This window comes from Paenibacillus sp. 1A_MP2 (assembly GCF_052244825.1).
GTDB classification, from domain to species: Bacteria; Bacillota; Bacilli; order Paenibacillales; family Paenibacillaceae; genus Paenibacillus; species Paenibacillus vandeheii.
On the sequence record NZ_JBQQCS010000001.1, the window covers coordinates 6,572,196 to 6,687,538 of the forward strand.

The following is a 115,343-nucleotide window of genomic DNA, read 5'->3' on the forward strand; positions in this document are numbered from 1 at the left end:
ATTCAACAATTCTTGCGTTATTTGTTACTATAGAACTACTACCACTAACAGCTGCAGGAAAAATCGCTTTAGTACCTGTAATAGTTGTGCTGCTTATTTTAGCAGAGCCACTATTAATTGAATAGTTTGTTACCAGGTGCAACTCCCCAATTTTATATGGGCCCCACAGATCATGTCTAGCATCATTTTTGAAGGTTTGTCCAATTGAACCAGTATAGGTTTGTTCTCCAGTATCTTGGACTACACCTCGAGCTGACATTGTTGGTGTAGCTTCTATTACTCTCCCGTCTTCAGAAGTAAGGTTATTTTCAAGTACAGAAAAACTTCCATCTTCAAAAAGAGTTACCATTTTTGAGCCATCAACATTAAACTTATCTACAATTTTAGAAGTATCCCATTTTTTCACGTCAAGATTATTAATATATTCCTTCTCTACATCAGGATTACTATTGAATATGTCCTGATATTTTTGATAAAGTGGCAAATCATTAACTGCCTCTTCATTTTCATTGACAATGAGATCCAAAATCTGACTTTGTAATTCTCGAATTTCATTTGGATCTAAGATTTCTTTAGTGTTAGCTGAACTAACTACTGGCATCGAAAGCGTAAGAATTATTACCATTGAGATGATAAATTTAATTTTTTTCATTTTTACCTCCTGAATTATGTAAGATTAATATTTAGTATTTCATATTAATTTTAATATGTAAATAATGTTAAAAGATACATATTAGAATATTAACATATACAATATAGGTTTAATTTATATACTAAGGTATAAATGATGCTAATTTGTTTAATATCAAAAAGAAAGCATTTATATATGACCTTGACAGAATATCTGGAATTAAATATTATAAACAGAAATTCGGGAGGTGTATGAATGAGTTTTTTATGGTCCGCAACAATAATTCAATTAATTTTTGTGTTGGGTGTTGTTTTTATAGTCTACTTTTTTATTAATATGAACAATAAAATAAAGAAAATTAATAGTAAATTGGATAGCATTGAACGCAAATTAGATAACAATTAGAGAGTTGTATGAATATTCGAGGTATTATATTAATCGCATAACAATGCATAAACATACATTTCCCACTAATTATGACAACGCACAGAGGGAAATTGCAACCATTTGCCTCCCACCACTATCCGGCACTAACTACTGTACCAACCGAGTAATATGCACCGTTGTCTGGTCCCTTCGCTGATTCCCATGTCACTACAACAAAAAAAATAAGCGAAGGGACTACTTTTAGCAGTCCCTTCGCTTATTTATATCATTTTCACCTGTTCGATAAGAAGATTGCCACTTATAGAATAATAACAGCTCAGCCCCTGTATAAAACAGCATAAATATACATTCTCACTAATTATGGCAACGCCGCACAGCTGTTGTCTGTGTGTGCTGTCATAATTAGTGAGACAGTTTTAGAGAAAAGGCCTATTGTAAGGCCTTTTCTTTCTGTGTATTTTCATAATCAATGAGACACATTTTAGAATACGTATCTAACCTGTGCTGTATTTTCACAATTAGTGAGACTATCTGCTAATCCACTTTTGTATATTTATGCATCAGTGCTAGTACTGTTTTATTTAACATATCACCACAAAAGCTGTACATAGCAAGTCCTCTCTCTTTGGAACATGACAACGAGCTCTAAAGTCGTCATTGCATATATTATGGTTTCACGATCGGAATGAAGGAAATAAACTTATAAATCACCAGAAAGACTAATCCGAACTTCAATAATGTTATTCCATGGTTATACACTCTAAATTTCGTAGTGGTAATAAAGGAGTTTACATAAATTTGTGTGTTCATATCATTCCTTAGCTGTTCCACCTTCACTTCATTTAAATCATCCACATATTCTTTGTATTTTCTATCCGCAATCCCTCCCCAAAACAGCAGAGATTTTTTTTCCAGGCCCCGTTGTCTAATCTTCTTTTGATCCACCTTTCCTCGAAGTGTGTTGAGGAAAGCCCAGAGCGCCAAGGTAATACATACAATAGCAAGAAAAAAAATTAAAATGTGGACAAGTCCTATTAAAGATTGAGTCTCCTTGTAATCGAAGTGATAGTACAGGTAGTCTACTGTTTTCTCTATAGATTCATTGGATAGAACAAAACCTAGAATAACTCCTGTAATACTTAACAGAAAGGATGCCTTGGCGTCCACGTTCCCAATCCAAAAAGAAGTACGCTCTAAGATCCCACCAATTAGTGCTTTTTTTTCATGCTCATCTTCCATATATAGATCTCCAGTCTCCCACTTAACAATATATAGTATTATTTTCATTTAAGTATGTTAGAATTAATTATACAATAACTTATCATTCAAGGAGTGACTTTATGGAATCTAATTATAAAGCATTTAACTTTGAAAAAAGCCGTGAACGTCTTGATGACATTCTAAATTCTACAAGTTCCTTTGAGGAGAAAGATACGATTCCCTCGCGTGATGAACTTACTTACACTAATGGATACTACGTTAATTGTAGTTCTTTGTTTATCGATCTAAGAGATTCTTCCAAGTTACCTGAGAGACATCAATCTAAGGTGTTAGCAAAAATATATAGAAGCTACATAAGTGAAGCTGTTGCAATTATAAATGGGGAAATTAACTGTAAAGAAATTAATATTGTTGGAGATTGTGTATCTGCCATTTTTGAATCTCAGTATAAGCACCAAATAGATGGGGTATTTTCAACTATTGCCAGACTAAAAAGTCTTATTGATGTTTTAAATTACAAATTAGAAAAAAAGGGGTATTCCACGATAAAAGCAGGGATCGGTGCTTCCTATGGAAGGGTCCTTATGGTTAAAGCTGGATATAGTGGATCAACAATAAATGATGTTGTTTATATGGGTGAAGCGGTAAATAAAGCTTCTAAAATGTGTTCTAAAGCTAGTAAAGAAATATCATCACCCATTGTAGTGACATCTGTTTTTTATAGTAATCTTAATGAGCACAACCAAAGCTTACTCACTCACAATTATTATGATGATGTTTATCATGGCGATGTCTTTAATGTCGAGATGAACGATTGGCTAAAGGAGCAACGTAAAAAGGATGAGGAACGAAAGAAAAAGGATTCTTGGAATTCTTGGTTGTAGCCCTCCTCTTTCAAATAATACAGACGTAGGTAACCATACATTCTCGCTGGTTACCTACTTTTTTGTTTTTTGGCCGACTAATAGTTAGATAAGCACTTTAATCCAATCATGTTATTCCATCTCATTCAGCCTGAAACTCTGGAGGAAGTAATCTAACTCTGCAGTTCTCCGGAGAACATACAACTCATCACTATGTTTGTTCTCGTTAACTGGCACAATCCCTATAGATTTTAATGTTCTTAGTAATTTTTCACTTGTTTTAAACGGATTATCAGGAGCTCGCACAATGTGAATCGCTAGGATATATTCTTCCTTAAACTTGTTATACTTTTGAATAGCAATAAGTTTTACTTTGGATTCTTCAAGCTCACTTTCACCGAGTAATCCCCGGTAAATCCAATGATACACACCTTGTTTCTTAATCTGTAGATCCAATGCAATGTCTTCTATGCGTATATATGCCCCATTTAATTGTTTCTGTACATTCTCATAGTCAAAAAATAGAATATCCAGACCTTTTAATGTAGAAGAGTCACGTCTTTCATAGGGTTGTATTTTATCCTGCAGGATCAAAAGTAGGAAGCTAGGTAGATCACACTTAAACTGATAGGCTTTATAGAGTGCTTCTCTAAAGGTTAACAAACCTGTTCGTTCAGAAACAATACTTTTACTTCGTAGATTGTTGAGCAACTTATAAGCCTCATGTTTCTCAAATATATACTTGCAACTATCGGATTTTCTCACTAAAGCTTGGGTATCATTTTGGAGAATACCTTTAGCTACCATCACTGGGATCTGATTCGGATAGACATTTAATATCTCAGCCACCTCTATCCGATTCGCCTCCCCTATATCGACGTGCTTTCGAACAACTCGTTTACGAGCTGTAAATCGAGCTGAGAATCCAACTTTTAAATAACGTTCAGTATAATAGTGAATAGCTTGCTCAAAAACTTCATATCCATGTATATCTGTTATAGGATCAATGAACTTCTCTTTAATAGAATTTTTAGCGTAATTCTTTTGTTTTCGCATCCGAACTTCATCAATAAGGGAATAAAAGTTATTTGGCCAGTTTTGGAAAGACTCAAAAGCTTTTTCACCGTTCTCATACTGATTACCAGCATAAATACGTTGAGAAGTATCACTATGCATCTTCCCTTCTGACTTCACCCACCTCACACTAAAAAGCAATAAGTAGTACATCTGTTCAAAAGACAATTTATCCAAGAAAAAGTTAGATTGCGGGTTATTTTCAATCGGATTTAACAACCGCCGTACTAAGTAAGAGGACAGGGCTCCATCTTTACAGAGTAGTTTGGATTTTTCGTATTGAAAGCCACATTGACACGTATATAAATCTATTTTCAAAACATTTAATGCTTTACCACAAGCCTGGCACTCATCAATTAAGAGGCATCCATGCTTAGGGCAAGATACCACTAAAGACATTTCCCACTCTATGCGATGATAGGGTTCTTCACTTATACATATTGGGCAAATTTTAGGCCGATGCGCGCTTGAACCAAACTGCTTTAATTGTACCTTAACCTTATCTTCTAGGCGTGCGTAGTTAGGGGACATCCGATATCCTAAGATCATGTTACGCAGGACACGCTCCTCTTGTCCTAACATTTGACCTGGCAAATTCCAATCAACTGTTTCTGTTGGGAAATGAAGATTAATGGTCTTGTTATGTATCATCCAATACATCGATTTGTATAGCCACACCGTTTCCATGTAGCCATTGAGCTGCGCACATCGATGAATATACCCACGTAAACTTTCATCCCCATATGGATTGGGTTGTATTAGTAACATGACAACGGACTCCCTTACACTTAGAGTGGATAACTTTGATTGATCAATGTTAAAGACGAATAAAGCCTTACGTTAATTTCTCCGTTTGCGTTTACCCTCTACAGTTTCTTTTTCTCTAACCCAACGTTTTTTTTCTTGAGATAACTCTTCATCTAAAACAAATTGCTTGATATTAAATGGATTAGTACGGAATGGACGTGAAACTTGTTTGAGTCGGCTTAGTGCTTCTTGAAAATGAACTTCGGTAATCTTATCTTCTCCATCTTTCAGAGCAATCTCAGTTCCCAGTTCAAGCAACTTCATAATATAAAACGGAACGCCGAGTGAAATATAATACAGTTTATCTGCAATCCGAACATCCGACAGATGAGATCGATCTGGAAAGGGTAAGCCACTTTCAATTTTGTTTAGAAATGCCCGAAATAGGAGTTGTTCCTCTGGAGTCGTATAGTGGAACGGCTCTATAGCTAATTTTGATGCATATCTTCGATCTAATTGTTCTTCCTTTTCGAAAATATGAATGGAACTGGGCATCCCACATAAAACAATAGGGATTCCACTCTCTTCAGAGAAAGTTTTAACCCAATTGGCTGCTGTTGCGAGTACATGTTCTGTATCTGAATCAATTAAATGCTGAAACTCATCCAGGATAATCATCTTTATTTCGAGTTCTTCTATAAAATGATGTATTCGACTAGTTAGTTGAATCTCCGTTCCTTGACTGTAAAACGGATCGCCAATTTTGTGCAAAATCTTTGATGCTAACGATTTCGGTGTAGCTTTAGGAGGGACTTTCATATGAAGAACAGGAATTCTTTTATATTTTTTTTGAGAATCATTGACTTGTTCGATTGGGTAACGATCCGTAAATTCTCTTGTAACTGTACTTTTGCCCACACCCGTTGGCCCATAGATGAAAAGCTGATCCGGATTCACGCTTCCCTCAGCGTGATATAGGATATCTTCCAAAAGTTCAAGAGTTTCATTGTACTGGGGATAATGAATGATCATACTTTTGACATGTTCTTTTCTCCATTTTATATCTTGTCTCGAAGCTGGTATTCCACCAAGACGTTTATATTCAGCCATTATCTTAACTTCCTTTCTATTGTCCATGAAGCATTCATTTGCTCAAAATCGAACTTATCCAGTGCTTCCTCTTCTATGATCTTGGTAGCAGATATATCCTCTGGAAGTTGAGCCAATACATTCGACGGGTGTTCCGCTATCCGATCCGCCTCTTCTTGATTCACTAGAACTACGTTTGTATCATGAGGGATAGAATCGGCCTTGTTCCCCACGCCATATATAGCACTGAATTCCTTAGACCTCTCTACGTCTTCTCTTCTTCTTTTACGCTTCGTCTGCTTGTATTCCTGATTTCCTTCTTGGACAATGGCCTCAAGTGAGGTTAGTGCATCTGTGACATGTTCTTGATTTTGAAGGAACTCGTTTGCGTCCCGATTGTTCACATAACACAACTGTGCAAGATGTTCTTCATGTATCGGATAATTGAAATCAACATGGTGCCTCATTAACCTGGAGTTCAATTTTAAATAGGCTAGGACATATCGTTTATTTTTCTCGTCATATACATAAATATGTCTCATGTCCATTCCGTATCGTACACGAACTTTCTTATTACCTCCTGTGTTTTGAATCATCAATCGAAGTTCGTTTAACGGTACACTATTAAAAAATTGACCCTGAAGTTCAATTCCTTTTGGCCCTATAGTCCGATAGGTTGAACTTGAGGCAAATAACAATTCAATGTACTCTTTCTGTTGTGGTAGTTGACGCCTGATTTTTGAATCTTTAAGCGCCTCATTCCACAAATCCTCTGGTATACCGCCTACGCCACGATTATATTTGTTAGCAACTAAATCTACGATCACTATATGAATCATTTCATGTAACTTATTGATATCTACACATGCTTTTTTCTTTGAATTATAATGACCCTTTTCTTGGAAATTGGAGAAAGTGGTCCCTCTGTAGGCATGAAAAACACGATTTATTTTCCCAAGCGCATTTTCAACAGTGCCTTTCTGATGACCTGATGCTTTTTCGTTAAAAAGCAACCCGATTCCGATGGCCCCACAAACTTCACTAACTTCCTCACAATCATTTACAGAGGCATTGTCCATAATAATCGTTTGTGGTTTTCCGTACCCTGACCACTCCTTTTGGACTCGAGGATATAATTCTTTTATATTAGTTTTCGGTGTCATAATTTGAAGTAAAAGTTGTTTCCAATCTCCTGCACTGGGTTGTTCTTTGAAAATAACAATATAACCTAAGGGCATATCTGTATATTTATCAACGGCATACATCACAATAGGCCGGTATGTCTCATCTGTATCAAAGTTAACAATAATGTAGTCAAGCGGAGTCCAATCCAGTTCTACATATTGAAGAGGCCGTTCCGCTATGAACGAACTACGGACACCGTTCTGAGCTAAGTCGGCATGCGCAATACCCATAATTTGAATTTGTCTAGGTCGAGGATCATGCATTTCCTTATACAGCCTGCGAAACGTGGATTCGGAAAGTATGGATAGTTGTTGTTTTTCTTCGCGAAAAGCATTGTGTTCAATAACTTCCTGTTTATACAAAAGCCACTTATTTCTCGTAGTTTGTGTTTCAGCCTTCTTATCTAACTCTTCAATAAAATCTCGTAAAAACTCCATCTTTTCGGTTTCAATATGACGACCTTTAGGACCCATTGCAGCCCGAAGCAACGATAGTTTATTTTCATTTCGGCTATATTTTTTGATCCAACGATAAACCGTTGATTTATATAGTTTAGTTTGAGAAGAAGGTAATAAGGCCGTAGGATAGTTATCAACGTACTCCTTAACATTCTGGACACGTCCTTCAATAATTGGTTGAATAATGGCGTACTTTCGATCCATGTCTTGCTTCTCAAGAGGCGTATGATTTTCCATATCCCATTTCGCTGTTTCATCGGAATCATCCTCAACATAAAATCTCAGTTTCTTCGTCTCATCGCCTGTATAAAAGGACTCATGAAGTTCCTTTAGGGTAATTCGTTCTGTCATACGATAATTTTTGTTAAATACTTCAAACGTTTTATCATCTACAATCGACTTAATTTCAAACTCGGTGTTACCTATTTTAAATTGAGTGCCACAATCTAGTGTAATAAACACGTCTGTCACTCCCTATATTCGATTTGGGAAAGATCCGTGATTGGGGTAGATATTAAATCACTATGAACTTCTTGAAAATAAATCAACTGATAAATCGCACTATAATACTGTTCTTCAGTTAACCCTGCACAAAGTATTCGGAGTTCAGCAATCGTACTTACGTTTACCTTCTCTAGTTGAGCCAAAACGAAGTTTAGTACATGTGAAGGTACCTCTTCCATTCCCAATCCACGTAACAAAGATAAATTAGGCTGCAAATATCCTGGGCGAATGTCATCTTCTGTAATAGTGATATAAGTCCAGTCCCTTTCTTCACAGTAGGCTCGGCCAGCTAGATACTTTATGGGATTATTTTTTTCAAATACAAATCGATTCGGTTTCACTTCAACAACAAAAACTTGATTATCATACGTAATGATCTTAAAGTCTGGGTAATGTTCTCTAATTTTCCCATCGTACATGTACGTGATTTTTATATTTTGAGCAAAGATCAATTGTACGTCTAAATCATAATCAGCGAGTCTAATATAATCCCTCTCCAAAAAACTTTCCCACGGGATCATCTCACCTGTTTTTAAAAATGGCTCTTTACCACGGTACCCTTTAGTTTTCGGCTTAATCTTTCGAACGGGTTGATTGAACATCTTCCGTCCTCCCTATTTCTCATTTCCACAATGATATGATTGATTATTATGGACTCGAACAGCCTCGGATATAAAAAATGTCACATCGGGTGATATTTTTACTAAATATGATTGCCTTACATTTAAATGGGCATAGACTTCCTTTATCATTAGTGTTTTGCCTCGATGATCAGAGAGTAATTTCTTGATCTGGATATATAGTTCAGAGGTTCTTGCTTGATGTACTTCAGAGACCTGCCGCCTCTTAGCTTCAAGGTACAGATCGTACCCTTCTTTCCAGGATCTTAGCGTTGCAACTGAAATATGAATACGTAATGCTATATTCCGTAGTGTAATGCTTTCATTTCGTATTTTTATTTGTTTAACGGCGTCCATTAATTCTTTACGTTTAAGAGTGAAGTTCAATTGAGGGCCCAGAGACTTTTTCAGGTTATGTTTTAATCTTAGAATCGTAATATGGTATCTATACATCAGATAGTGACTTTCCGACTTCCAGCATGACCACGACTTGATATGGTTTAAAGTCATATGCTGTAGCACCGCTTGTTGGAATCGGTTCAGCAATGTTTGATCTACTAACGAGTCAACTGTTGAAATAATTCTAGTTCTAAAGAAAGCGATATGTTTGAGAGACCCCCTCCAATGTTCAGGTGTCAGCTGCCTCCACTCTTCCTGAAACGTATTAAACGCTTCAATATATCCATCCTTTTCTTTTTGCTGCCCTTGCTCATCAAAATAGTAAGTACATCCGCATTGTGGACAAAATGAATACTTTCGTCTTACTCGGTTATTCTTCAGTTTTTTATACGATGTTCCGGTATCACATAATTGATCTTTACATGGGTCAAAGGTACACCAAGGAGCTATACAAGTAGCCCCCTGGTCAATTGCAATTACATCTTTGGATTCTATATATGTTGACCAATGTAGTGGTAATTCATTGGATAGAAATGATGAAATATCTGTAGTAGTTTGAGAGAGGAAATTTAACAATGTCGCTATATGGACACTTCGTTTTATCGTGTGAGTTCCACGAATTTGTTGTAATAAATCTTGATGATCTATTTTCAATTGATTACAAGCATCGCGAAGAGAGAGATGAGGAGATTGTTGATGAATGACGTACATTATTTTTTGAGCTACATTCTCTGGAGAATAAGATGCATCACTACATTCCAAGAGGTACCCCCATTGACGTTCTAACCATTGTTGCTCAGAAATATCGATCTCGACCTGCTCTTTATGCCCGGGTAACGTTCCTAAAAAGGTACCACATAGTGGACAACAGTTCCCAGCCAAGAGTGCACTCCATTGAAGCGAAGAGTGGCACTTTAGACAAGTATGCCTCAAATGACATTGATGTTTTAGGCATATATCCCGTCCCACAATTACCCATTGCAAACGTAAATAGTTCGCCTCATCTAGACAATGAGGACAATAACAAAAATCTTTTCGAATTAATCCTCTCATTACCCGTGAATGAGATTCCTTTTTACTATGAACAAATTTAGATATTGCATAAAAGAAGGTTAATTTATAAATCTCCTCCTTATCTAGCTCAGTCCGTTTAGATAGATAGCTGATATCTAAAATAAGGCTGGGATATTGATCAATGAGATAGATCCTATCTGTACGCAACGTATAATCTTGACTAGAAGCATCTTTAAGTAACTGGATTAAGGATACCCCATTAGCGTAAGCCAATCGACTCAAAAAACTAGAAAGTGATTCGTCTGAATAGGGCTTCAAGCGTATCAGATACATTTCAGTTCCCCAGCTTTTACTTTTTGGTGAATATGTCAGCAATTAAATCTTGTGCGAGAATTCGAGAGCCACTAATTCCTTTCAAATACTTTAAAGGACCTTCTGCAGCCCATACGGTATTCTTCATTTTCCGGACGCTTTTCTCTATAAAAGAATAGTCTGCTTTTCCTTTTTGCTTCGTAACAAATTCCTTCAGAATCTCAGATCCTGTAATCGCTAATGCATGAAGACAAACAATGTGAGTGATACGGTATTCTTTATAGTTAAGCCACTCCATATTGAATTGCTCTTTGATGTAGTTAAAATAGATGAGGCTTAGATTCAGCTTTTCATCTTTACTTAAATTCGAGACTGGTTCAGACTTTGTCAACAATTCAATCACTTTGTACAAATTCTGAAGAGTAACATGCCGGCCCACACTTCGCTTTCCCGTCACTGTACCAATAAAATGGAATGGACTATCTCCACGAGTAATGAGCTGGGTAGAAATCCAACTCAATTCGTCCGAATTACGGTGTAGATATTTACTCAGTGAAGTGCCAATTCCTTTAGCTTTGGAGTTAATGACGTCAAACAAGATAATTTCTTCATCCTCATCTAAATAATGAAAGGCCAAAAAGGGAACAACGATTTCTGAATTGGTGTCCTGTGTATATCGTTTAATTCCACCCACACGATGCTGGCCATCCATTAAAGAGGCTTTGTCTTTACAAAGCAATCGTCCGACATGCGGTCTTGTTTTGTCATAAGCGACAAACTCCCAATGAGATTCACCATTTAATATGATTGGAGTAAAGAGTGCATCATCTCCTTTGGAGAGATAGGATGCGAAATCATTACATCGTTTACTATCTACTGGGCGTTGATAACCTTTGCCTGAAGGATGATCATATGGTTTTACATATGTCATTTGTAACACTGAAGCCGCGGATACATTTCCTAAGTAGGTCACTTTCCCACGCATTTTAGATTGCAGCACATTCTCAATTACTTGTTGTTGGCTCATAGTTGTATTCTCCTTATAATCATATGCTAATCTCATTTTAGGATATTTAACACCTAATTACAATTGGAATTAAGTAGTTGAATATTCTTCATTCCAGGTCATATCTTACCTACTCTTATATAGAGGTGGCATGAATGTCCAATATATATTTACAAGTAGGTAAAAAAATCCGTTTATATCGCAAAGCAAGAAAACTAACTCAGGAAGAACTAGGTGAACAACTTCGAATAGATCAATCTTACTTAGGGAGAATTGAACGCGGGGAAGTCAATATTACGATAGAGACTCTGGATAAGATTGCAATTTCGCTCGGTATTGTGCCGTCTCAATTACTTGAGGATGAGAAGCGAGATGCGATGAATAAATCTAAAACAGATCTGATGGAGAAGATAGATACCACCCTATTATCTTTATCCAGTAAAGAACTTGAAGTGGTTCATCGTTTGATTAAAGATGCCCTTCTATTGAAAGAAATGTAATACGTCCTACAGCAGAAAAATCACTTTTGGAATTGTACGACACAACATTCCAAAAGTGCTTTTTGTTTTATGGACGTTAAAGATTATCCGATAAATCCAGTACTCGTTTACATACATCACATCTGACTTGCGTCACCAGCCCAAGGCTAGTGGGGATAAAAATATATTCAAATTTAGCACCCGTTGCATCCATCGCAACACATGAATCCCATGCTCTGATGACATTCATCATTTCGTCCGTAATTTCAAAATTCACTAGACACCTTCCTTCTTACTACGCGAGATTACAAAGTTTTGCGTTTCTAATGATCTCTTTCCCACCACTGCATAATCGCTTTAACGAACGGAAAATCCGATGCTTCCTCAGGGGTTATGACCTCCGCCATTTTTATGGCTAAGTTGATTTTATTTGTAATCCAAGGAGAGAGGTCCATAAAGGGATCATCGCCAACTCCTTCTTCCGATATGTTGAGAACGTTAAATAAAGCACGCACAGGATACATGTTTTCAATCGTACGATAATCCGTTGAAATATAACATTCTACTCCGTATTTATAACACTCTTGTTGGTAATCTATTTTTTTCTTCGTTAAGTTTCCACCTGAACTCAATGGTTTGACTAGATCACTATCTAAAATAACCATGGCTTTCGGATGTATTTTGGTCAGGTCCGATGGTGAAATACTGTATATATTTTCTCCACCCATGGGTATAATCACGAGTCCTTCTTGTTCTATATCCATCTCACACTTTTTCAATAGTAAGGGCAGTAGTGTACTTTCTGTCGTCCCTTCAACAAAAACGAACCCTCTTGATGAGATTGTATCTGGTAGATATGCACCAATTGCTTGAAATACCGTCGATTTGTCATGTGGTTCAATCGCTCTAGCTGTCGTTTCCGATCCATCATGTTGAACCAGATACAAGCGATCCTTGTCCTTTAAATTCTTCATAATAAATGGAGAATGCGTTGATACAATCCATTGAATTTCGAAGTCTTCGGAGAGTTCTCTTAGCAGTTTTAAAAATCGTACTTGCAGTTTGGGATGCATGCCCGTTTCCGGTTCATCAATGAAACCTATTGTTTGATGATTTGAACCAGATAACAGACGTCCAGCTAAATATACGGCACTAACTACACCAGATCCACTACGAGTCAACGGTTGATTCTTTACTATTCCGTTCTTGTTCCACTCAATAAAAACATCATGATGGTCCATTCCTGCCGGAATATTGGTTGAAATTGAAATAACATCGGGGAACAACACTTTCACATAATGCAGCAGTCTCTTATATAAACCTTTCCGCATCATCTCCTCTGTTCTAATCTTTTGGATAAACCCTACAAGTTCAGAGACATTATAGCCTAAATAGAAAGCGTCTTCTTTTGTAGATTTCATTTCTTTGAGGTGAGGAGAATAGCTTCGATTAGGCGAGATAAAGAAACTTCTATACTGAAACTCTCCTCCAGATCTTACTGTCGCCGAGATCCAATTGCATAATTTTGATAAGCTTCCAACTTCATTAATATCATGATAGTACTTATCTAATAATTTTAAAAAAGTTCTTTCAATGGATTCATCAAATGATAACTTACCTTCAGTTCCAAAAGGATCATTACTTTTTTTTAGATTTGTGTTCTCATACTTATACATCATCAAATTATTGAACAAATATGATAACTTCTCGACAAGTTCAGGATGATGTATCTTCGATACTACGGTTTGAGATAACTGATTAATCACATGGCTTTTCACCTCCGTTGGTAGAGTCGTTATTACACTGAACTGACTTTCATCTACAATATCTCCGTTACTTTTTTGATGTTTACTACCTGCAAGATAGATATTCTCTACTAAAAATTCATCGTGACTATTACGAAACGATTTCATAGTTCCATAGAGCGCCAATAAAATTGCTGTTTTTCCGGAATCATTCTCTCCTGAAAGCACCGTAATTCTCCCTAAATCAAGTTCAACTCCTGGATCCCCTCCGATGGATCTCCAATGTGTTATCTTTACTCTCTGAATAGTCATCTAAAGACTCCCCACCATTCGAAATAAAAAATTGAGTTACTGATTCTAAACCTACACGTTTATTCTCACTTCACAACAGGTATAGCCCTCCATATAAGAGGGCTATACCTTATCACGGGTATATATTTGTTAGTTCTATCTGATTTATCGACAATTATTCATAATTTGTATAGGCGTTTAACATAATTGCAGACCCAAATACAGGTTTCTGTTGCTTTAAATTAGAGATCTAGAAATAACTTATTTCTTGTCTAGTTCAGAAATTTTTCGGAACGCTTTGTTTGGAATATTGATTAATTTATATTTTGTAGCAGGTAACCTTTGTAAGGCTTCTCGAGTCTCAATATCCTTTATAGTGATACCCACGATAATTTGTGAATTGTTCAATTCAATGATACGAGTAAAGAACTTTTCCACATCGTTCATCATAATACTATGCTGGGCCGGCTCATCAAAGATTAACACCCCAGGGTGATACCCTGACAGACTGTTCGATGTCTGTAGCAACGCTATTACAAATGCCCATATTGCTCTGATATTGTCACTAGCTGATGAGTCGAATTTCATATCAAACCCTTCTATAACGGGCAAATATGAGTCTAATGAAATTTCGACTGTGTTCAAGTTAAATACACTCTTATATCCAAAATCAGTTAAGTTAGTGACAAAATAGTTTCTCAAAGCTTTTATCTTCTTTTCATCTAATTCAGTAAGTTTTTTCTTTGGAAGCTTTGCTTTCTCATCCATAATCAGCTGCCATTCATTTGCTAACTCGACCAGTCTAATTTTTTGATTACCAAAAATGATATTTAACCGATCCAAACTAGTGATCTCAGAATCGAGTTGTAGTCTCTTATGAATAACTGTCTCAGAGATATTTTCGTTGATGGAATATAGATCATTACGTAAAGATTTTGCCAGACTACGAAGTGTGAACAACCCATTTTCTAATTGATTATTTCTCATTTTCAAAGTAGCGCTATTTCTCAAGTGGCTATTCTTTGCAAAATCCAGCATCTCTTTTTGTGCAGTTAAGTGTCTGATATTTTCATCAACACTCATGAATTTCATATCACTCGAATTAGGAATTAGAGTATCTTGGATACTTTGATGGCATACTGGACAAATATCTTCAGATGTCATTAGACTTACTTCTGAACCTAAATCTCTCAGTCTAGCAGCATCTTTATTATTTCTGATATCAGCCTCAATAATCTCAAGATTATTCGTTATTTTTTCTATGCTACTGTTTTCCGAATGCAATAAAGACCTATTCTTATAGATTTCCCTTTCAAATTCCTCAATAGATATTTCCGTAGCATTGAGTTCTTGTTGAATCTCGTCAAAATTATCTATAATTTTAGGTTTCAAAACGGATAATTGAATGTATCGCTCCCTTAAAATATCCACATATTCATTAAGTCTGATATCTTCTTTTTTTATACTCATTCCTAAAACTTCTTCATCCATAAGGATTTTGGGATGCACGGGAATATTATGTGTAGTGCATGACTCTCTACCTGAAAGAAGAATAATTTCCTTTATTATCGTGCCCCACTCGTCTCTGATACTACTTTCTCTCGTTCGTAGATAGTCTTTTTTCTTTTCATTTTCTAAGGTATCCAAGTTAATAATAAATTCTAATACACGTTTTTTAGATTCTCTAATTCCTAAAACTGGCATACCAGATAAAATATCAGCCCATCCATGCTTCTGTTCAATGAACATTGCCGAGAATATTAACTGTGAATAGAGTTTTCTGGTCGCATCATCAGTTGCCGGAACTAAAGGCAACTCTATATGCAAAAACCCCTCTAAAAAACTATGAAAACCCTTTTTATTTACTGCCGAGTTTTGCATATGTACGTACATATCTTCTCTTAGCACATCTGGTTTACTAATTCTGTCAATCCCACTGTAAAATACAGTAATCAATTTATGATTTCGGTTCTCCATTTTGACTGATCGGTATATCGTTATTGTTTCCTGGCCATTAGATATTTCTAGAAATGCACCTGATTCTAAGACAGGATAGATATTATCACCATCTTCTATCGAGCTCTTATAAACCGAAGTTAATACCTTTTCGCCCTTTCCCCGATAATCTCTTCAAATCCAAGACAGTAGTAGATCGCTGCTATAATAGAACTTTTCCCGCGAGTGTTATCTTCACTAGCTATAAAATTTAAACCTTCATTAAACGAAGTCTCAAACCCATATAAGCCGTTACTAGTCGAAATATCAATTTTTAATTTTTTAATCCTCAGCACCAGAATACCTCCAAAGAGAAGTGAGATTTTTTATTTTTTCCTCAGTAAGCATAGTCGATAACGAAGATAAGTAACTTTTCTCTTCAGTCATTAAATTTGTCTCCTTAATGATTTTTTTCGCATAGGATCTGCCTGTAGGAGTTAGTCTAAACAAACCATTTTGTTGTTGATATACCAATCCATCTGCTGTTGCATAACGGATAGCATGATTCACAGCTGGGTCAAATCTAACTACTGCATAATTTGTTAAGCTATCATACGCTATACTCTTTAAGTTTTGCATGTCTTGTTTTGTACTTAGTCCTATGGAAATCATATGTAGTTTTAACAATGAACATCCTCCACGACTACATATATCCATAATCAAGCAAAGTTGAGCCATTTTATAACTTATTCTGTAATTATAAGGTACAGCATCAGGTTTAGCATCAAATACGATTTCATCTGCGATGAGATAACGTTTCTCCATATATAATCACCTACTTCTAAATTGCATTGAACAATCAGCAAGCCAACCACTTACAAGATCGTTCCTCAGTTCCATTACTGATGCAAGGTTAAGATATGTAAACTGTTGCTCTAATTTCTGTTGAAAATCCTTCATAATCTCGTCAAAAAGCTGTGCGTTTATCGAACTATTGGTATTCATTTTGGTTCTCATTGATACTTGCCTTTTATATGCCTGTTCTAGCACATATATATCTTCATATATTTCTGGATAAGAAACTCTTAGGATCTTTAAAATTTCAAGCCCTTTCATATATGAATCTATGTAAATACCTACAACCTCAATATAGTCTTCATCAGATTCATCGATATCTCCCATCACTGCTTTAACCTTTCTTTTGATATTATTCACTTTTTCTGAATCACATTCAGACCAATCCAGGGTGCTTGTATGATATATGGCAATATTAAGTTTCATATCAGATAAAGTAGTCCTAACAATCCTGGAAATCTCCACTTTAAAATCTTCAGCTTGCTTAATCACAACGATAAATTCATCATCAATATAATCATAACTTTCCGGATCAGATATTTTTAGGGTCAGCACTTCTTGACGCTTTGTTTCTGCATGAGTGACAATTCTTGCATCCTTATATCGTGGGATCACAAAATGCCACTCTTTAATTTTAGGAACTCCAAGCTCCTTTAACCTTTTAGCATATGTCAGATTAGTCAACTTTTTAATATCATTACTCATTTTAGTTCTTAGATGACTGTAAAGATCATCATCACTATATTCACGCTCAGGACAATAACACTGATACACTCTACCTTGGCGAGTAAACCCTTCAATACCTGCATCCCCTCCATGAACTGCTGGTACTTCAGTGAAATGCTCATCTTGAAATTTCATTCTATAGCATGAATTTATTAGAGCTTCCCATGACTTCCCATCCAATGGAGTTTCTATGTAATTTAAGATCACAATCTTCACACTCCTAATAGATTTATTGAAATTGAGCTACGATGATCAGCAGTTAGCTTTAAAACATTAATATCAACAATGAATGTTTCGGTCGAATTAAGGTATCGAACTTTAGCTAATTGAAAATCAAGAAAAACCTTAACTATAACTACTAGTTTATCAATAAAATAAAGATGATCATTGGTTTGAGGAAGTATGGCTGACATTCTATCATCTCCTCACTTAAGATAAAAAACTATGTAAGAAACACTGATTAGATCTGTGTAATTTACACTTTATAGTAGATTATACTCTAACGAATTCAATTATTTTGTATAATTGTGTCGAATAATATATTTGTAAATAGGTTCTCAGCCATACTCATTGTTCTAAAATAAAAAATACTATCTAAAAATAATTTTGAAAATTAAACGAATCAAAGGGACGCTCCGATAAAATCTTTATAAAGGAGTGATTTAATGAATAGACATTCTGTATCTGATCAAAAATTAAAACACCAGATTTACAAAATCTGTTTCGAGGAATTAACTCTACGAAATAAACTTTTTAATCAGCGCGCCCGTAGATTTGAGGTGGTATTTGTATTATCTTGTTCGTTACTCATGGCACAACTTCTACTTTACATTCTTCTATTTTTGTATGGGATTACTCATCTAGTTACTTTTACGGGATCCTCTTATTATGCCTAGGTACAATTACTCTTTTATCTCACTTAGTCACAATTCAATCTTCACGAAACTACATTCGAACAGAATATAAGGAACTATCGTACCTCATTGGAAAATCAAAATTTACATATGATAAAGAGATTCTTTTTGCTTTAAGGTGTGATGAAGTTTATTACTTTTTGAGAAACAATAGATTTAACCACACTAACATTGATAATCTAATCCAATATTACTCATATAAAGGAGACTCCATAAGGAAACAACGCTGGCTTCCTATTGCCATTTTTGCAACATTTATATTGCCTTTTTGGAATGCTAGTGTAACTAAAAATCTTGTTTGGACTGAAATAGATAAAGTTGTCCCATTGGCCTTATTCGCAATTTTCCTCCCAACTGCTGTTTGGGTGTGGAGAAAAATATTGAAATGATCTTTCTATCCAAATCTAATAACTACAATGAACTTACAACTATTCTGCGCACTGTTAAGTCATTTCCAAAGTTTTAGTATCAGTTCTAGTGGTATCTAGTTGTCTTCAAGATATGGAACTAGTACGGTCAGGATCACCTAGGATTTTTGGTAGAACTTTAGAATTGATATCAAAAAGGAGCAATCTACTAAACGACAGAATGCTTCTTGCTAAGCTAACATTTCACGTTAGTTTTAAAGATAGATATACAAAATTAAGTACCACAAGAGTGTTAGATTGTTTGTTTAATTAACCTGCCCTTTAGTTCAATGAAAAAGACAGCCGATTACTTGCCGGCTGTCTAGATTTAATTATTATAAGTCGTCCTAATGGGGACTTACGGCAACTTTATGCTTACAATTCGACTTATGGCAAACTGGATGAGAATTTATTCCAAAGTAATGTTGGGGTGGAGATCCAGGTCGCGGCGAATTTCTGTGTCGCTCATGGTGAGAAGCTCTAGTAACTGTGCTAAATTGTTGTTTTCTTTGGGATTAAGAGCGGCCAAGCTGCGGAAATAATCTTTTAAAATAGGATGGGAATAAAAATATTGTAAGCATTCCATGTAAGTCCGAAACTCGTCTGTAGTTAATTCACCGTGTCTGCCATCATAGGTTTGAGAAATACTATTATAGATTGATCCCTTGTGAACTATAAGAAACACTCCATCGTACCACCTATTTATATACATTAAGTTATCATATTCTTGCTGGTCAGGTCGGTATGATCCCTCAAAAATACGAAGGAACTCTGAGGGTGGGCTGTAATTATCTAATTCCTGAAATTCTTCAATAGTATCAGGGAATATAGGATCAAGAGTATCAAATTCTATCCGAAAATAACTAAAGCGTGCATCGTCATTGGGAATTTCCCATACCAATCGCTTTAACTTGAACACATGAACGATACCAAAGTCAAATGAGAGGGCAATCATGTTTGGTTCTTTTAGCCAAGTTGCATGTTCGACACTAACTGAGTCCATTCCCCCGCCTTGGTGCACAAAAGTATGATTAAAATTTGCATGAGAGATTTGTTTTAAAATTTCCACGACTTTTGCTGCATCTCTCCAAATTATTGTACTCGGCGCCCATTGCATAAGGAGAGTGCGTTCAAGATATTGCCAAGCACTCCTCGATGCACGTTGTTCATCTTTAGCAATCTGCTCCCAAACGTTAAATTTATTCAAAAACTCTTTTATCGTTGGCCGCTTTGCAGGATTTTCAATAGTAGCTTCCCTCAGGAGATCATAGAGCTCAGCAAAATGCTGTTTGTTGTAAAGCTGTTGAAGCTTAACATTCTCCAATGGGTTGAATTGGCCATCAAAGGCAAACTCCTCTTTTGTTAAGATCATCCAAGCTGTTTTAGCAAATGAGTACACATCTGCAGGGCGATGATCACTTTCAAAGTTGGCGTTTATTCGTAGCTCAGGAGCAACAGTTTTTCTATTTCCTACGAGCTCCTCATCAGGTGTGAAATGCTCCTTTTCAGGATATGCAAGCAAACCCAAATCACTTAAACAATAACAGTCATTGTAGAATAAGATGTTTTCGGGTTTGATATCTCGATGGCTGTGCTCACGTTCATGTAAGGCTACGAGTACTTGAGCGAGCTCACGCACAATAGCTGTAAGTTCGTAAATATTATGTTTCGCTTTAATTTTTTCGGATAAAGGCGTGGCTATTGGCATGACGAGAAAGTATCTTTGCTCTGGGTCACATTCAAAATCAAGAATGGGGATGAGACCACGCATCCCATCTTTAACGAGTTGTTGACCTTTACGCGCCTCAATTTCAAACCGTTTTAGCCGGCGCTCAGTTGTCTTTTCGCTATTAGTCTCAACTTTTTTTGGCATTTTATTCTGGGCAATCTTTAGAGCAAATTGCTTTCCATCACGAGTTGCGCGGTATACATTGCCGCTCCCCCTTTGCCAAGGAGATCATTTTTATCGTCGTAGACATAATCTTTGAGTCTTTTTCGCTCATTGCTATCACCCTCGTTATATTTTATCAATCTGTTAAACTGGATGTATTGTTATATTACGGATAGAGCACAACTGCTTTGACGGACATCAATAAGTTCACATCACTACCATGCTGCATTCCATCATCGCATGAAACGATTTAAGGTGATAAAGGATTAACCTGTTGTCATTGGATTGCTCCTTTCGATCCGCCTTACTATCTTGCTTGCTTATCTTTGCGGGACTCTGGAACTACTCCAATTCTTAGCAATCAATTTATTTTTCTAAATTTCTAAAATAATCAACGATATTATCGTAGTTCATTATTTTTCTCCAGCCAAGATATTCGGATACAGGTTGCTGGAGCAAATCCAGAAACTCACTGACTGAAAATTCTTTATACCAGTATTTATTCGAATCTATAACTCCTTGTATATCCTCTTCCTTACGAACATGTTGGAATGCCCGATGTTCAAAAAAATATACATACTTGCCAATATCAAAAGCTTTACGCACGACTTCAAGAACTTCCGTTAAATGAACGTTGTACTCATCATTCTGAGGAACATAACTATTATTGTCTTTAGATTCTACCCTTACGCACGTCAAACAGTCGTAGAAACGGAGCTTATCAATTATAAGGTTACCTTCATAATTCTCGTAAGCAGGTGTCAATCTATAGTCTCCATATTTCTCTAACCGCTTCCCACTAATTTGCTTTTCTCTCATATTTTCGACTTCCTCTCGAAGATACAATCCTTTCTTAATTTCACGAAGGAGTTTGTGTTCTCGCATATTGCTAAACCGTTGATTGGAGAAATGAAAGCGATCAATAATTTCCGATTGAGACATTGTGTATTGCTCTACGATTAATTCAACCAGTTGTTCCGCTGTGATGTTAAGACCTGATGCTTTAACGAGTTTCTGCAAATCAATCGATTTTGAGTTTTCCATTATAAACACCTCATTTATAATTATGAACATTACAACTATAGAATACATCAAACTGTTGATTATAATCAATAGATAATCGTGTTATTTTACATATGCTCTATTTATTATCAATTGATAACAAAAAAAGGCGATTCGATACTCTACAAGAAACGTAGAATACATTCGCCTTCTCTTATTCATGTTCGAAGGATGGCTATCATAATTTACCCATTGGATGCATGCATTATGTCTTTATATTATCCTTCCAAGCCTAATTCACTCATCCAGTTCACTGTACCCTGTTTCCAAATGATAAGGTAGCTACTCATTCCACCCCCATTTTTCTATTAGGTCTGGATTTAGATCAGTCTCCAACAAGACTTGGTAATTCTCGGGGCGCTCTTCGCAATCGTTAGGAACATGAAAATTCATCCCCAATAAATTATGTGCATCCGTTAGTAACTGTCCAATCATTCTCCATGCCTCAAAGCAAAGCTGAAGTACCTCAGCCTCACCAATTTCTTCAACAACCCATTTTCTCGAAATTCCACATTGTTCACCTATATCTGAGTGATCTTCGTCGATAAGAAACCCCACAAAATGCTCTTCTGCAACACGCAATAAATGCTCACTTGATTGAAATGGGTTGACTGGTATAATCATTCCAAGCTTGTGCTTTCTGTATCTAAATAGTCCAATATGCGCTTCGCTTTTGATTGCTAAATTGCCCCGCTTAACAACAACATTCCTTCCTTCAACAAAATTCTTTAATAGAATACTTCCTTTCATCCAAGTTTGTTTCTCCTCATACCATTTATCAAAGTTAGGAATGTTTCGCTTCTCACTTTGAAGGGCAAAGGTGATGTTACGGAGTGCTTGAATAAATGCATTCATATTAAATCGAAAGCCATCTGCATCATGATAATTATTTATCATCATGTGTAAGAAATAGTGTGCTTCTTCGAATTTATCATGAGTATTAGGAATCTTACAAACTGAATGATAGTTTGATGTGTGACATTTCGAATTTTCTTCTGTCATATTCACCTCGACCTTTCTAAAATATTATATAAATTTTTTGACAATCTCTGCAAACTCTTAATAAGTCATTATTCTGCACCGCCTAATTCAATAAAACTTTTTTTCCATAAAGCACTTCTTCCTAAAAATCTGTTTTTTTGACTTTGACTTTCCTTGGCTTTGATTGTTCCTTATTATTCATATTATCTCCAAATTTCGTTCTACTTGTGATAGGGTTCAGCATGATTGATTTGAAAATAACCTGTCCGTTAGCTTAATTTAGAATAATTATTAATATACAGTACTTTCAACAATGGGTATGGATGGCTCGACTTTAAGCTAGAAAATACCCAATGTAATATACAAATTTGATTAATTATAAAAAAGTGCTACCCAATTTCAGAGTAGCACCTGTGTCTTAATTTTTTTCATTACTTCTTCTTGCTACCAGCCATCCATAGAACAACCAAAACGAGAATAACTCCAAGACCTACCATTGCTCCTTGAACGGCGTCCTTCACTCCCGAACCATCTCCACTCATAGCTGATGCTAAAAGTAGAATAATTACACCTACGCTTACTAACTTATACGAATGAGGAATGAATGGCAATGAATAAATATTCAATTCTCATCAATTGTGAAAAAGTTGTCTCACTAATTATGAAAATAGTCTCACTAATTATGACAACGCACATCTGTTCATAAACTTGGATCAGATTTTATACGCCTTCATCGCTTTGAACAATTCCTTGAAGGTTGGGCGTTTACCGTACATCAGCACACCTGTACGATAGATTTTCGCTGCCAGCCAGCCGAAGATCATAATGGATACTACGAGAATGGCCAGGGACGTCCAGATCTGCCAAGTTGGCGCAACGCCTGCCCCGATCCGTACCAGAATTGCCGTTGGCGATGTGAACGGAATGAAGCTTGCTACTTTTAAGAGCAAAATATTCGGTGTAGCAATACTGAAAATCGCAATATAGAAGGAAACCAGGGACAACATTGTAATCGGTAATACGGCCTGACCGAGTTCTTCTGTCCGACTCACCATCGAACCAATGGCCGCAAACATCACCGCATACAGGAAGTAACCCAAAATGTAGAAAATGAGTCCATATACAATAACGGCGACGTTCACATCATTCAGATTCATATTGAAATCGCTCAATACATCGCGGTTATGCGGTAACAGCATATTGCCGGCAACTACGGCACCGAAAATACCGATTTGCAGCAACCCTACCATGAAAATACCGATGATTTTACCAAACATCTGACTGAGCGGAGATACACTTGTAATCAAAATCTCCATAATACGCGAGCTCTTCTCAGCTGTAATCTCGGAAGCAATCATGTTACCTGTCATCATCGTTGATGTGAACAACAGAATAATCAGCAGGTAAACAACTACGTAGTTTATGCCGCTCATGCCACCTTCCGACTCCGCAGCAGCTCCGCTTTGGTCAGAATCCAGGCTTTGCTCTGTCAGTTTTACCGGCGTACTGATGAGCTGTTTTTGCTCCGCCGTGAGTGTATCCTTCACCACCACATCCAGCTTCACAATTTGCAGCGCAGCTTCAATGGGTGCTATAACCTGTGGGGAAATATCATCGCTTGAATACAAGACCGGCTGTGGGAAATCTTGCCCCGCCACAGGTTCGAACTTCAGGTACCCATCCAGAACCCCAGATTCCACATCGGCCTTGAGTGCCGCTTCATCTTTACCAGCGTCGTTAACGACCCGATACGTCTCATTTCCTTGTGCGGACGAATATGTCTCCAGTTTCTCGGCTACCTCTGTTTGGTTCGTGCTCAGAAGACCGATATTCACTGGCTGATTTCCGCCTGCACCTCCGCCAATGGGACCACCATTAAATAAGGTAATGAAATATGGAATATTGAGTCCAATCGTAATTAAAAGTGCAAGTACAATGGTCGTCACCATGAAAGACTTCGTTTTCACTTTGTTTTTGAACGTAAATCCGATAATCGTGCCCATTTTATTCATTCGACTCACCTACCTCACGAATAAAGATTTGGTTAAGCGTTGGTTCCTTGATTTCAAAATGTTCAACGGTCGTCTGAGCCATGGCTGCTCTCAGAATTTCCTGAGCGGCTTCCATCTGACCAATATGGATCAGGTATCCACGCTCATTTTGCTCTACCTTTTTCACACCCGGCAACTGTTCCAACCCGTTGACACTTCCCGTTGTGCTCAGGAATACGTGCTCACGAGGATAACGACTCTTGATCTCCTTGATCTCTCCCTGTACCACAGTGTTGGAGCGATGCAGTATTGTTATCTGACGACATAATTCTTCGACGTGCTCCATCCGGTGTGTCGAGAACAGAATGGCTGTGCCTTCATCACGCAATTCCTTCACCGTGGACTTCAGTAATTCCACGTTCACCGGATCAAGTCCGCTGAAGGCTTCATCCAGAATGAGAATTTGCGGTCTGTGGACCACTGCGGCTATGAAACCCATCTTTTGCTGATTCCCTTTGGATAGCTCCTCAATCTTTTTGTCATAATACTCCGGCACTTCGAATCGGTCCAACCAGTACTTCAGGCTCTGATCCGCATCCTTTCCATTCATGCCGCGCAGACGGGCCAGATAATTGATCTGTTCACTGACCTTTACCTTTGGATACAAACCGCGCTCTTCCGGAAGATATCCCATAATCTGCTGCAATTCTGTGCTATAGGGTTTGCCGTTGTACTGGATATTTCCGCCGTCCGGGTGGATCAGCCCAAGCACCATACGCATTGTTGTTGTTTTACCAGCGCCATTGGCTCCAAGCAGACCGTAAATCTCCCCTTCTTTTACATTGAGCGTTACTCCATTAACTGCTGTTTTGTCTGCGTATTGCTTGACTACCTGTTTCAATTCCAATCGGTTCATCTTGTATCGTCTCCCCTCGGTTATCTCCACTGTGCCGGTGCATACCCGGCAATCCAGAATGCCAAGACTTCATCCAATTCTAGGTTACGGATTTTCAATACCCGGTTATTGGACAGCTCCAGCCTTTCCTGCGCTTCACTGACCCGGGTTGTAATTACGCGGACCAGCCCTCTCTCTTCAGAAGAAGATTCAACAACACCAGGGATACTCTCTGGTCGCAAGTCTCCTTCATACCAGACTTCTTTCCACTGATCGAGCACCATATCTTTCTCGGCCATCCCCAGCGACTGACCACGGTGCATCAATACGATGTAATCTGCAAGCCTTTTGACTTCATCCGCAATATGTGTGGCAATCAGAATCGTGGTGTCTCCCTCAGCCATAAAGGTACGGAACTGCTCGACCATCACTTTCCAGGCAAAGGGGTCCAGACCTGATGAAGGCTCATCCAAAAGCAATAATCTTGGGCGAGCTGCGATTGCAGCAGCGATCTCGAATTTCCGCCGTTCACCCTTGGACATCTTGTTCAGCTTCACATCGACAGGTACTTCCATATCGTGAACCAGTTGGTTGAACAACTTCATATCCCAACGCGGGTACCAGTAGGCCCGAAAATCAGCTGCTTCCTGTGCAGTAATCCGGTTCTCTTCGAGCCCAGCGTTGTCAGCCACAAAACCGATCTGTTGTCTCAGTTCAATGGGAAGCGGCCCCTCATGTTCCTTCCCAAACCATATAATCTGCCCGGCATCAGGCAGTACCACTTGTTGCAGCATGTTAAGAAGTGTGCTTTTGCCTGAACCGTTATGACCGAGAATAGCAACTACATACCCTTCCGGGATGGTCAGATCAATCGGGCCAATAACTCTGCGTTTTCGCATTTTGGACACGCCGTTCAACTGAACTGCTATGGGCTCCATGTATGAATCACTCCCTCACTTCGAGTAAACTGCCTTCAGGACTTCCCGGAACAGACTCTCCAGTTCTTCTTCCGTACATCCTACCGATTTTCCAGACTGCACCGCTGCCTGCATTGCTTCCTGCGCGGCCTTCAATCTATAATTTTCTCTGTCGCTGGCTTCTACCTGGGCCACAAATGTACCCGTCCCCTGCTTCGTACGAAGCAGGCCTTCATTCTCCAGATCCTGATAGACCCGTCTAACCGTAATGACACTGCAATTCAGCGCTCCGGCGAACTCACGAATGGACGGCAAATGTGTCCCCTCCCCAACTGACCCGTAACAATTAATGATCTTAACTGATTTTCAATTTGGTGATATAAAGGTTCAGCGCTATTTTCATTAATCTGAATGGGTATTTTCACATCTTGCACCTCGCCCTCCGGTACACTCCAGTCTGTTACCTGTCCGTGCCGGTTTCATCCTGTATTCATTTTTTTTGCAATCATCCCTCATACCATTAACTCAAATCCCGAGTGGAAAGTTTCTTCAGCGTCAATCGACTGAAAAGCCATAATCCCGCTAGGCCAGCCACCAAAGCAGCCCACATAATCGGGGAAAGCAGCCCCATGTTTTACTCATATCAATTACAATCGAAAATCCGTAACTGCCCGATATCCGGATCAGCAAGGATAAGATGATCGTAAGCGGCAAGAACAGCGAACTGAGAAGCAAATATTTTTTACCACTGTACAGAAACTCTCCGTAAATATATAAGCCTGTCATGAGAAGTCCGTAACCTGTACAAGTTATGCCAAAGGCCAGGTACTGATCCCACCGGAACCCTTCCTGATGTAACCCGACCACATACAGTGATCCATAGAAAAAGATACCATTATACGTAAACGCCATCAGAGACTGCTGAAGTCTCGACCACATCACCGTCTCGTTAGGAATGGGAAGTCTGCGATAGTAGGCCAGCATCTGTGTATAGGAATCCTCCTGTATATAACGGAAAGATCGTCTGCTGAACACAAACCCCTGAAATGGCACCATGATTAAAAAGAAAGTATCTACAACAGGATTAATGAAATCTGTCTTCTGTTGTCCTAATAACATCACACCACTCATGCCGCCAGTGTATATCATAAAAATTGCAGTCCACAGCCATTGGAGCTTATCCTTGTTCATCTCACTACGGGTCAACCACCACGCCTGTTTCCATGCGTTCATATCGCCTGCCTGCCTTTCCATCTTGACTGTGCTCACTGTATCTACTGTATATATCAATATACACAGTATACAGACCACTCTCTTGTCCCGTCAACCCCTTATTTTCCTGAATCAGGAAGTACGGGTGGGATTCATAACAGAGTTACGATAAAATAAAACTTGCTTCCGAATATACAATGATTCATTGTACATTCATTCGTTCAACTTATAGGATACATAAAAAGGATTGATTCACCTATGGATTGGCTGGTTGAGATCGGATTTTTGCTCCTATTCTCATCATTCCAGACACAATCACGATCACAAGCATCATGACGGTGATTCTTTTTCGGGATCTACTCACCATCACAGCAGCGATAGCGGAAGCAGCAACGACAGTGGCGGCGGTGGTGGAGATTAAGATAACTCCTCAAACCCAAAAGAGCTGTTCCGATATTGTGCGAACACAATTCGGAACAGCTCTTTCCTGTTTCCCGGCACCTGAATACCAAGGAGGTCTAATCCTTAAATCAGCTCATAACCACTCGGCAGAGTACGATTCCTACGGATCGCACGAATCTCTTCCAGAGTCAGCCGCTGATTGGTAGAGATCAAGGATTCCACGTCATTGCCACGGATCAGATCATCCAAATCTCTCAAGCTGGTGTTCCCACGATAGACGCGGAATCCGCCTTGAAAGTTAGGTCTCGTAAACACAACCAGCGTTGCATTCGAACTTGTCGAGAAGAAACGCAGGCTTTCTACCCCACCCAGAATGTTATCCAGATTACGGAGACCCGTGTTACCACGGTAGATCCGGCTTCTACCAGCGAAGTTTTCCTCCGAATACACCGTGAGACGTGGATACGTTTGACTTACATGGACTGTTTTTTCATTTCTTTTCCCCTCTCGATCTCATTCTATGAATCAAGGAGAGAGGGAGCTTGGACCAATCAACGGATGGGTTCATCCATTTTCATATTTTCAAAGAATTCTATTCATCACAAAAACTATTAAACGCCCAGAATAACTTCCCATACCGGACGTGTATGTCCACCAGGATACAGCAGGTATAACAGAACGTATACAATAACGCCAGTGATGGCACTGCTGAACCAGATCATGGATGTAAATCGTCCCCAGCGGCGATGCGTCTTGAATTTCTTTTTGAAACCAAGCACCAGAGTGGAGATGCCGAAGACCGCTGCCACCGTAGCGAGGATAATATGAAAGATCAGAAATATCCGATAGAAGATCTCCATCTCCGGGTCCCGCCCCAAGCCGTATTCCCGACAAAGATGGTACGAGACATATAAATGACAAAGAACAGAAGGGCAGCAATGGCCCCTGCAATCATCGCGGTTTGGTGCGCCTCCCGTTTGCCACGGATAATTAGCACCCAGCCAATTCCAACCAGAACCGCGCTAATCACAATGAAAGAAGTACTGATCGTGGGTAGCAGAAAATACATATCCATCGTGTGTTTCCCCTCTTGTCCAAACAAGACTTGTGTTATTTCGCTGCAGGATTAAGCGGTCCTCCCGAATTCTCTATAGGATACGGATCATCATCATCTTCCCGTTTTTCTTTACGGTACCATTGGAAAAAGACGTATGCCAGCATAGAGACGAAGATACCTTCCTGTATGAATTTCATCAAAATACCGCCCACCTGCTGATCTTCCTTCGCAGAGGACAGGAAGTTGAAGAACGCCGGTCCACCGAACGAACGCAGCAAAGCCGTAGAATCCCCGGATACACAATATCGCATCGCCTCAGCCCATACCGCCGGGTTGCTGTAAGTCGCATATAAGGGTTCGGAAGCAAAAATAATCAGCCCACAAGCTGGTGTCAGCAGCACCATGTTCAGAAAAATAAATCCAATCTTGGACAGCCCTGACGCCTGTCTGCCTTCCGGCAACGGATTGAGCAGCGTCCACCACATCAGCATGGAAGTGATGAAAAGTACAATGTAGTACAGACGGTGAACCGTGAAATTTAACATCACGTAATCATGTACCACCGGTAAATGATATAACGAGAACAATCCGTTAAACAGCACAGCCGCCACGATCGGATGGGCCAAAAAGAGAACTGCCGTGTCGGCAGCCACCGAATGATTCCGCGCCATACCCAGAGGGGTAATCCCTTCATCAGTAGCGGTGGCGCTACCAGATAGGACAGAGCCATACTCACCATATGGAAGCTGAACATCACATGACCCAGCAGATTGAACGGCCCCGCTTGTGCAAGGTACAACACCGTAAGCCCCGTAATAAACATAATCTTCTGTACAGCTGTCGCCTGATCTGCCCCCTTGATCCGCTCACTGAACGGACCGACGAGCACTAGATAAGCTGCGGCAATGAGCAGAAACAACGCCAGAATAAGTGGACTCCATAAATCGTTGAAACTAAAATATTGCAACCCGAGCATACGGGAAACCTCCCCGTGACCTGTTTTGGTTATTGCCTGAATCCATTACGGGATTGATTCGCCTAAAAGGGGAAAAGACGGCGACACTGCGCCGCCGCCATCTCTTTTACCACCAAACCCAATAGAGTGCCATAATGATGCACGTAAAGGCTACGAAAAATCCGAAGGCCATAAACAGGATCGGCATTAAATGCCCTTTATCCTTCAAGTGCATCCAGTAACCGAGCTGTACAAACACCTGAAGGATCGCCATGACCACCAATATAATAATGGTAAAGGTCGTATTGACTCCTCCCGCGGCGGCCGCCGCGAACGCAATGAGCGTCAGGATGATCGAGAATATAAAAACAACAACGTGTTTCTGTGGCCCTTCCGTCCGGTGACGATGCTTCACAGGCTGTTGATCACTCTTATCCTGTACCGACATGTGTTACCCCACCTTTCCGAGCAGGTACACGACCGTAAAGATAAACACCCAGACCACGTCAATAAAGTGCCAGTACATTGCGGAGACGTATACTTTAGGTGCAGTTACGACCGTTAAGCCTTTTCTGAACAGTTGCCCGATAATAAGCCCGATCCACATAATACCGAATGCAACGTGAGCTCCGTGGAACCCAACGAGTGTATAGAACGCTGAACTGAATGCACTTGTGGTCATGCCGAACTCTTTATGTTTCACATATTCATAGAACTCGTAAATTTCCAGACCGAGGAATCCGAGACCCAGTACAACGGTAATGCCAAGCCAGAGAGCGAGAGCATTGCGCTCCCCCTTATGCATAGCCTGGATGGCAAATACACTTGTCAAACTGCTGACCAGGAGGATAAAGGTTGCGGCAGCCACGAGTGGCAGATGAAACAATTCATTTGCCGTTGGTCCTTCATTCGTTTGGCCACGGAGAGCCAAAAAGGTTGCGAAGAGGGTTCCGAACAATACCGTCTCGCCGCCGAGGAACAACCAGAAGCCTACAAGCTTGTTGCGTCCTTCCAGCGTTGCTTTCTCCGGTTCATGCGGCAATTTGCCGTTTACCGGTTCGGCATGTGAAGTTGTCATGTTCTAACCCCCTTCTCATCCTGATCCTCCGGTTCGATATGCCAGCCATGATCATCATAGAGTGAACGCAGTGCCATTGCACCAAATGTAATCAGCAGACCTATAATGACCACAATATAATTGTTGAACAATCCGTTCATAAAGGCATTTCCAAAATCATCCTTGCTGAACATGAGGCCAAGTCCGGCAATGAATATACCAACAGACATCACAAACGGCAGTGGAGTTGCAGACGGCATATGAATCGAACCTACAGGTTCAGCCGGTGTCATCTCCGTATGTCCTGCCATTTTTTCTTTCCAGTATGCATCGATTCCGCGTACCAGAGGCGTCTGCTTAAAGTTATATTCCGGCGGAGGAGATGGAATGGACCACTCCAACGTACGGCCATCTTCCCACGGATCATTTGGTGCATCAACTGGTTTTCTCGTTGTAATCACGATGTTCACGAGGAACATGATGACCCCAACACCCATCAGGAATGCACCGATGGAGCTGACCAGGTTGAGCAGATCAAAATCCTGATTCGGCAAGTATGTAACGATCCGGCGCTGCATCCCCATCAAACCAAGGAAATGCTGAACAAAGAACGTTAATTGGAAGCCGATCATGAATGTCCAGAACGTCCATTTTCCGAGTGTTTCGCTCAGCATGCGACCGAACATTTTCGGCCACCAGTAATGTAGTCCTGAGAACAAACCAAGTACTAACCCACCAACGATAACGTAATGGAAGTGAGCTACAACAAAGTACGTATCATGGAACTGGAAATCCGCAGGCGCAGAGGCCAGCATGACACCCGTAACCCCACCCATAACGAAGGTTGGAACGAATCCTACAGCAAACAGGTTTGCTGCCGTAAAACGAATCTGACCGCCCCACATCGTAAAGAGCCAGTTAAATATTTTGATCCCCGTTGGTACAGCAATCAGCATCGTAGATATGGAGAACAATGCATTAGCGACGGTTCCGAGACCTGTTGTAAACATGTGATGCGCCCACACCATGAATCCCAGAAAGGCAATCAGGATGGTTGCAAACACCATGGAACTGTAACCGAACAGTCTTTTACGTGCAAAGGTTGGAATAACCTCCGAGATAATACCAAATGCCGGCAAAATGAGAATGTATACTTCCGGGTGCCCAAAGATCCAGAAGATATGCTGCCAGAGTACCGGGTTACCGCCACCCGCAACATCGAAGAAATTGGCTCCCAGTATACGGTCAAACGTTAATAATACAAGTCCTACCGTAATGGCAGGGAATGCAAAAAGGATAATGGCTGATGTAATAAATGTCGTCCACGTAAACATCGGCATCCGCATATAGGACATTCCCGGCGCACGCATCGTAATGATGGTCGCGAGAAAGTTAATGCCCCCTATGAGTGTGCCCAGACCTGCGATCTGAAGTCCTATCGTGTAGAAATCCACACCATGCGTCCCACTGTACTCGCTGCCAGAGAGTGGCGTATACGAAGTCCAGCCGGCATCCGGTGCACCTCCCATCAACCAGCTCAGGTTCAGCAGCAGTCCGCCAAACAGGAACGTCCAGAAACCCAGCGCGTTAACAAAAGGGAAAGCAACGTCCCGCGCCCCAATCTGCAAAGGCACAACGGCATTCATCAGAGCAAAAATAATAGGCATGACACCAAGGAAAATCATTGTTGTTCCGTGCATCGTAATCAATTCGTTAAAGACCTGTGCCGACACAAAATCATTCATCGGTTTCATTAACTGAATCCGAATCAAAATGGCTTCAATACCGCCGATTCCGAAGAAAAATCCACCCGCAATCAAATAAAGAACGGCGATTTTTTTGTGATCGACGGTGGTGATCCAATCCATCAAGCCCCTATACCGCTTGACGCTATGAGCATGAGCCAAGGTTGTGTACCCCCTTCTTCGTCATTGCTGTTCTATTCATAGTCCAATTTGTAGTTGGCCAGATATTCGGCAATTCCGTCGATTTCTTCATCAGTGAGCCCAAGGTCTTTCGGATTAGGCATCGTGTTGCCCGGCTTCACGGATTGTGGATCATGGAGCCATTCTTTCATGTTGTCGAGTACCGGATTGCCGTCTTCCTGTCCTTCACCCTGGTTCAACAGAATGCCTGCCACGGATTGCTTGCCGCCGATTCCCGTCAGGTTAGGCGCAACCGGCCCGCCCTGATCCCCAACTGCATGGCAAGAAAGACAGTTCGTCTTGAACTTCTCAGCCAATTGGGTATCTTCCGGAAGTACCGCCGGGGCTTTCATTTCATTGACCCATTTGTCAAAGGATTCCTGACTGACCGCTTTTACCTTGAATTCCATGAAGGCATGCGACCTGCCGCATAATTCAGCACATTTACCTCGGTAAACGCCTTCATTCGGCGCCGAGAAGCTGAACTTGTTAAGCGTTCCATCCGGGTTTGTGTCCATTTTACCCGCAAGTGACGGCACCCAGAAGGAGTGAAGCACGTCAGCGGTTTTCAATTCGAATGCGATTTTCTTTCCGGTCGGGATGATGAGATCTTGAGCGGTGGTTACATCATATTGAGGATAAGTGAATTCCCACCAGTACTGATGCGAGGTGACTTTGACCTGAATTGCATTTTTGTCGTTGGACAGATCTTCGCCTTGGGCAAAAATCGTTTTTACCGTCGGTACTGCCAGAACGATAACAAGCAACAACGGAATGGCTGTCCATATTACTTCCAGCTTGAAATTACCTTCAACCTGTTCGGGCATTTCATTCTGCCCGGCTCGTCTGCGAAACCGGATCAACACATACGCAGCAATAGCAAATACAATGATGAGCACCACGATCATAATCGTAATGGACAGCTTCATCAGATCATATTGGCCTTGCGCCACAGGACCCTGAGGTTTCATTACCGACAAGTCTTCCCGCCCGCATGCGGATAGCAGCAAAGAGAACACCGCCAGCAAGGGGAGAATTCGCTTTGCAACCTGCCACTGTTTCATCATTGATCTACCCCACTTTTTTAACATTTTCGTAGATTTCCGTTTTCGCCCAAAATAAACTCAAATTAAGTTCATTTCAGCACGATACAGGTAATCCTGTCCGACATACAGAACGCTTACAAAAATAACGCTTCCACTACTCCCGTCTTTTCCTGCTAAGGGCATGTCTGCGCATTCTTCCAATTCATTCTATATGGTTCAATCACTTATTAAATATAAGTTGAGGGTATGATTTTGTCAATCTTTGGACACATGTTCACAAATTGTTCACTATATGTAAAAAACCGCACCACAACTTGATTTGTAACCGATTTCAGTTAAAAGTATTACTCTCTACATTTGAAAAATTTTGCCAAATTTCGGTGATGAAATTGATTTTTTTGCCGATTTTTCTCACATTGAAAACATGCAGTATTATGCAAAAAAGAAAAGCATGCATCAGGTGATCTCCCTTACAACTCCTGGAAGGAGCAGTAAAGCCCCATACCGCCTCCATTTAGAATCAGACGGTATGGAGCCTAAACCCATTGTATATTCCGACACCGTTATGCAGCCCCACTACCAGCTTCCAAGTGATTCAGCATTCATGTCCCATCCGTCAGGATAAGAGGTCCATCCCCTGTGATAGCCACCGTATGCTCATACTGGACGCCCCAGCTTCCATCAACGGTTCTTACCGTCCAGCCGTCTTCATCCCATACAACCGCTCCAGAGCTGCCTTTTGTAAATATGGGCTCGATGGTAATAACCATGCCCTCTGTCAGCAACATACCCGTTCTGCGTTTCCCGTAAGGAAGCACGTTTGGGGGTTCATGGATGTATTGACCAATGCCATGACCAATGAGAGGCTTCACAATACCGTAACGATACATCTTCGCTGTCCGCTCGATCGCATTCCCGATATCCCCCAGCGTATTTCCTGGCACTGCCAGTGCTATCGCCTTATGAAGTGCCCTTTCCGTTCGTTTCATTAGCTTACGAATGGACCTGCGTTGTTCCCCGATCCCATACGTCCATGCAGAGTCGGCAAGCCAGCCGTCTTTGTTCACCACCATATCAATCGTCACCACGTCTCCTGTGGACAGTTCCCGGTCATCAGGGAAGCCGTGGCAAACCACTTCATTAACGGAGGCGCATGTGGCGTATGGATACCCTTTGTATCCCTTTTGCTCAGGTGTAGCTCCTCTTTCAGCCAAAAAAGCTTCCACCCGCTCGTTAATGTCACCTGTGGTTACACCAGGGGCGAGCCACTTTTCAATTTGCTCGTGACAGCTTCGCAGAATGCGTCCTGCTTCCCGCATGTAGCCAATCTCTTCTTTTGTTTTCAAAATAGGGTCCACATGCATTCATCCTTCCTGCCATATGTGTACTTCCATGTATATGCAGCAGGAACGGAACAAAGCCCCCCAAAAGTGCAGCGAAGATCGGAGGCTTATTCCAATTACTCTTTGGGAACCCATTACCCATTAGAAATATATACATATCATTTTCCAAACAAAAAAACCGCCTGCCGGAGCCTAATGCCCGGGAGACGGTTCTATTCATATCGGAACAGTATATTCAGAGTTGTGTGTGTTTCAGGACACGGAAGAATCCATCTTGACAAGCTCATGCTCGACCACAGAAGTCAATTCTTCCTCGTATCCACCCGTAATCCGGTATTTTCTCACGTACTCCTTCACGAATTTTTTTGGATCTTTAGGACGGAAAATCCGAGTCATTTCCCTCAAACTTTCTTTGACCTCATTGTGACCTTTCGTTGCCATTGTAATTCCCTCCCAAAACGTTGAAAGTGAATGCTCCGTTTAGAGAATGCCGAATAAGTCTTAAATGCCATCCATGAAGTTGTGTGCGCGGCTCAAAGCAAGCTTTAGGTCGGGAACCCTGCTTAAGCAAGTACCTGACACTATAAATACCCGATATGATTCGGTGTGAATCATAATCTTATTGTAGCATATTCGGAAGTATCTTACGACTTGACAATCTTACCTAATATTTATAACGGTTTTTATGCCCAAAAAGTTTAATTCCGAATCTTATGTTATAAATACGACACTTCTATACGGAATTAATATATCCAGCATAACACTCAACTATTCGGGGGATATTATCACGGACAACCCATACAGTTAAAATACTGGGATCTAAGGAGGCGTTGTTTTATGGATCAGAAAGACAAAGAAATGCTGCCCCTTTCGCATGAAAAGGTGGAAGTGGACGGAATATACACCAACGAAGCTGGACAAGAAGAGCATCTGCATCGCGGACAACACTTCCCGGCTGACCCTGTTCTCGGTAAGACCGAATGGGAACTGACGGAATTCGCTTTTGACAACCATCACGAAGGTCGTACCGACGAACGTTTGGTTCCCAAAGAGAATGACACTGATAAGATTGGCAAGATTACCCATCCACGAAGACACTTTCAGCGTGGTGACCGTTAAGTTATAAACGCAATAAATCACTTTAAAACTAGGGCGCATCATATCAATCATTGGTTGGTGCTGCCCTGTTTTTTATACTATATGCAATTGAGAATACAGAGGGTTAGCTTGCATCCCTTAGATCGTTAAGAAGAATTTTCTGGGAACGCTGTTCCAGCTGTCGAAACTCCTCATTGATTCTTCGTTCTTTAGCAGCATCCGGCCGATACGCAGGAATCATCGCCCAGTGCTCACGTATCAATTCGATGCGATTCTTCATTGGAGGATGGTAGCTACGGTTTTGAGTATCATTCATTTCCTGTATCCGCTGAATACGAAGAATTTCCTGAGTTGGAACGGCAGAAATCCGTTTTCTAAACTCCTCATACAGCTCTTTGTTATATTGATATTCCGCAACCTGTTCAGCCGTTTGTGCAAAAAGACCTTCCATCTCGGCCTTCAATAATAGAGATAACACTGCCTCACTGCCAGCTGTCTCCGATGCTTCATTATCTGCGATGTAGAATACTCGCTGCATCTCATTCCTCATGCTTTTGATTAACAATGCATAGATACCGCCTATAACAGCAAATAACAATAAGCGTAGTATTATAAGTGGAAATACCACCCAATATAACAGGCCGCTATCTTCTGGATCAACGGTGTCAATCCAAGAATTCAGTACATGCATGGCTCGCTCGACCAATGAGCTGTTGGAAATGTTCGGATGTGCAAATTGACTCATATGGTGACTGATGGCGGCTATCTTCTCCTGTAACGTTAGGGCTGCAAAAAAGGGAATGCCCAGGACAAGTGCTCTCTTTTTTCTTTTGAGATGCAAATTGTATGCGTTATATTCTTCACTAATGATGACCATATCCACAGGTGGAACATTCAAGCGCTCCCCAATCTCGGCAATCATTCCATACAGTTCTGGATAATCGTCTCTAGAGATCACCCTGCCTGGAAGCCGCTTCCGGTATGGCAATATAATTGTGATCCAGAGGAAAAGCAACGTAATACCAAATATACCCAGCCACGTTGAATTGGTTGAAAAGAAAAAGATTGCTACGCCCAAAATGGATAACGTTGACAGATGTACGGTTAGAGCAACCAAATAGGTGTAAAACTTCTGTTTAGTGAAGGAAAGTTCCCGATTGACGTTATACTTAAACTCCTCTAACAATCGGTCTGATGATCGTTCATCAGCATTCCTGTTCATCCCGTTTAACCCTTCATCTGTTACTTGTCCTCTTTCATCCTCATAAACATTCCAATTACACTTCTCACACCAGGTGCTATACCCCGGATTCACTTTCATCTTGTTTGCACATTCCGGACAAGTCTCTTGCTCTGTGTAATGCAAAATTCCTTCCACTCCTCAACTACACTATGTAATATCAAATCCGAATGAAGCTTGCTGTCCCCTCCCTTTCAAGTAAATCTTAATTTGTATTTTTATAATTCGGAATTTTATGGAATATTTTGAATATGTAGAAAGTCTCAAATTGGATGTGTATATACGCACTTCTATTTTCAAATATGTGCTTATCCTCAAAAATTCCGACAAGAAAAAAAATCGATCCCATTGGCCATTTGGCCAGGAACGATCTGATGTATTTACGCCTTTAAGCTACTTAGTTGATATTTTGGAACATTCACTTCCCTACAGACAACTATTCTTCCGATCCCATTGATACACTGCCTCAACACCATTGGACATCAACTTGCTGATCAGCGAATCTCGGCCTTTCTCAAAAAAGTGTATAATCTCCTCCCGGTACAAGGGAAGCAATGTATGGAAAGAGATCGGCCATTCGCCCTCCATCTCCTTACCTTCATCCCGGTACGGCATGTTTAACGCTTCTGCGCATTGAGGTAGCGGCGGGACAATCATAACTCCACAATAGGAAGTGCTTTCTTTATATGGCAGGATTTGTGTATGCGCAGGTACTCCTGTCTCACTAAACATCTCCCGATATGTGTCCGCCAGATCCTCCTCACTTTGGTTGGGGAAGACAAGCCACTGTCCTGTAAAATATCCATTCGGCGCTGGGTAGCCCTTTAAAATATTCATGATCCGATTATATCAAACAAGCATTCTATAGCCCGCTTTTAGTTTGGTAACTCCTGAAAAATATAAGGAAATCGTAGTAAAGAAATTAACTTATTTGATAGATACTTTTTCTGGTATTGATCTAGCTTTGTATTTATGATTACAGTAGCATTTTCCTTTCTGAATATTTGATCTGTACCATTTTCCACAAACACCATGTCAGGATTAAAAGACATTAAAATATTACCGAAAATTTTAAACAACACTTCTAATCCTTCTTCAAATAATTTCCCAAATAATTGAATTCCAATTTCCACATTAATTCCCATCGCATATTCTTCTCTTAAAAAATCAATACTAATAATATCTTCTGTTTCAATATCAAGTGTGAAGTATTTACAACTAAGACGGGAAAAATCTTCGTAGGTAGTCACTTTATCTTCAACTGCATCGCATACTATGTCATAAATTGTTCTTTTAAGTACTTCCTCATCCAAATTTGAGACTAAGAATAACGTACAGTCCATCTCACTTCTAACCTCCAAATACTCTTGTAATCTTTCCATCCTTCACTAGAATTAATTCTTCTAGTCTTTTTAAATCTCCATTCGGATTTGCTTTTCTTAAAATTGTTTCGATAATTTCGGTAACTTTTTCATGTGGAAAGTTGTCTAAGTTCAAAACAATTCTTTCAGACTGTTTCTTCGTCTTTCCTGCTATTTCTTTAATTATACTTTGTATCTTTCCATCTGGTTTTGGTGCATAACAATCAAATACATTTCCTTCGATTAGAAAATCTGGATTCGACCCTTCTGCAATTCCATGTCCATTCCCACCATCAATTTCATCTAACATCTTAATGTCATAGCCATTATCAGCCAATACATCGGCTGTTTCATTTTGTTTCTTTATTCCATGGGAATCTCCTTCTCCATAATTCCCTTTAGGTTTGCTACCCTTTGGTAAAGAAGGTTCGGTAAGTTTAATCTTTGGAATTTTACCCGTCCCCTCAGTACCTCCACCACTCACATTAGTTCCATCTTTCGATGACGGGGCATCTTTAGGTATTGCTGCATCCTTCGGCTTAACCGGCGTAACGTTTGAAGAAGTGGACGACTCTTTAGAAGTTATTCCTTTCGACGACATACTACTCTCTTTCGAATCCACATGGGAAGTGTTCGGCGATCCCTTTGCACTCCCAGCATCATTGCCTTTTCCACGATTCCTACCTGTATCCGAGAACATATGATGGTCATTCTTCACAATCACCGGCACGGTCTGGCCGTTGCTCAGCCTCATGCGCTGAACTCGCCACGGAACGCTCGCTGCTGCGCCTTCGGTCATTTTGCCCAAAGCCTGGCTGATTCGTTCTCCCAGCTCGGCGAGAGAGGAAGGCATTAATGCCGCATTGGTCTTGAGCTTGCCATCCTTCATGGCACCGCCTGAGGTTCCATCCGGCCCATCTCCATGACCATGCGGAACGCCGCCCTTGGCTCCATCTGCATGACCAGACTTCTTGCCACCACCCTTGAGCACTTTGACACCATTTTTGACCAAGGATGCCCCGCCAGCTACAGCCGTTACCGTATCAACAACCCGTACCGCAGCGTTGACATCGTTCCGACCAGCGTCATGGCTCTCCTGTTCCGTCAGGATCAGCATGGTGCGGTAGTCTTCACCTTTCAGATCCATGAACGGTTTGGCGTTTTCTGCACGCAAAAAAAGCTCATTCCTACTTCATAGTTCAAGTGGGTATGAGCTTGAAAATTTAACTTCTATCAATTTTTTGAATAATTTAATGTTTGATTTGTTGATCCTCACAACTAAGATTCAAACCATTAGGTTATATGTTATAAGTTAAATGATAAGGTCATTCGGCAATGGATAACCCCCACTGAATATTTTTCCTTTTGTTCACTTAGATTGGATTATCCGGGAATTCTTTAGAGTACCTATTTATCAAATTTTGTAGAGCCGTATCTTGAGGAGTTTCGTTTAAGTACTTGTATTTCCATATGATAAGTTGGTCACTAAAACTATAATTGGTATCAAACCAATTTGTATAATCAAAGTGAACTTTTAATTTTCCTGTCCTTTCTAAACTTAAAGTAAAAGAATACCATAAATCTTGACCCTGATCTTTAAATATTTCTTTCATTTTTTCTGCTAATGACAGGAGTTTTCTTTTATTTAATTTAAATTCCCTCTCGTTCACTTGATGTTTAAAAGGAATCTCAAGACTATATTCATACCTCTCCGGATTCTTTTCTGGTTGGTAGAAAAAATACGTACCTCCACCATTATCAGAAATTTGAGCATAAAAATAAAACTCTCCCCAATCCTCCGGTATCATTTCGTTGACTGTTTCGGCTATCTGCCGGTATAAATTGTTTAGTATTGGCTCCATTTAATTCAGCCTCCTGATTGATTTTTTATTGTTTTTTCAATAATTCCCTTGCCTTCAATTTCATAAACTACTTCGAAAGCATCTGGTCTCATTGATTTGCCAGAATAGATTGGTTCAATTTTCACTGTAACTTTTTTAGGTGGTACTTCTTTAAGAGCATTCACCCAATCTGTTTCCATTTCATACCATATTCCGCCACTTCGATTGATCTGGCTATTTTGTGGGACGAGATTATCAATATCCTTCGGCCCTTTAAATTGTGCTCCTATTAAGTGTCCACCATCGTCATCAGGTAATCTGCCTTGTCCTTTTCCAACCGTCCTCTGTGCATATTCACTTCGGTCTCCTTTACCGAGTACAATGGTTCCTTCACAATCAATAATACGCCCTTGGCTGTCCGTACGATAAGTATAACCATCAGGTGAAGTGTATTCTATATTTGGTTTTAAAACTTTTTTTCTATTTTTTCTTGTAAAATGATCACCATACTTAACTGTTTCATAGACTATTGGTGGCGGTTTACTTCCATTATCAGCTTCACCCGTCCCCTTAGTTCCATCTTTCGAAGATGGAGCATCTTTAGGTTTAGATGCATCATTCGGCTTAGCTGGCGTAACGTTTAAAGACGTCTTAGTCGACTCTTTAGAAGCTGTTCCTTTTGACGACATACTGGTCTCTTTCGAATCCACATGAGAAGTGGCCGACGATCCCTTCGAACTTCCCTGCCCCTACCTGTTCACGTTCTGCCATTCGTTTCATCCTCCTTTGATTTTGGGCATGCAAAAAAAGCTCATTCCTACTCATAGTTCAAGTGGGAAAGAGCTTTTGAAAGTTTATCAAGTGTTTGAATTATTTAGTGTTTGATTTGTTGGTTGTATTGTACGGTCTTGTTGTTGGGATTGTAAAGAAACTTATAAAAAATGTTCACTCTATCACTCAATATTTTCATCATCGAGTGCATCCAGAACTTCATCCCTAATGTCTTGTGGGGGAAGTTCCCTAGTTATTGCCCCAGAATTACGCGGCCATGCATGCTTGCCACTTACTAACTCATTATGGTGATAACTGATTCTTCCACCTCTCTCAAACAACTTAATAATAGGGTCATATAGATCGTGAAACTTCAGAGCGATAGGCATTTGTTTGTCTACCACGTATGCCCATTCAAGATAAAAAGTGCAAAGATACTCTGTAACCCAATCAACGTTAGCGTTTACTAATCCATTACATTCTTCCTTTATATGAGCAGGTGTATCAAAATTAATTATTTCTGCTGCATTAAATACAGCACGTCTATTATCATCCTTGGAGTTAAAATCTAAAAAAATATTCCCTCTTCTGATAAACTCTGTAACTAGGATCGCATATGAAGGTTTATCCATTCCATTATTTTCCCAGTTAATGTTTTTTATTCTTTCACTGGCTTGTTCAAAGTTAGAATTCAATTTTCCCACCTCAAAATTTTGGTTTAAATCCTGGAAATCCGCCGGGTTGTGATGGTGCTAACTCATGAGCACCTTTTGTACTTTCGTTCATTGTACCATCTTTGAAATAGTTGATATCACGATACGGCAATCCTTCTTGCATCATTTTACTTTCTGCCAATTCATGGTCGGCTAATTGTCTAAACCATGCTTTTTCCTCTGCTGATAATTCACCTTTTAGTGCTTTTTCCCATCCATAGGCCATATCAATATCGGGATCAAAATAACCTTTATAATAGTACTTGCCGTTAACAGTATCAACTAAGTTCATGTGTTCAGTCAGTATTACATGTGTTTTCAACTGACTTGCCTCTTCAAAACTAAGTCCTGTATTCCGTGAAAAGGTCTCTAACTCTCCGGCATCTAAACCAGTGGATCTTAACTTTTCATATGTCTGCAAAGCTATCTCTTCCTGTTTAAAATTAGGAACAAACTTAATAGGTTCTCCACGAGGGTCTATTGGTTTAGGTGTTCTAGCTTTTGGCGTCCCCTCAGTACCTCCACCACTCACCTTAGTTCCATCTTTCGATGACGGAACATCTTTAGGTTTAGAAGCATCCTTCGGCTTAACTGGCGTAACGTTTGAAGAAGTGGACGATTCTTTAGAAATGGTTCCTTTCGATGGCGCACTACTCTCTCTCGAATCCACATGAGATGTGCTCGGCGATCCCTTCGAACTTCCAGAATCACTGCCTTTCCCACGATTCCCACCTGGTTCAGAGAACATATGATGGTCATTCTTCACAATCACAGGCACGGTCTGGCCATTGCTCAGCCTCACGCGCTGAACTCGCCACGGAACGCTCGCTGCTGCGCCTGCGGTCATGTTGCCCAAGGCCTGGCTGATTCGTTCGCCCAGCTCTGCGAGAGAGGAAGGCATTAATGCCGCATTGGTCTTGAGCTTGCCATCCTTCATGGCCCCGCCTGAGGTTCCATCTGGCCCATCTCCATGACCATGCGGAACACCGCCCTTGGCTCCATCTGCATGGCCAGACTTCTTACCACCGCCCTTAAGCACCTTGACCCCATTTTTGACCAGTGATGCCCCGCCAGCTACAGCCGTTACCGTATCAACAACCCGTACCGCAGCGTTGACATCGTTCCGACCAGCGTCGTGGCTCTCCTGTTCCGTCAGGGTCAGCATCGTGCGATTGTCTTCACCTTTCAGGTCCATGAACGGCTTGGCATACGCTTTTCCCGCACTGGATACATCCTGCCAGATCTCTTTCCCTGATTTCTGGCCCGTGACCAGGTCTCCCGTATAATCAATGGCGTTATTTGCGCCCGTGATCGTTCCCTGTACCGTAGCATTCCGCTCCGTTAACGATCCGACCTGTTCTCCCTTCACCCAGCTGTATAATCCCTGGGCATTGTCACCCCCAACGATGCCTGTAAATGCGAGGTCAGCCACATCACCGACCATACTGAGCAGGCCTTTGCCCTCTTCAATTACTCCATCTCGTTTTCCCTTTTCACGTGCATCCCAGTTTCGCTTCAGCCGCGCTTCCTTCAGCGCGCTCTCCCCCATACTGGCCAGACTCTGGTCGAACGCAGACTGAATCATGTCAAAGGAACGATGGATCTCGGCTTCCAGTACTACATTCTCACTCTTTCCATTAACCTCTTCTACAAGTTCCACATGATCTGTCATCGTCTGAATGTACAGACCTTCTGTACCCTCCAGACTAACGCTGGCTCCGCTGATGTTCAGGTCAACCATGCATTGGATCTGCACGTGGGTTGTGCTATTCAATGTAACCCCGTTACCCGCAGCCATCGAGATATACAAGGCGCCCTCTTGGGCGTTCATGACAAGTTCGCTGTCGCCAAGGGTGAACGATTTCCCCTGCGGGTTACCGAAAGACTTTACACCCGGGTTTTGCATAACAAAAAAAGGTCAATCATGGCGGTATCTGACCATAATCAACCTGTTTAATGTATGCGAATTGAAGAAATCTTTATTGTGGTATTACAAGGGTTAAGTATGTTACTGGTTGGATGATTGGTTTAATCGATACTGGGTAGCCCGCCTATTAACAAGTAAGTAATATTATACTACTCATTCAAATGTTGAAGATCTAAATCACTCAATTACCCCTTAAAACACTTAAGAAAAAAATAGTTTCTAGCTTATTCTTCTTCGTCATCGTACAGTGAATCTAAAAATTCATTAAGATCATTTGCAAGGAAGTACATATTTCTCATATCATCTGGATTCTCCGATTCTTGTTCGTGATCCCAAAAATATATGTTATTGTAGTACTTTTCATTTAATCCCAAACAAATCACATTTCCTGATGGATCGTTTCCAATAGGAATAAATCCTGTTGGAAGCCTATATTCATAAATATCTATATATTCTTCTAAATTACTGTACATATCACCAATACCATAAAAAATATTAAGTACACCTGCTCCTTGTTCATCAGAAATTTTAAACATGCTTGGTGAAGGATCTCCGCCATTTGATTCTAATAGGAATTTTATATATTGCTCAGTAAAATTTAAATTAAACTTGCGCTGAAATTCATTAATTTCCTTTAAAGTAATTGGTTCATGTGATCCATCCATTTGCACCATAGTTACACACCTCTATTAATTTATTCACTATCTTTCCCATTAACTTTAGATATTCCACCACTATGGGTAAATTCACCATGTATCTTCTCTTCAACTAAGATCATTGTCTTACCATCTTGATGATGATGCCAAGTATAACCTTTTGGTGGTTTATTGGACTTAGATACTGGTGGAACGGAATCCTTAGTCAAGCCAGCCTCTGCATTTGCTGCTTTATAATCTGCTGGTCGATTTGTTGGTGAAGCAAACTCAATTTCAACTGGTTCAACAGTTGGGTGATAGTACTTTGAAAAATCAGGGTAGCCATCAGGATAACTTACAGATTGCCCCTTCTTATTTGTATAGGTCCAAGTTCCATTCTCATCAACCGAGATTGTCCCACCTTTATCATACCACTTTTTAGGAACAGGTGAGTTCATAGGCTTAGTTTTCATCATTTCTTTTGTAATATCTGATAGTTCTAATTTTCCTGTCTTTTTACCCGTCTCCTCAGTATTCCCATCAATGGCCTTAGTTCCATCTTTCGATGATGGAGCTTCTTTAGGTATTGGTGCATCCTTCGGCTTAACTGGCGTAACGTTTGAAGAAGTGGACGATTCTTTAGAAATGGTTCCTTTCGATGGCGCACTACTCTCTCTCGAATCCACATGAGATGTGCTCGGCGATCCCTTCGAACTTCCAGAATCACTGCCTTTCCCACGATTCCCACCTGGTTCAGAGAACATATGATGGTCATTCTTCACAATCACCGGCACGGTCTGGCCATTGCTCAGCCTCACGCGCTGAACTCGCCACGGAACGCTCGCTGCTGCGCCTGCGGTCATGTTGCCCAAGGCCTGGCTGATTCGTTCGCCCAGCTCTGCGAGAGAGGAAGGCATTAATGCCGCATTGGTCTTGAGCTTGCCATCCTTCATGGCCCCGCCTGAGGTTCCATCTGGCCCATCTCCATGACCATGCGGAACACCGCCCTTGGCTCCATCTCCATCTGCATGGCCAGACTTCTTACCACCACTCTTGAGCACCTTGACACCATTTTTGACCAAGGATGCTCCGCCAATATGGCCCCCGCCGTATCCACGACTCGCATCGTAGCACCCACATCGTTTAACCCAGCGTCGTGGCTCTCCTGTTCCGTCAGGGTCAGCATCGTACGATTGTCTTCACCTTTCAGGTCCATGAACGGCTTGGCATACGCTTTTCCCGCACTGGATACATCTTGCCAGATCTCTTTCCCTGATTTCTGACCCGTGACCAGGTCTCCCGTGTAATCGATGGCGTTATTTACGCCCGTGATCGTTCCCTGTACCGTGGCATTCCGCTCCGTTAATGACCCAACTTGTTCTCCCTTTACCCAGCTGTATAATCCCTGGGCATTGTCACCCCCGACAATCCCTGTAAATGCAAGGTCAGCCACATCACCGACCATGCTGAGCAGGCTTTTCCCCTCTTCGATCACACCGTCCAATTTGCCCTTTTCACGTGCTTCCCAGTTTCGTTTCAGCCTCGCTTCCTTCAGCGCGCTCTCCCCCATACTGGCCAGACTCTGGTCGAACGCAGACTGAATCATGTCAAAGGAACGATGGATCTCGGCTTCCAGTACTACATTCTCACTCTTTCCATTAACCTCTTCTACAAGTTCCACATGATCTGTCATCGTCTGAATGTACAGACCTTCTGTACCCTCCAGACTAACGCTGGCTCCGCTGATGTTCAGGTCAACCATGCATTGGATCTGCACGTGGGTTGTGCTATTCAATGTAACCCCGTTACCCGCAGCCATCGAGATATACAAGGCGCCCTCTTGGGCGTTCATGACAAGTTCGCTGTCGCCAAGGGTGAACGATTTCCCCTGCGGGTTACCGAAAGACTTTACACCGGGATCTTGCATCACTTTGCCGCTCTTCTCCACATGTCCCGCTTCCGTTGGTTCCTGACGAACTGACTGCATCACCATGGCTTCGTCTTCTTCTGCACTTGGGAAATACAGTTTCACCTTCGCTCCGGGTTCGGGCATAACAAAAAAACAGGTTAATCATGGTGATATCAGACCATAATCAACCTATTTGATTTAGCGGAGTAGCATTATTTGGGTTATAAACTCATAGCTTTTAATGTGCAAACAAAATGATGTAATCTCTATACCAGCAAATTATATGGGGGATATGTGTTATTTGTTGAATAATGGTTTCATTCAACACTGGGTCGTAGTTCCACTTCACCAACCGCCGTATTCATACCAGGGAGCGAAAACGACCACAACACGGACGTTTTCTAGTATTGCGGATTCGTTGGTTCTATAGTCCCATTATTTACATTATATAACTAATTCACTAGTTAGAATCATTATTCTTCAATACTGTATTTATCTTTTATTCTTAATAAATATTCGTCTATTGAATCTTTCTGATCTGCGTTCTTTTCAATATAGAAATTACATGCTACCTGCAAGTAATCATATAGTTCTTTATAACTAACAATATCATAATTATCATCTACACCATAATAAAACAAAACACTATTCTCGCCAAAGTAACCTTCATCCCCAACATCGAATTCATCTGAATATATAACTCCCATATAATCTCGTCTCTCAACATATTCGTTTAAAAAACCATCTAATACCTTAACAAGGTCATGCTCTAATACAAAATCGCCAAGAACATCAATAACTGAGCCCTTTTCAAGTCCCTTTTCTTCGTACTTGAGAATAAACTTATTCTTATCATCGTAAACAGCGGTCATAGTGGTACCTCCTTAGTTTTCTCCAAACTTCAATACCGGATAAAAGTTTTCAATTTCTCCAGTATCAATATTTTTTATCCCTTCAAACTTCAACCCATTACTTGAAACTCCTCGGATTATTTGCTTATTATTTTGGCTTTTTAATTGACTTAATCTTTGCGATATTATTCCTTCCTCCATTGCCTCTTTTCCTAAGCGAATAATATCTTCATTAGAAATTACATTAGTATCATATATAGTTTTTTTAAGCGGTGGTTTATCTTCCTTGGGTATATACTTAAATTCACCAGTACCTTTTCCTTTATAATCTTTTATTTCAACCTTCATTCTATATTCTAAATCATAAATACCAGGAATATCGGGATGTTCTAATTTATTCACTTCTACTAATGAGTACTTCCCATTTTCGTCAAAAAACTTCTTAAATTCATCGTAATTATGACCGCCACTAACTCCCTTCCAATCTGTTACTTTTTCTACCTTTCCAGTTAAATGTTCAGCATAATATCCTTCTTTGTATTTAACATCACCCGTCCCCTCAGTATTCCCATCCCTGGCCTTAGTTCCATCTTTCGATGATGGAGCTTCTTTAGGTTTAGGAGCTTCCTTCGGCTTAGTTGGTGTAACGTTTGAAGACGTAGACGACTCTTTAGAAACGGTTCCTTTCGATGGAGCACTACTCTCTCTCGAATCCACATGAGATGTGCTCGGCGATCCCTTCGAACTTCCAGAATCATTGCCTTTCCCACGATTCCCACCTGGTTCCGAGAACATGTGACTGTCATTCTTCACAATCACCGGCACGGTCTGGCCGTTGCTCAGCCTCACGCGCTGAACTCGCCATGGAACACTGGCTGCTGCGCCTGTGGTCATTTTACCCATAGCCTGGCTGATTCGTTCGCCCAGCTCTGCGAGAGAGGAGGGCATTAATGCCGCATTGGTCTTGAGCTTGCCATCCTTCATGCCACCGCCTGAGGTTCCATCTGGCCCATCTCCATGACCATGCGGAACGCCGCCCTTGGCTCCATCTCCATCTGCATGGCCAGACTTCTTACCACCACTCTTGAGCACCTTGACACCATTTTTGACCAAGGATGCTCCGCCAAATATGGCCCCCGCCGTATCCACGACTCGCATCGTAGCACCAACATCGTTTAACCCAGCGTCGCGGCTCTCCTGTTCCGTCAGGGTCAGCATGGTGCGGTTGTCTTCGCCTTTCAGATCCATGAACGGCTTGGCATACGCTTCTCCCGCACTGGATACATCTTGCCAGATCTCTTTCCCTGATTTCTGACCCGTGACCAAGTCTCCCGTATAATCGATGACGTTATTTACGCCCGTAATCGTTCCTTGTACCGTGGCATTCCGCTCCGTTAACGATCCGACCTGTTCTCCCTTCACCCAGCTGTATAATCCCTGGGCATTGTCACCCCCAACGATGCCTGTAAATGCGAGGTCAGCCACATCACCGACCATACTGAGCAGGCCTTTGCCCTCTTCAATTACTCCATCTCGTTTTCCCTTTCACGTGCATCCCAGTTTCGCTTTAGCCGCGCTTCCTTCAGCGCGCTCTCTCCCATACTGGCCAGACTCTGATCGAACGCAGACTGAATCATGCCAAAGGAACGATGGATCTCGGCTTCCAGGACTACATTCTCACTCTTTCCGTTGACCTCTTCCACAAGCTCCACATGATCTGTCATCGTCTGAATGTACAGACCTTCTGTACCCTCCAGACTAACGCTGGCTCCGCTGATGTTCAGGTCACCCATGCATTGGATCTGCACGTGGGTTGTGCTATTCAATGTAACGCCGTTACCCGCAGCCATCGAGATATACAAGGCGCCCTCTTGGGCGTTCATGACAAGTTCGCTGTCGCCAAGGGTGAACGATTTCCCCTGTGGGTTACCGAAAGACTTTACACCGGGATCTTGCATCACTTTGCCGCTCTTCTCCACATGTCCCGCTTCCGTTGGCTCCTGACGAACCGACTGCATCACCATGGCTTCGTCTTCTTCTGCACTTGGGAAATACAGTTTCACCTTCGCGCCGGGTTCGGGCATCATGTACCATACTTGACTGCCTTCCGCGGCATACGGAAACCAGCGTGCCTCCCCGGCCTGCTGACCCTCATCCATATCCAGATGAACCTTCACCTGGTTACGTTTCACATCAATGATTTTCCCTTCGATAGCAGCACCAGTGATCATCGTTTGAAGCTGTCTGGGCAGTGGATGCGATGCTGGCAAAGCACATGTATATTTCCACTGTAGCAAGCTCCGTTCCAGCATCGCCTGGCGAGAGGTTATGTTGTAGGTATGGCCATCAGAGGATACTTCATCCCCAATTGAAGCTCCTGCCCCAGATCGAAAGTATACGTTGTATACTCCTCCTCGGATACCGTATGTTTTCCCTGGGCTTCGGTATGTAAAAAACGCTCAATATTACGACTTTTCTCGAAAGGGATGGATTTCAGTTCAAATGCCCCTCTGCCTTCAGGATATCCAATCCAGAACCTGGGCTTGTGTGCAGTCACATCCGGCACCAGATCTGCTCCCAGATGTGAAGCGAGCCGTTTCAGAAAGCTCCAGTCGGTCTCCTGATACTGCATAATAAAAGCGCCTGTCTTTGTCTCATCAAAGGCAAAATCAATATAGTCTCCTTCAGGATAACCCTTCATAACACGATTAACAATGTCCAAATAACGCAGCTTATCATTCTGATAGGATTTCGTTCTCTGTAAGGCATCCAGTTCATAGGTATGTGAGATGACTACAGCCATCACATATACGATCCCTCTGGTGGCTTCGACTTTGATCTCATGGAGTTGTCCCTTGAACAGGGGTAACTCCCTTCCGGATTCATCCATCTGGATGAATCCGACTCGATCGTGACTTCCAGCTTTCTGGATAATGGTCTCTTCCCATTCTTCATCGACCCATCCACTGAAGGATAACCGGGCATGGGCCCCTGCTTGCTGGATCAATTCCAGCTTATCCAGGCGTATCTTGCCATACGGCCAATGGACATGGATATCCCCATAAGTTAGAGTTGATTTTTCCAATGTCTGCACAGTGTTCCCCTTTCTTATCCGTCTGCATCTTACAACTGACCATCGACCTCAATCTTGATAATCCCGCCTTTTCGGCATATCAGTTCAGATCGACTGAGCAGAGCAGCCTCACCTTCCACCAGCACGTCCTCCTTGCCCTGGCTCCATTTGTTGAAGAACGTATCTGGTTCACACAATGCTCCGTCCATTTTGCAAAACCCGCATCGTCCAACGTTAGCCAGTGGAATCACGTCAGCAATGTTCAATACAGGCTGTTCCTTGATATAGATGCCGTGGGTAAGAGGCAGGTTCAGTACACCCGGATCTGACCCCTGACTACAGGAAATCTCGGCACCTCTGACCACATAGGTGAATTCACCACCGAAACCTCCTGACATCAAAGCTTTGAACAGCATGGGTAGCAGCATTCTAATTCCCTCCTATGTCAATAAATCGATTGGTTCATTTCCGTTTTCACTCATCTGAGCGCATGTGAATATCGCCCTTGTTAGAAGTCGCCATAGATGAAGCCGCTCAACCGGAAAACGGACATTTCCTGTGACCGCTCTTCCTTTTACCGATGTAACGATCACAATATCGTAAGCCAATCCCGAGGTTGAGGGCTGAATGGATTCTCCATAGAAGACAATCAGGCTATCTCCTTGTACCGTCTCCTCATGTAACCATTGCGCATCCTTTTTGAGCGTTCGCATCTGATCTGTGATGATACTGCCCATTCCCTCAATCTGGCTTACGTGCAATGGATGAGATGATCTAGATAGGCTTAAGCTGATACCCTTTTGCTCATCAATCCACATGACCTCATCTCGTCCATGTCTGTTTCTGCCCTCCTGTAGTTTGCCTCGGGGAACCTGGACCAGATGATCCGGTAAAGGAAGGGTTATTATCCCCTCCCAGATTTGGTGATTGTTCAACGTGATGATTTCTGCTTCGGTCTCGATCAGACCCTGGCGTACTCCGTATGTAACCTCTTCCTGCGTCATCAGCTCCCCACTTGCCGCTTCAGCTTCCTGAATACGCTTTGCCAAACGCAAATCCCGATCCATTTTCAGCAGCATCTCATCACCATATCGGTTCATTCCAGATCCACCTTTCGTAAAACAAAGCCACTTAACCCTCTGCGAAGCATGCTCTCTGCTACATCAAAACGTACGATTACACCACTCCCTCTTACACCCTCCAATGTAAATATGCGTTGATCTTTAACCGCCCCACCCTGCAATACAGGCTGCTGTATTGAACCATTCGGATAAAACAGGCTATGGTCAGACAAAGCCAGCACAGCAGGGATATGACTCGCCCAGTAGCTCAACTGCTCCCCGCTCCCCTGATCGATGAAGGTGACGGATTTGAACAACATTGCTTCATCGACCATTTCCATTAGCCGCTTCATGCGATCACTAACAAAATATGAAGGCCTACTTATCCAATCCGTTGGCTCTTCATTCGGTTTGCGTTCAATCATCATGACGGATGAAATGGACAACTCATCAAAACTGGTTTGTAGTGCAGGAGGCCTAAACGGATTCAATATCCGATGATCCTCGGTCAGTTCATAAAATCGTGGGATCATAACTCCTCCTCTTTCTCATGGGAGACAACCCAGCGTATCGATTCAATCTGCTCTTCACTCAAAACATGCCTATACTGTTCACGGTCATGAAGCCATATCTGTGCCTGACTCAGCCTAGCCCCCTGGAAATCAGCATGGAATAATTGCGCTCCCTTAAGATTGGCGCCTTCCAGATTGGCTCCAGCAAAACAGATTCCCTGAAGACCAAGACCCCCTTCCTGGAATTCCATACTCGCTCCGTCACTGACATCACACAGGTTGGCTCCAAGCAGACTGCATTCCCGGAACACAGTATCCATAAGTAGCGCCCCTCTGAGGTCAGCTCCACTCAGGTCGCTTTGTTCCCATCTGGTCCCAATCAATACAGCACCTCTTAAGTCGCTCTTGCTCAGATCGGCAAGACTGAAATCGGAATACCTGATATCAACGTGATCAAATAGTCCCTCTGTCAAGGATAGTGACGTATAGTCTGCATAGGCACATTCCAGCCCTTCTGCTAAAGTCAATTTCTTGCGAATGTTCTGAATATCCCTATACCGATAGTCCCTGACATACACAGGCTCACTCCAGTCCTTGTATTCACCTACCCTGATCTGAAACTGATCCCCACGGTGCAGGCGTTCCATCTCTTTCAAGTTCAACATATGAGGAACAGCCAAACGTGCAATCGCAGTGACATAGGCATTGAAACGACCCGCAGACTGCAACATCATCCGTTCCGCGTCAGAAGCATTAAGTACACCTCCATAGCGTCTCATTTCGATATGAAGAAGCTCTTTTAACGGAGTTAACGACTGGAATGCCCACGTCGCATCATATGTATGGAGACACTCTACCTCATCCCAATACCATTGATCGGAGTACGCCTCCAATAAGCAGGTGTAACTCCCATCCAATATAGATGTTCTCAACATGGAACAATGAAGAATTGAGATTGGTTCTTTCCCGAGTTCCTGTTGGGCCAACTCTGCTTTTAAACAGAGTTGCCGCATAGACTCTACGAAAGATTGAATTAACGAGTTTTGATGTTCCATAATGTACACCCGGAGGCTTGAGAGATGATCCTGAAGTACGGGTTCCAATATTTCCTGCTGCAAATGTACGATCGCTTCCGCTTTGTTCATATCTCTTCCTTTCTACCCCCTGCTAATTCATCTTGATCTCTGCTCCGTGCATCTTCAGCTCTTCTTCCAAAGTGATGGTATTGCCCTTTCCGGTTAACTCAACCTTCTCGCCTGCGATCCGAATGGTTTGTCCGGACATGACGACATCCTGACCCGCTGTAATGCTCACATTCTGATCGCTTACAATCTCGATGCCATTCTCGTCACTGACCGTGATATACATTCCACCCGCCGAGATCACGATTTTGTCTGGAGCCAGCATGATCTCTTTCCCATACTTGGTTCGGAATGTCTTGATGTCCGGATTGCCCATTCGATCTTCGGGCACCGGGGGCGGAGCTACCCTGTTGACCGAGCTAGTTCTACCTACGCTTCCACCCGCGCCTGAACTATTACGATTGCTCCCACTTGGACTTCCGCCAGACTGTCCCGAAGCGCTACCCTTTCCAGCTGCTGGTGATGCGGTTGAAACCTGCTTCGGTACAGCCGGCACGCTCTCAGGATCTTGCCTTTTTACAGAGCTTATGGCGATGCCATCTTCCTCTTTTTTGCTTGGAAAATAAATACGGATGCTGTCATTCACTTCAGGCATGCAATACCAGCCCGTATTATTCTCAGAAGCATAGATCGTCGAATAGGGGAAGAAATAGGCCGTGCTTTCATCCTGCTGCTCATCCATATCCAGCTTCGCACGAACTTTGTCCCCCTTGACTTGAAGAACCGAGGCTTGTATGGAAGCGCCAATAATGGAAGTATTGTAGCTCTTCTTATAACGAAGCCCCTCCGCAGGAAATAAGGAATAGGTATGATTTAGCAAACTATCGATGAATCGGGTCTTCGCCTCGCCTACAATCCACTTTTTGGATTTGAATTCCACCTCATTCCCCACTTCGAACCATTGCCTGCTGTCCGCTTCGTATACGATATAATCCGGATCTTTGGCACCCGGTACTTTATTTTCCTTGGCAGAACGAAAGTCGGCAATTCGTTTGGTTGCTGTGTAATGGGATGCTTGCAATTCTCCCTTATACTGGCCTTCGGGTAAGCCAAAATAAAACTTGGGTTTGCCTGAAGCTGTATCCGGTACAACTCCAGTGTAGAAATGGGAAGCCATCCTTTTGATAAATTGCCAATCTGTTTCCTCATACTGCATCACAAAGTCTCCGATTTTACGGCCGTCTGTAGCAAAATCAATGACATCTGAACCTTCATAGGGAGAAATAATCTTGCGCACCAAATTCTTGTAGGACAGATTAGGGTTTTGGAAGGAACGCTTGTGTAACTTTACATCCAGCAAGTAGGTATGGGATACAGCGTCAACCATTAGTGTATGTACATCGTTAATGACGTTCACTTTCACATGCAGCACCACACCGGAGAAGAACACCTTCTCATGTCCATCGTCATCGGCAATTTTCACTTTAATATCGGTTTGGGATGTTGTTGCCTGGACATAGCTGTCTTTTCGGGCTTCCGGTATCACTGCCGTCATTCTCATTCGTGCATGTCCGTTCATCGTTTTATTCACTTCAAGGGTTTGAAGGCGAACGATTTCGTAAGGTGTTACCCGAACCTGACCGTATGTTGTTGCGGATATATTCATGAATAAGCCTCCTTGTATCTCAAATTAATTAATGGTGCCCCTTTATAATTGTATTTATATAATTCGGAATTTTATGGAATATTTTGAATATGTAGAAAGTCTCAAATTGGATGTGTATATACGCACTTCTATTTTCAAATGAATCTATAGTCTCACGTGGTGTTTACCTATATTGAGTATTACATTTTCTTTGTCCATCTGGAACATTCCTTGATCAAACCGGTTCAGTTCTGTCCCACTCCCTCATAACCTAGTTAAAAAGGACAAAGGAGGCTGGACCGAATGTCCCCCATGAAATCATCAAGCGGTCTGGATGAAAATATTGCCGGCATGCTCTGTTATCTGTTCACTTTTGTAGGTGGAATCGTCTTTCTGGCTGTAGAAAAACGAAGCCGATTCGTTCTGTTTCATGCGCTCCAATCCGTCACGGTATTTGGCATCATCATGGTCGGTCATGTGCTCTGTGCATTTCTCCCACTGTTTGGTCCACTGCTGGCATCGCTGTTGTCCCTGCTTGGCGTAGTGGTCTGGCTTCTCATGGTAGTCACCAGTCTGCAAGGCAAATGGCTGAAGCTACCGTGGGTCGGAGATTTTGCTGAGAAACAGATGCGGCATCTGTAAGAAGTATCTATCGGCTTCATCTCAAAGTAATTCATCCCGTGAGTCTACATAATAATCCATCTTGTTTTCGGCAAAAAAAACACCGGATCTCCTGCTCTCTAACGAGCAAGGTCTCCGGTGTTTGGTTTATTTTGCCTTCAATAACGATTCACAGGATAGATGATTCATCCCCTGAATAGTTCAAGCCGTTTAACATACTTATTCACAACATTTATTATTCAATCCATGAGGAATTTAAAGTTAACATAACATACATGTTGAAGGCAATAACAACCCCGATTTCATAACATTATATGTTACGCAGACTTGCCATTATCTCCAAGGATCACATCCGCTTGACGTTCAGCCATTTTGGCAGCCGTTGCTTGAGTACCCAGACCATTGAACAGCAAATTCATGAAAATAGCTGTAAAGCTACCTGCAATGATTCCGTTACCGAGCATAATCTGTGCCCAGTCCGGTGCACCTGCGAACAATTGAGGCACAACCGTTACCCCCAGCCCCATACCTACAGAGCAGGCGATGATGAACAGATTCTCATGGCGGTTCAGATCGACCTGACTGCCCAGAATACGAATACCAGACGATACTACCATACCGAACAATGCAACCATGGCCCCGCCAAGAACAGAACCTGGAACAAGCTGTGCGAGTGCCGCAATCTTCGGTACAAAGCCGATGACCACAAGCAGTCCGCCTGCTACAACGATCACATCACGCGTTTTGACCCGGGTCATCTGCACAAGCCCTACATTTTGAGAATAGGTCGTGTATGGAAACGAGTTAAAAATACCACCCAGTACTATCGCCAAGCCTTCTGCACGATATCCACGGGCCAGATCTTTGGAAGACAGGTCTTTATCCAAAATTTTGCCGAGAGCCATAAATACACCAGTGGATTCAGCCACGCTGACAATCGCCACCAGAATCATGGTCAGAATTGGTACAACCTCAAACGTTGGTTTACCAAAGTAGAACGGCTGCACAACGTGGAACCAGCTCGCTTCGCGAATTGGCGCAAAGTTAACTTCACCCATAAGCCCTGCTGCCACGGTACCCACAAGAAGACCAATCAGCACTGAGATGGAACGAACGAATCCTGTAGTAAACCTTGTCATCAGAATGATGAACAACAATACGCCGAAGCCGAGCAGAAGATGAACTCCACTGCCAAAATCTTCTGCGCCCTGGCCGCCGCCGAGATCGTTGAACGCTACCGGAATCAGGGTCAGACCAATAATGGTTACGACCGATCCGGTGACGACTGGCGGAAAGAGCCGAATCAATTTCCCAAAAATGCCCGAGAACAATACAACGAATATCCCTGACGCGATGATCGCACCATAAATGGCAGACACACCGCTTTTCATCCCAATTAAAATCATCGGTGATACGGCCTGGAATGCACAGCCAAGCATGACGGGCAGCCCCACTCCGAAGAAACGGTTGCCCCATACCTGCAATAGTGTTGCCACACCACAGGCGAGCAGGTCAATCGCAATCAGATAGGTTAACTGCTCCGTTGTAAAACCAAGGGCCTTGCTGACAATAATCGGTACAACAACAGCTCCTGCATACATCGCCAGCACATGTTGGAGACCCAAAGAGAAGGTTTTGATCGGATGCCGATGCCGCTGAAAAATACGTTCGCGCGCCATATTAGATCGTGACCTCCTCGTCTGCAAACGTAACCTGTCCGTCTGACAACGCCCCGATGCGAACCAGCGATTCCACACGATATCCTGCTTCTTTCAGCAAGCGACCTCCCGGTTGGAACGCCTTTTCAATAACGATGCCAATTCCCACCACTTCAGCACCTACCTGCTCCACAATGCGGGCCAGACCAAATGCCGCTTCGCCATTCGCCAGAAAGTCATCGATGATTAGTACGCGGTCACCGGGCTGCATGAACTTCTTCGCAACTGTAATTTCATTTGTCTCCTGCTTCGTAAAGGAGTACACCTTCTCGACAAGAATGTCTTCGGTAAGCGTAAGTGATTTCTGCTTCCGTGCAAAAATAAGCGGCACGTTGAGTTCCAGTGCGGTCATGATGCCTGGTGCGATCCCTGATGATTCAATGGTCAGTACACGTGTAATGTTCTCCCCTTCAAAACGGCGGATGAACTCCTTGCCCACTTCCTTCATCAGAACCGGATCCATCTGGTGGTTCAGAAACGAATCCACTTTGAGTACCTGTTCGGACAGAACAATGCCTTCCTGTATTACCTTGTCTTTTAACAATTGCATCGTAATTCTTCCCCTGTGCGCCCTCCCGTACAGAAGCCTGCATGACCATCGATCCGCTCTGTAAAAAAACAAAAAGCCCGCCTTTTTACACGCTGCGGAAGGACCGGAGACGGGAAAAGACGGACTTGTACGTATGTGGACAAGCCGCATGGATACTGCGAGTGTAGTGGAATGCAAAATCTTGATTACAGGATGACTCAGAGCAAAGCTCAATCAAAACTCCCTATCGAAATAGAAATATTAAATTGAAGCTGCCTGAACATTCTTTTTCAGACAAACTGCCCGAGAATCCTTTCTTTACATACCTTACAAACGTTGCAGATCTTTCCCGTAGTCCGATCATTCCGGTGATCGGGTAGAAACATGCAGGCCTATTCCTGCACATATACGAGTCGGCATATTTAATTTTTAAGCTCCATGATTCGTTACAATGTATGATCGCGAACCTGAATGTAAAAGTGTGAACAGAATTGATAATGTTAGAAGTATACCGAATCGGCGGCGTGAAATAAAGAAGTATTTTCATGGAAGTTGCGGAAACTTGTCTTAATTTGCATAAAAGGGATGATTGCTGCGTGTTTTTTATGTACAATATGAGAACGGAAGCGCGTGTCCGAACGGAGAATCGATGGATACGCCGCCTGTATTATGAATTATTTGATAAAGGAGATTTGCAGACATGAAAGGCGTACTGAAGGAATTTAAAGAATTTGCCGTACGTGGCAACGTCATCGATCTGGCGGTCGGTGTCATTATCGGAGCTGCTTTTGGCAAAATTGTTACATCCCTCGTGAATGACATCATTATGCCACCGGTGGGTAAACTGCTTGGAGGCATTGATTTCAGTCAAAAAATCATCAATCTGGACCCAGGCATCAAAACAGCCAATGGACAAGACATCACCACACTCGCTCAAGCCAATGAGGCTGGCGCTACGGTGATTGCCTACGGACAGTTCATCAACGTGATGATTGATTTCCTCATCGTCGCTTTCTGTATTTTCATGCTGGTGAAAGGTATCAATTACATCAAAAGCAAAGAACACAAAAAGCCCGAGCCACAAAAAACGACCAAGGCTTGCAAATACTGTCTTTCCGAAATTCCGGCTGCCGCTACTCGCTGTTCACATTGCACCTCGGAACTGGAAGCAGAAGGAACTGGTGCAATGGCTTAATCGTTTCCACGCTTCGAGCGTCTCAGAATCCAATTTCTGAGCCGGACTTAATTGAAGACCATTGTTATCATGATCGGATTTATGTAAAGTAAATCCTGCTTGCTCTGTCCGTTATTCTTCCTTCATCCGTGTGTTTGGAAAACCCGCACGATGGCGGGTGGAGTCAAAACAGCTCCCACATGAAAGGTCTCACCGTAAAGGTGGGGCCTTTCCTTTATTTTATTTTACGAGCCAGGCGCAAGCAGCCTTGTTTACCACACTTACATTCACATTCACAACTTGATTACGAACTAGAATCGACGCGGCAGCAAATGCTCCAAAATCGACTTCAAGTCCTTATCTTCCTTATAAACCTCTTCCCCGGTATCAAGCTCTGTCACTCGAATATATTCAAAGTTTGCCGAAGCATCCGTAGGTTTGAACAACAGCTGTGCTTCATCTTCCAAACGTACATGAAATCCCATATCCTTAAACATGGTCGTTAACTGATTGGTTGCCGGTTCTTGTCCCTGTCCAACAAATATAAGACCTCTAAGATTTTTGCGTTCCTGAGGTTGCGGATAAATGACTTGAAAGTGTACAATGCATTCCATAAGATGGTTCCCCTTTCGTTTAAAACATACTTTGTGAAATTTTGAACTTTAAAACTTGCTATATAAGGAGATACGTATCATGACCCAGAACGTTTCGATATTTACGACGATCAGCAAAACTGGATAGGTACAGAGCTTCGCAGCGTAGTGCATGCCAAAGGATTCTGGCACCGTTCATTTCACTGCTGGATCGTGCGCGACGAAGGTTCGCGGCGGTTGGTACTTTTTCAACGACGACGGGATATCAAGGATACCTTCCCCGGAAGTTACGACATAACAGCAGCAGGGCATCTCACTGCCGGCGAACAGCTGCATGAAGCCAGTCGTGAGCTTGAGGAAGAACTGGGCGTGCAGGCGCCTTTTGAAACGCTGACCTATCTGTTGACTGCAAGACAGCAACTTGAAGGGCAGGTTCGCGGTGTTCCTTTTGTCGATCGGGAATTCAGTTCCGTCTATGGACTATGCTTAAACCAGCCTCTCGAAGCCTACACCTTGCAGGCAAGCGAAGTCGACAGCCTGTATGAAGTGTCTTTGGATGAACTGATTGCCTTATTCCGTGGTGAAACCCATGTGATTCAGGCAGTGGGAGTACAAGCCGTACAGTCGGCGTCGAATCAGGTGGATCAGGCAAATGGTAACTCTGTTCCTCTTCCCGTTCAAGCACGTCACATTCGCGAGATTCAAGCAGCCGAGTTCGTGCCACACGGTACAGAATATTATATCGATGTACTTGAAGCGTTATATAATATACCCAAAGACAGATCCAATCCTCTATAAGATTACGTTACGTTCCTAGCTTCATTTTCTCAAAAATAGCATGACTTCATACCCTACTACATTAGCTCAACAGGGAACATTTGCTGTGATGAACATCACTGCTTCCGTTAAGTAGCATAAACAGGCGACTGCCTCTTGGCAGCGCCTGCTTCCTTTAAGCATGTATTTAAGCGTTCATAAGATGCCCGCTCTTTTTAGATTGAAGCCGTAATCACGGAAGCTCCAGACCCTTAATCCGGCTTAATCCCCTCCGATGGCACTGACCAATAACGCGCTGAGAGGTTTTGGTATCGATGCCCGTAACGAGACTCCAGTTCCTCTCCCATATCCTGCTCCAGCTCATACAACACCAATTCTTGAGCAAAATGATTCAGCAGCAGCCCGGTCATGACCGGATGCTCTGTCACCATCGCCTGAGTGACGCAGGATTCCCCGCGCATCCCTACCATGCACCAACGCCGATCCACCACTAAAGAGAATTTCCGGCCATTACCTGTCCCGTATGAAGGCAAACCAGGCCAAGGAGCGGGCTGATCCATAATGCCCTCTCCACCATCGCACGACCATAACAGTCGCACGCCGCGGTCTTCGGCACGCTGCAAGTCGGCACGCAACAACTCCGCTTCCTCACGCCACACGTCCACCACAATCTCATGTTTGGCCTCTGCCAGTTCACGGCTCAGATTTTCAAATACGTTTTTGTCGCCTTCAATGTTGTAGAAGACCGGCTTCTCAGGCTCATGCTGCGGCATACTGCTCTGCACATATTCAAGGGAAGCACGCATCTGACCGGAGATCATGCTGGTCATCTCCTCCGGCTTCAAGACACTGTATTTTGCAGGCTCTCCTGCGCTGCAACGCAGGAACCCCCGCTGTTCCAGCCGTTGCAGGGTGGCATATACATTGGAACGGGACACACCCAACCTTTTCGCGACCTCATATCCCGAGGCCGAGCCTTGGCGAGCGAGTTCCACCATAATTTTAGATTCCATCTCGGTAAACCCCAGATGACGCAAATGATGCAGCAGTTGGTCCATATTCCCGTCCCCCATGCTGTAAGCAACCAGCGCTGCCTCACAATGATTCCGCAGCGCTTTCTACTGCATCAGATCTGTTCTGCTCCGCAGCGTGGGCACCATTTCGAACCTTTGGGCAGCTCTGCCGCACAAATCTGACAATTCACCATCTCGCGTGGCACTTCGGTCTGTACGTCCACCGTGTTCACGATCGGATTATTTTCTTTCCAGTACCGAATGCGCTCATCCAGCTCCTGCTGACGCTCACGCTCCCGCTGCATTTCTTCATCCCGACGGCGTTCCCACTCTGCATCGAACGCTTCCTTTTCCTCTTGGGTAAACTCTGTGCTGTTATACTCGGATTCGGTCTCCAGATCCGCAATGGACGGAATCACCGTGTGATATGGCTCAGCTTCCTCCAGTTCCTCTTCAGTTGGCGCATCATAATTCGGTCGCTCCGGGCTATGAGCCACGGCCGCTTCCTGTCTCGCAGGGCTCGTCGCTCCTACAGACGCTGCTGCGGGTTTGAATTCGCCCAACTTGCGTCCGCATTTCGGACAGAAGTTGGCATCCAGTGAAGCGACATGCCCACACTCGCATAAGCGCTCATTTTTGAGTTGTGCAATCTTGTTGCGCAAGCCATCGATCTCATCCTGCAATTCGTCGCACAGCCCCGACAGATCCACCATCTCTTTTTCGGCACGCGTCATGTCCTGTGCGCGATAGCCTTCATAGAAGATACGACCCATATCTGTAAAATGGACTTCCTGTTCCTGCTGCAAGCCCACAATCTGATTATTTATTTTGCCGATTTCAACGGCGTGCTGGGCACGCTCTGTTGCTTTGTTTGCTCCGTTTTTAATTCGTTGAAGCAGTTTCATTACATCTCCTCCTCATCCCGTCAAAACCCATATCATTTTAATTTTCCATAGTATAGCATTTTGCATAACTCGATATAATCACAAGCGGTACAACCTATCGAGGGATACGAGCATTCCGATCCATATGTATGCTGATTGGAAGTCACTCTCCTGATCTTATGCAAAAGCTCAGCATATAACTTATACGATATCATGCCAAAAAGTTGCGAAATCGTGCGCGAATGCCCGTTTTCTGCCGATGCTGGATGAATTCGGGGGCTTTCGTCAGGACCATACGTTCGGGTATAATGAAGCTTTGGCCCTGTTGATCCGCCTACTTGGGCGGTTAACCCTATCATACCAATTTACAATGCGATTGTGAAAAGGGCAAATGAATTACTTTTAAGCCGGGATAGTCCTATCCCTGAATGCATATAGAGGTGGATGAATGATGTTAAGTCCGAACTCAACGTTTTACCCCCGTCCGCTCGGGGTTACCCCGGCGGCATCCCTGCCCCAGTCCCCTTCGGCTCCATTGGAGACCAGTAGACAACTCGTGGGCAGTGATGAACGGGATGCCCCATATTTCCGCTCTCTGGAAGAGGTAGGGATCCGTCTAAACGGGCCCCAAATCTCAGCGGTTCGCCACGGCAAAGGCCCCCTGTTAACTCTCGCAGGAGCTGGCTGCGGCAAAACAACTGTACTGGCTGCACGAGCCGGCTACCTGATGGAGGTTAGTGGTGTTCACGCGGGAAGCATCCTGCTGGTGACGTTCACGAACAAAGCTGCCACCGAAATGAAAGACCGCATCGCTTCGCTGCCTGGCATTCGTCCAGCCGCTGCAAGAGCGGTGCAGGCCCGTACATTCCACTCGTTCGCGCTGACGCTGCTTCGTCATTACGGCGTGCAGGAAGAAATTTTTGGCGAGTCGCGCGCGCAGCATACCGTACTTAAAATGCTCCTGCGCCAGAATGGCATGAGTGAGGCCTTTCAGCCGGAGAGCCTGCTGGCCATGCTGTCCGCCTGGAAAATGCAAGGATCTGAGACAAGCGATCTCCCCGAAAAATCACAGGAGGAACGAGACGCCAAACGTGTTCTCCTTGGTTATGAAGCCTGGAAGCAGGATCGCAACAAAATGGATTTTGATGATATTTTGCTGCGAGCTGCCGCACTTCTTCGTGATCCTGCTGTCTTGGGGCCGCTTCAGCAGCGTTTTCAGTACATTATGGTCGATGAGTTCCAGGATACGAACAGTCTGCAATATGAAATTGTACAAAAACTGGCTGCCGCCCATCGCAATCTGATGGTTGTGGGAGACGACGACCAGACGATCTATACGTTTAATGGGGCACGGCAGGAATCCATTTTGGAATTCGATAAAGTATACCCCGGTGCACGCATCGTGACGCTGGATATCAACTACCGCAGCGATGCGCGTATTCTGGGACTGGGCAGCGAATTGGTCGCCCGGAACAAACGAAGACGCGACAAGCGGCTGCGCGCAGCCGGGCATCGCGGAGATGCGCCACGGTTCGCCACCCCCTCCAATGCCGAGGAAGAAGCCGCTTGGGTTGTTAACCAGTTGTGTCAGCAAGTCGAGGAAGGTCTGCATACATATCGGGATATCGCGATTCTGCATCGGACAGCCAGCAGCAGCCGGGCTATATTTGAGCAGCTTGTATTGAAGGATGTGCCGTTTGTACAGCATGGAGCGTCCCCGGTCTTCTACGACCAGTCCCTGATTCGACCGTTAATGGATCATATGCGCTTGTCGCTGAACCCCCGTGCTGTAGATGCTCTGCCAAGTGCGCTGGGACCTCTCTATGTGTCCCGCGATGCTGGCCTGGAGTGGATTCTGCGCAGTGAAGAGCAGCAGGCGAAGAAATATCCGCTCATCCATCTGGCCAAATGGGACAAGCTGAAGTCTTTTCAGCAGGAACAGGTCAAGGAACGTATCAAGCTGATCAAATCGCTGACGAAACTGAAACCGGTGATTGCAATCCAGGAAATGCGCCGCCAGTTTTACGACAAATATATGGAGAGCGGTGATCCAAGCATCTTCACCCATTACAAGGAAACGATGCTGGAGACTCTGGACGAGTTCGAAGCCGCCGCCAAAAAATTCGAAACCGTGGAAGAGTTCATTCAATTCGCTGATGAGCTCTCTCGCAGACACCGTGAGATGGAGTCACTGCGCCGTGCTCAGGACAGTGATGCGGTACAACTGATGACGATCCATCGTGCCAAGGGACTTGAATTCCCATGCGTGTACTGGATCGGGGCCAGCGAAGGAATCGTGCCTCACAGCACGGCATTGCGGCAGGATATTCCGGAAGACCAGAAGGCTGCCCTTACGGTGCAGCAGACGGAGGCAGAATTGGACATGGCTCTGGAAGAGGAGCGACGGCTCGCCTATGTCGCAATCACTCGGGCGAAGCAGTACCTGTATGTGACGTCGCCAGCGAGCCATCACGGAAAACCAGCGGACGTTTCCCGCTTTCTGCTGGAGGCCTTCGGCATGGAGGTACCGGACAAACGCAAAAACAACGATGAAGGCCGAACTGGTCATCACGCGTCATACGGCAAGGGAAATGGCAATAGTCAGAACTCCCACTCTGGTACCCGTTCTGAAGGTAGGAACGTGGTACACAGACGGACAATCAGTAACAATGAACGTCGTGACTTCGATGTTCATAATGAACGTGACGATGATCGACTCAGTGAACGACGAGGAAGCGGTATCATTGGGAACCACAAGGCATTTAGCACCACGGGTGTGAGTCAGGCAACTTCTTCTTCGTCCAGTTCGGTATCGCGCACCTCAGAAGATGCTGAACGTACAGAGACTGTAGCGATTTGGAAGTGCAGTTCTTCCACCTGCAAAGCTTGGCTGCGCCAAAAACCGGATGTACCTTCGTCCAAAGCATCCAAAAAGGCAGCGTCTGGGCCCCCTCCTTGCCCGCTGTGCTCAGGCAAGATGGAAACCAGTACCCGTAAGGTTCCTGTGACTGGGCGGTTCGGAAGGTAAAAGATTGCCATTCGTTTCAGGACGCTTGCTGCTGTTTATTAACAGTAGAAGCGTCTTTTTCCATTTTAGAATGGAGGTTGGAATATGCAGGACAGCAAAAAGCATTACTATGTATCGGTAACCCATAATCTCATTGAACAGACCAAGAACGAATCAACACCGTTTGAAGTCATGGTCGACGATGAACAGTTAAATCGGCTGAAAGACTTGATGAAAGTACTCGAGGATGAAGATGCCTATACACTGCAGCGAGCTCCGGTACCCTACAAATCGGCTGATCATGACGACGCTACGAAGCAATTCTCGGATGGCATGACGCTGCTGTATACCTTTTTGTATGACCATGGTACTCCGGATAGCCGACAGGCGATTGAGAGCATGAATGTACTTCCCCGGCTGCAAGATACGGATTATGATGATCCGGGATATGAGAATTCACCGCTTAATAAATGAACTCTTTTCACAAAGACTTCCTCTCCGATGACAGACCCATTGTCTGCTTCAGGAGTGATGGAAGTCTTTATTTTTTTACAGATTCAGTCCTAATAGTATCAATATTGATACTATAAACCAAAAATGATACTACTATTTATTTTTTGATATTATGGCATATATTTATATATACATTAACTTATTTCTGCAAGGAGGATAACTATCGACATGGGAAATTCAATCATGATGAAAGCGTTCGGATATTACGAGCCTGGGTTAGAGGCCAACATACCGCCATTTCAGGAGGTGGAAGTGGAGAAACCAAAACCTACAGGACAGGATTTACTTATTGAAGTGAAAGCAGTGTCTGTCAATCCGACGGATTGGAGGTCGCATAGTTCCAAACATTCGGACGATTTATCCCTGACCATACCTGGTCGTGACGTAGCGGGCGTGGTCGTGGACATCGGCTCCGATTGCCATTTGTTCAACGTTGGTGACGAAGTATATTATGCGGGGAGCAATACGCGCCCAGGCGGACACAGTGAGTTTCATTTAGTGGATGAACGAATTGTGGGCAGAAAGCCGAAAAGTCTGGATTTCGCTCAAGCGGCAGCTTTACCTCTGACAAGCCTTACAGCAGGAGAAGCTTTTTATGAGCGCTTGGGCATCTCCAGGAATGCATCGGATAACGAAGGTAACAGTATGCTTATTATCGGGGCAGCGGGAGGTGTCGGATCGATCGCTACTCAATTAGCCAAGTTGGCTGGCCTTAGAGTCATAGCAACTGCCTCTCGTCCCGACTCGATCTCATGGACAAAATCAAACGGAGCAGACCACGTGATCAATCATCATCAGCCATTCGCACCCCAACTTAAAAATCTCGGACTAGCCGGGGTACAATATATTTTCGTGCTTAATCATATAGATGAGCACATGGCCGAGATGGCAGAAGTTATTTTGCCACAAGGAAAGATTTGTTCCATTCTGCCATTTGAAAAACCAGCCGAACTTCAAAAGTTATTTTCAAAAAGCGTAACACTCGTTTGGGAAATGATGTTCACCCGTCCGATGTTCCAGACAGATGATATGATTGAACAACATCTTCTTCTTAATGAAATCGCAGATCTGGTGGATGCCGGAAAAATTCATACAACGATGGCAGAGCGGATCGAACCAATTAATGCGGCTAACCTGCTGGATGCCTACCGAAAGAGCAAATCGGGTACTGCGATTGGCAAAATCGTGTTAGAAGGGTTTGAAAAGTAACGTATATCCGTCTAGTCTGATCACGGTCAAAAATCAACCAAAGGGTGTTGTCTCTCCAAAGTTAAGACGGAGAAACAACACCCTTTTAATACTACTTTAGATTCAATCTCCTATATCAGTCCAGACGAATCTCCTGACCTTTTTCGGCTGACTCGTAGATTCCGCATAGCATCCTGGTTGAAGCCACACCATCCGCAATGGGACTGATTGGCTCAGTACCATTCAGACAACAATCCACAAAGTGATCAATCTGGTTCTGGAAGGCAGCGTGAATATCGAGACCCTTATAATCTGTCTGGGGCTGGATATTCAGGATCGTATTGTGTTTCTCGGTGACGATGAGTGTCTCGGGCTCCAGTTCGAACCCACCACGCTCGCCGTACAATCTCACTGAAGATTCTTCCCCACGTGCATGCAGGGTAAAGCTCACATCTACCGCCAAAGAAGCCCCGTTCTCGAAGCGAATTAGCGCATTCGCCATATCCTCCACATTGTTGACAGCAGAACTGTAATCTGCGGCTTTGTAAAATGAAAGATGCTCGATATGGGCACGATTGCCCAGTTTTCGATACGTATTGCCACTCACCGAAACAGGCTTCGGTTTGCCCATCAGATACCAGCATTGGTCGATAATATGTACGCCAAGATCAATGAGCGGGCCACCGCCGGAACGGTTTTTGTCCGCAAACCAGCCTCCGGGATTTCCCAAGCGTCGCAGGATAGAGGCTTTGGCATAATACAGTTCACCAAACTCACCGGCATCGATGAAACTGCGCACCATCTGCATGTTGTTATCATAACGACGTACAAATCCCACAACAAAGGTACATCCGCTTTTTTTCACAGCCTCTTCAATCCGCAGCGCATCTTCCACGTTGGTTGCTACCGGTTTTTCCAGCAGCACATGTTTGCCTGCCTCCAGAGCTGCGATGGCAAATTCGGCATGGGTATTGTTCCACGTACAGATACTAACGGCATCCACATGCGGATCCTTCAGCATCTCCCGATAATCGGTGTACACGGATTGTGCACTATACTTCTCTGCGGCTGCGACTGCACGCTGTTCGTTCAGGTCACAGATGGCGTAAATGACGGCATTCTCGTTCTTGGCGTAACACCTCATATGAAGATCCGAGATAGAACCTGTGCCAATCATACCGATATGCAGCATTTTACTCGTACTCATCTTCTTCCTCCTTACCTTTCCAGAACATGGTTATGGTCTAGTCTGCCCGGAGCATGCCTTTGTAAATCCCTGGTGTTGAATTTTCGATCTTCACGGCCCCCAGTGTCTGAGCATAGAAATCTACGGGTCCTGCCGATCCTATGATCGCGTAAGCGTAACCATCTGCCTTCATGGCGTGCATACAGGCCAGCAGCAATGCTGTACCTACACCTTTGCCCCGTGCCTCCTGACTGACACCTGTTGGACCAAAGAAATTGCGACACGTCGCCTCATAACAAGCGAAGCCGATCATTTTCTCATGCTCAAGTGCAATATAACAAGTCACAGGTTGACGTGCAAAAGCCACATCACATTCATCCACCCAGGGCTGACTAAAATGGGATCTTACCCAATCCAGCACAAGCTGCTTCTCTGGTGCAATGGCTCTTCGGATGACAATGGAGGAATCCTCCAACTTTTTGAGTCCACTCTCTTGCTCTGGCAAATGGTAAAGCGCCACCAACATATCACTCATCTGACCTTGTTCCTCCTTGTATTGAATGTTAGCAACCACACTTGAATTCAAACCAACATCAAGACGATCCGTAATATGAATCACAGGTTATAGCACTCTCTTGAAACTTAACCCTATCTTGATGCCTGTAACCTGCAAGATGACTGATATTGCAAATTAGAACTGACACACTTCTTCCATAACTTACATAACAAGTGCAACCCTTGATCAAGTTGTCCCGTCTATAAGAATGAAGCGCGGCCCCAATTAGGAGTTTACCGCGATATAACCAAGATTAGAAGGGATGAAAATCAACAATGAACAACAACATGAAAAAAGTAAGCGCCCTGATGGTCCTGTCCTTGGCCCTGAGCGGTGGAGCTGCATATGCAGCTACTCTGGACAGTACACAACCCGTTAATTCAACCTCCGTATCCGCTGACAGCAAAGCAACTGAAGCCGTTAAAGTATCTGTGAACGGTGCGCCAATGGCTGACGGTTATTGGAACAAAGATGGTCAAGTACCCATGATTGCGCTGCGCGATCTCACGGAGGCACTTGGCATTGAACTGAAATGGAACAAGGAAAACAAATCTGCCGAATTGACCAAAGGAACGCTCTGGACACTTGTTACTACAGGCAAAGACCAGTATTCGGTCAATAAAATGCTGCTTAAACTGGGAACAGCACCCGAAATCACGGATGGCAAACTGTTCGTACCCGCTTCTTTTGCAGAAGAAGTACTGCATGGTCAAGTGAAAACAACAGGAAACCAGGTAAACATCTCTCTTGAAGAGGACGTGAAAACCGTTACTGAGCGTGGTGTCATTACAGGAATCAATAGCGAAGGCAAATATCAATCCATCCATATCGGCGGTGCAGGTACAGACGGTATCGTACTTAATGTCGGTGAGGATACTACTTTCAAATCCGCGGATGGCAAAGATATCAAACTCACTGATCTGACCATTGGTATGAACGTGGAAGCGGAGCATTCAGAGATTGCAACCCTCAGTTTACCGCCGCAAACACCTACCTACAAGGTCACTTTGCTGGATACCGTTGCTTCGGATTCCGAAACACAATTGAAAGAGGTTCTGGGTACAGCAGGCACGATTGAAAATGTAAAAACGGCTGCAGACAACATGACCCAAATTGAAATCTCTGGCACACGCCTGACTGAGACAGCACCTGATCACGTTATTCTTAACATTGGCAAGGATACACAACTGGTGAACCATGAAGGGGAAACCATCAAAGCAGAGAAACTGACCAAAGGGGCCAAAGTCATTGGATTCTATAGCCCGGTCCTGACTCGCAGCCTGCCGCCAATCGGAACAGCTTGGAAAGTAGTCATCGAAACACCAGCCGAGCAACCTGAAGCAAAATAAGCAGCATGGAAGAACGACTAACTGCTTAGTTCGCTGCCTTCCACGAGCATAGTGACATTATGTTCATCATGCAGAAATAACCTTACCCCACTTCCTTTTCCATGGAGGTGTGGGTAAGGTTATTCTCTATCCTGGATTTTACATAATCAATGTATAAATTTCTGTGCTAAAAATTTTTCACGAAATGTATGTAATTGTGATAGCACTATTTCGTTATTTCGCCATCCGTTTCAGCTTCTGCATCAATAATCGCTTCCGCCTCAATTTCCACCATCAGCAAAGGATCAATGAGCGCACTAACCTCCACCATCGTGGCGACAGGCTGGATCTGACCAAAAAATTCACCATGAGCCTTGCCCACTTCTTCCCACCGGGAAATATCAGTTACAAACATCCGGGTTCTCACGACATGAGACATGTCTGCTCCCAATTCTTTCAGTGCATTCTCAATAGTCTGCAAAACAAATCTTGTCTGTGCATATGGATCGCCCGCTCCAACAACCACACCGTCCTGCATGGCCGTTGTACCAGCCACCTCAATTCGGTTGCCAACACGGATGGCACGGCAATATCCCACAAGCGGCTCCCATGGGGAACCCGTAAAAACCTGTTGTCTGCTCATTCTGCTTTCCCTCGCTTTAATTGTCATTTTCCTTGATTAATCTTTGAAGTATATCAGCCCACTGCCCTTCCAGACAAGCAGAATCCGTTTCTTTCCCGATTAATTCTGTGCACATCAAAAAATCCCTGTAAGACAACGCATTCACCTCGGTAAATGGCGTTCTTACAGGGACTCTTGATACTGGTAAGTTGTATGCAAAATATGAAGCAATCTGCCTACAGTTTGATATTGGCCTCGTCAAAATATTCTTCAAGTGTCAATCCGCTTTTCACGATATCTGGCGCCAGATCGGTGCCGACATAGCGGATATGCCATGGCTCATACACATAGCCTGTTATATCATCCTCACCCTTCGGATAGCGGATGATATACCCGTATTCTGCTGCATGCTCGGCCAACCACTGGCCTTCTTTCGATGTACCAAACACTTCTTCCAGCGCATTGCCCACACTTGGACTGGAAACGTCAATCGCAAGCCCGGTCTGATGTTCGCTGTGGCCTGGGACAGAGCTTACACGATCCGTGTATTCCTGACCTTTGGTTTTGACATTATTGTTGTAGATCGATACTTGACGCTCATACGAACGGTATCCAGACACCGCACGAAGCTCAATACCGTCCGCTTTGGCACCTGCAAACAGCTTCTCCAGCGCCTCGGCAGCTTCCTTGCGCAAATGACGCTTCTCATGCGGTCCGTCGAAGGAGAACGGTACGTTAGGCTCCACCAGATCACTTGGCTCGTAGCCTTCAGGCAAGCTGCGCTGCTTGTTAACGATGACGGTCATCGCCTGTGCGTTGGTAACCACAGCTTGTGTATCAATCGTCGTTTGCAGTGCACTAATGCTGCGCTTCTCCATGAGTGGATCTTCTGTTGTAGCTCCGTTGCCTGCGTCAGAAGAACCCTCTTCTCCGGTTGAAGCATTGCCGGAACCACTGTCCGTGCCTTCACTGCTATTGTCCGAAGATGAGCTGTCATCCCCACCTGTGTTGTTGCCATCTTTGCCAGTATCCTCGGTCAAATGAACCGTGGTACCATCCGTCTCTTGCTGTGCGCTGCCTGCCGCGTTCAGACCCTGGTTCTCCTCTGAGCCCGAACCGTCCTGGCAAGCGGACAGCAAAGCTCCGCATATCATAAGTGAGGACAGCATGACCGCAACGTGGCGCTGTCGTCCTGTACGTAATTTCATGTAAAAACTCCTATCGCATATTGTAATAATGATTGCTGCATTCGTGCATGTGGGCTTGTCTTCCCCTGCGACAGTATACCTTAAATTGCAGCGAAGCTCCACCAGTAAAGCCCCCCTTGAGAGGAGGTCACCCTAAAGATATGCCGGGTGTACAGCTTGTACGGTCGTTTTTTGGACTTTTAGAGCCGTATCCCAAGGTTCTCTAGACAAAAGATGTTAATTGGAAATGGGTATAACCATTTCAGATAAAAGACTTGTGCTGATGCACATCACAAACAAGCGGGGGATGATCTGAGATCTCCCCCGCTCCGAGTGGTGCATCATTTGATTGCCGGGCTGTCCTTCTTCTTTTGGACAGCCTCCCACATCCGCGCAGCTACGCGCTCGCGGATCAATGCCAGCCCTGCGGCGGCAGGCACGCCTGGCAGCAGCGCCGCCAGCTCCGGCGTCGCCGGGGCTTGCCCGGCTGCGCCAGCCGCACCTTCACGGCGCCGAAGCCAGGCCCCGGCTGGTGCATGGCGCCGTCCGCGGCTGCCTCGGCGATCCACTCGCCGACGGCTGCGCCGCCTTCGCCGCCCCGCGCTTGCGGCCGGCCGGCCGTTTCGGCTGCGCGGCCGGGGCCGCTGGGATCATGGGCAAGTTCCTCCGCCCATGATCCCAGCACGCCGGCGAGCAGTGCTTCGCGCGGCAGGCCGGCGTGCGCCAGCTGCAGCAGCGGCTCGGCCGCGAAGCGCGCGGCAACGGCGCGCTCAGCGGCCGCGGCATGCGCGCAGCCCGGGCGGCCGCAGCTGCACGCCGCTGCACCGCCAGCGCCGAGCGTTGCGCCAGCGGCTGTGCCAGGCACGGCCTCAGCCGCTGGCGCAGTGGGCAGCAGCCCGGCGAGCTCTGCCGGGGCTGGGCCGCCGCGCAGCAGCGCGTACAGCGACAGTGGTCGCTTGCGCAGCTGTGCCAGCACAGCCTCGCGTTCAGCTTCACTGAGCTGCGGCAGCGTGCCTGTTACCGTGAACAAGCCTTTGGCTGATTCGGCCTTGCTTGCCGCTGCTGAAGCCTCTTTGCCTGCATCAACAGCGGCACTGACTTCTGCTGTCCATCCACCGGGGGACATATGCAGCTCTACATTCCATTTTTCGCTCACAACAATCCCCCTCCTTATCTCTACATTCTATATTCCTTATATATCTTAAAACTTACAGCCATGTCTCGCCCTGAAGCGAAATCAGACCGCGCAGCTCATCATCCGACATTTCGGTCAACCAGTTCTCACCAGAACCGACGACTTGCTCAGAAAGCGCCTTTTTGCTCTCAATCAGCTCATCAATCCGTTCCTCCAGGGTTCCCTGACAGATCAGCTTATGCACCTGCACGTTCCGATTCTGCCCAATCCGGAATACCCGGTCCGTTGCCTGATTCTCCACCGCAGGATTCCACCACCGATCATAGTGAACAACATGGCTCGCACGTGTCAGATTCAAGCCCACACCCCCGGCACGGAGAGACAGGACAAACAGAGACGGACCCTCCCCTTTTTGGAAGGTTTCCACCATATCATCCCTCTGCGACTTCGAAACACCGCCATGCAGGAAATACGGTTCTTCCTCATACCGCTGTGTAAGCCGGGATACGAGCAATTCGCCCATCGCCACATACTGAGTGAATATCAGCGCCGATTCACCGTTATCACGGATCGCATCCAGCAACTCCAACAGACGCTCCATTTTACCGGACGCCTCTGCCTTGCCATGATCCTTGCGGCTGCTGTCCGCCAGTACAGGATGATCACAGATCTGCTTCAGCTTGGTCAGAGACGACAATACAATCCCCTTACGGGCAATACCGTTTCGTCCATCCAATCCGCCCATCAGGTCATCCACCACTCGCTGGTACAGAACGGTCTGCTCTGGTGTCAGAGAACAATAGGATTTTAACTCCAGCTTCTCCGGCAGATCCTTGCGGATATCCGGATCACTTTTCAGCCTGCGCAGCATAAAGGGCGATACCAGCCGATGAAGCTCACGCAAAGATGCTGCATTTTCTTCCGACGGACCCATTCCTGTATACCGCTGGCGGAATGAAGAAGCCGTACCCAGATACCCCGGATTGAGGAATTGGAAAATGGACCACAGCTCGCTTAGCCGATTCTCCACTGGTGTACCCGTCATCGCAATGCGATGCGGCGTAGACAGCCGCATGACGCTTTGCGCTTGCTTCGTACGGTAATTCTTAATATATTGCGCCTCATCCAGCACAACGGTAGACCAGTGCAGTGAAGCCAGATCCGGGCCATCCCGGCCTGCCAGATGATAGGTCGTCAGCACAATATCATGGGACTGCGCTTCTGCCTGAAAAGCATTGCCATGCAAGCGTTGTCCTCCATGATGGATATATAACGACAGATTCGGGGCAAACCGCTTCAGCTCACGCTGCCAGTTCCCGAGCAACGAGGTAGGGCACACAATAAGTGCTGGCAGATGCGCATCATGCACATGTGGCTGTTCACCGTTCGCGGATTCTTCTTCCATTCCCATAAACGCTTCGTGCTCACGCGCTTCCTCAGCTGCGGCCTGCTGTTCCTCATGTTTCAAGTCAAGCAGGCAGGTAATAACCTGAATCGTTTTCCCCAGTCCCATATCATCGGCAAGACATACGCCGAAACCGAGTTCACGCATGGCGGACAACCATTGGTACCCCCGCTCTTGATAAGGTCTCAACTCGCCATGCAGCTCTGCCGGAACCTGACGCGGCTCAATACTGCGGAGCACCTGTCCGTCGAGCAAAAAGGACAGCAGCCCCTCAGATTCCGCACCAAAGACGGAAAGCCCCTTCCATGCGGTATCTTCGCCTTCCTCAGCTGCGAGATGCAGCCATTCGGAGAGTGGCATATATTGTTCTTCTTCTTTTTCATATAACGCAGAACCTGGCGAATCTCTTTCGTATCCACTTCAATCCATTCACCGCGGAACATCACATAAGGCACTGTTGCTTCCGCAAGGGCAGCCAGCTCCTCTGCCGTAACAGGTTTCCCGTCCAACATCGGTTCTGCCTTGAAGGCAACCAGCTGCTCCATGCCCAGTGCAGACGGAGCTCCAAGCGGTCTTTCTGTTCCGCGATTGAGCATCTGCAGACGTAGTCCGGCGCGGCGTTTCCCTGCACGGCTCCAGCGGGAAGGCATTAGTACCGTTACTCCCGCCTTCTGTAGTCGAGGCACAGCATAGGTTAAAAATTCAAAAAAGGCTTGCTGTTCCAGCTTCATTCCTTCCGGTCGTGCATGAAGCAGCGCCGTTTCAAGCTCCGGTGCCAGTTCTGCTGCATGCCCCAGCGCCATCAGGAGCTGTTCTGCAGCTGAACTATAACAAACCTTCCCTCGATCCAGATCGCGCTCCGGATGTGCCCAGATCGTGCGTGCAGGCAATCTCAGACCAGATTCCTGCACACTATCTGCCCAGAAGGTAATCCCCCACAATGTTTCATGATCACCCAGTGGCGGTTCCAGCCGCAGTACCAGCTTCAGCTCACCTTCTGTGGGAGCCGTTTCTTCACTGCCTACCACCGGTCTCGCTGTACCACCAGCTTCTTGCAGCGTTCCAATGAGCTCTGCCATTTCTTCCGTAGGTCCCTGAACTGTCACCGGGCGGAACATCGAGATCAGACTGTTCCACCACAATTCCACTACCGGAGAGGAGCCACGCCGGAATGACGTGCGGTATCGAGACAGTTCACTATCCATGCCTTCCATCTCACCCGTGACAACCGCATGAACCATTCCGCTCATAAATGAAAATAATACGGCCGCTCCCGCTTCCTCCCGTGATTCCGGTTCAGAAGATGCGTATGCTCCGGGAGCAGACAAGCCAATCGGCGGCATGGATTCCGCCAACTCCCGGAAACGTTCCACATCCGCTTCCTGCAGCAGACGCGGACGCCATACACCTGTCAGCGTTTCTTGTCCGGTCCGGCGACGCGCACCCGTCTTGGCGGCAAATTCAGCAGACGGAGCAAATTCTCCGCGCAGCAGCAGTTCCTGTGTAAACTGTGCTGCTTTTACCCAGTAGCGAATCTCTTCTCCAGCCTGAATTCCTGCCGCATTCAATATACTGTCATCCCAATGGAGCAGCAGCTTGAATGTATCTTTAGGCGATATTGCCAGTCCTTCCAACGTCCGTCCGAGCAATTGACGCCGCTTCGTACCCTTCGCTTCCGCGGCATTACGCATCGGATTGGGCCAACGAAGCTCCGCAAGACGCAGAGCGGCAGGCTGAAACAGACGACCCCCGTCGCCAAAATTCAGCTTCCTTACCACGTGGCTCCATGCATCCACACGCGGCTCCGATGTTTCACCGGAAAAACAAAAAAATACGTCACCAAGCCATACTCCATACAGCGATTGCATCATTACAGTCTCCCGTCATCCCTTCGCATTGTTACTCTCCATCATATACGAAAATGCTCGGATTTAAAAACGTTTACGCATAAAAAGTGCTACATCACTTCGAAAAAACATCTCTGAACCACTTCATACTATATTATGTATGCCTATTAAAAGGTGAAACACGCCACGCCTTTGCGTTTGAAGAAAGATGTTTACACAAAAAAAATGCCCCTTATCCCGAAAAGGGTAAGGAGCATTTTCATAATCCATTCGATATGCGCTTGGTATATGTCACTTAAGAGTTGCATTTACTGCAATTTGGTTAAGTTGCCCAGCAATACATCCAGATTAAGAATGCCTGCCTCATGATCGTCATTGTGGGCGATTTCCTTGAATATTCCTGTTGTGTAACGACGATATTCTTCCGTAGGCTCTTCAAATCGATCATATGTCACAACGGAATCCACGGAATCCACGACGAGCGGCACATAACCGTCGTGGTAAGGCACAACAATGATGCGTGTGGCAGGTGTAGGCTCCTCATCAGGCATGCCCAGCAGAACACGTACACTGACCACAGAAACCACTTTGCCGTACAGAGGTGTAAAGCCCTTGATTTCGGGACTGCCAAAAGGAACCGTGGTCACAGGGAGCATTCTGATAATTTCATGAACTTCATCAATACGAAGCGCACAAATCTGATTTCCAATCGAGAAATTAATGTATTGAACTTGAACTTCCTCATCCATAGTTATATCCAAACCCTTCTTGTTTTCAGTTTCATGGAAGTCTTGATTATCATAATCTTTACCATGAGAATTTACTTAGCACGATATCTACAGATCTAAGAACACGATCTCACGTTTTTCGTTAGATCCTTCATTTGTCGCTACTTGGACTGCACGCTGCTCAAGCCTTTACTATTATATCGGTCTATGTAAGATAAATTTTTACCTGCGGAATGATGGATGTCGATTTTGTGTCCCGATGGATGAGCAGAGCATTTGAATCGAACAACGGTCTCGACAAGGATACCCACGTCAAAAACACCTTCATGTCCACCAGATTCGCGGACAAGAAAGTGTCTTCGGTTGGTTCTTTTCAGCCTTCCTAATACAAATGACACGCCACCTGGCGTCCCGGGGAAATCTCCCTCATATCCGGAATAACAGAGCGGCATTCGTCCTTCACATACGGACAACGGGTATGAAACGTACAGCCGGAGGGGGATTCTCCGGATTGGGCACATCGCCGCCCAGGACGATCCGTTCCTTTTGCACATTCGGATCGGGAACCGGAACAGCGGACATCAATGCTTTGGTATACGGATGCAGTGCCTCAGTGAACAACTCAGATGTGGGCGCAAGCTCGACCACTTTGCCCAGATACATGACCGCTACACGATCACTGATGAACTTGACGACGGACAGATCATGAGAGATGAACATATACGTCAGTCCGAATTGTTCCTGGAGATCCTGCATCAGGTTCAGCACCTGTGCCTGAATGGACACATCCAGCGCAGAGACCGGCTCATCACACACGATGAACTTCGGGTTCAGGGCGAGGGCACGAGCAATACCGATCCGCTGGCGTTGTCCACCCGAGAACTCGTGTGGGAAGCGGTGCGCCTGATAGGGAGACAATCCGACTACTTCCATCAGCTCTTCGATTCGGCTTTTCAGCTCGTTTTTCCCCAACTTGTGATGGGTAATCAGCGGCTCCTCCAGTGTACGTTGTACCGTCCAGCGCGGATCGAGTGAGGCATACGGGTCCTGGAACACCATCTGCACATCCGTTCGGAAACGGCGCAGCTCTTCTGGGGCAGCTTTCGTACATCCTTGCCTTCGAAGAACACCTCGCCATCCGTCGGCTCAATCAGGCGCAAAATTGCACGACCTGTGGTGGATTTGCCACAACCGGACTCTCCGACCACGGCAAGCGTCTCACCCCGCTCCACAGACAACGTAACACCATCAACTGCTTTGACAGCACCGACCTGTTTGGAGAATAGGCCCTTGCGGATCGGATAATGCTTCTTCAGATTTCTGACTTCCAATATCGCACTCATATGATCCCCTCCTGCTGCAGCAAACAGCGGCAGCTGTGACTTGGTGCTGTCTCCAGTAATTCGGGCTGTATCGTCTCGCATCGTGCTTCCTTCACCGGACAACGTGGGGCAAAACGGCAGCCGGACGGCATATGGGCCGGATTCGGCACCTGACCCGGAATGGACTGAAGACGATCCTGATCTCCCGCAAGCTGTGGCAGTGAAGCCAGCAAACCGCGGGTATACGGATGCTTGGGATCGGCAAAAAGGGTTTTGACATCCGTCTCTTCCACCACTTGTCCGGCGTACATCACCATGACACGATCACACATCTCAGCTACAACGCCAAGATCGTGGGTAATCATCATGATTGCCATATTTTCCGTCCGCTGGAGGTCACGCATCAAGTCCAAAATTTGCGCCTGGATGGTCACATCCAGAGCCGTTGTCGGTTCATCCGCGATGAGCAGCTGCGGGCTGCATACCATCGCCATCGCGATCATCACCCGCTGGCGCATCCCGCCTGAGAGCTGGTGAGGGTATTGTTCTGCAATTTTGTCGGGGCGGGGAATGCCGACTTTGTGCAGCATCTCAACCGACCGTGCCCAAGCCTCTTTTTTGCCCAGCTTCAGATGGTATCGTGCCGCCTCGGAAATTTGTTTGCCGACTTTGAAAACCGGATTAAGCGAGGTCATCGGCTCCTGAAAGATCATCGCCATTCGGTTACCCCGAATCCGGCGAATCTCCCTTCCGGACAGCTTGAGCATGTCTTTCCCCTGAAAACGGACTTGTCCTGACGCCACACGGCCGATCTTCTTGGGGAGCAGCTGCATAATCGATAACGAGGTAATACTTTTCCCGCATCCCGACTCCCCGACAATACCCAGCGTCTCACCCTGCCGTATGGAAAGGCTGATCCCGTCCACGGCGCGGATGACGCCTGCATCCGTGATAAACTCTGTCCGCAAATCCGAAACTTCGAGCAGTGCAGTCATGTTGTTCCCCTCCCATACCATTACATTCTGAATCTTCTACACCCGTACTCATGTCCCTACCACTCTGCGTTCGTTCAGCTTGGTTCTCCAACCGTCCTTCTCTCCCAAAAAGAATTAACGGTTGAAGGTCGCAGTTCCTTCCGAAGATGCATCGTTCAAAACCTTAGATGCGGACTCCTCTTCCAGACCTTCCACACCCAAATATTTAAGCGCGCTGAGCGCATACACTTTGGCGCACTGGATAATCTGCCACACGGGTGCTTTTTCATTAAAATTGTGAATGGTGGACAGCTCTGCCGGACCATATTGCAAGACCGGAATCTGATGATTGCGGAAGTGGCGTGCATCGCTGGATGCCCATTGCAGCACACCGTACGCCTCTTCGCCGCTCACTTCGCTGATGCTCTCCACCAGTTGGCTAACGATCGGTTCATGCGCTGGAGTCCAGTTTGCGTTGCCCTGAAACCCAAACGGCTTCAGCTCTGACTCAATTCCCGCTTCAAGCAGCAGCGAGCGGGCACGGTCGAGCACATCCCGGTAATCCACACCAAATGGGACACGCGAATCCACCTGAACAGTGCAGCGATCCGCAACCACATTTACCTTGGTTCCACCCTGAATTGAACCGATATTTACCGTGACATGGTCGAACACCTGATAGGCCAGACCTGCCTGTTCGCGGTCACGCGCGTACTCCTGCGAGATGCGGATAATATCCTTTACTTCTTCCGGGATGTCCGGCTTGATGTCCCACAGCCGCTGCAAGGCTTCAATTCCTTTGGCTGCCTTCACAATCGCGTTATCCCCTACAATGGGCTGCAAACTGCCATGACCCGGCGTGCCTTCCACCGTGAACTCGAACCAGCAGCTCCCCTTTGTCCAATCGTTGGATGCTGCGGGCTGGAAGGTTCAGCGATTACTGCGGCGGTTCCGGTTGCAAGACCACGTTCGAGCACCCACGGCACCCCCAGATCACCACCTGTTTCTTCATCCGGGACAATCATCAGCGACAGGTCACCACGCAAAGGCACACCCAGCTTCGCCAAAATAACCGTTGCATAGATCAGGCCCGCAAGCCCGCCCTTCATGTCGGATGCTCCGCGTCCAAGCATGTATCCGTCCTTGATTTCGCCGCAGAACGGATCAAAATCCCAACGGGAGAGATCTCCGGCTGGCACAACGTCTGTATGACCACAGAAAATGAGATGTTTATCTGACTTGTCTGCGCCTTCTCCATTCAACGTCGATATCAGGTTAAACATGGTTTCCGTTGCCGCGTGTACTTTGGTGTCGATTCCAGCCTGATGCAGATATTCGATAATAAAAGCACTAATCTCACGCGAATCCCCTGGAGGATTCTCCGTGGGAAAACGGATCAATTGTGAACATAACTCCAGTAATTCGTCCTGGCCTTCCTCAATTGCCTCAAGTACCTTCCTTTTCCAATCCATCCTGATCAGGCTCCTTCCAAATATGGGTTGTATTGTGGTCAATACGAATCGTCAGAAGACAGGCATAATTGCCTGTCCCCCGAGACGTCCGTTCAATTACTGCTTCTTGCTAAGTGGATAGAAACGGAGAACCTCATCCGGGTAATACACATATCCGCTGACTTTGTTGTTCATGCCAACAACCCGGTTGTACTCGTAAAGATATGCCCATGGCGCTTCCGTCGTAATGATCTCCTGCGCCTTCATGTACAGTTCGTTGCGTTTTGCCTGATCCGGTTCGGAGCCTGCTTCTTCCCACAGTTTGTTCACTTCCGCATTGTTGTAATGAATGTAGTTGGAAGAGCCTTCACCGTAGAGCAGGAAGCCCAGGTGGTATCCAGGATCGTTAACAAAAGAAGTCCATTTAGAAATGTAAGAGACTAAATTCCCGTCTTTTTGCTGTTCCAAGAACTGAGCACGAGCCACTTTGTTAATGTTCATTTTGATACCGATTTTGGCCAGCTCGGCTTGGATCAGAACCGCGTCATATTCCCAATCATCAAATCCGGAACCGAGGGTAAAGTCAAAGCTGAACCCTTCCGCATAACCTGCTTCTTTCAACAATTCCTTGGCTTTGTCCAGATTGTACTCGTACACATAGCCTGCATCCGTAAAACCTGGTGTGTTGCTTGCTACAGCACTCTTCATCTCTTTGGCCTGACCGTACATAACATCGTTGATTAATTGGTCATACGGGATCGCATAGCTGATGGCCTGACGCACTTTTTCATTATCAAACGGTTTGACATTGTTGTTCATCGCGAAGAACAAAATGCGGTTACTCGCATTCGACTTGATCGTCAAATTACTGTTCTCCTGCAAAGCCGCAACATCTTTGGGAGGAATCTCGATCGCCATGTCTACGTCACTTTTGTTCAGCAGCAGCACACGGTTGGAGGCTTCCTTCGTGAATTTCAGCGTGACTTTGCTGAGCTTCGGTGCACCTTGCCAGTAGTCGTTGTTGGCCTGGAAGACTGCTTCACTGGCCGGGTCCCATTTTTCAAGCGTGAAAGGTCCTGATCCGGCAGCATTTGTTTTCAAATAATCGTCACCTTTTTCCTCGACCAACTTCTGGTCCACAATGGAGAAGGTATACATGGCAATGATTTGGGTGAACATGTGGTTTGCTTTATTCAGTACGATCTCGACTGTGGAGTCGTCCTTGGCTGTCACACTCTTAATGTCCGCCATTCCGTATAGAAAGCTGCCGGAGCTGGACTTCGCCACACGGTCAAAAGAGTACACAACTGCATCCGCATTGACCGGATTTCCACTTTGGAATTTCAAACCGCTTTTGATTTTGAATGTATACGTCATATTGTCATCAGACACTTCCCAGCTTTCGGCGAGCATCGGCTGAATATCCTCTGTGTTGGCAACGTCAGCACCATCTACCGTTTTGACACCATAGGTTACCAACTGGTCATAGGTTGCCAGAACCAATGTATCCGAGGTCAGGTCATTCGCCTCCGCCGGGTCCATTGTGGTTCCACCCTCAGAGTAAGCAACCGTCAGTGTAGGCGCGGGCTTCGTATTCTCTCCTGAGCCGGATGCCGCAGGCTGCTGGTTGGCATTGCTGGCACAGCCGCCAAGAACAACGGTAAGAGCAATCATTGCAGAAAACCATTTGAGCTTTTTCATTTTTAGTTTCCTCCCCTTTTTGAACCAGTCTTATGATGTGATACTGTAAAACGTTGCAGCTTTTATTAGACAGAGCGAATATGTGCACCAGTACCTGATAAGCAGCTTGCTATATTCCTGATACCAACCGCAGCAGCATTCGATCAGCCTGCCGGTGGTGATAGAACCTTGCACACCTTTATCTCAAGGCATTCCCCGCAAATCGGTTCCCCCATCCAGCTATCTATGAATCGGTTCTGTAGAGGCAGATATGACCATCCTCTATTTTCCCGAACGCAACCTTGGGTCCAGCACATCACGGAAACCATCTCCGAGCAGGTTAAAGCCAAGAATGGATGTGGCTATAGCCAGCCCAGGGAACGTCACGAGCCACCATTGTCCGGAAATGATATACTCCCGACCTTCAGAGATCATGGCTCCCCATTCGGCTGTAGGCGGTTTAACACCAAGACCGAGAAAGCTCAAACTGGACGCCGTCAGAATGGCAAAACCCATACCGAGTGTGGCCTGTACCAATAAGGGTGCCAAAGCATTCGGCAAAATGTGGCGAAACAGAATTACTCTGTCCCTCACACCAATGGCTCTGCTGGCCTCCACGTACTCCTTCTCGCGCAAGGATACCGTCTGTCCATACATCAATCTGGCAAACTCAGGAATGCCGACAATCCCTACAGCAATCATGGCACTCGTCAGTCCGTTGCCGATGGAAGCCGCAATTGCCATGGAGAGGACCAGCGAGGGAAAGGCAAGCAGTACATCCATCACCCGCATAATGATATTGCCGGTACGTCCACCGTAATAAGCAGCAATTCCACCAAGCGGAACCCCGATGACAAACGAGATGCTGACGGCAATCAAGCCTGTCCAGATGCTTATTCTGGCTCCATACAGAACACGACTCAGAATGTCCCGGCCATAGTTATCCGTACCAAACCAGTGACCACCTGACGGGGATTCCAGCTTCACGGCCGTATTCGTCACGTACGGATCATAAGGGGCAATCCAGGGCGCAATAGCAGCAATGACAGTCCACATGACGATAAAGGTCAGACCAATGGCAGCGAGCCGATTGCGAAGCAACAGTCTCAGAAAGGTTTTGGGTTTAGGAACAACCGCTGGTACAGGTTTAGTTCCCATGGAAGTCGGTGCGGCAGTACTCACAGCGGTACTCCTCCTTTCGCGGCGACCCTATTCATAACGGATTCGTGGATCAATCAATCCATAGACCAGATCCACCGCCAGATTTATAAAGCTGAACAGAATGGCACTTACGAGTGTGAACGCCTGAATTGGTGCATAATCGGCAGCCAAAATCGAATCTGTGACATAACCACCGACACCGGGCCAGGAAAAGATCGTTTCCGTAATTACCGCACCACCGAGTAATCCACCGAACTGAAGGCCAAGCACGGTCAACGTGGGAATCAGGGCATTGATCAGGGCGTGTTTGCCGACGACAGCGGTTTCACTCAAGCCCTTGGCTCGTGCAGTACGCACATAATCCTGTCCGATGACTTCCAGCATGCTGGATCTGGTCATACGCGCCACTATCGCCATCGTTCCTGTGCTCAGGCATATTGCCGGGAGCAGTAAATGTGCAAGACTGCTTTTGAGCGCAACCATATCTCCAGTCATAAGACTGTCTATCACGTACAATCCGGTGATATGCGTCGGTGGATTGAGGTCTCCGCTGATACGTCCCATTGGAGCTGGAGCCCAGCCGAGGATGGAATAGAAGATGTAAATAAATAGCAGTCCCAGCCAGAAGATCGGTACACATGCTCCAATCAGGGAGAACACTCTGGAGATGTGATCTATAAAGGACTCTTTTCGAGTTGCGGCGATGATACCTACCGGAATCGCAACACAGATGGCTATAATCACACTGGCCAGCGTCAGCTCAATGGTTGCCGGAAAGCGGGTGGCGAAATCACTCAGCACCGTATGACCAGTATGGTAGGCGAAGCCCAGATTGCCTTGAAGCAACTGTCCCACGTAGCTAAAAAATTGTACAAATAATGGCTTGTCCAATCCCATGTCCATTCGGATTTTGGCAATGACATCATCCGTGGCCTGTTCGCCAGCCATGACAATGGCCGGATCTCCCGGAAGAACGCGGGACAGGATGAAGGTAATCACCACAATGCCGATCAGCGCCGGAATCATCTGCAGCAGCCTTCGGAGCGTGTAAGCAAACAATCGATCAACCCCTTTAACTCTGATGTCTCACTTGCTGTTTTACGGTTCTCTGTGGACGGCCCAGTCTTAAAAACTTGTCTGTTTATCCGTCTCTTCTTTGTAATTGTGCTTATTTTACCTATAATCCTTGCGTCGAACTACGTCCCTTTTAGCTAAAAAAAAGCACAACCGTTTGTCGATTGTGCACTAATGTCTCCTATTAATGTTATGTTAAATTACACTCTAAGACATAGTTCGCTATTTTTCGACCTATATCTACCATATCCTCCATTGTTGATTTTGCTGTAGAAGCATGTGCCCGATGGGCAGGACCTACACCTCTTGTTTATCCTGCTTCATGTAGTAATACACAAGACACAGATGACATACAAATTGTTCACGCGGCTGGTTCAGGTCGAAGCCTGTAATATCCCGGATACGCTCCAGCCGGTATTTCACGGAATTCCGGTGAATATAGAGGCGATTTGCTGTCTCGATCAGGCTCCCCCTGCTCTCCAGATAATAAAAAAGGTCCGCAGCAAGTCACCACTGTGTTCATCGTCATAAGCCCGCAATTTTCCCAGCTTCCGCTCAAACAATGCCGCAAAACCCGGATCATTCGCCGTTTCACTCAGCAAATGATATACCTCCACATCCTCAAACCGGGTTGTACGCCCACCCGACAAACGGGAGGATACCATCAGGGCATTCCTGGCCTCGCCATAGCTTTGATGCATATTCCAAAGTGGAACCTGGGTGCCCACGCCTGTCCTGAACTGTCCAAGCTTGTTGGCCGGATCTTCGAGCCATAGCCCAATGGTATCGGTCCAAGATTGAACGTCATCCATCCACACTGCATCCCTGGATTCCGGTGTTGGCAAAAGAGGACTGCCCTGTTGGTCCGGAATTCAATATGAGGCGCTACTCTCCGTTTTCTGGCCTCCTGACCAAGCAATTCGGTCAACAGGTCTTCATCCGGAGCCGTCTCCCCTTCCATCACGGCCACTTCCCATAAATGCTCCGGATTCATGCCGAGCTTGCGACCTCTCGATTCAGCTTCATGCGGTAACAGTAGAGGGGGTGTCAGCAGCTCGTCGATGAAATTGCCTCGAAGACGCAATTCGGTATCTTCCGCCACCTTGTTCCTCATCAATTCCAGCGATAGTACCAGTCTGGCCTGTTCAATTCCGACTTGTTCCATCTCATCCAGGGAGTCCTTGTCCACCAGCAGCCGGGCAACCATGCGCCGATCCAGATTAATCTCCCATACAAGTGGGTCCACAGCTTCCTTCCAGTCATAATCCGGTGGTGAAGACACAATCATCTGTCCCGCATTATCAATAACACCTACAGGTGCCTGAAGTAGTTCAGCCACATTGTCTCCTACAGCCTGAATCCCGCTGTTTTCAAGCACCATGGTCATCAGCGTCCGATATACTTCCTCTGACCTGCGAAGCAGTGCGGCCTGTCGATCCAGTACCAATTCCATAACAGGCTGCGTAATATCCATGTATGGTATTTCCGGAGGAATCTCAATGATGGGCAGACCGCAGTCATTACTGGCTGCAACGGCTTCTTTCGGGATTTCTTTGAGGAAACGCGCTGGCTTGATGGCCAAAGCAGCAGCCCCGGCTTCATTAAGCGTATAAATCAGTTCTCCGAGCAGCCCTGGATTATCGCGAATTGAGTAGGCTGTTGTCAGCATAAGCATGCCTTCTCGCAACCATCCTTGCAGATCGGGCACCTCCATAATATCCACGAACCGCACAACCCGATCCAATCCCTGGTGTCCGCTAATGACTTTGGCCTTGCTGAGTATAGGAATATTCAACAGTTCTTTCAATGTTATACCTGTCGTTTTCAAGCCTATCGACCACCCTGAGCCAGATTTGCATATCATTCTTGCATACTGCATCTCATTTTTTTGGATAGTTTACCAGACTATCTATTCAAAAAAAACGGGAAATTCTATGATATCCATATAAAATGAAATGATTTCACAAAATAAAGTAACAATAATACGTTGTTAGATGTAGTTAATCACATTAAAAATAAACTCATTGCTTTATCGCGCCACATCAAAATAAAACAGAATAAATTATACATCCCCCTTTGCATACATTCGCCGCGCTCCTCCCATCAGACCCGGCAACCCTTTATCCAACATAAATAACGCCGATGCAGTTATTCCACCTAGCATCGGCGTTAGAAACAAACCCTACAAACCTAAAAGTCAGCCAATAGCACACATCCCGCAAGCCCTTGATCACACATTCAATGCAGACACGGCTGCCCCTAATGAATAGATCGGGTCAAGCGCTCGGATATGCAGTTCTTTTTCCACTTCTATGGCGAAACCCATCGTGGCAAAACCGGTACACGCAAGAACGATGGACTCGGCACCTTCCGCCTTCAGTCTTCTGGCTGCTTCCATAGCTGCGATTCGCCCCTGTGGCGTGTTGAGATCCAGCGTAGTTACCACACCTTCGGGACGCTCCATCCCAATATAGGCATCACCCAGTATTCCTCGAATCAGGAGTGGCACTTCCTTCAGGATGGTCAATACGCCTACTCGCGCTGCTGAAGTAAGCGCAAGATGTGCAGCACATGATCCAGCACCATAGACGGGGATGTGAACAGCGGAACGTATGTCTGCGAGAGCTGGATCGGCTGCACAACTGATACCGATAGCGGTACAGCCTTCCTGTTCGAGTTCCCGCGCCAGATCCACAATTTTGGGAATCGATTGAAGCTCTGTGGCCTGATCATATACCCCCAGCGGTTGATCGGGAATACAGCAACTCCGAACCGGAACGCCATATCGCCCTTCAATCAATGCCCCGTGTCTGTGGATATCCTCTTCATGATGAAGCGTAATCACTCTGATAAGACCCAACATCGGCATTCCTCCCCAGGCTGTGGATATCTTGTGCATATGTTACCCACAAACTGTTGATAGTTACCCCCAGTTATGTGGATAACTATTTATATATTGTGAATATGTTGTGTATTTGTCGCCAAAACTACCGCGTAATTTACGTATCGGTCTCCATTGTGGATATGTTGTGTACGCTCTCATACACCTTTTCTTTGATCCACAAGGATATCTTTGATTTTCCTGCTCTATTTCTGATCAAGCAATTCTCCCTGACGCATAATCAACACATCATCAATGTACACATCCGGCTTCTGCACAACGGCATCAATATGAACACCAGCTGCAACTGTGCCACCAAAGGTATTGTTACTGCCAAAAGCAACATGAATGGTGCCGTACACTTTTCGTCCTCCAGGACAACACCTGTAATTCGAGCCTTGTCATTGGTACCAACGCCGAATTCTCCAAGAATTCGACCATCACCTTCGCCCAGCATGGATAACAACTTGTCTCCTTCAGCGCCAGTTGCCGTAACAAGGCGGCCCTCTCTAACCGTCAATAGAACAGGTTCGCTGATCGCACCTATTCCTGCGATTGAGCCGTCCACCAAAATTCCACCCTCTCCAATGCCTTCAACGGGGGCGATATACGCTTCACCGGAAGGCAAGTTGCCGGACTCACCTGGCTTGAGGTACATTCCTGTACTCGGTACGCCATTGCGTCCCTGTATGGAGAACGACAGCTGGTGTCCATCTTTCTCGATGCGGACGCTGCTGCCTGCACTTAGCATGGCTGTGACCTTATCTGTCAAAGCCTTCACCTTGGGATATTCTGCGGTAATAGCGCCGTTCATGAACATATCGTCCGTCATACCCGGCATCGTCGCTACCCGAGTTCCAGCAGCTGCCGCCTGTTTACGAGCCTGCGTATGGGTTAGTGAATAGCGGGTTACGCATACGGCAACATCTGCACGCTTCATCGCTTCGGCGATCGGTGCAGGCGGCTCTTCACCGGATTTGCTTCGTTCCTTCATCACCATAAGCACCACATCTGCTCCCAATGCCTTGCCCGCCTCATATATGGATTCGGCCAGTTCTCTCTTGGCATCATCCGCCACGACAGCCAGCGTCTCACCACTGCGAAGTCCAAGGCATTCCACCAAAACATTTTTACTGACGTCAATTCGTTGCTGATTCATCTGTTCGTCTCCTCCTGTGTCAGACCATTTCCGCTACTAGCTTACCCATTAGAGCATTCGACAAAATGACCGGGATTCCTGCGCTGGCATTGGCAACCCACTGACGGTGGCGCTCATCATACCCCATGCAATCCAGTAAAATGAGTTCAACACGTCCCTTCAGTGATTCAGCCGCCTGACGGAATTCGGCTTCGCCGGATGTGTAGGGAGAAGCTGCGGCAAATGCAGGCTGGACCAGGGAAGAAAACTTCAGATCGAGCTGTCCCCCTTGCTCGGGTAATGGCCCGATAAGCCCGAGACGTCGCCCATCGGCCATGGCCTGTACCGCTGGAGGAATAATGCGATCAGGTTCAATAAGGTGCACCTTGGCTGAACGCAGACCCGGGAATGAACCTGTGCACAGCAACAAAATATTGGAGATGCCCAAGGCTTCGATCTCACGGATTTTGCGATCCAATATCGGCCTGATTTTTTCACGGGATACGATGGCTGAACTGCCGTCCAGCAGTCGGGAAGTCAGGACATAATCACCAGGCTCCGGTGCCAGCTTAGCGATCTGTGCTGCCGACAGTCCGTCCAACAACCCGACCTGAACAAGTTCGGCCCGCCCCTCCAGATGCTTCTCGATGACAGGCGCAACATCGGTCCGTGGAGCTTGTCCAATCGTAATCATGCCAAGCTGCTTAATCATCTTATAGCCTCCTACATATCAGATCGGCTGGTAGATGCCACGTTTATCCATAGCAGCCTTTCTACCTGCCGCATCAATCGTGACCTTCTCGGATTAAACTATGCAGAAGGAGCGGCCTGCTGTATCCCCGGGTCTGAAGCACTTTCATCGATCCATACAGACGAGTAATCAGGTTATATTCCTCCTCGTTGTAGAACGAACAGGTGCCATTCGTGAATTCCTTGGCTGTCTCCACGACCAAACGAACTGCGCTTGCAATATCAACCTCATGGCTCGCTCCTGTGCCGCATCCCGGGACTGCAGATTGAGCGGTTATAGCTACGCCTACAACGGGTGCATGGGTAGCCACAGCTGGCTGCAAAATGGAATTGATATGGTATAAGTCATTGCCATAAGGAGTAATATCCTGCGTCGTAATCGGGAAAGTCACCGGTAGCTGCCCTGTGGTCATCTCCATGATTCGAAGCAAATCGTCACTTACCCGTAAAATGTATCCCTCTTTCACCGTTGGCGAAATGGCGATGCCTTTATGGTTAATCACCCGGTTTCCTTTGGTGGTATCAATGGACAGGATGGCTTCCATCTCGGGCAGAACCTCATGCTCATTCATCTGCAAAATGTCGACCGGGGAGTCCATAAAATCAACCGGCTCATGCGGAAGAGTAGGTGCATCCGGACAGATATGCGTCGTCACAATGACATCTCCCTTGAGCGAATCGCCCTTGGTCTGCATATCGGCCAGCTTCAGTCCTGCTGCAACAGCAGCGACGGCGCCATCGGCATCCGACACGAGTCCGATGCGTGTTGGACGGGCACCAATTCCACCCAGCCGTCCGACAATTCCCATCGTCGGGGCCTGCCCTCCGGACAACTTGCCGTCCGTACCGGGGATGATGATTTTGACAAAATCCGTACTTCCCTTTTCCCCTTGTACCGTCAGCACTTCAACCGAAACCTGTGGATATTGAACAAATAATTGCTTTACACTCTCACCATTTACATAAGCGCTGTCCAGCGCGTCCAGTGCCAATAACGTTTTTTGAAGTGGCATCGTACACATCCTCCTCTTAGCTGTTGATCTTGAAATCAAGTCTATCGCAGTTCAGAAGAGGGTCACAATGTACCGCCTTGCCAAAATGAGCATCGTTTTATTGTGCGACAAGTATAAATGGGAGTGAAAATAACGCTTTCATTCATTTTATCTAACTGTATGTGTAATATAATTTAACATTTTATTATGGAGTGCCCTGAATATGGTGTGATTTTGGGAATGCACACTTCAATTCTACGCTTACCTTCTGTTCATTTGCCATTTCACGAGCAGTGAAGCCGTTTCCTCCGCATGAAACAGGGGAAATTGGTGTCCATAGGGAAGTTCCACTTGTTGGACGGATGAATGGATATTTTCGGGGCGTGAGTATCCCATATCGTTTATCGCCCAAACCATTAGGGTACGTTGCGCTTGCGCATTCGTCTGAGAGACTTTATCGTTTGGATGGGACTGTATCCAGTGGAGCAAATCAGCATTCGCTCCTGCGATGCGGGAGACTTCAAACCAGAAGATGCTCTCCTTGCATAGCCTTCCAGCAGGGTTGGATTGATCTCAGAAGCATCTGTGCTCTTTAGCTGCTCGACCACTTGCTGTGGGGTCATCCGTGATAACATTCCTTGCAGCATTCTTCTCGGGAACTTTGATATCAGGCGCTGTATTCTGTCCTTCGATTCTCCCCACACGGGTTGCAGCATGGCGAGCTGAATATGTTCCCTCACACTCTCCTGCATGACCATTGCGGCTATCGATGCCCCAACGGAATGTCCTATCAGTTTGACTGGACCTTGTACCTCATTCAGAACACTTCGAACCGCCTCGACCTGTCCTTTGAAAGCCATCCCTTTTCCCCTGTTCCGATGAACTGGAGAACGCCCAAATCCGGCAAGATCCACAAGCCATGCCGGGTTTCCCGTCATACTCCATAACGCATCTCCCAGAGAAATCATATCGTCAGCACTGCTCATCAAACCATGAACAATCACCCATGGGTCACCCTGACCCTCATGGACCAGCACCGCCAGATTGCCCTTGCGCGTCCGAGTCCAGCCTTGAGGCAGATCATTCTGTGCAGGATAGCTGAAACGATAATCCAAATCGGCTGTCACGTAAGGCAATAGCTCGCTAACTTCAGGCAACTTTAGTCCCATTCGCTGAAATAACCGCTCCGTCTGCTGCACTTCAAACTCTTGTTTGGTAATAAACGCGATTGATTCGGGCGGTATTCCGCTGATCTTTGTGCCACCAGCCTTCATCGCTGCATGGATCATGGGCAGAGGCACTGACCATCGAGGTGCAGATACATCCAACTCTGCCGCAAGTAACCGAATCAGTTCCTTCATATCCGGACTGTCAGCTTTTCTGGACAACAAGGGATATGTGCCGCCGGATGGATTGCTGTCCTGAGTTAGAAAAACGAGAGTCTGTGCCACCACATCATTGGATACAAGGGGCAGCCAATGCTGTAGGCCACCAGGAATCACCGGCATTCTACGCCTTCTCATCGCTTGTATCATCATGCCAATTCCGCCGGTTTGTTCAGTTGCACCTGTGGGATATGGACCGACGACCGTACTCGGGTTTACAACAGATAAGACATATGAATGCTGCTCAGCGTGCTGTCGAATATAACGGTCCGCTTCGAATTTCATATGCTCATAGGCACTTTCGGAATGGAACGCTTTGCTCATCCATGATTTCTGTCTGTTCGACTTATCCTCAGCATCTCCATTGGCTGATGATATGGGCGGAGAGTTCTTCCTTCCATATGGACTCATAAAACCAACCACGTGGATAAAGTGCCTCAATCCGTGTTTGCGCTGAATATCTTCGGCGAGTTCGGCAATGCCTCTTGCTCCATTCATAAAAATCTTTTCTGCCACCTTCGATTGCAATGTGACATCCATCGTTCCACCTGCATGAATAATGATGTTGGCCTGAAGAGCACGCTCACGATCAGCTTTGGTTAGACCCAGACCTGGGGCTGACAGATCTCCCTGAATACAGATTATTCGGCTGAAATCCGTCATTCCGTATGCTTTAAGAGCCTTCCTCGCTTTGGATTCAGAGCGTACAAACAGCAATAACTGGGCCTCACTGTCCCCAAGTTGCTTCACTACCTCCTTACCTATAAATCCGGTACTTCCTGTCATCAAAATAGTGGTTGATTGAGTCGCTATGTTGTTCTTAGCCTGATAAGGACCGGTCTTACGTTCTGCATTTGATAATGATGAATGATGTATACTCATTTCTAATCTCTCTCCCTTTTTAGCTCTATCTTATTTAGTACTATTTAGTACTAGTTGTATGCAAAAAAAGAGCTTCGTTTACCGAAGCATTTGACAAAATGTACGTGCTGATTGTTCAATAATCCCTATATCGCGCGCAGTCTCCGCGAGTACAAGGGACCCTTCCAAAGCCGCAATAAATAATGAAGCCGCCGGTCCCGGTTCAATTCCTTTACGGAATTCTCCACGATCCAGTCCTTGCTGTAACAGCTTTTCCATCATCGGCTGCAGATCCCGGAAAAAGCGGGCTATACTTTCTTTCACTTCGGGCGCGCTGGCTGGTGTCTGCATATACAGTGTAATAAATGGGCAGCTTCCTTTATAATCGCGCCCTTCCATGCCTGCTGATAGTGATGCTATAAACGAATAGATTCGTTCTGTCACCTCTCGTTCACGCTGACTGAGCAGCAGGTATATTTCAGATTCATACTGGGCAATCCAGTATTGCACCACAGCCTGGAGCAATTCCTCCTTGTTTTTGAAATGATAATAGATATTCGATTTGGATACGCCGCTTACCCGCACGACCTCGTCCATGCTGACATAGCTGTATCCCTGACGCAAAAATAACTGAGCGGCTACTTCCACTGCCTTGGTCCGATTGACCGGATTGGAACTCTTGGATTTTAAAGATCCGGAGATTGATTTTTCATTTGTCATATTTAGAACTATACAGTACTAATTAAACAAATACAAGTTTTGCCGTTAACAAAAGATGCTCTTTGCCCGAAATTTGTCGCACTTGTCCACATTTGGAACGTTGTACACACAGGATATCCACATATAGTATTAACCCTGTGTTAAATATGTCAATGAGAGGCTAGATACGATGGGGTTATCCACATTTCTGAAGCATTATTCTTCCGATCTGCGATCGGGGAGCCCCAAAACTAAAAAAACAGGCCAACCAGAATGGAATTCTGGCTGACCTATTAGAGTGGACTACTTATCCAATCATTTGCGAAATGAATTTAAGCCTGTGGATACTAGTATGTGGATAACGATTCAAGGTTGAGATCCTCATACTTTACTTATACGGATAAGTGATCCGTGTTCGTTTACTTTTTCAGACTATCCCAGTTTTGTTGCAATGCATCAAGCAGGGCTTTTTTGTCAGATTTGCCTGCCACATACGCTTGAATCGTGCTGCCGAATTCTTGTGGAACACCTTCAGGGAAACGGTTGAAGTTCCAGCTTAACGTTTTATTTTCCTGACTGTATTTCATAATATCAGTTGCGAGGTCACCCAGATCCTCTTCGGATGCCTGAATTGAGCTGAACGCAGGGATAAACTTGAATTCTTTGGTCATGTATTGTTTACCGATATCCGATGTCACGAGCCATTCCAGGAACTCTTTCGCTTCCGGTTTCACTTGCGAATTCTTGTTCACAACCCAGTAGTTCGGTACGCCAACGAACAATTTGTCATTCGGTTCATTCGTAATTGGCATTGGTAGAATGCCGAGATTCAGATTCGGATCAATTCCATCAATCTGTACCTGAGTCCAGTTCCCTTGCTGCATCATCGCCGCTTCTCCACTTGCAAACAGAGTCACTTGTGTATTGTAATCAGTTGTCAGTGGGTTTTTGTTGCTGTATTTCAGCGTCAAGTCGAGCATGTTCATCCAATCTGTGAACACTTGGTTACCAGGGATTTTCTCTGTGCCTTCGTTAAGACCTTGGATAAATTTCACCGGATCTGCCTGATTCGCAAATGCCACGTTTACGTTATGATTCCCGAGTACCCACCATTCCTGATATCCATTGGAGAACGGGGTAATACCTGCGGCTTGAAGTTTCTGTGCAGCCTGATCCAATTGTTCCAATGTGGTTGGAATTTCAGTGATGCCTGCTTTTTGGAAAAGGTCTTTGTTATAAATGAAGCCATAACCTTCCAGCGCCAGCGGTTGTCCATACAGTTTGCCGTCTTTGGTCATCGGCTCTTTGGCCACATCAAGCACATCTTTTACCCATGCCTCACCTGACAGGTCTTCCAAGTATTCGAGCCATGTGTCCAGTTCACGATATCCACCAACGTTGAAAATGTCCGGTTGTTCGCCTGAAGCGAACTTGGCTTTCAATGCAGCGCCGTAGTCACTGCCGCCACCCACAGTCTGAATGTCCAGCTTGATGCCTGGATGGGATTTCTCGTATTCCGCTTTGAGACGGTTAAGCGCTTCCGCAATTTCGACTTTATATTGAAAGATTTTAATGGTTTTGTCCCCTGCTGCTGCCTCACCGCCACCTTGGGCGTCTGTGTTAACAGGACTTCCACTCTTATCTCCGTTGCCACAACCTGCGAGCATTACGGAAAAAGCAATTAGCATAAGCAACGTCAACTTGGTCATTCTTTTCATACATACACTCTCCCTATAGTAGTTTCAGTATAACAGCTTGTTGGCTTTATTCAGCCACCGAGGAGCAACAGCGACCGAAAGCGCACATGATCCCGGAGCGGCCCGCTCTTGCATACCTCTTTGCCTTACCATTTTGCCTTACATCTTTTCTTACTTGATCTTCCCTTTTTGAACTTTTTGCACTTGTTCATTTCTCTTCAGAAGTCAGGCGCATGCTATGCGGGCATGACTCCCTTTGCACCCACCGTGCGAGGTCGGAGCGGAGGGATCATGATGCGCTGGAGGAGCGGAGCGCTCGCCTTTGATACTCGGTGGCTTCCTTGCCTTAATTCATTCAGGCCACCGAGGAGCAACAGCGACCGAAAGCGCACATGATCCCGGAGCGGTCCGCCCTCTCACTCCCCCACATGATCCCGGAGCCGCACAACCCCCTCGCACTTACCCTTTAACTGATCCGGCGGTAATCCCCTGAATGATGTATTTCTGCATCAGCAGGAAGAAGATAATAATTGGCATGATGCCAAGCACCAGTGCAGGCAGGGCTAGATCCCATTGCTTCGTATATTGTCCGAAGAGCGCAAAGGTCGCAATCGGAATGGTACGCAAATTGGAGCTTTGCAGAATCAGGGATGGCAGCAGATAGTCATTCCAGATCCAAAGTGTATTCAGGATAATGACGGTAACATACATCGGCTTCATGAGCGGGAATACAATCCGGAAGAACACGCCGTAAGCGGAGCTTCCATCCACTCGTGCCGCTTCCTCAATTTCGAGCGGAACCGATTTGACGAATCCGTGGAACAGGAAGATGGACATCGGTGCGCCAAAACCGAGATAACAGATGATGAGTCCGAACAGACTGTCGATCAGTCCAAGATTACTGGTTACAGTAACGAGTGGAATCATGATAGACTGAAACGGAATCACCATGGCGGCAATGAACATGCCAAACAGAATCCGGTTGAACCGGGTATCGCTGCGTACCATTCGGTAGGCGGCCATGGAGCTGATCAACACCAGCAGCAGATTGCTGACTACGGTGACGATGAGCGAGTTCATCAGCGCTGACGGGAATTTGATTTTCTCCCAGGCATTCGCATAGTTGCCCCATTGGAACACTTCCGGCCATGCGGCCGAATTGGTAAGCAGGTCACCGAATGTTTTGACCGAATTAACAAACAGGAAGTAAAACGGAACCAGGAACATTAAACCAATGAGTATCATAACAATCTCGGTTACAATGGTACTGAAGCGATAATTTTTTGACGTTTCCATCTATGCCTCCACCTCCTTGCTCTTCGTCACACGCACCTGAATCATGGTGATAATGGCAACGATTACGAAGAACACAAGTGCTTTGGCTGTACCGATGCCGTACCGATTGTTAACAAAAGCCTCATTGTAAATATTCAGTGCTACCGACTCTGTTGATCCAAACGGTCCGCCTTTGGTTAGTGACAGATTGAGATCGAACATTTTGAATGACCAGGAGATGGCAAGGAACAGACAGATCGTGACTCCCGGCATAATGAGTGGGAAAATAATGCTGCGCAGTACCTGCCAGCGGCTGGCACCATCAATTTCAGCAGCTTCCAGCAGATCGGGTGATACGTTGGTCAAGGACGAGATGTAGATGACCATTAGATAACCTGCAGTCTGCCAGACAAATACAATGACGATACCCCAGAAGGCGGTCGGTTCATCTCCCAGCCAAGGGAGGTTGAAGAAGGACCATCCGGTCACGTCGCCTACTGCTGAAAACCCTTTCACAAATATGAACTGCCAGATAAAGCCGAGCAACAATCCACCGATCACGTTAGGCATAAAAAAGATCGTGCGCAGAAAGTTTCTCGTCTTGAGCGGTTTGGTCAGGAAATACGCCAGGAAAAAACCGATCACATTGGTCAAGATTACACCAACCAAGGTGAAGCGTACCGTAAACCAAAACGCAGATAGAAACTTGGGATCATTCGAGAAAATTTGCTTGAAATTGTCGAATCCTACCCAATGAATGTTCGCTGACACCCCGTTCCAGTCGGTAAAGGAATACACCATGCCAAGCAGGAAAGGGACCACGATAATGAGAATAAAAAAGACGATGGAGGGACCCACGAACACAAGCTGCTGTAACAGCTGTGAAGATTTGCGATGCTTCATATCGTTCTCCCCTTCTATAGATGGATGAAATTGGTCTCTTGTTCTATTAAACCCCAATCTCGCGCAGGGAAACACCGACCCTGGTGAACAGTTGGGTGTAAAATATTGTCCTTTCTTAACCTGCAACCAGAAGGGGTGTCACGATGTCAAAATACTACAGTATTCGCACCAAGCTAATTGCTTTTATGCTCATTGCCACAACGATTCCATTGCTGGCATCCATCAGCATGACGTTCATCCAGACCAAGACCGCCCTGCGCGAGCAGGCTGTCGCCGAGAACAAACGCCTGATCTTTCAGGCGTCCACCAATCTGAACAATTACGTCGATAACGTGGCAAGAGCGTCGCTGGCTGTGTACAATGATCCGAATTTTCTGCGGAATTTGGCGAAAATCCCCGGCGACTATCGTGCAGTTGCCGAGGTATACACTACCCTGCAGACGATACGCTCGGCTGTGCCCGATGTATTCCAGCTATATCTGCACTCCTTTGCTGCCAATCAATCGACATTGATTGCAAATCCTTTCCCGAAGCGGGAAGAGCGCAAACAGGCCTACTCCGACACGCTTCATGGAAGATCGGACGACAAAAGTCAGGATATCTGGGTCGAATCAGCGCATCTTAGTCATTCCTACGGCTTTAAGGCGGCGTCAGCAGATGACCCTCCAAGAACAGTGATCACCCTCCACCGTGTGATCAAGGATGTGCCTTCGACCGAACGCTTGGGTGCGCTCGCCATCGATTTGAACATGGATACCATTGCCGAAATTTGCAGCAGATTGTATGATCCGGCAAAGGAACAGATCTATGTCATCGACAATCAGAACCAGATTATTTACGAAGGAAAGTCGGAAGTTAGTGGAACGGAAGCATTACGACAGGAGGCGGCGACTGAACTCAATTTGGCACGTTCCGACCAAGGGACAGCACAGACCGTGTCAGGGCATTTTGAACAAGATCATTCGATGTATGTGTACCAGCAGTTAGGCAGTCCATTTGCAAACTGGACCATTGTAAAACAGATTCCGAATGAAACGTTGTACGCAAGTGCCACCACATTAACGTGGAATAACGCCATGATCGCCCTTGCGGCGCTGTTATTGGTCATTGTGGCAACCCTGTTCATCTCGATTCGCATCACCGGACCCCTGAAGCAATTAATGCGTTATATGAATCAGATTCAGGCAGGACGCCTGCATGTGGATATCCGGTTAACGAGTCGGGATGAGATCGGTGTACTGTCTCGTCATTTCCGGGATATGATGGATACAGTGAACAATTTGATTTTGCGGGAATATCGCCTGGAAATTGCGAATAAAACGAATCAGCTTAAAGCGCTGCAAGCCCAGATTCATCCCCATTTTTTGTATAATACATTGCAATCCATCGGTACTTTGGCGCTTCAACAGCAAGGACAGCGGGTGTATGTGCTGCTCTCTTCCCTATCCAAAATGCTGCGCTACAGCATGCGTGACCAGACTCGGGTCACTTTGCACGAAGAAGCCGAGCATGCACGGCTCTATCTGGAACTTCAAAAAGAGCGGTTCGGTGACCGTCTGGAGGTCGAACTGGATTTTGCCGAAGATACCTTGCGCGCCGAAATGCCAAGAATGACCTTACAGCCTTTAATTGAGAATTACTTCAAGCATGGGGCCGATGTTCAGCCTGGCAAAGGCAGGATACGCATATCCAGTCACCGAACGCCTGACGATTGGATTCAGATTCATCTGGAAAATAACGGACCGTGCATCCCGGAAGAGAAGTGGTCCGAGATTCAGCGTAGCTTGCGTCTGGCATCCACATCCTCCGATTCCTCTCAGGAAATGGACGAGACCGAGTCGATCGGACTACGTAACGTGATGCGCAGGCTCCAACTGAACTCACCTCCGGGATACAATGCGACGCTTACGATCGGCAATCTGGAACCGAATGGTGTAGAGATTATAGTCAAACTATACGCGGGAGAGTGAACAACATGAAAGCCTTGATTGTCGATGATGAAAAACACGTCCGCGATGCAATTAAGCTGCTTGGTCAATGGGAAGCCGCAGGAATTGATACCTTGTATGAAGCGGCAGATGGTCACGAAGCGGTCGCTGCCATCACGGCTCATCAACCGCAAATTGTACTCAGCGATATGCGAATGCCTGGCAAGGATGGTATGGCACTGCTTGAATGGATATCTGTTCATGCCCCGCATAGCAAGGTACTGGTTATCAGCGGTTATGATGACTTTGAACTTGTCAGACATGCGATTCGATATGGTGGTACGGACTACCTGCTCAAGCCAGTCGAAGCAGACGAACTGAATTCATCTTTGTTTAGGGCAGTCGATGCCTGGAAAGAAGCCGATGCCGTTCGGATGCAGTCCACAAGACAATCCATGGTGGTCGATCAGATGCGTCCGCATTATCATGACAGACTGCTCACTGAGCTTGTCGTTGGACGTGGAAGCAACAATACCCAATTCCAGCGGCTGCGGGATGAATTAAATCTGCCCAAGCAGATCGACAGTTGCAGTGTGGCTGTCACCAGCCTTTCCCATCTCGATGCTCAATGTTTGGCAAAATATCGCAGCCAGCCTGATCTGCTCGTATTCTCCGTACTGAATATCTGTGCAGAGATGTTATCTCCACCTGCCGAAGGTGTCGTGTTTCGCCAGCTTGACCAACCGGATGAGGTCGTTCTCCTGTACTGGGGTCAGTGTTCATCCCTGCAAACCATTCTCGAAAAAGTGAATGATGGTCTGGAGCAGACCATCCAGCGCCGCCTTCATTTTGGAATATCCAGCTGTGAATTTCACCCTACCGGAACCTCGGGAGCATATCAGGAAGCAAGCTTGCGGTTATGGCGACGCAATGCCTTACAAATGAAGCAGTGTATTCACGATACATTGGAGTCCTCCATCGGAAACAAGGGGCTGCGGTTATCCGCCTTTGAGGAGTCCTTACGACTCGCGTCTATGAGCGGGCGCGCTACCAGCGTGTCCAATGCGGTTGCAGAGTGGATGGAACCCATCACCCGGCTCGATGTAGTAACAGCGGAGCAGATACAGCAATGGGTGGATGAAATGGAATGGATGATTGGCCGTTGGCTCGACGATGCCGCAGGCGCCCCACCGAAGGACGAAGATGAAGCGATAGAGGAACAACCGATTCCATTCGCCGAGTTACCTTTGGATCGTGAAGGACTGTTATCACTCCCTTTGCTTCGCTCTCTGCTGGAACAGCGGCTGCTCGCAGCCGGAAAGGCCCTCACTGCACATCATCACGCCACACCGGACCCGATGAGTGAGATTGCACGTTATATGGATGCCCATTATCAGGAGGACCTGTCTCTGCAGCAGATTGCTGCTCGGTTCTACCTGAGTCGCGAATATATTTCACGCAAATTCAAGCAGCAGTTTGGGCTAAACTGGTCGGAGTATTTGGGCAAGCTGCGAATCAATAACGCCAAGCTGCTGTTACAGAACCCTTTCCTACGAATTGCAAAGATCTCGGAGATGGTCGGCTATCAGGACGAGAAGTATTTCAGCAAAGTGTTCAAAAAAATGGAGGGTATCACCCGGGGGAGTACCGCAAAACGTTGTCTGACGGAAATGCTTAATGAGTCTCCGGAAATATGTGAAAATTTCACTAAATAAAGCGTGCTCTATTCGTTGAATTGTAAAGGGGCATCCCGCCATTGTTCATGGCTCTGGGATAGCCCCTTTTTCTTTCTATGGGATCAGCGATCCCGCAGTATGACGGAAGGAACAATACGAATGTAGATCAACTCACCCGCCAATTCCACAATCGTCTGCGTTACAATTACAGCGGCAGCAATTGTGGCCCACTCCGGGGGCAGTGCTAGTGCCAATGGCAGAACGACGAGCGAATTTCGGGTCCCTGCACTGAAAATAACGGCCCTGCCTGCACCTGTATCCAATCGGAATAGAGCCGCAACCATTCTTGACAGGAAGGGCGTAACGATCAGAAAAATAATATAGATGGGCAGAACATCCACAATTACAGCAAAATCATTGTAAACCTTCCCGATCTGCGATGCGACAACAACAAGCAATGCCAGAGCCATCATGGGTACAGGCAGCCAAGCGGTCGCGTTCATCACCCGTTCTCCTCCGGCTTTGCCTCGGGTCAATACTTGCGTAAGAATAGCCAACAGCAACGGTATTACGATCAGGAATAGAAAAGCTTCTACGAAAGGCCCCACCTGCATGACCTGTGCTGCCTCCTTCCCAATGAACAACCACAAATATACCGGTAATAAAACCATTTGTATAACAAACAGGATTGGCGTTGCTGCCAGCATCAATTTCTCATTGCCCCGGCCCAGCTGTGTAAAAACAATGACGTAATCAATGCAAGGGGTAAGCAGCACCAGATAAACGCCTATGAGTACGGCAGGAGGTTGCGGAAATGCCAGGGTTAACAACCACACAACTACAGGTACAATGATAAAATTAGCGACCAGCAAAGCACCGATAAATCGCAGGTTGGACCAGGATTCTTTTAACTGTAAAAAAGGAATCTGTGCAAACATGCTATATAGCAAAATGGCAAGCACAGGCGAAACCGTATAATGCAGTGCTGTTCCCCATTCAGAGGTACCCAGTCCAATCGCTGCTCCTACAAGCAGGGCAGCAATATAAAACCACGTTTGTTGCTTCTCCATCGTTTCTCTTGTAAACAACCATCTTCCTCTCCCTCTGAGAAATTAGCCTTATGTCATAACATCAAAGTAATAATCGTACGTTTATAGTGAGTTGTAGTGAGTTGTAGTATATGTTATTGTCATATTAGAAAGCAGTTCTGGGTAATATGAAAATATCCGCAATGCGCTAACATTGCGGATATCCAGACAAAAGACCGATGGGTGACCACGGCGCGAATTTCAAATGCATGAAAAACCACCGAATTAAGGGGCCAACCTATCGTCGGTGGTTTTTCTTGTTCTTACGTGTCTTCTTTACGCTGAATAAAGTTCTCACGCCAGCACAAATACTGACGATCTTTAATAAAGCGTCCAGAATCTTCACGATCAAATCAAGGGACACGGCTCCACCTCCTTTCGGAGCAGCTTCGCCGTGTCTTCCCACCGATTACATTTGTCCTAAATTTGAGTATAGCAGATCGTTGTGAACGAATATAGATAAACTTACCAGCTATATTAATAAGGACAGAAGTCCTTTGTATTAACATATTTCTGCTTCAACCAGCGTACATTGAGACGTAACAAAGAGAATAAGAGAGCGGCAAACCGCAGGATAGCCAGACAACGATCCTGTGAATTTTTTGCGGCTTCTTATTAGAATGCAAAAGAACTGGGTATATTCATTGTAGACTGACCCGTGGTTCATTCATTTTTGTAAAACCAAGGAGGAAACTCAATGTCACGTAACAATCCGTACAAGTGGTTAAACGCGATTGGGTTTATCGCTGTTATCGTCGTAAACTACCTTTCCAACGCACTCCCGATCGGAGGCAGGACCAACAAGGAAGTTTCGGATATGTACCCTGTATTGCTTACCCCTTCGGGCTATGCTTTCTCCATATGGGGACTGATCTATCTGCTGCTCGCAGGCTTTGTCATCTATCAATTCGTTCCCTCTTCTTGGAAAAGGGACTCCATTACCCGTCTCGGTTACTGGTTTCTAGCAAGCTGTGCCTTTAATGTAGCGTGGATCTTTGCTTTTCAAAATCTCAAAATCGGCCTCGCGTTAGTCGTCATCGTTCTGCTGCTGCTATCCCTGATCATGTTGTATGTAAAGACGCGTGCAATCACCCTTCCCACAACTGCCGAAATCTGGCTCGTGAAGCTGCCGTTCAGCATATATCTTGGGTGGGTGAGCGTGGCAACCATTATCAATGCGGCTGTATTATTATATAAAGTCGGCTGGGATGGCTTCGGACTCAGTGAACCCACCTGGACTATCATCATGTTAATTGTAGGTCTGGTGCTGGCTGTACTGGTGAGCTTTCCTTACCGGGATAGTGTGTACCCACTTGTCTTTACATGGGCATACATTGCCATTGCACTCAAACAAAAAGACGTTACTTCCGTATATTATACGGCAATTATCATTGCGATCGTACTGGCCATTTATGCGGTATGGCTGTTCTTCGCCCGTAATCAGGATCGGGATTAATCCCGATCTGTTCATATAAAAAAGCCGATTCTGGTCATGTGTGAACTGTGACCAAAATCGGCTTTTTATGTATCTTTATTTACTTGGAGAATATCAGTCTCCCCTATTTGAGGGCAATGACCTCGATTTCCACAAGAGCATCCTTCGGCAGACGGGCAACTTCAACCGCGCTGCGTGCCGGGTAAGGCTGTTCGAAGAACGTGCTGTACACTTCATTCACCGGAACAAAATCATTCATGTCTTTCAGGAAAACAGTCGTTTTCACGACTTTGTCCATACTCGTGCCTGCTGCTTCGAGAATAGCCTTCACGTTGCTCAGGGACAAACGAGTCTGCTCCTGTACATCGGCTCCGAATTCTCCCGTTTGCGGGTTCAAACCAAGCTGACCGGAAGTATAGATGAAATCGCCTGCTTCAACAGCCTGGCTGTATGGACCAATAGCGCCTGGCGCCTGATCGGTAGAGATTGGTTTTTTCATGGACGAGTTCTCCTTCATGTTCGTTGTCCTGCCACCGCGAGGAGACAAGCCTCGAACTCATTTTTGAAGCTTATTATACCACGATCCAACCCCAGGCACGAAAAGAAATGTCTATCCGCAGCACTCATTCCAATAGGAGAAACCACGATCATCTCAGGACTCATCCAACCCAAGTACATGGATAACGTCATTAGAATAAACATGTTTTCCCTTCGTTTGGACAAGTGCAATGTTCATCATGGCCCGGGCTATGGTGGAAGCCTGAATTGCCCGGTATTTATCCACTCTGCCTTTCATCCAGCGATCCAGAAATGTCATAACATGAGCTGCCAACTGCTCACCCAACCGTTTTTCTTTGCGATCTCCGAGGATTAACGATGGACGGAAGATATGCAGTGAACGGAAACCGATAGCCGATAACGCCTCCTCCATCTCTCCCTTGGTCCGACTATAAAATACACGTGACCCGGCATCGGCTCCCATGGAAGAAATGACGAGCATCTGGGATACACCGTGCTCTTTGGCAAGTTTGGCAGCTTTTACGGGATAGTGTAAATCCACTTGGCGGAAGTTTTCCTGACTGCCGGCTTTTTTAATCGTTGTGCCCAAGCAACAATATAAGTCATCAACATCGCGAAACAGATCCTTTTGCACCTCAAGTCGTTCCCAGTCCACGACATGCTGCTCCAGCTTTGGATGTTTCAATTCGAGCGGACGTCTGACCAATACACATATCCGGCCATAAGCCGGATTCTGAAGCAAGCTGCGTACGAGCAGCCCACCCACAAGCCCAGTGGCTCCAATCACAAGTGCTTGCCGTTCGTGATTTTCCAAGTGCATCCCTCCACATATCTCTATTTCAGAAGCACACGACGTCCAAGTGTAAACGTCAGAACCAGCATCGCTGCACCAACACCCACTTGGAATCCATAGGCGGAAACCCAGGTCAAGGCGTCCGGCCAGGTTTCCATTCTCTCATACAACCAGCCACCAATCAGCGGTCCAAGAAACGAGGTTACTCCGGTCAGAGCCGAATAAACGGCAACAAACATTGGTCTTTCGCTTTTCGGTGTATCTCCGATTGTAAAGTTGAAGGCAAGCTGGTTGAACCCTCCAACACCAATGCCGAGAAAGATATGAGATAAAAAAAGCGCTATCAAAACAGGCATAAACGACATCAATCCCCAGGACAGACAGGAGAGTGCAATGATCGGTAATGTCCAAAATAATAAGGTTTTGTTGCTGAATCTCGCGTTCAGATTGCCCCAGATATAGAATCCAGCCATCATTACAAGCGTCTGGACCACGGTGATGATGGATACCGTTTGATAATTAATGTTAAGCAGGTCAAGCATCACGTAGGAAAATAGCGGAACGATCAATGTCTGGATCAGTAACCAGGCCGCGAGGAACAGTGCAGCCTTCAGAAAGGAAGGATCCTGAAACGGCTTCTTGAACATGCGCCAGAAAACCTTCTCAGTTGAACGTTCAAATGGCACATCCGGATAAAAGAAATAAATTACCGTATTGGCGATAGCGCAAATCCACACAGGAATAAACAAGAGTAAGAAGCCCATTTCCCCAGGAAAACGGTCCAGAACGATACCTCCCGCAAATAAGCATACGCTTCCAAGTGCATTCAGAATCGTGTTTCGAATTCCGAAATAACGCCCTCTTACTTTGGCAGGAACGATGTCGCCAATCAACGAGGTCCAGATCATACCACCAATCGTATTGGCTATGAATGCAACCGTATACACACCAATATAAATGCCTACCCACCATTCCTTGGGAAACAGGAAGGGAATCAGTCCCGTCGAACTCCACAGGATGCGATGTATCCCCACAAACAATATAAGCATACGTTTGCGGCTCCGAATACGCTGCATCCAGTAAGCCGCTCCAATCTGGGCGATATTAACAAAAGTCGTAATGGCGAGCACAAAGCCAATATGTCTTGACCCGGCCCCAAGGTACAGCAGAAATCCGGTTAAAAATGGGCCTCCCAGCAGCGTCTGCAAAATAATTGCCGGTACACCCTCCCATGTTGCAATAGATAAATTCATGCGTTGTGTCGAACCCTTGCGCCGTGGTTTGCCTGCAAACGGAGGAGGGTTAACGTTGACCGTCTTCTGTATGGGGATACACTCCTTAGACCGGGTTTCAAGTGCCGGTCGATGCTAGTTGTCACCCCAAATTCTACTCACAGCGTGAAGGTTGTCAACTCATTTTTTCACGGTTCAACGGGAGATAGAGGTAGAAGGTACTTCCCTTGCCCTCAGCGCTTTCAAGTTCGATCGACCCGTCCAGTAATCTCGCCAAATCCCGACTGATAGACAGGCCGAGTCCTGTTCCCCCAAATTTGCGGCTAATGGAACCGTCAGCCTGTTGAAATGCCTCAAAAATGGATTGATGTTTATCTTTAGCAATGCCAATTCCCGTATCTTGCACCGAGAAAACAATCCATTGACTCAGAATGCCTGACTTCTTGATTTGCTTGGTGCTCACGGTGAGTGTAACCTGCCCCTGATGTGTAAACTTGATGGCATTGGACAACAGATTACGCAAAATCTGCTGGACCCGCTGGGGATCCGACCAGATGGTTTCTGGCAGCCCTGGCTTCTTGTCCAGTCGCAGCTCTACTCCCTTTTTCTCGGCAACCAGCTGGAAGTGATTCATGACATCTTCCGTGAGTTGTGCAACACTGATATCCTCCAAAACGATATCCAGTCTGCCCGCTTCCACTTTGGACAGATCGAGAATGTCATTGATTAAAGCAAGCAGTTCCTGACCAGAATCTTCAATCATTGCAGCAAAACGTGTGATATCCTCTTGCTCCATCGTATCACCGTTCTCGCTGATCATCTGGGCGAAATTAATGACACTGTTCAGCGGTGTTCGCAGTTCATGCGACATATTTGCCAAAAATTCCGATTTGTACTGCGAAGCAATCATCAACTGCTTGGCACGGTCTTCCAGCACAATCTGGGCCTTTTGCAGTTCTTCTTTCTGTACAGACAATAATCGGTTCGTGCTCTGAATAAGTAAAATCCGGTTCTGCTCATTCTGGAAATCGCGCAAAATAAAAGCAAAAATAAGACTAAGCAAAATACCCAAAGGAAGGGTATACGGCATAATATGCGAGAAAAAATATGCAGCCGGGATAACGCCGACGATAGCAATGTTCACACTATTGACCACATTTACAATCAAGGTGACGATGACACCTTTAACGATCAGCCTGTAGTCACTGCGTCTCATCCATATATTCAACCCTGCACACACCACGCCCAGAATCGACATATTAATAAGTGCAGCCACCGTAGCATCGTTGATACCAAAGGTTAACCGGGTCAGCCCAATCCCAACCCCTACGATAATAACGCTATAGGGTTGTCTATACGTCAAAACGGCAACAATTAAAGGAACGAAACGAAGGTCGAAGACCACTTCATCATTAAGCTGAAATCCAAATACGGTGCTGATCCAGCCTGCAAAAATGAACACAAACAACGAACTGATCTGTTTCACCCGTGATGAAGCACGTATTACGATGTATTTATAGAACACACTGGCAAGGTAAGCAATGGTAATTAGCATCCCCATATTTAATACGAACATTTTTGAAAATTGCATTCACTCACTCCTGTTGTCGTGTATTCATTGACAGAAAACCTGTAGTCCGTATACATCTATCATATCATGCCCGTTCAACCTTCGACATTTCTTCGTCGTCAAAAAAATGCACAAAAACACACAAATCAGGATTCAATTTGTGCGCTGAACGTAGTAAAATATATTGTTGTTCGATTTTATTTGCTGTGATCCAGTTCCTTGCGAACATGGATGAAAGGAGAAACGGTGTTGTGCACGTGTTAAAAAGTAAATCCTACTGGCTGTCGGTAAGCTTGATGCTTTCCTTGGCTGTCTTGGGAATGTTGTATGATATTCTGAATAGTCCGGAACGCGGTTTCTCTGTACTTGATTCCCCACTGGACCGGATTATCCCTTATGTACCTTCAATGTCCATTCCTTATCTGGGCTGGTATCCGTTTGTCTTCGGGGTGTTGGCTTATTTATGCGCCAAGGATCGGCTCACTTATTATCGCGTCCTGCTATCCATGAATATCTGTGTCTGGATCTGTTACCTGATCTATTTTAATTTCCAGACCATGGTGCCCCGTCCCGAGTTAACAGGTACAGGTCTCGGTGCATCTGTTCTTGGATGGCTCTACGGTCAGGATCGTCCATATAATTGTTTTCCAAGTATTCATGCCCTTCATTCTTATCTGGTTATGCGTGCTGTTCTTTCCGTTCAGAGCATCCGAAAGCAGGTGAAGGTGTTTGTTGCTGCCGGGGCAGCTCTGATTATACTATCCACCTTAATGATCAAACAACATGTAATCTATGACGCCCTGGGTGCGGTCATTCTGGGTGAATGCATTTTCACAATTATCACCGGGCTTTCACTGCACCGTCGCCGCAGAAAAGAATCGAAGTGGACAGAGCGGATCAGCTGACCCCTCGCTCCGACGAGTTCTGGAGATGCTGCTGCCGCCTCCACTCATCAATAAACAAAGTTGCAAAATAGGGATCCCACTGGGTCCCTTTTCCTTCTTCCAAAATAGATAGCGCTTTCTCATGGCTCATCCCATTCCGGTATGGACGATCAGACGTCATCGCATCAAAAGCATCAGCCACGGCAATGATACGGCCAAACAGCGGAATCTTTTGACCTGCTATGCCATCAGGATACCCTTTGCCATCATATCTTTCATGATGGGACCTTACACCCGGCAGGAAGTCTGCCATGGCATCAATCGGTTCAATCTGTAACAAAATACTCTCTCCAAGAACGGGATGTGTGCGAATGATGGCGAATTCCTCATCGGTGAGTTTCCCATCTTTCAATAACACTTCATCGGGTATGCCGATTTTCCCAATATCATGCAGCAGCGCTGATTTGTATAACAGATCTGCTTGTTCTTCATTCATGCCGCTCAGCTTGCCGATCATAATGGAATACTCTGCGACCCGCATGGAATGACCGGCGGTATATTTATCCCTTGCGTCCAACGCAGCCGCCAAGGTGGAAAAATAACTTTGCAGCAACTGCCGATTGCGTTCCTGTCTCATCTCAAGCCGATTAATCATCATATTGAATCCGGAGATGAGCGTTGAAAATTCATCCGCGTACAGATCGGGGTTCTTCTGCCGAGGTCTCCCTCCTGAATCCGATTCATCTCCTCTGTTAGCTCCGCAACCGGACCGCGAACATCCCGTATCAGCAGCCAGCTACCCACAAGGGCAAAGCCCCCACCCAGCACAACGATAAGAACTGCCCACAGAATATACTCTTTAGCAAACTCGCTATCCATATACTGAAGACGGATTGATGTAGCCAGGAAGAACAGAAATAATGGGAATAAACCGATTAGCGCTGTACTCAGCTGAAATTTACGCTGAATGGACACCAGAACACGTCCTCCGAGAGATGGCTCCATGCCATGCTGCTCTTTGCCTCGGCGGCGAACTTCCAGCAGCAGCGGTCTCACCGTCCGAACGGTCAGAAAATATTCAATCAGGGCATGCATCACAGCGATTAATAAGGCACACGCAGCTGCAACTGCGACATATCCGTATGGAAAATCCAACCACCTTGTGGAGATCATCCATAACGTCAATCCGGCTGCCGGGAGTGAAAATCCAAGCATATGCGGACCCAAAATACGATAGATCGTTTGTCCCGGAAAACGGTGAATGGTTTCATACATTTTTGTCAATTCAGCCTTTTCATGATGCTCGGCGGCAAAGAATTGCCGAATGGGGCCAAGTTGTGCCCATAGTGTAATCAGTTCAGCAACAAGCATGAATAACAGTGAAATCAACACAATGATAATGAGGCGTACAAATTGAATGTTCGGTATTTGTAAGGTAGACACCATAACCACTGTACCTACCACAAAAACAGCCGCCATTGAACCGAAAAGATAATTTCGTATCAGACGAAAGATAAATGAACGGTATACTTCCACCCCAACCCCTCACTCTCTAGGTGTAACCAGTTCTCCCCATTGATAATGACAGAGGGAGATTTAAGGGTACAGTCTCCTATTTGTTATCGGTTACTCGGACTGAAAAAATTAATTCATTTCGCGAGTGGAAAACCTCCGTATTGAATGAACTATAAAACGTTTAGGTAATTTATATATACTCATGCAACCACATAAAAAAGACTGCTCCCCGTAGGGAACAGCCTGAAATAGCAAAACATTTTTTATCCTTTAATCTTGGCAGCCAGAATCATTGTACCCCGCGGCTCATCACCCATCGCATCCGGTTCTAGCGTAATCGCGACCGTGTCGTAGTCGTTGGCTGAGTCTAGAGTATAATATACCGCTCCCGTTCCATTATGGCTCAGGAAAGTCCCTGCATTTTGAGGAGTATCACCCTTGATCAGCCAAACCTGAAACGCCTCGTTGCCTTCCAGATTAGGCAAGTTCTCTGCCTGGACGACCAGGTGGGTGCCTTTGCTGTCAATGACGATGGTAGCCAAGCCTTGGGCCACAATATCCTGTGTCGCCGGGCTAAGCTTGACGGCTTCGCCTGTCTGCATTCCTTGCGCAGGCTGCAGAGATGAAGCAAGCTGCTCTTGCAGCTGCGCATTCTGTGCCTGTGCCTGAGCAAGCTGCTCTTGCACGGCCGAAGAGCCTGAAGCTTGCTGCTTCAGCGAATCGATCTGGCCTTGCAGCTGCCCGGCGTAGATGCCAAGCACGAGCGCCGCTGCCGCGAGAGCTGCGCTCGCTATGCGCCAGGCGCGGCTGCTGCGCGCACGCACGCGCCCTTGAGGCTGCCACGGCTGTGCCTGTGCAGCCTCTTCTGCCCGGGCTGCAGGCACCGCCGTCTCCGGCGGCAAGCCCTGCCCGGGCTGCGCCGCTTCTTGCTGCGGCGCAAGATCCGCCTGAAGCACCACGGGTGCTTCAGGCTCCGCAGGAGCAGCCGCCGGCTTCGTTCCGGCGCTCACCTGCGCGTGTCCGAGCACGTTGCCCAGCACACGTGCTCGCATGCCAGGCGGCGGGGCAACAGGTTCCGCCGCGAGTGGCAGGAAGCCAGTTACTTCCTGCAATTCCCTCACCTCCTGGCGACAAGACTCGCATTGGGCCAAATGCGCTTCAAATGCTGCCACTTCCTCCGCTTCGAGTCCTCCCAGCACATACACCGGTGCCAGATCAGACCATTCCTCATGTCGTTCTATCATGGATGTATGCCCTCCCTTCCCGCGTCCGAATGCATTTCAGCATCGGCGAGCAGCTTCTGAAGCTGTCGCATCGCAAGCCTGACACGGCTCTTTACTGTACCCAGCGGAATCCCGAATCTGCTGGACACTTCCTGTTGTGTTAAGCCCGCATAATAAATCGATTCAATGACCTGTTGCTGGTCACCATTCAACTGGGACAAGGCCTCCTTGATTCGGACACCTTCCCATTTCCGCTCTATTTCTTCTTCTGTATTTGTATGTTCATCGGCAAATGCCGCCAGTGTTTCGTTCTCCACTGAGCTCGTAGCTGCGCTTTTGGATTTTCGCCTCAGCATGTCCACTGCAATGTTGCGCGTAATGGCAAACATCCATGTGGTCAGCTTCCCCGTGAGGCCTCATATCGTTCAGCATTGTTCCAAACGCGCAGGAATAATTCCTGGACGGTCTCTTCTGCGGTCATTGGATCACCAACGATCCGATAAGCAAAAGAATACACCGCCCGCTCATAGCGGTCATATAAAAGCTCCAGTGCGGAAGCATCTCGTTCCGCTATCTGCCGCATTAACCTGCTGTCCTCTATAGATTCAGTCATGCGAGGGCCCCTTTCCGTGTCATCCCTCCTATTATAACCTACGCAGAATCATTTGAAGAGGATTACCTTATTGAAGAAAAAATCTGAAATGTTTTCGCAATTGTTTTCAAAAAAAGCTTCAACCTTCCTTTTTATTGCAAAAAATTACAGCCTGTGGTATACTATTAGAGTTGGTAATTAAACAACCTCATATGATTTTCTGTCTTCTTTAAACCCCGGAATATTTTCTTCATGCTGCGACCGCAGCGAACATGCACATTAACCTATGAAGATTGAAGAACCTGAATCACAATAACCCGGTATTACAGAGTTTCACAAGATGTTCCCATTCACACTGGCGCGGTCATCGGAGCCGCAAGGACAAAAGAGAGGTAGGGCTTTTGTTGTTTTGGATGTCACTTATTCTTGAGAAGATTGAAAACATACACAAAGCACCCGGAATTGGGTTCCGGTGTTTTTCCATGTCCACTTTTGATAAAAATGACCTGAACAAGCAAAAGGCGCCGATACAATCTCGGCGCCTTTCCTCGGAGTTGTATGGATCAACTCCCTGATTATGTTGCTGCTGCACGATTTAGATAAACATCGTTTTGGAGATAATGACCAGCAGGATGAACAGTACGAGAATGGTACCCATGGATCCCCAGCTTCCTCCGGCATGCCCATAAGAGGTTCCACAACCCTGATGACACCCATGCAGCATCGGAGCATGATTAGCATTATGAGCGTATCCGTAGCCATATCCCATTGGCATTGTTCCGTAACCATACCCGTATCCATGCATTTCATGCCCCATGTAACCTTGCATGTGCTCATAGCCTCCCACGTACCCGTATACGTGTCCCTGTCCGTTCGGTGAATTCGGTTTTACTTCGCTCATTGTTCATTCCTCCTTAACATTTGCCTACACCCCTAAGCTATGTATTCGCCCTACCTCTGGACCGGGCTATGGCCCTACTTTGACAAAATGGGCGTTTCTACTATTCATGTAGGCTTGTCCTCAAGTTAAAAAAAACCCCGCCAGTTACCTGGCGGAGTTCAAACCTATTATACCCAGAAAGATTTAGTGATGATAACGAGAAGAATGAACAGAACCAAGATTGCACCAGTTGATGTCCAGCCGCCGTATCCACATCCTACGCCTCCGACTTCGCTCATAGGGAACCCTCCTTTACTAAAGTATTAGGGTCCAAAAAGTCTATTAGATCAGGAATGCTTTAGAAATGATAACCAACAAAATGAAGAGAACCAAAATGGCACCAGTCGATGTCCATGCGCCACCAACACCGTAGCCTACTCCTCCAACAACTCCACTCATTGAAAACCCTCCTTTTATTTGAGGTACAGTTCACTATATGCAAAAATCATGCAGTAGATCGGGCTTTGGTTAAAATTGGGCAGGTTCACCCTAAAGACGGATCACTGTCTTTCTCTTTATACCGATGGAATGACAAAAAACTGCAAGCCCCCAACGGAGACTTACAGTATGTTAGATAAAACGATTGCACTTCTATTGCTGATAAAGACTTCCTTCCCTCAGTTCGGCCGTGCCTGACGGGAGGCCAGTTTGTCTTGAACAGATTGTAACTTCTGCACACTGGAGGCATCCGGTTTGTCCCGACGATCGTCAATCTTGACGGAGGTGGAGACTCGCTGAGCTCCCGATAGGAATGGAGCTTCGTGCAAAGCCGCAATCGCTGTAAAGACCTCATTGAGCGGACCTTCGATAATGGTACTCATGGAGGTCAACTGATATGTAATGCCCCGCTGATTTTCCAATACTTTCTGCATGTCCGCCACATAACTGCTCAAGCTGGTCGTCCCGGTGCCAATTGGAATTACGGTCACCTCTGCTATTGCCATTTTACTCCGCCTCCTCTGGACCCCGTAAGTTACCGGTGCCACTCATTTTTAGTCGATTTCTGCCTGTTTTTATTCTACCAGTTGAAGGAGCCACAATTCAAACTGACGTGATAACGTCATCCGATTTGATCAAAAATTTTTTTTTGATAAATCTTCAAATCTTCCAGTCCTTTTCCTTTGCGGAATCTCGGCTTAAATGGTATACTCGGAATTACGTTTCACTGTATTAACCCTGTTTACAAACACTATATGTTGGGTTACAGTGTGATAACAGCAACAAAATGTAGTGAAATTGAATTACCCCACTTCTATTAGTCATCTTCTGAAATCTCGCGAAAAACAGGATGAAATCACCTCCAAAGGCACGTCCCTGTAGGTGTAAATCGCTTTCTCGAAACAGACTTGACTCGGAGGTTAACGGGGCTATTTGGACTGCACCGGTATCCTCAAATTAAAGGCGCGTCAGCGATAGACAAAAGATTACATAAGTACCCTTTTTTGTCTTTTCCAGATCATTAAAGACAGCAAGGAACTCAGGGCATCTAAGGGCATTTTCAGCCAATAGGCAGAGGGAATGCTTTTTATGTGACCATGTTCTGCGTGCTGCTCCGATGTCGCAAGATGGCAAGACGTCCTATTACCGCCGCTCAGTCCGCAATATGAAGCTTATATCTTTATCTCACCGTAAGAAGACACTCAATTCTTTATATAAAGAATTTCTCCAATTTATCTCTTAAACATGCGAAAGCGAGGAATATTCATGCCACAAGTTGTGACCAAGCCGAACAACCGCCAGCTTGCCTTTGATGATATGCGCATCTCGGTATATGCAGATCGTATTCTGGAAGGACTGGACATGCTGGACAAGGAACGTCTGGTACGCGGGGTAAACAGCAAGCTCCGTCGTGACGAAGTTACCGGAGACGAGATCAGCAACGCTTTTATGATGAGCGCCCTGGAACTGGTAACGAAGGAAGAGCCTAACTGGAAATTTGCAGCGGCACGCTCCCTGCTGACTTCCCTTTACAAGAAAGCGGCCACCAATCGCAGATACAAATCTTACCCGGAAGAGCCTTACGGCGCTTTCCACCCGCTTCTTGTGGATCTTGTGAAGAAAGGTATCTACCGCGAAGAACTGCTGGAATGTTACACCAAAGAGCAGATCGACGAACTTGCTGAATGCATCGACTACCGAAACGATCTGTTGTTCGACTACATCGGCTTGCTCACACTGGCAGAACGTTACCTTGCTCACGATTTTGACGGAAAAGTCATGGAATTGCCTCAAGAGCGTTACATGGTTATCGCGATGTACCTGATGCACCAGGAGCCTGCCGAGAGACGTATGGATCTTGTTAAGGAAGCTTACTGGGGAATGAGCAATATGTACATGACAGCAGCTACACCTACGATGTCCAATGCGGGCAAAAAAGTG

General features: G+C 45.4%; 104 protein-coding genes, 8 pseudogenes and 1 riboswitch (2 of these 113 cut by a window edge). Of the genes and pseudogenes, 16 read left to right on the forward strand and 96 right to left on the reverse strand.

Annotated features, from left to right (window positions below; genetic code table 11):
* Both ACTWJ7_RS32310 and ACTWJ7_RS32315 read right to left on the reverse strand, forming a co-directional pair.
* On the reverse strand, window positions 1-652 hold the 5' portion of the coding sequence (locus ACTWJ7_RS32310) for a hypothetical protein (RefSeq protein WP_301882439.1). 149 nt of this gene lie to the left of the window's left edge; only the first 652 of its 801 coding nucleotides appear in the window; its start codon is at window positions 650-652; the stop codon falls past the left edge of the window.
* Between the two features lie 1,032 nt (window positions 653-1,684).
* A complete protein-coding gene (locus ACTWJ7_RS32315) occupies window positions 1,685-2,257 on the reverse strand; it encodes a Pycsar system effector family protein (protein WP_301882441.1) in 573 nt (190 codons plus the stop codon).
* Between the two features lie 101 nt (window positions 2,258-2,358).
* Between ACTWJ7_RS32315 and ACTWJ7_RS32320 the strand changes: the two genes are divergently transcribed.
* Window positions 2,359-3,123, forward strand: coding sequence for an adenylate/guanylate cyclase domain-containing protein (locus ACTWJ7_RS32320; protein ID WP_301882442.1), 765 nt, complete (start codon window positions 2,359-2,361; stop codon window positions 3,121-3,123).
* A 111-nt stretch (window positions 3,124-3,234) separates the two neighbouring features.
* Here the strand turns inward: ACTWJ7_RS32320 and ACTWJ7_RS32325 are convergent, their stop codons facing one another.
* From ACTWJ7_RS32325 to ACTWJ7_RS32350, 6 genes are all read right to left on the reverse strand, one after another.
* Window positions 3,235-4,944: a TniQ family protein gene (locus ACTWJ7_RS32325; RefSeq protein ID WP_301882443.1), complete on the reverse strand. Its 1,710-nt coding sequence runs from the start codon at window positions 4,942-4,944 to the stop codon at window positions 3,235-3,237.
* Between the two features lie 72 nt (window positions 4,945-5,016).
* Entirely contained in the window at window positions 5,017-6,033 is a 1,017-nt protein-coding gene (locus ACTWJ7_RS32330; protein ID WP_301882445.1) for a TniB family NTP-binding protein, read from the reverse strand.
* On the reverse strand, window positions 6,033-8,117 hold the full coding sequence (locus ACTWJ7_RS32335; protein WP_301882446.1) for a Mu transposase C-terminal domain-containing protein: 2,085 nt from the start codon (window positions 8,115-8,117) through the stop codon (window positions 6,033-6,035). Before ACTWJ7_RS32335 ends, ACTWJ7_RS32330 begins: the two co-directional genes overlap by 1 nt.
* 5 nt (window positions 8,118-8,122) lie before the next feature.
* Complete coding sequence (locus ACTWJ7_RS32340; RefSeq protein ID WP_301882448.1) at window positions 8,123-8,761, reverse strand: TnsA endonuclease N-terminal domain-containing protein; 639 nt, start codon at window positions 8,759-8,761, stop codon at window positions 8,123-8,125.
* 12 nt (window positions 8,762-8,773) lie between these two features.
* A complete protein-coding gene (locus ACTWJ7_RS32345; RefSeq protein WP_301882449.1) occupies window positions 8,774-10,525 on the reverse strand; it encodes a TniQ family protein in 1,752 nt (583 codons plus the stop codon).
* Window positions 10,526-10,541: 16 nt separating this feature from the next.
* Window positions 10,542-11,531, reverse strand: a complete 990-nt coding sequence (locus tag ACTWJ7_RS32350) for a DGQHR domain-containing protein (RefSeq protein WP_301882451.1) — start codon at window positions 11,529-11,531, stop codon at window positions 10,542-10,544.
* A 134-nt stretch (window positions 11,532-11,665) separates the two neighbouring features.
* Here ACTWJ7_RS32350 and ACTWJ7_RS32355 point away from each other — a divergent pair, with 134 nt between their 5' ends.
* Window positions 11,666-12,010: a helix-turn-helix domain-containing protein gene (locus ACTWJ7_RS32355; protein WP_301882453.1), complete on the forward strand. Its 345-nt coding sequence runs from the start codon at window positions 11,666-11,668 to the stop codon at window positions 12,008-12,010.
* 76 nt (window positions 12,011-12,086) lie between these two features.
* Here ACTWJ7_RS32355 and ACTWJ7_RS32360 read toward each other — a convergent pair whose 3' ends face one another.
* From ACTWJ7_RS32360 to ACTWJ7_RS32475, 24 genes and pseudogenes are all read right to left on the reverse strand, one after another.
* Window positions 12,087-12,266, reverse strand: coding sequence for a hypothetical protein (locus ACTWJ7_RS32360; protein WP_301882454.1), 180 nt, complete (start codon window positions 12,264-12,266; stop codon window positions 12,087-12,089).
* A gap of 46 nt (window positions 12,267-12,312) precedes the next feature.
* Window positions 12,313-14,046 carry an ATP-dependent nuclease gene (locus ACTWJ7_RS32365; protein ID WP_301882456.1) on the reverse strand — a complete coding sequence of 578 codons (1,734 nt, stop codon included), beginning with the start codon at window positions 14,044-14,046 and terminating at the stop codon, window positions 12,313-12,315.
* 240 nt (window positions 14,047-14,286) lie between these two features.
* Window positions 14,287-15,981 (reverse strand): hypothetical protein, encoded by a 1,695-nt coding sequence (locus tag ACTWJ7_RS32370; protein ID WP_443146251.1) that lies wholly within the window; start codon window positions 15,979-15,981, stop codon window positions 14,287-14,289.
* Between the two features lie 140 nt (window positions 15,982-16,121).
* Window positions 16,122-16,316, reverse strand: coding sequence for a hypothetical protein (locus ACTWJ7_RS32375; protein ID WP_443146252.1), 195 nt, complete (start codon window positions 16,314-16,316; stop codon window positions 16,122-16,124).
* A complete protein-coding gene (locus tag ACTWJ7_RS32380) occupies window positions 16,303-16,785 on the reverse strand; it encodes a hypothetical protein (protein WP_301882458.1) in 483 nt (160 codons plus the stop codon). The genes ACTWJ7_RS32375 and ACTWJ7_RS32380 overlap by 14 nt, the downstream gene beginning before the upstream one ends.
* Before the next feature lie 6 nt (window positions 16,786-16,791).
* Window positions 16,792-17,748: a hypothetical protein gene (locus ACTWJ7_RS32385; RefSeq protein WP_301882461.1), complete on the reverse strand. Its 957-nt coding sequence runs from the start codon at window positions 17,746-17,748 to the stop codon at window positions 16,792-16,794.
* A gap of 5 nt (window positions 17,749-17,753) precedes the next feature.
* Complete coding sequence (locus tag ACTWJ7_RS32390; RefSeq protein ID WP_301882462.1) at window positions 17,754-17,954, reverse strand: hypothetical protein; 201 nt, start codon at window positions 17,952-17,954, stop codon at window positions 17,754-17,756.
* Between the two features lie 1,317 nt (window positions 17,955-19,271).
* Window positions 19,272-20,789: pseudogene (locus ACTWJ7_RS32395) on the reverse strand (protein kinase domain-containing protein); the annotation flags it as partial.
* Window positions 20,790-21,119: 330 nt separating this feature from the next.
* Window positions 21,120-21,797: a hypothetical protein gene (locus ACTWJ7_RS32400; protein ID WP_301882464.1), complete on the reverse strand. Its 678-nt coding sequence runs from the start codon at window positions 21,795-21,797 to the stop codon at window positions 21,120-21,122.
* Between the two features lie 300 nt (window positions 21,798-22,097).
* The gene (locus ACTWJ7_RS32405) at window positions 22,098-22,817 is read right to left on the reverse strand and encodes a hypothetical protein (RefSeq protein ID WP_301882465.1); all 720 of its coding nucleotides are present in this window, start codon (window positions 22,815-22,817) and stop codon (window positions 22,098-22,100) included.
* A 692-nt stretch (window positions 22,818-23,509) separates the two neighbouring features.
* Window positions 23,510-24,808, reverse strand: coding sequence for an ABC transporter permease (locus tag ACTWJ7_RS32410; protein ID WP_301882466.1), 1,299 nt, complete (start codon window positions 24,806-24,808; stop codon window positions 23,510-23,512).
* Window positions 24,801-25,703 carry an ABC transporter ATP-binding protein gene (locus ACTWJ7_RS32415; protein ID WP_301882469.1) on the reverse strand — a complete coding sequence of 301 codons (903 nt, stop codon included), beginning with the start codon at window positions 25,701-25,703 and terminating at the stop codon, window positions 24,801-24,803. The genes ACTWJ7_RS32410 and ACTWJ7_RS32415 overlap by 8 nt, the downstream gene beginning before the upstream one ends.
* Before the next feature lie 20 nt (window positions 25,704-25,723).
* Window positions 25,724-26,620, reverse strand: coding sequence for an ATP-binding cassette domain-containing protein (locus ACTWJ7_RS32420; RefSeq protein WP_285080254.1), 897 nt, complete (start codon window positions 26,618-26,620; stop codon window positions 25,724-25,726).
* Between the two features lie 15 nt (window positions 26,621-26,635).
* Window positions 26,636-27,024: pseudogene (locus ACTWJ7_RS32425) on the reverse strand (GntR family transcriptional regulator).
* Window positions 27,025-27,181: 157 nt separating this feature from the next.
* The gene (locus ACTWJ7_RS32430) at window positions 27,182-27,832 is read right to left on the reverse strand and encodes a hypothetical protein (RefSeq protein ID WP_443146253.1); all 651 of its coding nucleotides are present in this window, start codon (window positions 27,830-27,832) and stop codon (window positions 27,182-27,184) included.
* A 504-nt stretch (window positions 27,833-28,336) separates the two neighbouring features.
* Window positions 28,337-28,663 carry a hypothetical protein gene (locus tag ACTWJ7_RS32435; protein WP_301882473.1) on the reverse strand — a complete coding sequence of 109 codons (327 nt, stop codon included), beginning with the start codon at window positions 28,661-28,663 and terminating at the stop codon, window positions 28,337-28,339.
* Window positions 28,664-28,824: 161 nt separating this feature from the next.
* Window positions 28,825-29,288: pseudogene (locus tag ACTWJ7_RS32440) on the reverse strand (DUF420 domain-containing protein).
* A gap of 35 nt (window positions 29,289-29,323) precedes the next feature.
* Window positions 29,324-30,246: pseudogene (ctaG, locus tag ACTWJ7_RS32445) on the reverse strand (cytochrome c oxidase assembly factor CtaG).
* 106 nt (window positions 30,247-30,352) lie between these two features.
* A complete protein-coding gene (locus ACTWJ7_RS32450) occupies window positions 30,353-30,673 on the reverse strand; it encodes a cytochrome C oxidase subunit IV family protein (RefSeq protein WP_079348834.1) in 321 nt (106 codons plus the stop codon).
* Window positions 30,674-30,676: 3 nt separating this feature from the next.
* Window positions 30,677-31,303 carry a cytochrome (ubi)quinol oxidase subunit III gene (locus tag ACTWJ7_RS32455; RefSeq protein ID WP_079348833.1) on the reverse strand — a complete coding sequence of 209 codons (627 nt, stop codon included), beginning with the start codon at window positions 31,301-31,303 and terminating at the stop codon, window positions 30,677-30,679.
* Entirely contained in the window at window positions 31,300-33,150 is a 1,851-nt protein-coding gene (gene ctaD / locus ACTWJ7_RS32460; RefSeq protein ID WP_443146447.1) for a cytochrome c oxidase subunit I, read from the reverse strand. The genes ACTWJ7_RS32455 and ctaD overlap by 4 nt, the downstream gene beginning before the upstream one ends.
* A gap of 71 nt (window positions 33,151-33,221) precedes the next feature.
* Window positions 33,222-34,274, reverse strand: a complete 1,053-nt coding sequence (coxB, locus tag ACTWJ7_RS32465; RefSeq protein ID WP_079348831.1) for a cytochrome c oxidase subunit II — start codon at window positions 34,272-34,274, stop codon at window positions 33,222-33,224.
* A 581-nt stretch (window positions 34,275-34,855) separates the two neighbouring features.
* On the reverse strand, window positions 34,856-35,617 hold the full coding sequence (gene map, locus ACTWJ7_RS32470; protein ID WP_024632137.1) for a type I methionyl aminopeptidase: 762 nt from the start codon (window positions 35,615-35,617) through the stop codon (window positions 34,856-34,858).
* Window positions 35,618-35,848: 231 nt separating this feature from the next.
* A complete protein-coding gene (locus ACTWJ7_RS32475) occupies window positions 35,849-36,037 on the reverse strand; it encodes a hypothetical protein (RefSeq protein ID WP_017690840.1) in 189 nt (62 codons plus the stop codon).
* Between the two features lie 396 nt (window positions 36,038-36,433).
* On the opposite strand from ACTWJ7_RS32475, the gene ACTWJ7_RS32480 reads away from it, so the two are divergent.
* Complete coding sequence (locus ACTWJ7_RS32480; RefSeq protein WP_301247435.1) at window positions 36,434-36,715, forward strand: transposase; 282 nt, start codon at window positions 36,434-36,436, stop codon at window positions 36,713-36,715.
* 103 nt (window positions 36,716-36,818) lie between these two features.
* Here the strand turns inward: ACTWJ7_RS32480 and ACTWJ7_RS32485 are convergent, their stop codons facing one another.
* From ACTWJ7_RS32485 to ACTWJ7_RS32580, 20 genes are all read right to left on the reverse strand, one after another.
* Window positions 36,819-38,060 carry a M48 family metallopeptidase gene (locus ACTWJ7_RS32485; protein ID WP_301882486.1) on the reverse strand — a complete coding sequence of 414 codons (1,242 nt, stop codon included), beginning with the start codon at window positions 38,058-38,060 and terminating at the stop codon, window positions 36,819-36,821.
* Window positions 38,061-38,360: 300 nt separating this feature from the next.
* Entirely contained in the window at window positions 38,361-38,771 is a 411-nt protein-coding gene (locus tag ACTWJ7_RS32490) for a suppressor of fused domain protein (RefSeq protein ID WP_079348828.1), read from the reverse strand.
* Between the two features lie 38 nt (window positions 38,772-38,809).
* Entirely contained in the window at window positions 38,810-39,277 is a 468-nt protein-coding gene (locus tag ACTWJ7_RS32495; protein ID WP_079348827.1) for a hypothetical protein, read from the reverse strand.
* Between the two features lie 7 nt (window positions 39,278-39,284).
* Window positions 39,285-40,469, reverse strand: coding sequence for a CdiA C-terminal domain-containing protein (locus ACTWJ7_RS32500; RefSeq protein ID WP_301882487.1), 1,185 nt, complete (start codon window positions 40,467-40,469; stop codon window positions 39,285-39,287).
* Window positions 40,470-40,668: 199 nt separating this feature from the next.
* Window positions 40,669-41,157, reverse strand: a complete 489-nt coding sequence (locus ACTWJ7_RS32505) for an antitoxin YezG family protein (protein WP_079348826.1) — start codon at window positions 41,155-41,157, stop codon at window positions 40,669-40,671.
* Window positions 41,158-41,162: 5 nt separating this feature from the next.
* Complete coding sequence (locus tag ACTWJ7_RS32510; RefSeq protein WP_301882488.1) at window positions 41,163-41,825, reverse strand: DNA/RNA non-specific endonuclease; 663 nt, start codon at window positions 41,823-41,825, stop codon at window positions 41,163-41,165.
* A 264-nt stretch (window positions 41,826-42,089) separates the two neighbouring features.
* On the reverse strand, window positions 42,090-42,602 hold the full coding sequence (locus tag ACTWJ7_RS32515) for a hypothetical protein (protein WP_079348824.1): 513 nt from the start codon (window positions 42,600-42,602) through the stop codon (window positions 42,090-42,092).
* A gap of 10 nt (window positions 42,603-42,612) precedes the next feature.
* Complete coding sequence (locus ACTWJ7_RS32520) at window positions 42,613-44,526, reverse strand: hypothetical protein (protein WP_443146254.1); 1,914 nt, start codon at window positions 44,524-44,526, stop codon at window positions 42,613-42,615.
* A 245-nt stretch (window positions 44,527-44,771) separates the two neighbouring features.
* On the reverse strand, window positions 44,772-45,221 hold the full coding sequence (locus tag ACTWJ7_RS32525; protein ID WP_079350113.1) for an SMI1/KNR4 family protein: 450 nt from the start codon (window positions 45,219-45,221) through the stop codon (window positions 44,772-44,774).
* Window positions 45,222-45,241: 20 nt separating this feature from the next.
* Complete coding sequence (locus tag ACTWJ7_RS32530) at window positions 45,242-46,135, reverse strand: HNH endonuclease (protein ID WP_443146255.1); 894 nt, start codon at window positions 46,133-46,135, stop codon at window positions 45,242-45,244.
* The gene (locus ACTWJ7_RS32535) at window positions 46,132-47,214 is read right to left on the reverse strand and encodes a hypothetical protein (protein WP_443146256.1); all 1,083 of its coding nucleotides are present in this window, start codon (window positions 47,212-47,214) and stop codon (window positions 46,132-46,134) included. Before ACTWJ7_RS32535 ends, ACTWJ7_RS32530 begins: the two co-directional genes overlap by 4 nt.
* A gap of 350 nt (window positions 47,215-47,564) precedes the next feature.
* On the reverse strand, window positions 47,565-47,963 hold the full coding sequence (gene cdiI / locus ACTWJ7_RS32540; RefSeq protein ID WP_079347747.1) for a ribonuclease toxin immunity protein CdiI: 399 nt from the start codon (window positions 47,961-47,963) through the stop codon (window positions 47,565-47,567).
* Window positions 47,964-47,975: 12 nt separating this feature from the next.
* Complete coding sequence (locus ACTWJ7_RS32545; protein WP_179132725.1) at window positions 47,976-49,364, reverse strand: CdiA family toxin C-terminal domain-containing protein; 1,389 nt, start codon at window positions 49,362-49,364, stop codon at window positions 47,976-47,978.
* Between the two features lie 101 nt (window positions 49,365-49,465).
* Entirely contained in the window at window positions 49,466-50,212 is a 747-nt protein-coding gene (locus tag ACTWJ7_RS32550) for a hypothetical protein (protein ID WP_443146257.1), read from the reverse strand.
* Between the two features lie 56 nt (window positions 50,213-50,268).
* Complete coding sequence (locus ACTWJ7_RS32555; RefSeq protein ID WP_443146258.1) at window positions 50,269-51,036, reverse strand: hypothetical protein; 768 nt, start codon at window positions 51,034-51,036, stop codon at window positions 50,269-50,271.
* 29 nt (window positions 51,037-51,065) lie between these two features.
* Entirely contained in the window at window positions 51,066-51,443 is a 378-nt protein-coding gene (locus ACTWJ7_RS32560) for a DUF4280 domain-containing protein (RefSeq protein ID WP_079348821.1), read from the reverse strand.
* A 12-nt stretch (window positions 51,444-51,455) separates the two neighbouring features.
* Window positions 51,456-52,115: a hypothetical protein gene (locus ACTWJ7_RS32565; protein WP_079348820.1), complete on the reverse strand. Its 660-nt coding sequence runs from the start codon at window positions 52,113-52,115 to the stop codon at window positions 51,456-51,458.
* A complete protein-coding gene (locus ACTWJ7_RS32570) occupies window positions 52,112-52,609 on the reverse strand; it encodes an imm11 family protein (RefSeq protein ID WP_079348819.1) in 498 nt (165 codons plus the stop codon). Before ACTWJ7_RS32570 ends, ACTWJ7_RS32565 begins: the two co-directional genes overlap by 4 nt.
* A complete protein-coding gene (locus tag ACTWJ7_RS32575; RefSeq protein WP_079348818.1) occupies window positions 52,606-53,733 on the reverse strand; it encodes a pentapeptide repeat-containing protein in 1,128 nt (375 codons plus the stop codon). The genes ACTWJ7_RS32570 and ACTWJ7_RS32575 overlap by 4 nt, the downstream gene beginning before the upstream one ends.
* 22 nt (window positions 53,734-53,755) lie before the next feature.
* A complete protein-coding gene (locus tag ACTWJ7_RS32580; RefSeq protein ID WP_079348817.1) occupies window positions 53,756-55,336 on the reverse strand; it encodes a hypothetical protein in 1,581 nt (526 codons plus the stop codon).
* Between the two features lie 282 nt (window positions 55,337-55,618).
* Between ACTWJ7_RS32580 and ACTWJ7_RS32585 the strand changes: the two genes are divergently transcribed.
* Window positions 55,619-55,957, forward strand: coding sequence for a DUF4870 domain-containing protein (locus tag ACTWJ7_RS32585; RefSeq protein WP_079348816.1), 339 nt, complete (start codon window positions 55,619-55,621; stop codon window positions 55,955-55,957).
* Window positions 55,958-56,253: 296 nt separating this feature from the next.
* Here ACTWJ7_RS32585 and ACTWJ7_RS32590 read toward each other — a convergent pair whose 3' ends face one another.
* Complete coding sequence (locus ACTWJ7_RS32590; protein ID WP_301881832.1) at window positions 56,254-57,615, reverse strand: nucleobase:cation symporter-2 family protein; 1,362 nt, start codon at window positions 57,613-57,615, stop codon at window positions 56,254-56,256.
* Window position 57,616: 1 nt separating this feature from the next.
* The gene (locus tag ACTWJ7_RS32595; protein WP_024632141.1) at window positions 57,617-58,204 is read right to left on the reverse strand and encodes a xanthine phosphoribosyltransferase; all 588 of its coding nucleotides are present in this window, start codon (window positions 58,202-58,204) and stop codon (window positions 57,617-57,619) included.
* A 311-nt stretch (window positions 58,205-58,515) separates the two neighbouring features.
* Window positions 58,516-58,615: riboswitch (purine riboswitch) on the reverse strand.
* A 268-nt stretch (window positions 58,616-58,883) separates the two neighbouring features.
* Here ACTWJ7_RS32595 and mscL point away from each other — a divergent pair.
* Window positions 58,884-59,378: a large conductance mechanosensitive channel protein MscL gene (gene mscL / locus ACTWJ7_RS32600; protein WP_301881836.1), complete on the forward strand. Its 495-nt coding sequence runs from the start codon at window positions 58,884-58,886 to the stop codon at window positions 59,376-59,378.
* Window positions 59,379-59,668: 290 nt separating this feature from the next.
* Here mscL and ACTWJ7_RS32605 read toward each other — a convergent pair whose 3' ends face one another.
* Complete coding sequence (locus ACTWJ7_RS32605; RefSeq protein WP_079348813.1) at window positions 59,669-59,971, reverse strand: hypothetical protein; 303 nt, start codon at window positions 59,969-59,971, stop codon at window positions 59,669-59,671.
* A 99-nt stretch (window positions 59,972-60,070) separates the two neighbouring features.
* On the opposite strand from ACTWJ7_RS32605, the gene ACTWJ7_RS32610 reads away from it, so the two are divergent.
* Window positions 60,071-60,748, forward strand: coding sequence for an NUDIX hydrolase (locus tag ACTWJ7_RS32610; protein WP_443146448.1), 678 nt, complete (start codon window positions 60,071-60,073; stop codon window positions 60,746-60,748).
* Between the two features lie 230 nt (window positions 60,749-60,978).
* On the opposite strand, the gene ACTWJ7_RS32615 is transcribed toward ACTWJ7_RS32610, so the two are convergent.
* Both ACTWJ7_RS32615 and ACTWJ7_RS32620 read right to left on the reverse strand, forming a co-directional pair.
* A complete protein-coding gene (locus tag ACTWJ7_RS32615) occupies window positions 60,979-61,785 on the reverse strand; it encodes a TrmB family transcriptional regulator (RefSeq protein ID WP_079348811.1) in 807 nt (268 codons plus the stop codon).
* Window positions 61,786-61,853: 68 nt separating this feature from the next.
* Window positions 61,854-62,645, reverse strand: a complete 792-nt coding sequence (locus ACTWJ7_RS32620) for a zinc ribbon domain-containing protein (protein WP_079348810.1) — start codon at window positions 62,643-62,645, stop codon at window positions 61,854-61,856.
* A gap of 430 nt (window positions 62,646-63,075) precedes the next feature.
* Between ACTWJ7_RS32620 and ACTWJ7_RS32625 the strand changes: the two genes are divergently transcribed.
* The 3 genes from ACTWJ7_RS32625 (at window position 63,076) to ACTWJ7_RS32635 (ending at window position 67,353) form a co-directional block, all read left to right on the forward strand.
* Window positions 63,076-65,652 carry a UvrD-helicase domain-containing protein gene (locus ACTWJ7_RS32625; protein ID WP_079348809.1) on the forward strand — a complete coding sequence of 859 codons (2,577 nt, stop codon included), beginning with the start codon at window positions 63,076-63,078 and terminating at the stop codon, window positions 65,650-65,652.
* A gap of 84 nt (window positions 65,653-65,736) precedes the next feature.
* Window positions 65,737-66,105 (forward strand): hypothetical protein, encoded by a 369-nt coding sequence (locus tag ACTWJ7_RS32630; RefSeq protein ID WP_079348808.1) that lies wholly within the window; start codon window positions 65,737-65,739, stop codon window positions 66,103-66,105.
* A gap of 207 nt (window positions 66,106-66,312) precedes the next feature.
* Window positions 66,313-67,353: a zinc-binding alcohol dehydrogenase family protein gene (locus tag ACTWJ7_RS32635; protein WP_218671909.1), complete on the forward strand. Its 1,041-nt coding sequence runs from the start codon at window positions 66,313-66,315 to the stop codon at window positions 67,351-67,353.
* Between the two features lie 115 nt (window positions 67,354-67,468).
* Here ACTWJ7_RS32635 and ACTWJ7_RS32640 read toward each other — a convergent pair whose 3' ends face one another.
* Both ACTWJ7_RS32640 and ACTWJ7_RS32645 read right to left on the reverse strand, forming a co-directional pair.
* Window positions 67,469-68,539: a Gfo/Idh/MocA family protein gene (locus ACTWJ7_RS32640; RefSeq protein WP_079348807.1), complete on the reverse strand. Its 1,071-nt coding sequence runs from the start codon at window positions 68,537-68,539 to the stop codon at window positions 67,469-67,471.
* 37 nt (window positions 68,540-68,576) lie between these two features.
* Complete coding sequence (locus ACTWJ7_RS32645; RefSeq protein ID WP_443146259.1) at window positions 68,577-69,137, reverse strand: GNAT family N-acetyltransferase; 561 nt, start codon at window positions 69,135-69,137, stop codon at window positions 68,577-68,579.
* A gap of 212 nt (window positions 69,138-69,349) precedes the next feature.
* On the opposite strand from ACTWJ7_RS32645, the gene ACTWJ7_RS32650 reads away from it, so the two are divergent.
* A complete protein-coding gene (locus ACTWJ7_RS32650; protein WP_079348806.1) occupies window positions 69,350-70,423 on the forward strand; it encodes a copper amine oxidase N-terminal domain-containing protein in 1,074 nt (357 codons plus the stop codon).
* Window positions 70,424-70,628: 205 nt separating this feature from the next.
* Here the strand turns inward: ACTWJ7_RS32650 and ACTWJ7_RS32655 are convergent, their stop codons facing one another.
* The 5 genes and pseudogenes from ACTWJ7_RS32655 to ACTWJ7_RS32675 all read right to left on the reverse strand — a co-directional run bounded on the left by ACTWJ7_RS32655 (window position 70,629) and on the right by ACTWJ7_RS32675 (window position 77,347).
* Entirely contained in the window at window positions 70,629-71,045 is a 417-nt protein-coding gene (locus ACTWJ7_RS32655; protein WP_024632153.1) for a RidA family protein, read from the reverse strand.
* Between the two features lie 215 nt (window positions 71,046-71,260).
* Window positions 71,261-72,232 (reverse strand): M15 family metallopeptidase, encoded by a 972-nt coding sequence (locus tag ACTWJ7_RS32660; protein WP_079348805.1) that lies wholly within the window; start codon window positions 72,230-72,232, stop codon window positions 71,261-71,263.
* Window positions 72,233-72,623: 391 nt separating this feature from the next.
* The gene (locus ACTWJ7_RS32665; RefSeq protein WP_443146260.1) at window positions 72,624-73,367 is read right to left on the reverse strand and encodes a hypothetical protein; all 744 of its coding nucleotides are present in this window, start codon (window positions 73,365-73,367) and stop codon (window positions 72,624-72,626) included.
* A gap of 52 nt (window positions 73,368-73,419) precedes the next feature.
* Window positions 73,420-76,622, reverse strand: a pseudogene (locus tag ACTWJ7_RS32670) (DEAD/DEAH box helicase).
* 284 nt (window positions 76,623-76,906) lie between these two features.
* A complete protein-coding gene (locus ACTWJ7_RS32675; protein ID WP_079348802.1) occupies window positions 76,907-77,347 on the reverse strand; it encodes a chemotaxis protein CheW in 441 nt (146 codons plus the stop codon).
* Window positions 77,348-77,577: 230 nt separating this feature from the next.
* Here ACTWJ7_RS32675 and ACTWJ7_RS32680 point away from each other — a divergent pair, with 230 nt between their 5' ends.
* Window positions 77,578-77,712, forward strand: coding sequence for a hypothetical protein (locus ACTWJ7_RS32680; protein WP_301881843.1), 135 nt, complete (start codon window positions 77,578-77,580; stop codon window positions 77,710-77,712).
* Here ACTWJ7_RS32680 and ACTWJ7_RS32685 read toward each other — a convergent pair.
* From ACTWJ7_RS32685 to ACTWJ7_RS32770, 18 genes and pseudogenes are all read right to left on the reverse strand, one after another.
* Window positions 77,709-78,669: pseudogene (locus tag ACTWJ7_RS32685) on the reverse strand (ABC transporter ATP-binding protein). The gene ACTWJ7_RS32680 and the pseudogene ACTWJ7_RS32685 sit on opposite strands and share 4 nt — an antisense overlap.
* The gene (locus ACTWJ7_RS32690; RefSeq protein ID WP_079348800.1) at window positions 78,666-79,643 is read right to left on the reverse strand and encodes an ABC transporter ATP-binding protein; all 978 of its coding nucleotides are present in this window, start codon (window positions 79,641-79,643) and stop codon (window positions 78,666-78,668) included. Before ACTWJ7_RS32690 ends, ACTWJ7_RS32685 begins: the two are co-directional and overlap by 4 nt.
* A 114-nt stretch (window positions 79,644-79,757) precedes the next feature.
* A pseudogene (locus tag ACTWJ7_RS32695) lies at window positions 79,758-81,094 on the reverse strand (M20 family metallopeptidase).
* Between the two features lie 96 nt (window positions 81,095-81,190).
* Window positions 81,191-82,774 carry an ABC transporter substrate-binding protein gene (locus tag ACTWJ7_RS32700; protein ID WP_079348798.1) on the reverse strand — a complete coding sequence of 528 codons (1,584 nt, stop codon included), beginning with the start codon at window positions 82,772-82,774 and terminating at the stop codon, window positions 81,191-81,193.
* A 261-nt stretch (window positions 82,775-83,035) separates the two neighbouring features.
* On the reverse strand, window positions 83,036-83,911 hold the full coding sequence (locus ACTWJ7_RS32705; protein WP_079348914.1) for an ABC transporter permease: 876 nt from the start codon (window positions 83,909-83,911) through the stop codon (window positions 83,036-83,038).
* Between the two features lie 51 nt (window positions 83,912-83,962).
* Window positions 83,963-84,973, reverse strand: a complete 1,011-nt coding sequence (locus ACTWJ7_RS32710) for an ABC transporter permease (protein ID WP_179132763.1) — start codon at window positions 84,971-84,973, stop codon at window positions 83,963-83,965.
* Between the two features lie 312 nt (window positions 84,974-85,285).
* The gene (locus ACTWJ7_RS32715) at window positions 85,286-85,471 is read right to left on the reverse strand and encodes a helix-turn-helix domain-containing protein (RefSeq protein ID WP_443146449.1); all 186 of its coding nucleotides are present in this window, start codon (window positions 85,469-85,471) and stop codon (window positions 85,286-85,288) included.
* Window positions 85,450-85,653 carry a hypothetical protein gene (locus ACTWJ7_RS32720; protein WP_443146261.1) on the reverse strand — a complete coding sequence of 68 codons (204 nt, stop codon included), beginning with the start codon at window positions 85,651-85,653 and terminating at the stop codon, window positions 85,450-85,452. Before ACTWJ7_RS32720 ends, ACTWJ7_RS32715 begins: the two co-directional genes overlap by 22 nt.
* Window positions 85,653-86,816, reverse strand: coding sequence for a PucR family transcriptional regulator ligand-binding domain-containing protein (locus ACTWJ7_RS32725; protein ID WP_443146262.1), 1,164 nt, complete (start codon window positions 86,814-86,816; stop codon window positions 85,653-85,655). Before ACTWJ7_RS32725 ends, ACTWJ7_RS32720 begins: the two co-directional genes overlap by 1 nt.
* A 402-nt stretch (window positions 86,817-87,218) precedes the next feature.
* Window positions 87,219-87,851 carry an aspartate/glutamate racemase family protein gene (locus ACTWJ7_RS32730; protein ID WP_443146263.1) on the reverse strand — a complete coding sequence of 211 codons (633 nt, stop codon included), beginning with the start codon at window positions 87,849-87,851 and terminating at the stop codon, window positions 87,219-87,221.
* Between the two features lie 224 nt (window positions 87,852-88,075).
* Window positions 88,076-89,028: pseudogene (locus tag ACTWJ7_RS32735) on the reverse strand (aminopeptidase).
* Between the two features lie 19 nt (window positions 89,029-89,047).
* Window positions 89,048-89,719 (reverse strand): AroM family protein, encoded by a 672-nt coding sequence (locus ACTWJ7_RS32740; protein ID WP_079348794.1) that lies wholly within the window; start codon window positions 89,717-89,719, stop codon window positions 89,048-89,050.
* 73 nt (window positions 89,720-89,792) lie between these two features.
* Window positions 89,793-90,770, reverse strand: coding sequence for a DUF1177 domain-containing protein (locus tag ACTWJ7_RS32745; protein ID WP_443146264.1), 978 nt, complete (start codon window positions 90,768-90,770; stop codon window positions 89,793-89,795).
* 395 nt (window positions 90,771-91,165) lie between these two features.
* On the reverse strand, window positions 91,166-93,016 hold the full coding sequence (locus tag ACTWJ7_RS32750; RefSeq protein WP_443146265.1) for an SDR family oxidoreductase: 1,851 nt from the start codon (window positions 93,014-93,016) through the stop codon (window positions 91,166-91,168).
* A gap of 78 nt (window positions 93,017-93,094) precedes the next feature.
* Window positions 93,095-93,715, reverse strand: a complete 621-nt coding sequence (locus ACTWJ7_RS32755; protein ID WP_301881846.1) for a TetR/AcrR family transcriptional regulator — start codon at window positions 93,713-93,715, stop codon at window positions 93,095-93,097.
* 398 nt (window positions 93,716-94,113) lie between these two features.
* On the reverse strand, window positions 94,114-95,412 hold the full coding sequence (locus ACTWJ7_RS32760) for an ABC transporter substrate-binding protein (RefSeq protein WP_301881848.1): 1,299 nt from the start codon (window positions 95,410-95,412) through the stop codon (window positions 94,114-94,116).
* A gap of 438 nt (window positions 95,413-95,850) precedes the next feature.
* The gene (locus ACTWJ7_RS32765) at window positions 95,851-96,687 is read right to left on the reverse strand and encodes a carbohydrate ABC transporter permease (RefSeq protein WP_301881849.1); all 837 of its coding nucleotides are present in this window, start codon (window positions 96,685-96,687) and stop codon (window positions 95,851-95,853) included.
* Window positions 96,688-97,569, reverse strand: coding sequence for a carbohydrate ABC transporter permease (locus tag ACTWJ7_RS32770; protein ID WP_024632174.1), 882 nt, complete (start codon window positions 97,567-97,569; stop codon window positions 96,688-96,690).
* A 143-nt stretch (window positions 97,570-97,712) separates the two neighbouring features.
* On the opposite strand from ACTWJ7_RS32770, the gene ACTWJ7_RS32775 reads away from it, so the two are divergent.
* Both ACTWJ7_RS32775 and ACTWJ7_RS32780 read left to right on the forward strand, forming a co-directional pair.
* On the forward strand, window positions 97,713-99,539 hold the full coding sequence (locus ACTWJ7_RS32775; RefSeq protein ID WP_301881851.1) for a cache domain-containing sensor histidine kinase: 1,827 nt from the start codon (window positions 97,713-97,715) through the stop codon (window positions 99,537-99,539).
* A gap of 5 nt (window positions 99,540-99,544) precedes the next feature.
* On the forward strand, window positions 99,545-101,212 hold the full coding sequence (locus tag ACTWJ7_RS32780; protein WP_443146266.1) for a response regulator transcription factor: 1,668 nt from the start codon (window positions 99,545-99,547) through the stop codon (window positions 101,210-101,212).
* 83 nt (window positions 101,213-101,295) lie between these two features.
* Here the strand turns inward: ACTWJ7_RS32780 and ACTWJ7_RS32785 are convergent, their stop codons facing one another.
* The gene (locus tag ACTWJ7_RS32785; protein WP_301882111.1) at window positions 101,296-102,243 is read right to left on the reverse strand and encodes an arsenic resistance protein; all 948 of its coding nucleotides are present in this window, start codon (window positions 102,241-102,243) and stop codon (window positions 101,296-101,298) included.
* 715 nt (window positions 102,244-102,958) lie between these two features.
* Between ACTWJ7_RS32785 and ACTWJ7_RS32790 the strand changes: the two genes are divergently transcribed.
* The gene (locus tag ACTWJ7_RS32790; RefSeq protein ID WP_079348788.1) at window positions 102,959-103,717 is read left to right on the forward strand and encodes a tryptophan-rich sensory protein; all 759 of its coding nucleotides are present in this window, start codon (window positions 102,959-102,961) and stop codon (window positions 103,715-103,717) included.
* 103 nt (window positions 103,718-103,820) lie between these two features.
* Here the strand turns inward: ACTWJ7_RS32790 and ACTWJ7_RS32795 are convergent, their stop codons facing one another.
* From ACTWJ7_RS32795 to ACTWJ7_RS32810, 4 genes are all read right to left on the reverse strand, one after another.
* On the reverse strand, window positions 103,821-104,195 hold the full coding sequence (locus tag ACTWJ7_RS32795) for a RidA family protein (RefSeq protein ID WP_024632179.1): 375 nt from the start codon (window positions 104,193-104,195) through the stop codon (window positions 103,821-103,823).
* A gap of 153 nt (window positions 104,196-104,348) precedes the next feature.
* A complete protein-coding gene (locus ACTWJ7_RS32800) occupies window positions 104,349-105,029 on the reverse strand; it encodes an oxidoreductase (protein ID WP_301881855.1) in 681 nt (226 codons plus the stop codon).
* Between the two features lie 20 nt (window positions 105,030-105,049).
* Window positions 105,050-106,261, reverse strand: coding sequence for an MFS transporter (locus tag ACTWJ7_RS32805; RefSeq protein ID WP_179132762.1), 1,212 nt, complete (start codon window positions 106,259-106,261; stop codon window positions 105,050-105,052).
* A 154-nt stretch (window positions 106,262-106,415) separates the two neighbouring features.
* Entirely contained in the window at window positions 106,416-107,831 is a 1,416-nt protein-coding gene (locus ACTWJ7_RS32810; RefSeq protein WP_079348785.1) for a sensor histidine kinase, read from the reverse strand.
* A gap of 230 nt (window positions 107,832-108,061) precedes the next feature.
* Here ACTWJ7_RS32810 and ACTWJ7_RS32815 point away from each other — a divergent pair, with 230 nt between their 5' ends.
* The gene (locus ACTWJ7_RS32815; RefSeq protein WP_179132761.1) at window positions 108,062-108,715 is read left to right on the forward strand and encodes a phosphatase PAP2 family protein; all 654 of its coding nucleotides are present in this window, start codon (window positions 108,062-108,064) and stop codon (window positions 108,713-108,715) included.
* Here ACTWJ7_RS32815 and ACTWJ7_RS32820 read toward each other — a convergent pair.
* The 9 genes from ACTWJ7_RS32820 to ACTWJ7_RS32860 form a co-directional block, all read right to left on the reverse strand.
* Complete coding sequence (locus tag ACTWJ7_RS32820) at window positions 108,708-109,352, reverse strand: HD-GYP domain-containing protein (RefSeq protein WP_443146267.1); 645 nt, start codon at window positions 109,350-109,352, stop codon at window positions 108,708-108,710. The genes ACTWJ7_RS32815 and ACTWJ7_RS32820 overlap by 8 nt on opposite strands.
* On the reverse strand, window positions 109,349-110,230 hold the full coding sequence (locus ACTWJ7_RS32825) for a hypothetical protein (protein WP_443146268.1): 882 nt from the start codon (window positions 110,228-110,230) through the stop codon (window positions 109,349-109,351). Before ACTWJ7_RS32825 ends, ACTWJ7_RS32820 begins: the two co-directional genes overlap by 4 nt.
* Before the next feature lie 242 nt (window positions 110,231-110,472).
* Entirely contained in the window at window positions 110,473-111,453 is a 981-nt protein-coding gene (locus ACTWJ7_RS32830; protein ID WP_079348782.1) for an anti-sigma factor, read from the reverse strand.
* Window positions 111,450-111,821 (reverse strand): sigma-70 family RNA polymerase sigma factor, encoded by a 372-nt coding sequence (locus ACTWJ7_RS32835; protein ID WP_443146269.1) that lies wholly within the window; start codon window positions 111,819-111,821, stop codon window positions 111,450-111,452. Before ACTWJ7_RS32835 ends, ACTWJ7_RS32830 begins: the two co-directional genes overlap by 4 nt.
* Before the next feature lie 8 nt (window positions 111,822-111,829).
* Complete coding sequence (locus tag ACTWJ7_RS32840; RefSeq protein WP_443146270.1) at window positions 111,830-112,045, reverse strand: RNA polymerase sigma factor; 216 nt, start codon at window positions 112,043-112,045, stop codon at window positions 111,830-111,832.
* 574 nt (window positions 112,046-112,619) lie between these two features.
* On the reverse strand, window positions 112,620-112,925 hold the full coding sequence (locus tag ACTWJ7_RS32845) for a hypothetical protein (protein ID WP_079348779.1): 306 nt from the start codon (window positions 112,923-112,925) through the stop codon (window positions 112,620-112,622).
* A gap of 167 nt (window positions 112,926-113,092) precedes the next feature.
* Window positions 113,093-113,203, reverse strand: a complete 111-nt coding sequence (locus ACTWJ7_RS32850; protein WP_218671907.1) for a YjcZ family sporulation protein — start codon at window positions 113,201-113,203, stop codon at window positions 113,093-113,095.
* A gap of 43 nt (window positions 113,204-113,246) precedes the next feature.
* The gene (locus ACTWJ7_RS32855) at window positions 113,247-113,363 is read right to left on the reverse strand and encodes a YjcZ family sporulation protein (protein ID WP_208642743.1); all 117 of its coding nucleotides are present in this window, start codon (window positions 113,361-113,363) and stop codon (window positions 113,247-113,249) included.
* 218 nt (window positions 113,364-113,581) lie between these two features.
* Window positions 113,582-113,908, reverse strand: a complete 327-nt coding sequence (locus tag ACTWJ7_RS32860) for an MTH1187 family thiamine-binding protein (RefSeq protein ID WP_079348778.1) — start codon at window positions 113,906-113,908, stop codon at window positions 113,582-113,584.
* 760 nt (window positions 113,909-114,668) lie between these two features.
* On the opposite strand from ACTWJ7_RS32860, the gene ACTWJ7_RS32865 reads away from it, so the two are divergent.
* Window positions 114,669-115,343, forward strand: partial view of a ribonucleoside-diphosphate reductase subunit alpha gene (locus ACTWJ7_RS32865; protein ID WP_301881858.1) — the start only. 1,659 nt of this gene lie beyond the right edge of the window; 675 of the gene's 2,334 nt are visible here — the first part of the coding sequence; its start codon is at window positions 114,669-114,671; the stop codon falls past the right edge of the window.

Excerpts from the sequence above, each read along its gene's own strand:
- ACTWJ7_RS32315 (WP_301882441.1), bottom strand. The coding sequence starts at position 2,257 with ATGGAAGATGAGCATGAAAAAAAAGCACTAATTGGTGGGATCTTAGAG.
- ACTWJ7_RS32320 (WP_301882442.1), top strand. The coding sequence starts at position 2,359 with ATGGAATCTAATTATAAAGCATTTAACTTTGAAAAAAGCCGTGAACGT.
- ACTWJ7_RS32325 (WP_301882443.1), bottom strand. The coding sequence starts at position 4,944 with ATGTTACTAATACAACCCAATCCATATGGGGATGAAAGTTTACGTGGG.
- ACTWJ7_RS32330 (WP_301882445.1), bottom strand. The coding sequence starts at position 6,033 with ATGGCTGAATATAAACGTCTTGGTGGAATACCAGCTTCGAGACAAGAT.
- ACTWJ7_RS32340 (WP_301882448.1), bottom strand. The coding sequence starts at position 8,761 with ATGTTCAATCAACCCGTTCGAAAGATTAAGCCGAAAACTAAAGGGTAC.
- ACTWJ7_RS32345 (WP_301882449.1), bottom strand. The coding sequence starts at position 10,525 with ATGTATCTGATACGCTTGAAGCCCTATTCAGACGAATCACTTTCTAGT.
- ACTWJ7_RS32350 (WP_301882451.1), bottom strand. The coding sequence starts at position 11,531 with ATGAGCCAACAACAAGTAATTGAGAATGTGCTGCAATCTAAAATGCGT.
- ACTWJ7_RS32355 (WP_301882453.1), top strand. The coding sequence starts at position 11,666 with ATGTCCAATATATATTTACAAGTAGGTAAAAAAATCCGTTTATATCGC.
- ACTWJ7_RS32365 (WP_301882456.1), bottom strand. The coding sequence starts at position 14,046 with ATGACTATTCAGAGAGTAAAGATAACACATTGGAGATCCATCGGAGGG.
- ACTWJ7_RS32380 (WP_301882458.1), bottom strand. The coding sequence starts at position 16,785 with ATGGAGAAACGTTATCTCATCGCAGATGAAATCGTATTTGATGCTAAA.
- ACTWJ7_RS32390 (WP_301882462.1), bottom strand. The coding sequence starts at position 17,954 with ATGTCAGCCATACTTCCTCAAACCAATGATCATCTTTATTTTATTGAT.
- ACTWJ7_RS32400 (WP_301882464.1), bottom strand. The coding sequence starts at position 21,797 with ATGGAAAACTCAAAATCGATTGATTTGCAGAAACTCGTTAAAGCATCA.
- ACTWJ7_RS32405 (WP_301882465.1), bottom strand. The coding sequence starts at position 22,817 with ATGACAGAAGAAAATTCGAAATGTCACACATCAAACTATCATTCAGTT.
- ACTWJ7_RS32410 (WP_301882466.1), bottom strand. The coding sequence starts at position 24,808 with ATGAATAAAATGGGCACGATTATCGGATTTACGTTCAAAAACAAAGTG.
- ACTWJ7_RS32415 (WP_301882469.1), bottom strand. The coding sequence starts at position 25,703 with ATGAACCGATTGGAATTGAAACAGGTAGTCAAGCAATACGCAGACAAA.
- ACTWJ7_RS32420 (WP_285080254.1), bottom strand. The coding sequence starts at position 26,620 with ATGGAGCCCATAGCAGTTCAGTTGAACGGCGTGTCCAAAATGCGAAAA.
- ACTWJ7_RS32430 (WP_443146253.1), bottom strand. The coding sequence starts at position 27,832 with ATGAACGCATGGAAACAGGCGTGGTGGTTGACCCGTAGTGAGATGAAC.
- ACTWJ7_RS32450 (WP_079348834.1), bottom strand. The coding sequence starts at position 30,673 with ATGTCGGTACAGGATAAGAGTGATCAACAGCCTGTGAAGCATCGTCAC.
- ACTWJ7_RS32455 (WP_079348833.1), bottom strand. The coding sequence starts at position 31,303 with ATGACAACTTCACATGCCGAACCGGTAAACGGCAAATTGCCGCATGAA.
- ctaD (WP_443146447.1), bottom strand. The coding sequence starts at position 33,150 with ATGGATTGGATCACCACCGTCGATCACAAAAAAATCGCCGTTCTTTAT.
- coxB (WP_079348831.1), bottom strand. The coding sequence starts at position 34,274 with ATGATGAAACAGTGGCAGGTTGCAAAGCGAATTCTCCCCTTGCTGGCG.
- map (WP_024632137.1), bottom strand. The coding sequence starts at position 35,617 with ATGCATGTGGACCCTATTTTGAAAACAAAAGAAGAGATTGGCTACATG.
- ACTWJ7_RS32475 (WP_017690840.1), bottom strand. The coding sequence starts at position 36,037 with ATGGCAACGAAAGGTCACAATGAGGTCAAAGAAAGTTTGAGGGAAATG.
- ACTWJ7_RS32480 (WP_301247435.1), top strand. The coding sequence starts at position 36,434 with ATGGATCAGAAAGACAAAGAAATGCTGCCCCTTTCGCATGAAAAGGTG.
- ACTWJ7_RS32490 (WP_079348828.1), bottom strand. The coding sequence starts at position 38,771 with ATGAATATTTTAAAGGGCTACCCAGCGCCGAATGGATATTTTACAGGA.
- ACTWJ7_RS32495 (WP_079348827.1), bottom strand. The coding sequence starts at position 39,277 with ATGGACTGTACGTTATTCTTAGTCTCAAATTTGGATGAGGAAGTACTT.
- ACTWJ7_RS32505 (WP_079348826.1), bottom strand. The coding sequence starts at position 41,157 with ATGGAGCCAATACTAAACAATTTATACCGGCAGATAGCCGAAACAGTC.
- ACTWJ7_RS32510 (WP_301882488.1), bottom strand. The coding sequence starts at position 41,825 with ATGTCGTCAAAAGGAACAGCTTCTAAAGAGTCGACTAAGACGTCTTTA.
- ACTWJ7_RS32520 (WP_443146254.1), bottom strand. The coding sequence starts at position 44,526 with ATGCAAAACCCGGGTGTAAAGTCTTTCGGTAACCCGCAGGGGAAATCG.
- ACTWJ7_RS32525 (WP_079350113.1), bottom strand. The coding sequence starts at position 45,221 with ATGGTGCAAATGGATGGATCACATGAACCAATTACTTTAAAGGAAATT.
- ACTWJ7_RS32530 (WP_443146255.1), bottom strand. The coding sequence starts at position 46,135 with ATGAAGGATGGCAAGCTCAAGACCAATGCGGCATTAATGCCTTCCTCT.
- cdiI (WP_079347747.1), bottom strand. The coding sequence starts at position 47,963 with ATGACCGCTGTTTACGATGATAAGAATAAGTTTATTCTCAAGTACGAA.
- ACTWJ7_RS32560 (WP_079348821.1), bottom strand. The coding sequence starts at position 51,443 with ATGCTGCTACCCATGCTGTTCAAAGCTTTGATGTCAGGAGGTTTCGGT.
- ACTWJ7_RS32565 (WP_079348820.1), bottom strand. The coding sequence starts at position 52,115 with ATGAACCGATATGGTGATGAGATGCTGCTGAAAATGGATCGGGATTTG.
- ACTWJ7_RS32570 (WP_079348819.1), bottom strand. The coding sequence starts at position 52,609 with ATGATCCCACGATTTTATGAACTGACCGAGGATCATCGGATATTGAAT.
- ACTWJ7_RS32575 (WP_079348818.1), bottom strand. The coding sequence starts at position 53,733 with ATGAACAAAGCGGAAGCGATCGTACATTTGCAGCAGGAAATATTGGAA.
- ACTWJ7_RS32580 (WP_079348817.1), bottom strand. The coding sequence starts at position 55,336 with ATGAATATATCCGCAACAACATACGGTCAGGTTCGGGTAACACCTTAC.
- ACTWJ7_RS32585 (WP_079348816.1), top strand. The coding sequence starts at position 55,619 with ATGTCCCCCATGAAATCATCAAGCGGTCTGGATGAAAATATTGCCGGC.
- ACTWJ7_RS32590 (WP_301881832.1), bottom strand. The coding sequence starts at position 57,615 with ATGGCGCGCGAACGTATTTTTCAGCGGCATCGGCATCCGATCAAAACC.
- ACTWJ7_RS32595 (WP_024632141.1), bottom strand. The coding sequence starts at position 58,204 with ATGCAATTGTTAAAAGACAAGGTAATACAGGAAGGCATTGTTCTGTCC.
- mscL (WP_301881836.1), top strand. The coding sequence starts at position 58,884 with ATGAAAGGCGTACTGAAGGAATTTAAAGAATTTGCCGTACGTGGCAAC.
- ACTWJ7_RS32605 (WP_079348813.1), bottom strand. The coding sequence starts at position 59,971 with ATGGAATGCATTGTACACTTTCAAGTCATTTATCCGCAACCTCAGGAA.
- ACTWJ7_RS32615 (WP_079348811.1), bottom strand. The coding sequence starts at position 61,785 with ATGGACCAACTGCTGCATCATTTGCGTCATCTGGGGTTTACCGAGATG.
- ACTWJ7_RS32620 (WP_079348810.1), bottom strand. The coding sequence starts at position 62,645 with ATGAAACTGCTTCAACGAATTAAAAACGGAGCAAACAAAGCAACAGAG.
- ACTWJ7_RS32625 (WP_079348809.1), top strand. The coding sequence starts at position 63,076 with ATGTTAAGTCCGAACTCAACGTTTTACCCCCGTCCGCTCGGGGTTACC.
- ACTWJ7_RS32630 (WP_079348808.1), top strand. The coding sequence starts at position 65,737 with ATGCAGGACAGCAAAAAGCATTACTATGTATCGGTAACCCATAATCTC.
- ACTWJ7_RS32635 (WP_218671909.1), top strand. The coding sequence starts at position 66,313 with ATGGGAAATTCAATCATGATGAAAGCGTTCGGATATTACGAGCCTGGG.
- ACTWJ7_RS32640 (WP_079348807.1), bottom strand. The coding sequence starts at position 68,539 with ATGAGTACGAGTAAAATGCTGCATATCGGTATGATTGGCACAGGTTCT.
- ACTWJ7_RS32650 (WP_079348806.1), top strand. The coding sequence starts at position 69,350 with ATGAACAACAACATGAAAAAAGTAAGCGCCCTGATGGTCCTGTCCTTG.
- ACTWJ7_RS32655 (WP_024632153.1), bottom strand. The coding sequence starts at position 71,045 with ATGAGCAGACAACAGGTTTTTACGGGTTCCCCATGGGAGCCGCTTGTG.
- ACTWJ7_RS32660 (WP_079348805.1), bottom strand. The coding sequence starts at position 72,232 with ATGAAATTACGTACAGGACGACAGCGCCACGTTGCGGTCATGCTGTCC.
- ACTWJ7_RS32675 (WP_079348802.1), bottom strand. The coding sequence starts at position 77,347 with ATGGATGAGGAAGTTCAAGTTCAATACATTAATTTCTCGATTGGAAAT.
- ACTWJ7_RS32690 (WP_079348800.1), bottom strand. The coding sequence starts at position 79,643 with ATGACTGCACTGCTCGAAGTTTCGGATTTGCGGACAGAGTTTATCACG.
- ACTWJ7_RS32700 (WP_079348798.1), bottom strand. The coding sequence starts at position 82,774 with ATGAAAAAGCTCAAATGGTTTTCTGCAATGATTGCTCTTACCGTTGTT.
- ACTWJ7_RS32705 (WP_079348914.1), bottom strand. The coding sequence starts at position 83,911 with ATGGGAACTAAACCTGTACCAGCGGTTGTTCCTAAACCCAAAACCTTT.
- ACTWJ7_RS32720 (WP_443146261.1), bottom strand. The coding sequence starts at position 85,653 with ATGGTATCCTCCCGTTTGTCGGGTGGGCGTACAACCCGGTTTGAGGAT.
- ACTWJ7_RS32730 (WP_443146263.1), bottom strand. The coding sequence starts at position 87,851 with ATGTTGGGTCTTATCAGAGTGATTACGCTTCATCATGAAGAGGATATC.
- ACTWJ7_RS32740 (WP_079348794.1), bottom strand. The coding sequence starts at position 89,719 with ATGATTAAGCAGCTTGGCATGATTACGATTGGACAAGCTCCACGGACC.
- ACTWJ7_RS32745 (WP_443146264.1), bottom strand. The coding sequence starts at position 90,770 with ATGCCACTTCAAAAAACGTTATTGGCACTGGACGCGCTGGACAGCGCT.
- ACTWJ7_RS32750 (WP_443146265.1), bottom strand. The coding sequence starts at position 93,016 with ATGAGTATACATCATTCATCATTATCAAATGCAGAACGTAAGACCGGT.
- ACTWJ7_RS32755 (WP_301881846.1), bottom strand. The coding sequence starts at position 93,715 with ATGACAAATGAAAAATCAATCTCCGGATCTTTAAAATCCAAGAGTTCC.
- ACTWJ7_RS32760 (WP_301881848.1), bottom strand. The coding sequence starts at position 95,412 with ATGAAAAGAATGACCAAGTTGACGTTGCTTATGCTAATTGCTTTTTCC.
- ACTWJ7_RS32765 (WP_301881849.1), bottom strand. The coding sequence starts at position 96,687 with ATGGAAACGTCAAAAAATTATCGCTTCAGTACCATTGTAACCGAGATT.
- ACTWJ7_RS32770 (WP_024632174.1), bottom strand. The coding sequence starts at position 97,569 with ATGAAGCATCGCAAATCTTCACAGCTGTTACAGCAGCTTGTGTTCGTG.
- ACTWJ7_RS32775 (WP_301881851.1), top strand. The coding sequence starts at position 97,713 with ATGTCAAAATACTACAGTATTCGCACCAAGCTAATTGCTTTTATGCTC.
- ACTWJ7_RS32780 (WP_443146266.1), top strand. The coding sequence starts at position 99,545 with ATGAAAGCCTTGATTGTCGATGATGAAAAACACGTCCGCGATGCAATT.
- ACTWJ7_RS32785 (WP_301882111.1), bottom strand. The coding sequence starts at position 102,243 with ATGGAGAAGCAACAAACGTGGTTTTATATTGCTGCCCTGCTTGTAGGA.
- ACTWJ7_RS32790 (WP_079348788.1), top strand. The coding sequence starts at position 102,959 with ATGTCACGTAACAATCCGTACAAGTGGTTAAACGCGATTGGGTTTATC.
- ACTWJ7_RS32795 (WP_024632179.1), bottom strand. The coding sequence starts at position 104,195 with ATGAAAAAACCAATCTCTACCGATCAGGCGCCAGGCGCTATTGGTCCA.
- ACTWJ7_RS32805 (WP_179132762.1), bottom strand. The coding sequence starts at position 106,261 with ATGAATTTATCTATTGCAACATGGGAGGGTGTACCGGCAATTATTTTG.
- ACTWJ7_RS32810 (WP_079348785.1), bottom strand. The coding sequence starts at position 107,831 with ATGCAATTTTCAAAAATGTTCGTATTAAATATGGGGATGCTAATTACC.
- ACTWJ7_RS32820 (WP_443146267.1), bottom strand. The coding sequence starts at position 109,352 with ATGATGATTAATCGGCTTGAGATGAGACAGGAACGCAATCGGCAGTTG.
- ACTWJ7_RS32830 (WP_079348782.1), bottom strand. The coding sequence starts at position 111,453 with ATGATAGAACGACATGAGGAATGGTCTGATCTGGCACCGGTGTATGTG.
- ACTWJ7_RS32835 (WP_443146269.1), bottom strand. The coding sequence starts at position 111,821 with ATGTTTGCCATTACGCGCAACATTGCAGTGGACATGCTGAGGCGAAAA.
- ACTWJ7_RS32840 (WP_443146270.1), bottom strand. The coding sequence starts at position 112,045 with ATGACTGAATCTATAGAGGACAGCAGGTTAATGCGGCAGATAGCGGAA.
- ACTWJ7_RS32845 (WP_079348779.1), bottom strand. The coding sequence starts at position 112,925 with ATGAGCGAAGTAAAACCGAATTCACCGAACGGACAGGGACACGTATAC.
- ACTWJ7_RS32850 (WP_218671907.1), bottom strand. The coding sequence starts at position 113,203 with ATGAGCGAAGTCGGAGGCGTAGGATGTGGATACGGCGGCTGGACATCA.
- ACTWJ7_RS32855 (WP_208642743.1), bottom strand. The coding sequence starts at position 113,363 with ATGAGTGGAGTTGTTGGAGGAGTAGGCTACGGTGTTGGTGGCGCATGG.
- ACTWJ7_RS32860 (WP_079348778.1), bottom strand. The coding sequence starts at position 113,908 with ATGGCAATAGCAGAGGTGACCGTAATTCCAATTGGCACCGGGACGACC.